Source organism: Herbaspirillum frisingense (assembly GCF_047325095.1).
GTDB lineage: Bacteria > Pseudomonadota > Gammaproteobacteria > Burkholderiales > Burkholderiaceae_D > Herbaspirillum > Herbaspirillum frisingense.
The window spans coordinates 4836580-4950650 of the sequence record NZ_CP168558.1; the positions used below are offsets into that span (position 1 = coordinate 4836580).

General features: G+C 62.4%; 104 protein-coding genes (2 of these 104 only partly in view). 38 read left to right on the forward strand and 66 right to left on the reverse strand.

Features of this window, described 5'->3' with window-relative positions; all coding sequences use genetic code 11:
- Both ACEOAC_RS22040 and ACEOAC_RS22045 read right to left on the reverse strand, forming a co-directional pair.
- On the reverse strand, window positions 1–134 hold the start of the coding sequence (locus ACEOAC_RS22040; protein ID WP_006461787.1) for a response regulator. Its footprint begins 235 nt before the window's first position; the window shows 134 of its 369 coding nt (coding positions 1–134); its start codon is at window positions 132–134; its stop codon lies beyond the left edge, outside the window.
- 9 nt (window positions 135–143) lie between these two features.
- Complete coding sequence (locus ACEOAC_RS22045) at window positions 144–1310, reverse strand: chemotaxis protein (protein ID WP_413628582.1); 1167 nt, start codon at window positions 1308–1310, stop codon at window positions 144–146.
- 404 nt (window positions 1311–1714) lie between these two features.
- Here ACEOAC_RS22045 and ACEOAC_RS22050 point away from each other — a divergent pair, with 404 nt between their 5' ends.
- Window positions 1715–2356, forward strand: a complete 642-nt coding sequence (locus tag ACEOAC_RS22050) for a deoxynucleoside kinase (RefSeq protein ID WP_006461789.1) — start codon at window positions 1715–1717, stop codon at window positions 2354–2356.
- A gap of 7 nt (window positions 2357–2363) precedes the next feature.
- On the forward strand, window positions 2364–3191 hold the full coding sequence (gene panB, locus ACEOAC_RS22055; protein ID WP_234295448.1) for a 3-methyl-2-oxobutanoate hydroxymethyltransferase: 828 nt from the start codon (window positions 2364–2366) through the stop codon (window positions 3189–3191).
- 109 nt (window positions 3192–3300) lie between these two features.
- On the opposite strand, the gene dnaJ is transcribed toward panB, so the two are convergent.
- The 6 genes from dnaJ to ACEOAC_RS22085 form a co-directional block, all read right to left on the reverse strand.
- Window positions 3301–4431 carry a molecular chaperone DnaJ gene (gene dnaJ, locus ACEOAC_RS22060; protein WP_006461791.1) on the reverse strand — a complete coding sequence of 377 codons (1131 nt, stop codon included), beginning with the start codon at window positions 4429–4431 and terminating at the stop codon, window positions 3301–3303.
- 264 nt (window positions 4432–4695) lie between these two features.
- Complete coding sequence (gene dnaK / locus ACEOAC_RS22065; protein WP_413628583.1) at window positions 4696–6645, reverse strand: molecular chaperone DnaK; 1950 nt, start codon at window positions 6643–6645, stop codon at window positions 4696–4698.
- Between the two features lie 155 nt (window positions 6646–6800).
- Window positions 6801–7364, reverse strand: coding sequence for a nucleotide exchange factor GrpE (gene grpE, locus ACEOAC_RS22070; RefSeq protein WP_077237435.1), 564 nt, complete (start codon window positions 7362–7364; stop codon window positions 6801–6803).
- Between the two features lie 618 nt (window positions 7365–7982).
- Window positions 7983–9092: a ferrochelatase gene (gene hemH, locus ACEOAC_RS22075; protein ID WP_241811276.1), complete on the reverse strand. Its 1110-nt coding sequence runs from the start codon at window positions 9090–9092 to the stop codon at window positions 7983–7985.
- Between the two features lie 53 nt (window positions 9093–9145).
- Window positions 9146–10792, reverse strand: coding sequence for a DNA repair protein RecN (recN, locus tag ACEOAC_RS22080; protein WP_413443746.1), 1647 nt, complete (start codon window positions 10790–10792; stop codon window positions 9146–9148).
- Between the two features lie 68 nt (window positions 10793–10860).
- On the reverse strand, window positions 10861–11778 hold the full coding sequence (locus ACEOAC_RS22085) for an NAD kinase (protein ID WP_006461796.1): 918 nt from the start codon (window positions 11776–11778) through the stop codon (window positions 10861–10863).
- Between the two features lie 36 nt (window positions 11779–11814).
- On the opposite strand from ACEOAC_RS22085, the gene ACEOAC_RS22090 reads away from it, so the two are divergent.
- Together ACEOAC_RS22090 and hrcA are read left to right on the forward strand one after the other, a co-directional pair.
- The gene (locus ACEOAC_RS22090) at window positions 11815–12531 is read left to right on the forward strand and encodes an HAD family hydrolase (RefSeq protein WP_413443747.1); all 717 of its coding nucleotides are present in this window, start codon (window positions 11815–11817) and stop codon (window positions 12529–12531) included.
- Window positions 12532–12609: 78 nt separating this feature from the next.
- Window positions 12610–13638 carry a heat-inducible transcriptional repressor HrcA gene (gene hrcA / locus ACEOAC_RS22095; RefSeq protein ID WP_006461798.1) on the forward strand — a complete coding sequence of 343 codons (1029 nt, stop codon included), beginning with the start codon at window positions 12610–12612 and terminating at the stop codon, window positions 13636–13638.
- Window positions 13639–13758: 120 nt separating this feature from the next.
- Here the strand turns inward: hrcA and fur are convergent, their stop codons facing one another.
- Window positions 13759–14184, reverse strand: a complete 426-nt coding sequence (gene fur / locus ACEOAC_RS22100; protein ID WP_006461799.1) for a ferric iron uptake transcriptional regulator — start codon at window positions 14182–14184, stop codon at window positions 13759–13761.
- 210 nt (window positions 14185–14394) lie between these two features.
- Here fur and ACEOAC_RS22105 point away from each other — a divergent pair, with 210 nt between their 5' ends.
- The 5 genes from ACEOAC_RS22105 to ACEOAC_RS22125 all read left to right on the forward strand — a co-directional run bounded on the left by ACEOAC_RS22105 (window position 14395) and on the right by ACEOAC_RS22125 (window position 17448).
- Entirely contained in the window at window positions 14395–14943 is a 549-nt protein-coding gene (locus tag ACEOAC_RS22105; RefSeq protein ID WP_006461800.1) for an outer membrane protein assembly factor BamE, read from the forward strand.
- Window positions 14944–14983: 40 nt separating this feature from the next.
- Complete coding sequence (gene dapB, locus ACEOAC_RS22110) at window positions 14984–15790, forward strand: 4-hydroxy-tetrahydrodipicolinate reductase (RefSeq protein ID WP_413443748.1); 807 nt, start codon at window positions 14984–14986, stop codon at window positions 15788–15790.
- A gap of 160 nt (window positions 15791–15950) precedes the next feature.
- Complete coding sequence (locus tag ACEOAC_RS22115) at window positions 15951–16649, forward strand: MotA/TolQ/ExbB proton channel family protein (RefSeq protein ID WP_006461802.1); 699 nt, start codon at window positions 15951–15953, stop codon at window positions 16647–16649.
- Window positions 16650–16665: 16 nt separating this feature from the next.
- Window positions 16666–17109: an ExbD/TolR family protein gene (locus ACEOAC_RS22120; protein ID WP_077237439.1), complete on the forward strand. Its 444-nt coding sequence runs from the start codon at window positions 16666–16668 to the stop codon at window positions 17107–17109.
- Window positions 17110–17121: 12 nt separating this feature from the next.
- Window positions 17122–17448, forward strand: a complete 327-nt coding sequence (locus tag ACEOAC_RS22125) for a barstar family protein (RefSeq protein WP_102661666.1) — start codon at window positions 17122–17124, stop codon at window positions 17446–17448.
- Between the two features lie 100 nt (window positions 17449–17548).
- Here the strand turns inward: ACEOAC_RS22125 and ACEOAC_RS22130 are convergent, their stop codons facing one another.
- From ACEOAC_RS22130 to ACEOAC_RS22155, 6 genes are read right to left on the reverse strand one after another with little or no spacing between them, the layout of a single operon-like run.
- The gene (locus tag ACEOAC_RS22130; RefSeq protein WP_234295441.1) at window positions 17549–18370 is read right to left on the reverse strand and encodes a phosphodiesterase; all 822 of its coding nucleotides are present in this window, start codon (window positions 18368–18370) and stop codon (window positions 17549–17551) included.
- Entirely contained in the window at window positions 18367–19470 is a 1104-nt protein-coding gene (locus tag ACEOAC_RS22135; protein ID WP_006461806.1) for an ABC transporter ATP-binding protein, read from the reverse strand. Before ACEOAC_RS22135 ends, ACEOAC_RS22130 begins: the two co-directional genes overlap by 4 nt.
- The gene (locus ACEOAC_RS22140; RefSeq protein WP_413443749.1) at window positions 19467–20270 is read right to left on the reverse strand and encodes an ABC transporter permease; all 804 of its coding nucleotides are present in this window, start codon (window positions 20268–20270) and stop codon (window positions 19467–19469) included. The genes ACEOAC_RS22135 and ACEOAC_RS22140 overlap by 4 nt, the downstream gene beginning before the upstream one ends.
- A gap of 18 nt (window positions 20271–20288) precedes the next feature.
- Complete coding sequence (locus ACEOAC_RS22145; protein ID WP_413443750.1) at window positions 20289–21182, reverse strand: ABC transporter permease; 894 nt, start codon at window positions 21180–21182, stop codon at window positions 20289–20291.
- A 21-nt stretch (window positions 21183–21203) separates the two neighbouring features.
- Entirely contained in the window at window positions 21204–22211 is a 1008-nt protein-coding gene (locus ACEOAC_RS22150; protein ID WP_006461809.1) for an ABC transporter substrate-binding protein, read from the reverse strand.
- A gap of 45 nt (window positions 22212–22256) precedes the next feature.
- Window positions 22257–23348 (reverse strand): LacI family DNA-binding transcriptional regulator, encoded by a 1092-nt coding sequence (locus ACEOAC_RS22155; protein ID WP_006461810.1) that lies wholly within the window; start codon window positions 23346–23348, stop codon window positions 22257–22259.
- Window positions 23349–23899: 551 nt separating this feature from the next.
- Between ACEOAC_RS22155 and leuS the strand changes: the two genes are divergently transcribed.
- From leuS to ACEOAC_RS22230, 15 genes are all read left to right on the forward strand, one after another.
- Entirely contained in the window at window positions 23900–26557 is a 2658-nt protein-coding gene (gene leuS / locus ACEOAC_RS22160; protein ID WP_413443751.1) for a leucine--tRNA ligase, read from the forward strand.
- A gap of 28 nt (window positions 26558–26585) precedes the next feature.
- Window positions 26586–27125 (forward strand): LPS assembly lipoprotein LptE, encoded by a 540-nt coding sequence (lptE, locus tag ACEOAC_RS22165; protein WP_077237445.1) that lies wholly within the window; start codon window positions 26586–26588, stop codon window positions 27123–27125.
- Between the two features lie 17 nt (window positions 27126–27142).
- Entirely contained in the window at window positions 27143–28162 is a 1020-nt protein-coding gene (gene holA / locus ACEOAC_RS22170) for a DNA polymerase III subunit delta (protein ID WP_077237446.1), read from the forward strand.
- 79 nt (window positions 28163–28241) lie between these two features.
- Window positions 28242–29510, forward strand: a complete 1269-nt coding sequence (locus tag ACEOAC_RS22175) for a glutamate-5-semialdehyde dehydrogenase (RefSeq protein WP_413443752.1) — start codon at window positions 28242–28244, stop codon at window positions 29508–29510.
- Window positions 29511–29549: 39 nt separating this feature from the next.
- The gene (locus ACEOAC_RS22180) at window positions 29550–29975 is read left to right on the forward strand and encodes a CopD family protein (protein ID WP_006461815.1); all 426 of its coding nucleotides are present in this window, start codon (window positions 29550–29552) and stop codon (window positions 29973–29975) included.
- A 55-nt stretch (window positions 29976–30030) separates the two neighbouring features.
- Window positions 30031–30636 (forward strand): 2-hydroxychromene-2-carboxylate isomerase, encoded by a 606-nt coding sequence (locus tag ACEOAC_RS22185; RefSeq protein ID WP_413443753.1) that lies wholly within the window; start codon window positions 30031–30033, stop codon window positions 30634–30636.
- Between the two features lie 101 nt (window positions 30637–30737).
- Window positions 30738–31994 (forward strand): THUMP domain-containing class I SAM-dependent RNA methyltransferase, encoded by a 1257-nt coding sequence (locus ACEOAC_RS22190; protein WP_241811266.1) that lies wholly within the window; start codon window positions 30738–30740, stop codon window positions 31992–31994.
- 179 nt (window positions 31995–32173) lie between these two features.
- Complete coding sequence (locus ACEOAC_RS22195) at window positions 32174–32587, forward strand: DoxX family protein (RefSeq protein WP_102661657.1); 414 nt, start codon at window positions 32174–32176, stop codon at window positions 32585–32587.
- A 141-nt stretch (window positions 32588–32728) separates the two neighbouring features.
- A complete protein-coding gene (locus ACEOAC_RS22200) occupies window positions 32729–33559 on the forward strand; it encodes a dioxygenase (RefSeq protein WP_182993745.1) in 831 nt (276 codons plus the stop codon).
- Between the two features lie 54 nt (window positions 33560–33613).
- Window positions 33614–34513, forward strand: coding sequence for a LysR substrate-binding domain-containing protein (locus ACEOAC_RS22205; protein ID WP_413445696.1), 900 nt, complete (start codon window positions 33614–33616; stop codon window positions 34511–34513).
- A 323-nt stretch (window positions 34514–34836) separates the two neighbouring features.
- Window positions 34837–35364 (forward strand): 2,4'-dihydroxyacetophenone dioxygenase family protein, encoded by a 528-nt coding sequence (locus ACEOAC_RS22210; RefSeq protein WP_234295435.1) that lies wholly within the window; start codon window positions 34837–34839, stop codon window positions 35362–35364.
- 11 nt (window positions 35365–35375) lie between these two features.
- Window positions 35376–36110 (forward strand): SDR family NAD(P)-dependent oxidoreductase, encoded by a 735-nt coding sequence (locus ACEOAC_RS22215; RefSeq protein WP_413628584.1) that lies wholly within the window; start codon window positions 35376–35378, stop codon window positions 36108–36110.
- Between the two features lie 238 nt (window positions 36111–36348).
- Window positions 36349–37635, forward strand: a complete 1287-nt coding sequence (locus ACEOAC_RS22220) for an MFS transporter (protein ID WP_006461824.1) — start codon at window positions 36349–36351, stop codon at window positions 37633–37635.
- Between the two features lie 95 nt (window positions 37636–37730).
- Window positions 37731–38456: an SDR family NAD(P)-dependent oxidoreductase gene (locus ACEOAC_RS22225; protein WP_077237455.1), complete on the forward strand. Its 726-nt coding sequence runs from the start codon at window positions 37731–37733 to the stop codon at window positions 38454–38456.
- A gap of 142 nt (window positions 38457–38598) precedes the next feature.
- The gene (locus ACEOAC_RS22230) at window positions 38599–39396 is read left to right on the forward strand and encodes an IclR family transcriptional regulator (RefSeq protein ID WP_413445639.1); all 798 of its coding nucleotides are present in this window, start codon (window positions 38599–38601) and stop codon (window positions 39394–39396) included.
- A gap of 44 nt (window positions 39397–39440) precedes the next feature.
- On the opposite strand, the gene ACEOAC_RS22235 is transcribed toward ACEOAC_RS22230, so the two are convergent.
- On the reverse strand, window positions 39441–41063 hold the full coding sequence (locus ACEOAC_RS22235; RefSeq protein WP_413628585.1) for an alkaline phosphatase D family protein: 1623 nt from the start codon (window positions 41061–41063) through the stop codon (window positions 39441–39443).
- Between the two features lie 351 nt (window positions 41064–41414).
- Here ACEOAC_RS22235 and ACEOAC_RS22240 point away from each other — a divergent pair, with 351 nt between their 5' ends.
- Complete coding sequence (locus tag ACEOAC_RS22240; RefSeq protein WP_413443845.1) at window positions 41415–42617, forward strand: ammonium transporter; 1203 nt, start codon at window positions 41415–41417, stop codon at window positions 42615–42617.
- A 514-nt stretch (window positions 42618–43131) separates the two neighbouring features.
- On the opposite strand, the gene ACEOAC_RS22245 is transcribed toward ACEOAC_RS22240, so the two are convergent.
- Together ACEOAC_RS22245 and ACEOAC_RS22250 are read right to left on the reverse strand one after the other, a co-directional pair.
- Entirely contained in the window at window positions 43132–45888 is a 2757-nt protein-coding gene (locus ACEOAC_RS22245; protein ID WP_413443846.1) for an HD domain-containing phosphohydrolase, read from the reverse strand.
- 378 nt (window positions 45889–46266) lie between these two features.
- Window positions 46267–46455: a hypothetical protein gene (locus tag ACEOAC_RS22250; RefSeq protein WP_413443847.1), complete on the reverse strand. Its 189-nt coding sequence runs from the start codon at window positions 46453–46455 to the stop codon at window positions 46267–46269.
- Between the two features lie 258 nt (window positions 46456–46713).
- On the opposite strand from ACEOAC_RS22250, the gene ACEOAC_RS22255 reads away from it, so the two are divergent.
- The gene (locus ACEOAC_RS22255) at window positions 46714–49107 is read left to right on the forward strand and encodes a mechanosensitive ion channel family protein (RefSeq protein ID WP_413443848.1); all 2394 of its coding nucleotides are present in this window, start codon (window positions 46714–46716) and stop codon (window positions 49105–49107) included.
- Window positions 49108–49670: 563 nt separating this feature from the next.
- On the opposite strand, the gene ACEOAC_RS22260 is transcribed toward ACEOAC_RS22255, so the two are convergent.
- From ACEOAC_RS22260 to ACEOAC_RS22275, 4 genes are read right to left on the reverse strand one after another with little or no spacing between them, the layout of a single operon-like run.
- A complete protein-coding gene (locus ACEOAC_RS22260; protein ID WP_413443849.1) occupies window positions 49671–51014 on the reverse strand; it encodes an MFS transporter in 1344 nt (447 codons plus the stop codon).
- Window positions 51015–51071: 57 nt separating this feature from the next.
- On the reverse strand, window positions 51072–52523 hold the full coding sequence (locus ACEOAC_RS22265; protein WP_006461830.1) for an aldehyde dehydrogenase: 1452 nt from the start codon (window positions 52521–52523) through the stop codon (window positions 51072–51074).
- Between the two features lie 34 nt (window positions 52524–52557).
- Complete coding sequence (mdlC, locus tag ACEOAC_RS22270; RefSeq protein ID WP_413443850.1) at window positions 52558–54141, reverse strand: benzoylformate decarboxylase; 1584 nt, start codon at window positions 54139–54141, stop codon at window positions 52558–52560.
- Between the two features lie 45 nt (window positions 54142–54186).
- On the reverse strand, window positions 54187–55851 hold the full coding sequence (locus tag ACEOAC_RS22275) for an FAD-dependent oxidoreductase (RefSeq protein ID WP_413443851.1): 1665 nt from the start codon (window positions 55849–55851) through the stop codon (window positions 54187–54189).
- Between the two features lie 158 nt (window positions 55852–56009).
- On the opposite strand from ACEOAC_RS22275, the gene ACEOAC_RS22280 reads away from it, so the two are divergent.
- A complete protein-coding gene (locus ACEOAC_RS22280) occupies window positions 56010–56501 on the forward strand; it encodes a MarR family winged helix-turn-helix transcriptional regulator (protein ID WP_413443852.1) in 492 nt (163 codons plus the stop codon).
- Between the two features lie 478 nt (window positions 56502–56979).
- Here ACEOAC_RS22280 and ACEOAC_RS22285 read toward each other — a convergent pair whose 3' ends face one another.
- The 3 genes from ACEOAC_RS22285 to ACEOAC_RS22295 all read right to left on the reverse strand — a co-directional run bounded on the left by ACEOAC_RS22285 (window position 56980) and on the right by ACEOAC_RS22295 (window position 59959).
- Complete coding sequence (locus ACEOAC_RS22285) at window positions 56980–58302, reverse strand: MFS transporter (protein WP_413443853.1); 1323 nt, start codon at window positions 58300–58302, stop codon at window positions 56980–56982.
- A gap of 121 nt (window positions 58303–58423) precedes the next feature.
- Window positions 58424–59062, reverse strand: coding sequence for a 4-carboxy-4-hydroxy-2-oxoadipate aldolase/oxaloacetate decarboxylase (locus tag ACEOAC_RS22290; RefSeq protein ID WP_006461835.1), 639 nt, complete (start codon window positions 59060–59062; stop codon window positions 58424–58426).
- A 30-nt stretch (window positions 59063–59092) separates the two neighbouring features.
- On the reverse strand, window positions 59093–59959 hold the full coding sequence (locus tag ACEOAC_RS22295; protein WP_413443854.1) for an NAD(P)-binding domain-containing protein: 867 nt from the start codon (window positions 59957–59959) through the stop codon (window positions 59093–59095).
- Window positions 59960–60135: 176 nt separating this feature from the next.
- Between ACEOAC_RS22295 and ACEOAC_RS22300 the strand changes: the two genes are divergently transcribed.
- Window positions 60136–60825, forward strand: a complete 690-nt coding sequence (locus ACEOAC_RS22300) for a GntR family transcriptional regulator (RefSeq protein WP_413443855.1) — start codon at window positions 60136–60138, stop codon at window positions 60823–60825.
- 130 nt (window positions 60826–60955) lie between these two features.
- Here the strand turns inward: ACEOAC_RS22300 and ACEOAC_RS22305 are convergent, their stop codons facing one another.
- Complete coding sequence (locus ACEOAC_RS22305) at window positions 60956–61453, reverse strand: winged helix DNA-binding protein (protein WP_233207520.1); 498 nt, start codon at window positions 61451–61453, stop codon at window positions 60956–60958.
- On the opposite strand from ACEOAC_RS22305, the gene ACEOAC_RS22310 reads away from it, so the two are divergent.
- A complete protein-coding gene (locus tag ACEOAC_RS22310) occupies window positions 61383–61658 on the forward strand; it encodes a hypothetical protein (protein WP_413443859.1) in 276 nt (91 codons plus the stop codon). The two genes, ACEOAC_RS22305 and ACEOAC_RS22310, sit on opposite strands and share 71 nt — an antisense overlap.
- 9 nt (window positions 61659–61667) lie before the next feature.
- Here ACEOAC_RS22310 and ACEOAC_RS22315 read toward each other — a convergent pair whose 3' ends face one another.
- The 8 genes from ACEOAC_RS22315 to ACEOAC_RS22350 all read right to left on the reverse strand — a co-directional run bounded on the left by ACEOAC_RS22315 (window position 61668) and on the right by ACEOAC_RS22350 (window position 70302).
- Window positions 61668–63332, reverse strand: coding sequence for a methyl-accepting chemotaxis protein (locus ACEOAC_RS22315; protein WP_413443856.1), 1665 nt, complete (start codon window positions 63330–63332; stop codon window positions 61668–61670).
- A 202-nt stretch (window positions 63333–63534) separates the two neighbouring features.
- Window positions 63535–64611: a porin gene (locus ACEOAC_RS22320; RefSeq protein WP_241813050.1), complete on the reverse strand. Its 1077-nt coding sequence runs from the start codon at window positions 64609–64611 to the stop codon at window positions 63535–63537.
- Between the two features lie 175 nt (window positions 64612–64786).
- Window positions 64787–65377: a nuclear transport factor 2 family protein gene (locus tag ACEOAC_RS22325; protein WP_413443857.1), complete on the reverse strand. Its 591-nt coding sequence runs from the start codon at window positions 65375–65377 to the stop codon at window positions 64787–64789.
- Window positions 65378–65530: 153 nt separating this feature from the next.
- The gene (locus ACEOAC_RS22330) at window positions 65531–66238 is read right to left on the reverse strand and encodes an ABC transporter ATP-binding protein (protein ID WP_006461842.1); all 708 of its coding nucleotides are present in this window, start codon (window positions 66236–66238) and stop codon (window positions 65531–65533) included.
- A complete protein-coding gene (locus ACEOAC_RS22335) occupies window positions 66238–66951 on the reverse strand; it encodes an ABC transporter ATP-binding protein (protein ID WP_006461843.1) in 714 nt (237 codons plus the stop codon). Before ACEOAC_RS22335 ends, ACEOAC_RS22330 begins: the two co-directional genes overlap by 1 nt.
- Window positions 66948–67982: a branched-chain amino acid ABC transporter permease gene (locus ACEOAC_RS22340; protein WP_006461844.1), complete on the reverse strand. Its 1035-nt coding sequence runs from the start codon at window positions 67980–67982 to the stop codon at window positions 66948–66950. Before ACEOAC_RS22340 ends, ACEOAC_RS22335 begins: the two co-directional genes overlap by 4 nt.
- Before the next feature lie 33 nt (window positions 67983–68015).
- Window positions 68016–68882: a branched-chain amino acid ABC transporter permease gene (locus ACEOAC_RS22345; protein WP_006461845.1), complete on the reverse strand. Its 867-nt coding sequence runs from the start codon at window positions 68880–68882 to the stop codon at window positions 68016–68018.
- A 133-nt stretch (window positions 68883–69015) separates the two neighbouring features.
- The gene (locus tag ACEOAC_RS22350; RefSeq protein WP_006461846.1) at window positions 69016–70302 is read right to left on the reverse strand and encodes an ABC transporter substrate-binding protein; all 1287 of its coding nucleotides are present in this window, start codon (window positions 70300–70302) and stop codon (window positions 69016–69018) included.
- A gap of 693 nt (window positions 70303–70995) precedes the next feature.
- Between ACEOAC_RS22350 and ACEOAC_RS22355 the strand changes: the two genes are divergently transcribed.
- Window positions 70996–74622: a hydantoinase B/oxoprolinase family protein gene (locus ACEOAC_RS22355; protein ID WP_413444626.1), complete on the forward strand. Its 3627-nt coding sequence runs from the start codon at window positions 70996–70998 to the stop codon at window positions 74620–74622.
- Between the two features lie 184 nt (window positions 74623–74806).
- Here the strand turns inward: ACEOAC_RS22355 and ACEOAC_RS22360 are convergent, their stop codons facing one another.
- The 4 genes from ACEOAC_RS22360 to ACEOAC_RS22375 all read right to left on the reverse strand — a co-directional run bounded on the left by ACEOAC_RS22360 (window position 74807) and on the right by ACEOAC_RS22375 (window position 80477).
- Window positions 74807–75109: a hypothetical protein gene (locus ACEOAC_RS22360; protein ID WP_234295425.1), complete on the reverse strand. Its 303-nt coding sequence runs from the start codon at window positions 75107–75109 to the stop codon at window positions 74807–74809.
- Between the two features lie 147 nt (window positions 75110–75256).
- Window positions 75257–76390, reverse strand: coding sequence for an ATP-binding protein (locus ACEOAC_RS22365; RefSeq protein WP_413444627.1), 1134 nt, complete (start codon window positions 76388–76390; stop codon window positions 75257–75259).
- 197 nt (window positions 76391–76587) lie between these two features.
- Window positions 76588–76965 (reverse strand): response regulator, encoded by a 378-nt coding sequence (locus ACEOAC_RS22370; RefSeq protein WP_077236946.1) that lies wholly within the window; start codon window positions 76963–76965, stop codon window positions 76588–76590.
- Between the two features lie 173 nt (window positions 76966–77138).
- Window positions 77139–80477 carry an autotransporter domain-containing protein gene (locus ACEOAC_RS22375; protein WP_413628586.1) on the reverse strand — a complete coding sequence of 1113 codons (3339 nt, stop codon included), beginning with the start codon at window positions 80475–80477 and terminating at the stop codon, window positions 77139–77141.
- 491 nt (window positions 80478–80968) lie between these two features.
- Between ACEOAC_RS22375 and ACEOAC_RS22380 the strand changes: the two genes are divergently transcribed.
- On the forward strand, window positions 80969–83509 hold the full coding sequence (locus ACEOAC_RS22380) for a chemotaxis protein CheW (RefSeq protein WP_413444212.1): 2541 nt from the start codon (window positions 80969–80971) through the stop codon (window positions 83507–83509).
- Window positions 83510–83547: 38 nt separating this feature from the next.
- Here the strand turns inward: ACEOAC_RS22380 and ACEOAC_RS22385 are convergent, their stop codons facing one another.
- Both ACEOAC_RS22385 and ACEOAC_RS22390 read right to left on the reverse strand, forming a co-directional pair.
- Entirely contained in the window at window positions 83548–84522 is a 975-nt protein-coding gene (locus ACEOAC_RS22385; RefSeq protein ID WP_413444211.1) for an XdhC family protein, read from the reverse strand.
- A gap of 16 nt (window positions 84523–84538) precedes the next feature.
- Window positions 84539–86089 carry a methyl-accepting chemotaxis protein gene (locus ACEOAC_RS22390; RefSeq protein ID WP_413444210.1) on the reverse strand — a complete coding sequence of 517 codons (1551 nt, stop codon included), beginning with the start codon at window positions 86087–86089 and terminating at the stop codon, window positions 84539–84541.
- A 617-nt stretch (window positions 86090–86706) separates the two neighbouring features.
- Here ACEOAC_RS22390 and ACEOAC_RS22395 point away from each other — a divergent pair.
- Window positions 86707–87804, forward strand: a complete 1098-nt coding sequence (locus ACEOAC_RS22395; RefSeq protein WP_077236941.1) for a porin — start codon at window positions 86707–86709, stop codon at window positions 87802–87804.
- Between the two features lie 145 nt (window positions 87805–87949).
- Here ACEOAC_RS22395 and ACEOAC_RS22400 read toward each other — a convergent pair whose 3' ends face one another.
- From ACEOAC_RS22400 to ACEOAC_RS22490, 19 genes are all read right to left on the reverse strand, one after another.
- A complete protein-coding gene (locus ACEOAC_RS22400; RefSeq protein WP_413444209.1) occupies window positions 87950–90361 on the reverse strand; it encodes a xanthine dehydrogenase family protein molybdopterin-binding subunit in 2412 nt (803 codons plus the stop codon).
- Window positions 90358–90852: a (2Fe-2S)-binding protein gene (locus ACEOAC_RS22405; protein WP_006461857.1), complete on the reverse strand. Its 495-nt coding sequence runs from the start codon at window positions 90850–90852 to the stop codon at window positions 90358–90360. Before ACEOAC_RS22405 ends, ACEOAC_RS22400 begins: the two co-directional genes overlap by 4 nt.
- Entirely contained in the window at window positions 90845–91750 is a 906-nt protein-coding gene (locus ACEOAC_RS22410; RefSeq protein WP_413444208.1) for an FAD binding domain-containing protein, read from the reverse strand. Before ACEOAC_RS22410 ends, ACEOAC_RS22405 begins: the two co-directional genes overlap by 8 nt.
- Before the next feature lie 54 nt (window positions 91751–91804).
- Window positions 91805–92524, reverse strand: coding sequence for an ABC transporter ATP-binding protein (locus ACEOAC_RS22415; RefSeq protein WP_413444207.1), 720 nt, complete (start codon window positions 92522–92524; stop codon window positions 91805–91807).
- Window positions 92517–93284 (reverse strand): ABC transporter ATP-binding protein, encoded by a 768-nt coding sequence (locus ACEOAC_RS22420; protein ID WP_006461860.1) that lies wholly within the window; start codon window positions 93282–93284, stop codon window positions 92517–92519. The genes ACEOAC_RS22415 and ACEOAC_RS22420 overlap by 8 nt, the downstream gene beginning before the upstream one ends.
- On the reverse strand, window positions 93281–94303 hold the full coding sequence (locus ACEOAC_RS22425) for a branched-chain amino acid ABC transporter permease (protein ID WP_006461861.1): 1023 nt from the start codon (window positions 94301–94303) through the stop codon (window positions 93281–93283). The genes ACEOAC_RS22420 and ACEOAC_RS22425 overlap by 4 nt, the downstream gene beginning before the upstream one ends.
- Window positions 94300–95208: a branched-chain amino acid ABC transporter permease gene (locus ACEOAC_RS22430; protein WP_077236967.1), complete on the reverse strand. Its 909-nt coding sequence runs from the start codon at window positions 95206–95208 to the stop codon at window positions 94300–94302. Before ACEOAC_RS22430 ends, ACEOAC_RS22425 begins: the two co-directional genes overlap by 4 nt.
- Window positions 95209–95219: 11 nt before the next feature.
- Window positions 95220–96413, reverse strand: coding sequence for an ABC transporter substrate-binding protein (locus ACEOAC_RS22435; protein ID WP_413444206.1), 1194 nt, complete (start codon window positions 96411–96413; stop codon window positions 95220–95222).
- An 88-nt stretch (window positions 96414–96501) separates the two neighbouring features.
- The gene (locus tag ACEOAC_RS22440) at window positions 96502–97050 is read right to left on the reverse strand and encodes an SRPBCC family protein (protein ID WP_413628587.1); all 549 of its coding nucleotides are present in this window, start codon (window positions 97048–97050) and stop codon (window positions 96502–96504) included.
- 98 nt (window positions 97051–97148) lie between these two features.
- Window positions 97149–98183 carry an asparaginase domain-containing protein gene (locus ACEOAC_RS22445; protein WP_413445591.1) on the reverse strand — a complete coding sequence of 345 codons (1035 nt, stop codon included), beginning with the start codon at window positions 98181–98183 and terminating at the stop codon, window positions 97149–97151.
- Window positions 98180–98560, reverse strand: a complete 381-nt coding sequence (locus tag ACEOAC_RS22450) for a non-heme iron oxygenase ferredoxin subunit (protein WP_413445592.1) — start codon at window positions 98558–98560, stop codon at window positions 98180–98182. The genes ACEOAC_RS22445 and ACEOAC_RS22450 overlap by 4 nt, the downstream gene beginning before the upstream one ends.
- Complete coding sequence (locus tag ACEOAC_RS22455; RefSeq protein ID WP_006461867.1) at window positions 98557–99495, reverse strand: dihydroorotate dehydrogenase; 939 nt, start codon at window positions 99493–99495, stop codon at window positions 98557–98559. The genes ACEOAC_RS22450 and ACEOAC_RS22455 overlap by 4 nt, the downstream gene beginning before the upstream one ends.
- Window positions 99489–100373 carry a dihydroorotate dehydrogenase electron transfer subunit gene (locus ACEOAC_RS22460; RefSeq protein ID WP_077236932.1) on the reverse strand — a complete coding sequence of 295 codons (885 nt, stop codon included), beginning with the start codon at window positions 100371–100373 and terminating at the stop codon, window positions 99489–99491. Before ACEOAC_RS22460 ends, ACEOAC_RS22455 begins: the two co-directional genes overlap by 7 nt.
- A gap of 5 nt (window positions 100374–100378) precedes the next feature.
- Window positions 100379–100933 (reverse strand): nuclear transport factor 2 family protein, encoded by a 555-nt coding sequence (locus ACEOAC_RS22465; RefSeq protein WP_006461869.1) that lies wholly within the window; start codon window positions 100931–100933, stop codon window positions 100379–100381.
- Window positions 100930–102195: an NAD(P)/FAD-dependent oxidoreductase gene (locus ACEOAC_RS22470; RefSeq protein ID WP_413444285.1), complete on the reverse strand. Its 1266-nt coding sequence runs from the start codon at window positions 102193–102195 to the stop codon at window positions 100930–100932. Before ACEOAC_RS22470 ends, ACEOAC_RS22465 begins: the two co-directional genes overlap by 4 nt.
- A complete protein-coding gene (locus tag ACEOAC_RS22475) occupies window positions 102192–102560 on the reverse strand; it encodes a cupin domain-containing protein (RefSeq protein WP_413444284.1) in 369 nt (122 codons plus the stop codon). Before ACEOAC_RS22475 ends, ACEOAC_RS22470 begins: the two co-directional genes overlap by 4 nt.
- Before the next feature lies 1 nt (window position 102561).
- Window positions 102562–102975, reverse strand: a complete 414-nt coding sequence (locus ACEOAC_RS22480) for a cupin domain-containing protein (RefSeq protein ID WP_413444283.1) — start codon at window positions 102973–102975, stop codon at window positions 102562–102564.
- Between the two features lie 30 nt (window positions 102976–103005).
- Entirely contained in the window at window positions 103006–103380 is a 375-nt protein-coding gene (locus ACEOAC_RS22485; RefSeq protein ID WP_413444282.1) for a hypothetical protein, read from the reverse strand.
- A gap of 13 nt (window positions 103381–103393) precedes the next feature.
- Entirely contained in the window at window positions 103394–104671 is a 1278-nt protein-coding gene (locus ACEOAC_RS22490; RefSeq protein ID WP_234295410.1) for an aromatic ring-hydroxylating oxygenase subunit alpha, read from the reverse strand.
- 392 nt (window positions 104672–105063) lie between these two features.
- Between ACEOAC_RS22490 and ACEOAC_RS22495 the strand changes: the two genes are divergently transcribed.
- Window positions 105064–105708 carry a TetR/AcrR family transcriptional regulator gene (locus tag ACEOAC_RS22495; RefSeq protein ID WP_039874213.1) on the forward strand — a complete coding sequence of 215 codons (645 nt, stop codon included), beginning with the start codon at window positions 105064–105066 and terminating at the stop codon, window positions 105706–105708.
- 46 nt (window positions 105709–105754) lie between these two features.
- On the opposite strand, the gene ACEOAC_RS22500 is transcribed toward ACEOAC_RS22495, so the two are convergent.
- On the reverse strand, window positions 105755–106915 hold the full coding sequence (locus tag ACEOAC_RS22500; protein ID WP_413444281.1) for a zinc-dependent alcohol dehydrogenase: 1161 nt from the start codon (window positions 106913–106915) through the stop codon (window positions 105755–105757).
- A gap of 38 nt (window positions 106916–106953) precedes the next feature.
- On the reverse strand, window positions 106954–107142 hold the full coding sequence (locus ACEOAC_RS22505) for a hypothetical protein (protein WP_413444280.1): 189 nt from the start codon (window positions 107140–107142) through the stop codon (window positions 106954–106956).
- 352 nt (window positions 107143–107494) lie between these two features.
- Between ACEOAC_RS22505 and ACEOAC_RS22510 the strand changes: the two genes are divergently transcribed.
- The gene (locus ACEOAC_RS22510; protein ID WP_006461878.1) at window positions 107495–107716 is read left to right on the forward strand and encodes a hypothetical protein; all 222 of its coding nucleotides are present in this window, start codon (window positions 107495–107497) and stop codon (window positions 107714–107716) included.
- Window positions 107717–107831: 115 nt separating this feature from the next.
- Here ACEOAC_RS22510 and ACEOAC_RS22515 read toward each other — a convergent pair whose 3' ends face one another.
- The gene (locus ACEOAC_RS22515; RefSeq protein ID WP_241813026.1) at window positions 107832–108062 is read right to left on the reverse strand and encodes a hypothetical protein; all 231 of its coding nucleotides are present in this window, start codon (window positions 108060–108062) and stop codon (window positions 107832–107834) included.
- 354 nt (window positions 108063–108416) lie between these two features.
- Here ACEOAC_RS22515 and ACEOAC_RS22520 point away from each other — a divergent pair, with 354 nt between their 5' ends.
- Together ACEOAC_RS22520 and ACEOAC_RS22525 are read left to right on the forward strand one after the other, a co-directional pair.
- Window positions 108417–108623: a KGG domain-containing protein gene (locus ACEOAC_RS22520; RefSeq protein ID WP_006461880.1), complete on the forward strand. Its 207-nt coding sequence runs from the start codon at window positions 108417–108419 to the stop codon at window positions 108621–108623.
- Window positions 108624–108813: 190 nt separating this feature from the next.
- Window positions 108814–109305 carry a ferritin-like domain-containing protein gene (locus ACEOAC_RS22525; protein WP_413444279.1) on the forward strand — a complete coding sequence of 164 codons (492 nt, stop codon included), beginning with the start codon at window positions 108814–108816 and terminating at the stop codon, window positions 109303–109305.
- A 116-nt stretch (window positions 109306–109421) separates the two neighbouring features.
- On the opposite strand, the gene ACEOAC_RS22530 is transcribed toward ACEOAC_RS22525, so the two are convergent.
- From ACEOAC_RS22530 to ACEOAC_RS22540, 3 genes are all read right to left on the reverse strand, one after another.
- Window positions 109422–109868, reverse strand: a complete 447-nt coding sequence (locus tag ACEOAC_RS22530; protein ID WP_241813022.1) for a DUF4399 domain-containing protein — start codon at window positions 109866–109868, stop codon at window positions 109422–109424.
- Window positions 109869–109941: 73 nt separating this feature from the next.
- The gene (locus ACEOAC_RS22535; protein WP_413444277.1) at window positions 109942–110496 is read right to left on the reverse strand and encodes a hypothetical protein; all 555 of its coding nucleotides are present in this window, start codon (window positions 110494–110496) and stop codon (window positions 109942–109944) included.
- An 11-nt stretch (window positions 110497–110507) separates the two neighbouring features.
- Window positions 110508–111317 carry a ZIP family metal transporter gene (locus ACEOAC_RS22540; protein ID WP_413444286.1) on the reverse strand — a complete coding sequence of 270 codons (810 nt, stop codon included), beginning with the start codon at window positions 111315–111317 and terminating at the stop codon, window positions 110508–110510.
- A 569-nt stretch (window positions 111318–111886) separates the two neighbouring features.
- Between ACEOAC_RS22540 and ACEOAC_RS22545 the strand changes: the two genes are divergently transcribed.
- On the forward strand, window positions 111887–112783 hold the full coding sequence (locus ACEOAC_RS22545; RefSeq protein WP_077236921.1) for a manganese catalase family protein: 897 nt from the start codon (window positions 111887–111889) through the stop codon (window positions 112781–112783).
- An 86-nt stretch (window positions 112784–112869) separates the two neighbouring features.
- Window positions 112870–113238 (forward strand): hypothetical protein, encoded by a 369-nt coding sequence (locus tag ACEOAC_RS22550; protein ID WP_077236920.1) that lies wholly within the window; start codon window positions 112870–112872, stop codon window positions 113236–113238.
- Between the two features lie 27 nt (window positions 113239–113265).
- Here the strand turns inward: ACEOAC_RS22550 and ACEOAC_RS22555 are convergent, their stop codons facing one another.
- A protein-coding gene (locus tag ACEOAC_RS22555) for a putative bifunctional diguanylate cyclase/phosphodiesterase (RefSeq protein ID WP_413444276.1) crosses the window boundary here: on the reverse strand, window positions 113266–114071 show its 3' end. The gene runs 1132 nt beyond the window's last position; the window shows 806 of its 1938 coding nt (coding positions 1133–1938); its start codon lies beyond the right edge, outside the window; the stop codon is at window positions 113266–113268.

Genomic DNA, 114071 nt, shown 5'->3' on the forward strand with positions numbered 1-114071 from the left:
CGGCCGTCCAGTTTCTTCAGGGCTTCGCGCCCGTCAGCGGCCTCTTCCACGTGGTAGCCGGCACTCCTCAAGGCGGCCGAGATGGTCTGCCGCAGGCTGAAGGAATCGTCGACGATCAAAATGCTCTTTTCCATCTCGGTTCCTCAGAAGAAATCCACTTGGGACGGCGCTGCGGGATGGCCCTGCTGGCCGGCGTGTATCTGACGCTGTTCCTGCGTGGTATAGGTCTTTTCGAGATCGGCCAGCCATTGCTGGGGGGAAGGCAGCGCGTCCTGGCCAGGTTCGGCGGCACCGCGCAGACGGGCGATGTCCTGTTGTACGTGGTCCAGGATCTGGCTGATGCGGTCCTGGAATTGCAGGTGGACCAGGATGTCGCAGACTTCGCGATCGACTTCGCGGCCTTCGTCTTCCAGCTCCTCCACGGTGGTGGTCAGCTTCATGGCGGACTGGCGGAAGTCGGCGATGATCTGGTCGATCACGGCCCGCGAGTTTTCCACGATCTCGCTGGCGCCGGCTGCCATCTCGCCGGTGCTGCCGATGGCAGCCAGGATCTGCTGGCGGGCACCCTTGGCGCGGGCGGCGATCTGCCGACTGTTCTCGGCCGAACGCTCGGCCAGCTCCTGCCAGCTCTGGGCATCGCTGAGGAGATCGGTCACACCGGTCTGGCCGGCCAGTTGTTCGTTCTGCTGGGCCAGACGGCGGATGTCGTCATTGGCGGCCATGAGCGCGTCGAAGCGGGTCGCCAGCACCTGGCGGGCGGCCTGCATGCCTTCCAGCGCCGAGGCGATGATGCCCAGTTGCTCGGCGGCATCCTGGATGGTCTGCAGGATGTCGCCGTTGGCCGCACGGCTGGCGGGGTCCAGCGTGCCACCGAGACGCTCGTGGATGCCGACGAAACGGGCCGTGAGGCTATCGATGGCCGACTGGGTCTGTGCACGTGCCAGCTGGACATTGCCTTGCCACACCGGCAGCACTTCGCGCAGCAGGTCGGCCAGCGGGTGGGCCTGAGTGGCGCGGGAGGTGGACGCCAATTCCGGTTCCAGTACGGGTTCCATTGCAGGCACCAGGATTGGCTCACCCAAGGCTGCGCCCGGCGCGTGGACGCCCGCTGCCTCGCGCGCCTCGGCTGCCCCGGCCACGACGGTCCGCGAGACGTCTGCGGCGGCGGGTGCCGGCAGGCAAGTCAGATAGAACGCACCGCCGATCAGGAGGCCGACCAGCAAACCCAGCCACCAGTGCTGGGCCAGCATCATGAACAGCAGCAAATTGACCAGGCACAGCACTGGCAAGATATTGCGAAGCGATTTCAAAGCCACGATCCCGATTTGTTGTTCTCAGCTTGGGTCAATGCGCGTGGCGCCACGGGCGCACCATGCTCTTGACAGCGTTTACGGCAGGTATTGGCCGATCTTGGGGCAACAGACAACAGACCGGCACACCGCCTGCTCGGCATGCCGCCCTGCAGCGAACCCGGCACTAATCTCCCACCGGGTTGGTCTATCCTGCGCGCACCAACCCACAGTCTATTGTGCTGGTTGCCCGAGTGTCGCCTTTCGTCGAATAAAGGCCAATTTCCGTTTGAGTTATCGACGCAGTGGATGGGCGAACGGGGATTATTGCAATAGTTACAACAAAACCAAGCTTCCGCGGGTGCCGCCCGTCGGGGGAAATCAACTACAATGCCGCACCCGGCGTGCCGGGGGAAAGGGGACGCATGGAACTGGAAAGTTACCGCTACATTGCAATCGACGGGCCGATCGGCGCCGGCAAGACTTCCCTGGCCAAACGCCTGGCCAGCTTGTGGGACGCCCAGGTGGTGCTGGAACAGCCGGAGGAGAATCCCTTCCTGGCCGACTTCTACCGCAATGCCGGCCAGCATGCCTTCCAGACCCAGGTGTTCTTCCTGTTGCAGCGGATCCGACAGTTGCAGGCGCCGCTCGATCCGGCGCTGCTGGAGGGGCGCTTCGTCGCCGATTTCATGCTGGAAAAGGACATGCTTTTCGCCGGGCTGACCCTGGCCGGCGAAGAACTGGCGCTCTATGAAACCTTGTACCTGCAGTTGCGCCCGCAGGCGCGGCTGCCGGACCTGGTGATCCATCTGCAGGCCGCACCCGAGATATTGCAGGCGCGCATTGCCGAGCGCGGCGTGGCCATCGAAGAAGGTATTTCGCTGGATTACCTGCAACGGCTTTCCGAGTGCTACAGTCAGTTTTTCTATCATTACGAAGGGGCGCCGGTATTGACCGTCAATACCGAACACCTGGATCCGGCGCACAACGACGCCGATCTGCGCACGCTGCTGCAGCACATCGAAGAGATGCGCGGCAAGCGCGCCTTTCTCAATCAAGGAGGTTGAATTTCCAATGGCAGGCTATCTTCAGGAATCCGGCGCGGCACGCGCCAAGCCGGTGACGACCCACACCCTGCAGGCCATGCGCGCCAAGGGCGACAAGATCAGCATGCTGACCTGTTACGACGCCAGCTTTGCGACGCTGATGGAGCGTGCCGGGCTGGAGACGGTATTGATCGGAGACTCTCTCGGCATGGTCTGCCAGGGTCACGATTCGACGCTGCCGGTGAGCATCCAGGACGTGGCCTACCACACCGCTGCCGTGGCGCGCGGCAGCCACACCATGCTGATCATCGCCGACCTGCCCTTCGGCACCTATCCGACCCGTGAAGAAGCCTTCCGCAATGCCGCCCTGCTGATGCAGGCGGGGGCGCAGATGGTCAAGCTGGAAGGCGGTGTATGGCTGGCGGACACGATCAAGTTCCTGACCGAGCGCGGCATCCCGGTCTGCGCCCATATCGGCCTGACGCCGCAGTCGGTGCACCAGCTGGGCGGCTTCAAGGTGCAAGGCAAGACCAGCGATGGCGCTACGCAATTGCACGCCGATGCACTGGCCGTGCAGCAAGCGGGGGCGTCGCTGGTGGTGATCGAGGCGGTACCAGCCACGCTGGGCAAGGAAGTGACCGACCGCCTGGCCATTCCCACCATCGGCATCGGTGCCGGCCCGGACTGCTCCGGCCAGGTGCTGGTGATGCATGACATGCTGGGCGTCTTCCCGGGGCACAAGAGCCGCTTCGTGCGCAACTTCATGGACGGCGCCGGCAGCATCGAGCAGGCCGTGCGCGCCTACGTGGCTGCGGTCAAGGACGGCAGCTTCCCGGCACCGGAGCATTGCTTCTGAGACTGCGTGAAGCATCAACCGCCTGCAGCATGACGCAGGCGGACAGCAAAACGGCCAGCGATCTGCTGGCCGTTTTGCTTTGCTGCGGTTGTGCGAAGGAGCTCCGGTCTTACTCGAAGAATTCCTTGACCTTGTCCTTCCAGGTCTTGGTCTGCGGGCTGTGCTTGGCGCCGCCTTCGGTGGTCAGCTGCTCGAACTCGCGCAGCAGTTCCTTCTGGCGTTCGGTCAGCTTGACCGGCGTTTCCACCACGACATGGCAGAACAGGTCACCTGCATAACCGGAGCGCACACCCTTGATGCCCTTGCCGCGCAGACGGAAGGTCTTGCCGCTTTGGGTTCCTTCGGGGATGGAGAAGGATGCCTTGCCGTTCAAGGTCGGGGCTTCGATCTCGCCGCCCAGCGCTGCCTTGGCAAAGGAGATCGGCATTTCGCAATGCAGGTCGTCGCCATCGCGCTGGAACACGTCATGCGGCTTGATGTGGATTTCCACATACAGGTCGCCCGGAGGACCGCCGTTGACACCCGGCTCGCCGTTGCCGGAGGAGCGGATGCGCATGCCGTCGTCGATGCCTTCGGGAATCTTCACCTCCAGCGTCTTGTTGCGCTTGATGCGACCGGCACCGGCGCAGGTGGGGCAAGGTTCAGGAATGATCTTGCCGCTGCCGTGGCACTTGGGGCAGGTCTGCTGGATGCTGAAGAAGCCCTGCTGCATGCGCACCTGGCCATGACCGCCGCAGGTGGTGCAGGTGACCGGCGAGGTGCCGGGCTTGGCGCCGCTGCCGTGGCAGGTGTCGCACTGGTCCCAGGAGGGCACGCGGATGGTGGTATCGAAACCGTGGGCCGCCTGTTCCAGGGTGATTTCCAGGTTGTAGCGCAGGTCGGCGCCACGATAGACCTGCGGGCCCGAATTGCGCCCGCCACGTCCGCCGCCGCCACCGAAGATGTCGCCGAAGATATCGCCGAAGGCGTCTGCAAAGCCGCCCGCGCCGGCACCGCCGCCGGCTCCCATGTTGGGATCGACACCGGCGTGTCCGTAGCGGTCGTAGGCCTCGCGCTTCTGCGGGTCCGACAGCATCTCGTAGGCTTCCTTGACCTCCTTGAACTTGTCTTCCGCGCCCTTGCTGTCGGGGTTGCGGTCAGGATGGTACTTCATCGCCAGCTTGCGATAAGCCTTCTTGATTTCGTCGTCGCTGGCGTTCTTCGCCAGTCCGAGCACTTCGTAAAAATCGCGTTTTGCCATGTTGTATAACCCACCTTGTTATTGTGTTCCGTCGCTGCTGCGAAGGCCTGCACTGCGGCCGCCCTTGCGCGACCGGGAACCAACAATGTGAAAAAGCCGAGTTCAGCTTTTGACTGCGGACTCGGCGTACCGGCCTGGCCGATCAGACAACCCGGCCGGGTGGATGCTGCTGGAGCTGATTTCCTAAAAATCCGCCCGGGCTGCGGAAAAACCGCACCCGGGCGCGAGCGCTGACGTCAGGTAAAACGACGCGTCAGTCCCGGATTACTTCACTTCCTTGAAGTCGGCGTCGACCACGTTGTCGTCCTTCGCGGCTGCACCACCGGCACCGGCCGCACCCGCCTGGGCGGGTGCGGCACCGGCTGCGCCACCGGCGGCAGCGGCTTGCGCCTGCTGGTCGGCGTACATCTTCTCGCCCAGCTTTTGCGCAGCGGTCGACAGGGCCGCGGTCTTGGCATCGATGGAGGCCTTGTCGTCACCCTTCAGGGCTACTTCCAGCTCCTTGATGGCCGCTTCGATGACTTCCTTCTCGCCGCCTTCGAGCTTGTCGCCGTACTCGCCCAGGGCCTTCTTGGTCGAGTGCACCAGCGCGTCGCCCTGGTTGCGGGTCTCGGCCAGTTCCTTCAGGCGCTTGTCTTCCTCGGCGTTGGCCTCGGCGTCGCGCACCATCTTTTCGATCTCTTCCTCATTCAGGCCAGAGTTGGCCTTGATGGTGATCTTGTTTTCCTTGCCGGTGGCCTTGTCCTTGGCGCCCACGTGCAGGATGCCGTTGGCGTCGATGTCGAAGGTCACTTCGATCTGCGGGGTGCCGCGCGGTGCCGGCGGGATGCCTTCCAGGTTGAATTCACCCAGGGCCTTGTTGCCCACGGCCATTTCACGCTCGCCCTGATAGACCTTGATGGTCACGGCCGGCTGGTTGTCGTCGGCAGTGGAGAACACCTGGCTGAACTTGGTCGGGATGGTGGTGTTCTTCTTGATCATCTTGGTCATGACGCCGCCCATGGTTTCGATACCCAGCGACAGCGGGGTCACGTCCAGCAGCAGCACGTCCTTGCGGTCACCCGAGAGGACCGAACCCTGGATCGCGGCGCCCACGGCGACGGCTTCGTCGGGGTTGACGTCACGGCGCGGGTCCTTGCCGAAGAACTCCTTGACCTTCTCGATGACCTTGGGCATGCGGGTCATGCCGCCGACCAGGATCACGTCGTCGATGTCGGAGACCTTCACGCCGGCATCCTTGATGGCTGTGCGGCAGGGTTCGATGGTCTTGGCGATCAGTTCCTCGACCAGGGATTCCAGCTTGGCGCGGGTGATCTTCAGATTCAGGTGGACCGGCGCGCCATTGGCCATGGCGATGTAGGGCTCGTTGATCTCGGTCTGCTGAGAGGACGACAGCTCGATCTTGGCGCGTTCGGCCGAAGCCTTGATGCGCTGCAGGGCGATGGCGTCCTTGGACAGGTCCAGACCGTTGATCTTCTTGAATTCCTCGATGATGTAGTCGATCAGGCGCTGGTCGAAGTCTTCGCCACCCAGGAAGGTGTCACCGTTGGTGGAGAGCACTTCGAACTGCTTTTCGCCATCGACGTCGGCGATTTCGATGATGGACACGTCGAAGGTACCGCCGCCGAGGTCATACACGGCGATCTTGCGGTCGCCCTTCTCTGCCTTGTCCAGACCAAAGGCCAGCGCAGCCGCGGTCGGCTCGTTGATGATGCGCTTGACATCCAGACCGGCGATGCGACCGGCATCCTTGGTGGCCTGGCGCTGGGCGTCGTTGAAGTAGGCCGGCACCGTGATGACGGCTTCGGTCACTTCTTCGCCCAGGTAGTCTTCGGCGGTCTTCTTCATCTTGCGCAGGACTTCTGCGGAGATCTGCGGCGGTGCCAGCTTCTTGTCGCGCACGCCGATCCAGGCGTCGCCGTTGTCGGCAGCCACGATCTCGTAGGGCATCAGGTTGATGTCCTTCTGCACTTCCTTCTCGGTGAACTTGCGACCGATCAGACGCTTGGAGGCGTAGATGGTGTTGCGCGGGTTGGTCACCGCCTGACGCTTGGCCGGTGCGCCGACGAGGATTTCGCCGTCTTCCTGGTAAGCAATGATGGAGGGCGTGGTGCGCGCGCCTTCCGAGTTTTCGATCACCTTGGGCTGATTGCCTTCCATGACGGAAACGCAAGAGTTGGTGGTGCCCAGGTCAATGCCAATGATTTTTCCCATGATTTTTCCTTCGATCTTTCAGCCCTGGATGCCGGGCTACAGTAGTTTTGGATGTTTTTAATATGTGGAGAAAAGATGGACTTTCAAGCGTCGAAACCACCGGAACAAGCAAAAATGATGCCTTTGGCGCTGTTCCCCCTTCGACGCCGGTCCGCTTACTTTCCCTGGGCCACCGTCACCAGCGCGGGGCGCAACAGACGGTCGGAAATCATATAGCCTTTTTGCAGCACGGCCACGACGGTGTTGGCTTCCTGCTCGGCCGGCACGGCCGAGACGGCCTGGTGCTTCATCGGGTCCAGCTTGTCGCCGGTTTGCGGGCTGACTTCCTGCAGCTTGTTCTTGTCGAAGGCCGAGGTCAGTTGCTTCAAGGTCATGTCCACGCCTTCCTTCAGGGATTCCAGCGAGGCGTTTTCGATCTTCAGGGCCATTTCCAGGCTGTCCTTGACGGCCAGCAGGGATTCGGCAAAACCTTCGATGGCGAACTTGTGAGCCTTGGCGATGTCTTCCTGAGCGCGGCGGCGGATGTTCTCGCCTTCGGCACGGGCGCGCAGGAAGGCGTCCTGCATCTCGGCAGCACGGGCTTCTGCGGCGGCCAGCTTGTCTTCCAGGGTGGGCTCGGCCGGAGCAGCCTGCTCGGTGGCATTGGCGGCAGCGGCGGCATCCTGCGACTGGGGATCTTGCTGGGCGGTTTGGGCTTCCTGTTTTTCCATGTCTTGCATTCCTGAATTACCTCCAACGAATCGATTGGTGACGTGCATCCGGCAAATTGCGTGCAGTATCGCCGGCGCAAGATGCGGCTCAAGTAAGGCATATCCCTGCATTTTCAAGGGCTATTTAGCCTTTTTTGAGTGGTTTTTTGCCTGATTCTGCCGTTACCGCGTGAAATCCCGAACGTTGGACAGCGCTTTGGACAGTGTTTACCAGGCCGGCCTTCACGTTCACTCGATGCCGGCCTAATATGAATTTAGCCCAATAGCGGGCTGCCCTCGGACTTATCGTATCAACAAGGTGACATCATGAAACCGCCACTGATAGCGGCCACCATCCTCATCGCCGCCTACAGCCTCTTGGCCACCGCCTGGATCAGCTATACCCATCTGGTCGGCGAATTCACGCTCTGAGACTGCCTCTGGGCTGACATCCTGCTTCTGCCGTCGCAACCGCTGGCAAGCCGTGGCGACCTGCGGAACGGCTGCTTTGTTCTTCTATAGAGCAAGCCATCGCGCGGCAAAGAGTTGCACAATAAACAACAACGATGCATTCCGTCCGTATTCTAGCAGGCTGCACGCGGCATTCCGTCGATTCCGGGCAACTTGTTGTTGCCCCATGACAATGCATTACTGGGTGGCACCCAGGGCCTTGGCGCGTTCGGCGGAAATGAGCGCTTGCCGGGCGGCCTCGTCGCGGGCCGCCCCGTTGCTCATGGTGGGCCAGCCGGCCAGGTGCTGCTCGACGATCTCCACCATGCCGCCGATCCAGGCTGGGGCTTCATTCAGACATGGAATAAAGTGAAACTCCTTGCCACCAGCCTGCAGGAAGTCATGCTTGACCTCCATGGCGATTTCTTCCAGCGTTTCCAGGCAGTCACTGGTGAAACCGGGGCACATCACATCGACCCGGCGCACGCCCTGGCGCCCCAGTTCCTGCAGGGTCGGGGCGGTATAGGGTTGTAGCCATTCCGCCTTGCCAAAGCGCGACTGGAAGGTGACCAGATATTCTCCTTCGGACAAACCCAGCGACTGCGCCAGCAGGCGCGCCGTCTTGTAGCACTCGCAATGATAGGGATCGCCCAGCAGCAGCGTGCGCTTGGGAACACCGTGGAAACTCATGACCAGCTTGTCGGGGCGCCCATTGAGCTCCCAATGATCCAGCACCGACTGGCGCAGGGCCTGGATGTAGCCGTCCTGGTCATGATAATTGCGGATCAGGCGCAGCTCGGGGATGTTGCGCACCTGGCGGTAGTGCTCGAACACGGCATCGAAGATGGAGGCCGTCGTGGTGCCGGAATATTGCGGATAGGCCGGCAGTACCAGGATGCGGGTGCAGCCCTGTTCCTTCAGCTGGTCCAGCACCTGCGGCAGCGAAGGCGTGCCGTAGCGCATCGCATACGTCACCTGCAATTGATGATGGCCGCGCGCAGCCAGCTGCACGCCCAGTGCGGCCGCCTGGCGCTGCGTATGCACGCGCAGCGGCGAGCCCTCCTCGGTCCAGATGCTGGCGTACTTGGCGGCCGATTTCGAAGAACGGAACGGCAGGATGATGCCATTGAGGATGAACCACCAGACCGCCCGCGGGATTTCCACCACGCGCGGGTCTGACAGGAACTGCCTGAGGTAGCGGCGCAGTGAGGAGGCATCGGGAGCGTCGGGCGTGCCCAGGTTGACCAGCACCACCGCAGTGGAAGCCGGACTGCCGTGGGTGTAGGGAGGTTCTTTGCGGAAGGCCATGGTCGCTTGATTGGATGTTCTTGTTGTGATCGTGGACGATCAGGGATCTGGGATCAGGAGGCCAGCAGTTCGCGTGCGTGCTTGCGCGTGGTGGCGGTGATTTCCAGGCCACCCAGCATGCGGGCGATTTCCTCGACACGGGCCTTGGCATCCAGGCCGTCGATGTCGGACAGGGTCTTGCCACCCTCGCTGCGTTTCTTGACCTGGTAATGCTGGTTGGCCTGGCTGGCGACCTGCGGCAGGTGGGTCACGCACAGTACCTGGCGTTCCTGTCCCAGGCGCTTGAGCAAGCGTCCCACCACTTCGGCCACGGCGCCGCCGATGCCGCTGTCGACTTCGTCGAAGATCAGGGTCGGCACGGTCGTGGCTGCCGACGCGATCACCGAGATGGCCAGCGAGATACGCGCCAGCTCACCACCCGAAGCCACCTTCGCCAGCGCACGCGGCGCCACCCCGGCATGACCGGCGACCAGGAACTCCACCTGTTCCAGGCCGTACGCGGCGGGCTCGCCGACGTTGAGCGCAATCTCGAAACGACCGCCGGCCATCGACAGGTCCTGCATGGCTGCCGTGACGGCCTCACCCAGTCCAGTTGCCGCCTTGGCCCGAGCCTTGGACAATTTCTGCGCCTGAGACAGGTAGGCGGCCTGCAGCTTGTCTTCCTGGGCGCGCAGGGCGTCGAGGTCGCTGGCGTCGGCCAGCTGCTTCAATTGTTCGGACAGCTTGCGATATTCCTCGGGCAGTTCATCGGGCTGCACATGGAATTTGCGGGCGCTTGAATGAATCGCTTCCAGGCGCTCTTCCACTTCCTGCAGACGCGCCGGATCGAGTTCCACCCGCCCCAGGTAATCATTGAGCGCATACACGGCTTCCTGCAGCTGGATCTGGGCCGGCTCCAGGGCGTCAAGCACGGGCTTGAGGGCGGTATCGACATCCACCAGCTTGCCCAGCTTCTGCGTGATCGAGGACAGTTGCGAGAGGATCGGCGACTCCGATTCGGAGATCACGCCCAGCGCTTCCTGCGCACCGCCGATCAGCGCTGCCGCATGCGAGAGGCGGCTATGTTCGGTGCTGATCTCGGTCCACTCACCGGGCTTGACGGACAGTTTCTGCAGCTCCGCCACCTGCCATTCCAGGCGCTCGCGCTCCAGCAGCACATTGCGGGCATCCTGCTCGAACTGCTCGCGTTGGCGCGCCAGGGCGCGCCAGGTGCGATAGGCGGCGGCGACTTCACCTGCCTGGTCGAGCAGGCCGGCCTGGCTATCCAGCAACTGGCGCTGCGCATCGGCCTTCATCAGCGACTGGTGCGCATGCTGGCCGTGGATATCGACCAGCATTTCGCCGACCTCACGCAATTGCCCGGCGGTGGCCGCGCTGCCATTGATGTAGGCCTTGCTGCGACCGGCATTGTCGATCACCCGACGCAGCAGCACGCCGCCATGTTCGTCGGCGAACTCATGCTCTTCCAGCCAGGCCTGGACCTCGGGCGTAGCGGTGAAATCGGCGCTGACATCGGCCTTGGCCGCGCCCTCGCGCACCACGCTGGGATCGCCGCGACCGCCCAGGGCCAGCGCCAGGGCATCGATCAGGATGGATTTGCCGGCGCCGGTTTCGCCGGTGAAGACGGAAAATCCGCGCGCAAATTCGAGCTCGATGGCATCGACAATCACGAAGTCGCGGATCGTTAAGGTACGCAGCATGGTGGTCTCGCAGCGGGTTGGACGGACAGGCCTGAAGAATGGCGCAAGCCGGCATGCGCCGGCCGCGCTTATTGTAATCGGCCTTCTATCGAGGGGTATTCATTCCAGTGCAGCTTCTCGCGCAGGGTGTCGAAATAGCTCCAGCCCTGGGGATGCAGGAAGGTGATCTTGTGTGCCGAACGGCGGATCACGATACGGTCGCCATGCAGCACGCTGGTGAGCGACTGCATGTCGAAGTTGGCGCTGACCTCGCGCCCGGAAACCACCTGGATCACGATCTCGCAGGAATCCGACAGCGTGATCGGACGATTGGACAGCGAATGCGGGGAGATCGGCACCATCACGATGCCATGCAGGCTGGGGTGCAGGATGGGTCCGCCGGCCGAGAGCGCATAGGCGGTGGAGCCGGTCGGGGTGGCCACGATCAGGCCGTCGGAGCGCTGGTTGTACATGAAGCGGCCATCGACCTCGACCCGCAGCTCGACCATGCCGGAGGTGGAACCCCGCGCCACCACCACATCGTTCAGGGCCAGGGCGCGGAAGATCTCGCCGCCCTCGCGATAGACCCGCGCTTCCAGCAGCGAACGCGACTCGGCTTCGACATTGCCGTCCAGCATTTCGGCCAGAGCCGGTATCATGCGGTCTTGCGCGATGTCGGTGATGAAGCCCAGGCGTCCCTGGTTGATGCCGATCAGCGGTACGTTGTACGGTGCCAGCTGGCGCGCGATGCCCAGCATGGTACCGTCGCCGCCGACCACGATGGCCACGTCCGCGTGATGACCGATCTGCTCGGGAGTCATGCTGTCATAGCCTTGCAGGGCGATGTTCTCGGCGGTTTCGGTCTCGAAGACCACGGTGTGGCCGTGCGACTCCAGGAACACGGCGATGTCCGACAAGATCTGCGCGATGCCGACGGCCTGGTACTTGCCGACGATGGCGACGGTTTTGGGTACGGCTGCCTGAACGGGTAATTTGATGGGCCACATGCTGCGGATTAGACCATAATTTGAGATGACATTGTAATGAAACCAAGCGCTTCCACCCTGCCTCCCCCGCCCATCGAAGCGGTCCTGTTCGACCTCGACGACACCCTCTGGGCCATCGAACCGGTGCTGGTGCGCGCCGAAGGCCTGCTCTACGACTGGCTGCGCCAGCACGCACCGGCCGTGGCTGCCGCGCATACCGTGGCCAGCCTGCGCGAACGCCGCATGGCCCTGATGCAGACCGATCCGGTCTACCGCATCGATCTCTGGAGGTTGCGCCATACCGCCTTGACCGAGGTCTTCCGCGAACATGACGTGGACCTGGCCCTGGTCGATCCCGCTATGGCCCTGTTCTCCGAAGCACGCAGCACGGTCGCGCTGTTCGACGATGTGGAACCGGCACTGCTGCGCCTGAAAGACAAACTGACGCTGGGCTCGGTCTCCAATGGCTTCGCCGACCTCGAACGCATCGGCCTGGCCGGGCACTTCGGCGTCTCCATCGCAGCCCACCGCTTTGGTCGCGCCAAGCCCGATCCGGCGATCTTCCACGCCGCCTGCGAAGCGCTGCAGGTCGCGCCGGGCGCCACGGTCTATGTCGGCGACGATCCCCTGCTGGATGTGCAGGGTGCGCAACAGGCCGGCCTGCGCGCGGTGTGGATGAACCGCTTTGCGCGAACGCTGCCCGATGGCATCAGCCCCGATGCCATCTGTCGCGATCTGCACGAGCTGCACGACTGGCTGGCGGCTCAGGCCTGAAGTGCCGGCTGGCGCCAATTCACCTCCGCCGTCACGTAGCTGTCACTCTTTGCATCATAAGCCGCTAGAATATGCACCATGCAACTCGATAACCGCGCCCGCACACTCCTGAAGGCACTGGTCGAACGGTACATCGCCGACGGCCAGCCGGTGGGCTCGCGCGCCCTGTCGAAACTGTCCGGCCTGGAACTGTCACCAGCGACCATCCGCAACATCATGGCCGACCTGGAAGAGATGGGCTTCGTCGCCAGCCCGCACACCTCGGCCGGACGGGTGCCGACGCCGCGCGGCTACCGCATGTTCGTCGATACCCTCCTGACGGTCGAGGCGATCGACGAAAGCGCGCTGGAGGGCCGCCTGCAGGCTCGCCTGCAGCACAACACCTCGCCGCAGAAGATCATCACCAACGCAGCCCAGGTGCTGTCGTCGCTGTCGCAGTTTGCCGGCGTCGTGATGACGCCCAAGCGCGAATCGGCGTTCCAGCAGATCGAATTCCTGCGGCTGTCGGAAAAGCGCATCCTGCTGGTGATCGTGGACCAGGGTGGCGATGTGCAGAACCGCATGCTGCTCACCGAGGTCGATTACACCCCCAGCCAACTGGTCCAGGCCGCCAACTACATCAACCAGCATTACGCCGGCCAGTCCTTCGACCAGGTGCGGCTGCGCCTGCAGGGCGAGCTGCGCCAGCTGCGCGACGACATGACCGTGCTCATGCAGGCCGCCGTGGAAGCCGGCAGCGACGCCATGAGCGAGGAAGCCGACAACAACGTGGTCATCTCCGGCGAGCGTAACCTGCTGTCGGTGAGCGACCTGTCCTCCAACATGAATTCCCTGCGCCGCCTGTTCGACATGTTCGAGCAGAAGACCGGCCTGCTGCAGTTGCTGGATGTGTCCAGCAAGGCCACCGGCGTGCAGATCTTCATCGGCGGCGAATCGCAACTGGTACCGATGGACGACATGAGCATCGTCACCGCCCCCTACGAAGTCAACGGACGCATCGTCGGCACCCTGGGCGTGATCGGCCCCACCCGCATGGCCTACGAACGCGTCATCCCCATCGTCGACATCACCGCCAAGCTGCTGTCCAGCGCGCTGAGCCAGCACTGAAGACGGATACGGCGGCCGTCGGTGGAGCCAACGAAAAAAGCCACGTGGGACATCACGTGGCTTTTTCATTGTCTTTGCAAAGGATTGCCTGCGTAATTATCCGCAAGCAAGGCCCCTGGTTTATTTCTTCAGCTTCTTGCAGTTCTTGCAATGTCCGTACAACGCCAGGGCGTGGTCGGCGATTTCGAAACCGTGTTCCTGGGCGATCTTGATCTGGCGCTTCTCGATCTCGGCATCGAAGAATTCCTCGACCTTGCCGCAGTCCAGGCAGACCAGGTGGTCATGGTGCGAACCTTCGTTCAGTTCGAAGACCGCCTTGCCGGTCTCGAAGTGGTTGCGCTGGAGCAGGCCTGCCTGCTCGAACTGCGTCAGCACGCGGTAGACGGTGGCCAGGCCCACGTCAAGATTGTCGGAGAGCAACTGTTTGTAGACGTCTTCGGCGCTCAGGTGGCGCACGGAGGTGTTCTGGAAGATTTCCAGGATCTTCAGGCGTGGCAGGGTGGCCTTCAGGCCGCTGGCCTTCAGTTCGGATGGATTGTTCGGCATGGTAGAGTGGGTTCCCGGTTTTTACTGGTCTCAAACAGGCGCGCTGGTCCGCTGGGAGGGCCTGGGGACCGCTCCGGCCGGGCTGGTGGGGCAGCCTTTTGCGTCCGGAACGCACTCATGCCTATTTAAGAAGTAAGTTCTAGCTTATCATATAGCGCTTTAGGCTCATGGCTCAACCCGGTTGAAAACTTTATGCGCATGCTTTCCCGAATGAAGTCCCGTCATCAAACCGCCGCAATCGGCGTCGTCGCGGTCCTGGCCCTGCTGGCGGGCTGTTCCTCGACCAAGTCGCCCGAGCAGGCGGCCCCGACCGACACCTCGGGCGTGAAGGTAACCGGCAAGAGCAACAGCCTGTTCGGCTTCCTCAAGCCCTACCGCATCGACATCCAGCAAGGCAATTTCGTCTCCAAGGAAATGGTGGCCCAGCTGCGCCCCGGCCTGACCCGCGACCAGGTGCGCTTCGTGCTGGGCACCCCGCTGCTGACCGACATGTTCCACGCCAATCGCTGGGATTACGATTTCCGCCTGGCCAAGGGCAATGGCGAAATCATGACCAGCCGGGTCTCGGTCTTCTTCAAGGATGACCTGCTGGATCACGTCGAAGGCGGCGAGAACCTGCCCACCGAGAGCGAATACCTGACCCTGATCACCGACTCCAAGGTCGGCGCCAAGGCCAGTTTCGGCGCCGACAAGGACAAGGCCGACAGCGAAGTCAAGCCGGCCTCTCCCGTGGCGCCCTCCTCGGCCACTGGCAAGTAAGCAATACCCGTCTCCCGTCATCCGTCATTCCGAGTTTCCCATGACAGTATTGAATATCGCAGTCGCCGGCGCCTCCGGGCGCATGGGCCGCATGCTGATCGAAGCCATCCTCAACGCCGACGACCTCAAGCTCTCCGGCGCCCTTGACACTCCCAGCGCACCGGCCATCGGCACCGATGCCGGCCTGTTCCTGGGCAAGACCACCGGCGTGCTCATCGAATCCGACCTGGCCCGTGGCCTGGCCGGTGCCGACGTGCTGATCGATTTCACCCGTCCTGAAGGCACGCTGAAGCACCTGGAGTTCTGCGCTGCGCATGGCGTGAAGGTCGTCATCGGCACCACCGGCTTCGAAGCCGAAGGCAAGGCCACCATCGCCGAATTCGCCAGGAAGACCGCTGTCATGGCCGCCCCCAACATGAGCGTGGGCGTCAACGTGACCCTGAAGCTGCTGGAACTGGCCGCCAAGAACTTCTCGCACGGCTACGACATCGAGATCATCGAAGCGCACCATCGCCACAAGGTCGACGCCCCCTCCGGCACCGCCCTGAAGATGGGTGAAGTCATCGCCGACGCGCTGGGCAAGAATCTCGACGACGTGGCCGTCTATGCCCGCGAAGGCGTCACCGGCGAGCGCGATCCGTCCTCCATCGGTTTTGCCACCGTGCGCGGCGGCGACATCATCGGCGACCACACCGTGCTGTTCGCCGGCATCGGCGAACGTATCGAGATTTCGCACAAGTCGTCCAGCCGCGTCTCGTACGCCATGGGCAGCCTGCGTGCCGCGCGCTTCCTGGCCGGCAAGGAGAGCGGTCTGTACGACATGCAGGACGTGCTGGGCTTCAAGTAAGCCTGGCCCGAAACCACAGGAAATGCTCGACGCTGCCGCGCCCCACCAGGTCCGGCAGCGAATTTTTTTGGGGCAGGCCGCTCAAAGCGACAGCCCCCCTTGATTGCTTCCGATTGACCCATTGCCGCGCTGGCGCGGCGCTATCCCGAAAGAACGCAATATGGAACCGAACGTTGGATTTGCCCACTACTGGGCGCAAGGCGATGCCGTTTCCCACTCCGTCGCCTATCTGCTGCTGATCATGTCGATCGCCAGCTGGTACTACATCCTCTCCAAGGCCTGGGCCGCCTGGCGTATCCGCCGGGGTAGCAACGCGCTGGAACAGTTCTGGCAGGCCCCCACCCTGGCCGACGCCACCGGTGCCATGCAGCGCCTCGACAGCGAGCAGATCTACAGCCCCATGGCCGAGCGCGCCGCCGAAGCCGCCGACATCGGCACCCGCCAACAAGGCACGCCCTCGCTGAACGCCGCAACCGACCCCGGCGAACTGATCACCCGCACCCTGCGGCGCGAAATCAACCGCGTCTCGGCCCGGCTGGAACGCGGCCTGACCCTGCTGGCGTCGGTCGGCTCCACCGCGCCCTTCGTCGGCCTGTTTGGCACCGTCTGGGGCATCTATCACGCGCTGGTGGCGGTCTCGGCCAGCGGTACGGTACAGATCGACAAGGTCGCCGGCCCCGTCGGCGAGGCCCTGATCATGACTGCGCTGGGCCTGCTGGTGGCGATTCCGGCGGTGCTGGCCTACAACGCCTTCACCCGCATCAACCGCGTGGTGCTGGCCGAACTCGACGGCTTCGCCCACGACCTGCACGCCTATCTCACCACCGGCGAACGCGTCGGCGGCATGCGCAAGCCATGACACCCGAGAGCCCATCATGAGTTTCGGCGGATTCAACGACAATCAGAACTCGGCCCCGATGGCCGACATCAACGTCACCCCGATGGTGGACGTGATGCTAGTACTGCTGGTGATCTTCATCATCACCGCGCCCATGTTCACCCACGCCCTCAAGCTGGACCTGCCCACCGCGCAATCGGCGCCGGCCCCGGAAAAACCGGAGACCATCACCCTCGGCATCGACGCCGCCGGCAAGCTGTACTGGAACGACCAGCCGGTCAGCGAAGAGGAAATGGACAGTCGCCTGGCCGATGCCGCCGGCAAGAAGCCACAGCCCGAGCTGCAGCTGCGCGCCGACAAGTCGACCCGCTACCAGACCATCGCCGAGGTGATGTCGGCCGCGCAGTCTGCCGGCCTGACCAAGCTGGGCTTCGTCACCGACCCCAAGGCCGGCAGCAAGACGCAAGCCAAAGCCAACTGAAAGAGATAGCACATGGCCACCGTAACACTGGCGGGCGACCGCATCACCGACTGGGAGAGCTTCCACACCGAGAGCGCGCAAGCCTTCGGCTTTCCCGATTTCTATGGCCGCAACATGGATGCATGGGTGGATTGCCTGTCCTACCTGCGCGATGACGAAGGCATGTGCAAGTTCAAGCTCAAGCCCAAGGAAGTGCTGGTCATCGAGATCAGCCACAGCGCCGAGTTGCATCAGCGCCTGCCGGACCTGGTCGAGGATGTGGAATTCTGCTGCACAGCCATCAATGACCGCTGCGAGGATTACGGTGAAGCGCCGGTGATCGAACTGATCTGGAAGTAGATCGGCGCAGTTGACTTATCTTTCGTATCGCTGCGGCCGGATGAATTGATCTCTATTGCAGATCAATCCATCCGCCCCCTTCAATCACCTTCAATCACCTTCAATCGATCAGTTCATCGCCGTCATAGAACGGATACGGACCATCGAACTCGCCGATGAATGCCGTATGGCTCACCAGGCTGCGCGCCTGCGCATCCCACCAATGCAACTGGTAGCCCGGCGGCTCCATCACGAAACAGGATGGCGCCTGCGGATCCAGGTCCAGTTGCACCTGATGTGACACCCCCGGACAGGTCGTGGCCACCGTGCCGGCAAAACGCCGCTGGATGGAGCGATGCAGGTGACCGCACAGGATGCGCTCCACCTGCGGGTGCTTCTTCACCACTGCTTCCAGCACCTGCGGATTGACCAGCCCCATGTCATCCATGTGTCCGATGCCGGTCGTAAACGGCGGGTGGTGCATGGCGATCACGGTGGGCCGCTCCGGCTGCTGCGCCAGCACCTCATCGAGCCACTGCATGCTCTGCGCCGACAACTCGCCACCGCTGGCGCGCGGGATCACCGTATCGAGCGCCACGATGCGCACCGGATAATCCTCGACCACATACTCGATGCGTTCACCGCCCTGCTGCAGGTAGGCATGCTCGGGAAAGGCCGCGCGCAGCGCATTGCGCTCGTCGTGGTTGCCCGGCAGCAGGTAGTAGGGCATCGTCAGCGGTGCCAGCAGCTCGCGCAGGCAGGCATATTCGGACGGCTTGCCGAAGTCCACCAGGTCGCCGGTGATGACCAGCACATCCGGGCGCTGCTTCAGGCCGTTGACCTGCGCCACGCAACGGCGCAGGCTCTCGGCGGTATCCACCACCCGGTACGACTTCTTGCCATCGGTCTTGATGTGCAGGTCGGAAATCTGTCCCAGTATCATGCGTTCTCCTTCACGGCGGCGGGCGCCATCTTCACCAGGGCCTCGGCCGGCACCCGCAGCGCGATCTGCTGGCCAGCTTCCCACCAGCCACGGCGGCTGGTCTCGGCGATGACCGGGCGCTCCGCCCCGATCTCGATTTCAAAGCGGGTGCGGTCACCCAGGAAAAAGGTATTGATCAGCTTGCCGCGCAGGCATTGCGCATCGGCTTCGGTGATATCGACCACCTGCACATCCTCGGGACGGAACATGGCCCACGCCGGCTGGCCCTGCTGCGTCGCATTCATCGGATTGCCGGCATCGGGCAGCGGCAGGCTGCCATTGGGCAGCAACAACCTATCTCCGGAAACGATACCTTGCACGCGATTCATCGCACCGATGAAATCGGCCACGAAGTCATTGGCAGGATGATAGTAGATCTCCTGGGGCGTGCCGATCTGCGATATCTTGCCGCGTTCCATCACCACGATGCGGTCGCCCAGCGCCATCGCCTCACCCTGGTCGTGGGTGACGTAGATGGCGGTGATGCCGAGGCTGCGCAAGAGCTTGTTCAGGTCACTGCGCACCGCTTCGCGCAGCTTGGCGTCGAGCGCTGTCAGCGGTTCATCCAGCAGCAGCACGCGGGGCTCCATCGCCAGCGCCCGGGCCAGCGCCACACGCTGCTTCTGGCCACCGGAAAGCTGGTCCACGCGACGATGCGACAGCCCCTGCAGATGCACCATCTCCAGCAGCTTTTCCACGCGCTCGGCGCGCTCGCCGGCCGGAATCTTGCGGATCTTCATGCCGTAGGCGATGTTCTCGCCCACGCTCATGTTGGGGAACAGCGCATAGTTCTGGAATACCATCCCCACGCCGCGCTTTTCGATCGGCAGCGCGGTCACGTCATCCTCGCCGAAGAGCACACGACCGCCCTCGTCGGGGAACTCCAGACCGGCAATCATGCGCAGCGTGGTGGTCTTGCCGCAGCCCGACGGGCCCAGCAACACCAGGGTTTCACCGGGATGGATTTCCAGGTCCAGCGGCTGCAGTGCTCGCGTACCGTTGGCGAAGGACTTGGCACACTGATGTAGGCGAATGGAAACGGCTTCTTTCTTGGACTTCATAGACTGACTTTCTTGCGTGTTGCCTGGGTCGCCCACTGCATGCCGATCAGGAGCGGAATGATCATGAAAAAGAAGATCAGCGTATAGGCCGATCCCACCTCCAGCCGCATCGATGCATAGGCATCGGCCAGGCCCACCGGCAGGGTCTGGGTCAGCGGCGTGTGCAACATCCAGGTGATATTGAATTCGCCGATCGACAGGGTCACCACCATCAGCGCCCCGGCCAGGATGCCGGAGGCCGCATTGGGGATCACGATGCCGAAGAAGCGACGCAGGCGCCCCGCGCCCAGGCTGGCAGCGGCTTCTTCCAGTTGCGCCAGTTGCGAGGACTGCATCACCGCCAGCACCGGGCGCACCATGAAGGGCAGCGTGAAGAGCACATGGCCCACCAGGATGAAGAGAATGCTGGCGCGGAACTGGCGATACTGCCCATAGGCCATGATCAGCGCCAGCGCAGTGGCCAGGCCCGGCACCGCCACCGGCATCATCAGCAATTCCTCGATCACCCGTGCCAGGCGGCTATGCCCACCGCGATAGCGTGCCAGCATATAGGCCAGCGGTACCCCGGCCACCAGCGTCACCGCCAGGCAGACCAGCGCGATGAACAGCGAGCGCCAGATGGTGGGCTGGTACATCTCCCACACCTGGGCCACCCAGCGCAACGTGAGTCCGCTGGACAGGCCCACGAAGAAATTCTCGGTGACGCCGGCCAGCATCGACAGCACCACCGGCACCACCAGGAAAGCGCACACCAGCAGCGTAAAGGCCAGTTGTACGTAAAAACGCAATCGGTTCTGCATCATCGTTCCTTGCGCGCCTTACGCCGCGGTCGCCACGCCGCTGCCGGTGAGCGAGCGCGCCAGGGCCAGCATGGCCCAGGTGATCAGACCCAGCACGATGGACAGCGAGGCCGCCGTGGCGAAGTTGGCGTAGCCGGTAAATTCGTTGTAGATGGTCATGGGCAGCACATCGATATTGGCGGCCAGGGTAAAGGCCGTACCGAAGGCACCGACGCTGGTGGCAAAGCAGATCGCCCCCGACGAGATCAGGGCCGGCAGCAACGCCGGCAGCACCACATGCAGCAACACCTGCCAGGGTCTTGCGCCCAGCGAACGGGCCGCCTCTTCCAGCGAGGGATCGAGCTTCTCGGCCGCCGCCACCACCGTCAGGATCACCCGCGGAATGGAGAAGTACAGATAGCCCAGGAACAGCCCCGCCAGCGAGTACGCAAACACCAGCGATTCACCGAACAGCCAGTTGGTGAAGCTGCCAATCAGGCCTTGGCGCCCGGCCAGCATGATCACCATGAAGCCGACCACCACGCCGGGAAACGCCAGCGGGAAGGTCAGCATGGCCAGCAATACCGACTGGCCGGCAAAGCGGTTGCGTTGCAGGAACAAGCCCACCATCACCGAGATCGCCAGCGTGGCCAGGGTCACCACCGCCGACAGCGCCAGCGTGGACAAGAGGCTGGCGAAGTAATGGCGATTGGTCAGCACCGACAGATAGGCCATGGCACCGTCCGGGCCGGATGCGCCGACTGCGACCAGGCGCGCCATCGGCAACAGCCAGAAGGCGCAGAACAGGGTCAGGCCCGGTGCGGCAAACCACAGCCACACGCCGTTGCCGGCGCTGCGCACACCGGCGCCCGGTTTGCGCTCGGGCTTGAGCACGCCCGGTGCACCTGGCGTAGCGGGGATGGCGTTTTTCATGCTTGCTCCTGCGTCTCGCATTTATCGCACTTCAGCCAGGTAACGCTCGCCGAACTTGCGCTGTGCTTCGGCCATCTTGCCGTAGTCGACCGACTTGGCACGGGCATATTCGGCCGCCGGCAGGAAGCGCGATTCGGCTTCCTTGGACATGGCCGCAGCACGCACCGGACGCAGATAGGCGTTGGCCCAGATGGCCTGCCCCTGATCCGACAACAGGAAGTCCAGCACCTTCTTGGCCTCGGCCTGGTGCGGCGCATTCTTCACCAGCGACACCACGTAGGGCACGGTCACGGTGCCTTCGGTGGGGATCACGAAGGCGACGTTGGCGTGGTCCTTGTACTTGGCGCGATAGGCGTCGAAGTCATAGCCCAGCAGGATGGGAATCTCACCCGAGATCAGGCGCGCATAGGAGGTCTGCTTGGGCACGATGGGCTGGTTCTTCTGCAGGTTCTTGAAGTAGCCGATGGCGGGCGAAAAGTCGTCCAGCGTGCCACCCAGGGCCTGGTTGATCGCCACCGCGCCGACGTAGCCGACGAAGGCCGAGGCCGGGTCCAGGTAGCCGATCAGGCCCTTGTATTCCGGCTTCTGCAGGTCAGCCCAGGACTTGGGGACCGGCTTGCCCTTGAGCGCATCGACGTTGACCATGATGCCCATGGTGCCGGAGTGGATGGTGAACCAGTAACCGTCCGGGTCCTTCAGGCCATTGGGAATGTCGTTCCAGTTGGCCGGCTTGTAGGGGGCCACCAGATCCTTGTTCCTGGCTTCGATGCCGAAGGACACACCCAGGTAGGTGAAGTCGGCCACCGGACTGGCCTTTTCGGCCGTCAGCTGGGCCAGGGCCTGGCCGCTGTTCTTGTTGTCGGGCGGCACGGTGATGCCGGTCTTGTCCTTGATCGCCTTGATCTGGGCAGCCCAGTCGGCCCACTCCGGCGGACAGTTGTAGCAGATCGCGGTCTGGGCAGAAGCAGCGACGGAAGCCGACAGCAGCAGTGCGCCGGCAGCGGTTTGAATAACACGTTTCAGGAACATGTCAGATCCTTTCCTAGAGGTTGAACAACGAAAGCACGACAAAATTCAGGACAGCGAATGTGCAGCCGGCGGCGGCGCCACCGACCCGCCCTCGCGCAGTACATGCGGCAGGATGTGACGCAGCGCCGGCTGGGCAGACTGCGGGGACTGCGGGGACTGCAATGACGGGCCCTCGGCAGCCGCCGGCACGGCACGCTCGATGGCTTCCACCAGCGTGCGCAGGGCGACATCACCGATGCGCTCGGAAGGCTGCACCACGCTGGCCAGCACCGGAGCCATCAGGGCGCCGACCGGGATGCCGTCGAAGCCCATCACCGAGATATCGCCCGGCACCTGCAGACCCAGTGCGCGCAGGTCGCGCATGGCACTCAGCGCCAGCAGGTCGTTGGAACAGAACAGCGCGGTCGGGCGCTGCAGCGGGTCGGCCATCATCTGCTGGTAGTCGGTGGCGGCGGTGAGGGTATGGCGCTCCACTTCGATGGCCGGCAGCGGCGCCAGGCCGGCCGCCTGCATTGCATCGAGATAGCCGTAATAGCGCTGCATGGCACGGTCGGACGCATTGAAGCGTCCCGACAGCATCTGGATACGCCGATGGCCCAGCCCGATCAGGTGGGCCACCGCGTCACAGGCGGCGGCGCGGTTGTCCACCGAGACCGAAGCGCGATGGGTGGTCGGGCCGGACGTGGCCAGCTGGTTGTAGGTCAAGACGAAAGGGATGCGTTCACGCTCCAGCAGGTCCAGCGTGGCATTGGAGCCGGCATCGGCCACCGTCAGGATCACCCCGTCCACCCGATGCCCCAGCAAGAGCTCGACGGCCGCCGATTCTTCCTCCGGCAGGTATTCGGTGGTGGTAAACATCACCGAGTAATCCAGCGCGCGCGCCGCCAGTTCGATGCCCTGCAGGCACTGGGCGAAGACGGTGTTGGACAGCGTCGGCACCACCACCCCCACGGTGCGCGAATTGCCGGCCCGCAGATTGCGACCGGTGAAATTGGGCCGAAAACCCAGTTCGGCGATGCTGCGATGGATCTTCTCGGCCGTTTCCGCGCTCACCGAACCAGGCTTGTTGAGCAGGCGGGACACCGTGGCGATGGACACACCGGCCAGATGGGCAACTTGTTTGATGGAGGGACGCACGGCGGCACCGGGGGCAAATGAAAACGATTTCATGATGCCGTCCGATTGTTACTACCTCATGACCATGCGCGACCGGCATGCGGTATGCCGCAGGCGGCCGGGGGGCCGGGACGCCCGGGGGCTGCCCCCCAACCAGGGGCGCCAAATTCATCGGTTCTATCGTAAAAAAATAGCTTTTTCGCAATTTTTCGATATTTGATGAGAACAAATTCGAGAATCGACATCGCCCGACGTGAAGATGGTTTCATACGTCTGCTCGATCAACAACACTGCCTACAGCCGCGCGAATCCAGCCGATCCGTCCCCCCTGACCGGCCGGATGCACGTAGCTGCGGTCCCTGATGCCGCCCTGCTCTGGCACAGGGATCTTTGCCCGCCCCCGGCTTTTTCCAGGGGGGCGGGCTTTTTTTGTTTCCCGTCGGAAAACCCTCATCCAGGCCAGCCCCGGGCCTGACCGGCGCAGACTGCGTCGACGGGGTGGCGAGCCGGTATAATGCAGGGTTTCGAATCGCATTCCCTTCCCAACCGAATCCCATCCGTATCAGCCCGTCATGCAAGATAAATACAGCCCAGCCGAAGTCGAACAATCCGCGCAGCAGCACTGGAACGCCATCGACGCCTACAAGACCGTCGAAAACGCCCGTGACAAGCAAGGCCGCGACAAGAAGAAGTTCTACGCCTGCTCGATGCTGCCCTACCCCTCCGGCAAGCTGCACATGGGCCACGTGCGCAACTACACCATCAACGATGTGATGTATCGCTACCTGCGCATGAACGGCTACAACGTCCTGATGCCCATGGGATGGGACGCCTTCGGCATGCCCGCCGAGAACGCCGCCATGGCCAATGGCGTGCCACCGGCGCAGTGGACCTATTCCAATATCGACTACATGAAGTCGCAGATGCAGTCCATGGGCCTGGCCATCGACTGGTCGCGCGAGATGACCGCCTGCCGTCCCGAGTATTACAAGTGGAACCAGTGGATGTTCCTGAAGATGCTGGAGAAGGGCATCATCTACAAGAAGACCGGCACCGTGAACTGGGATCCGATCGACCAGACCGTGCTGGCCAACGAGCAGGTCATCGACGGCCGCGGCTGGCGCTCGGGTGCGGTGATCGAAAAGCGCGAAATCCCGATGTACTACGCCCGCATCACCGACTACGCCGACGAGCTGCTGGAACACGTCGAGACCAAGCTGCCCGGCTGGCCCGAGCGCGTGCGCCTGATGCAGGCCAACTGGATCGGCAAGTCCACCGGCGTGCGCTTCGCCTTCCCGCATGAGATCAAGGACGCCAGCGGCCAGCTGATCAACGACGGCAAGCTGTTCGTCTTCACCACCCGCGCCGACACCATCATGGGCGTGACCTTCTGCGCAGTGGCCCCGGAACACCCGCTGGCCACCCTGGCCGCCGAGAACAACCCGGCCCTGCAGACCTTCATCGCCGAATGCAAGCAAGGCAGCGTCATCGAAGCCGACATGGCGACGATGGAAAAGAAGGGCATGCCCACCGGCCTGTACGTCACCCACCCGCTGACCGGCGACAAGGTCGAGGTCTGGGTCGGCAACTACGTGCTCATCACCTACGGCGATGGCGCCGTGATGGGCGTGCCGGCGCACGACGAGCGCGACTTCGCCTTCGCCCGCAAGTACGACCTGCCGATCAAGCAGGTCATCGGCGTGGAAGGCAAGACCTACTCCACCGACGCCTGGGAAGAATGGTACGGCGACAAGGAAGCCGGCAAGACCATCGCCTCCGGCAAGTACGATGGCCTGGGCTACCAGGCGGCCGTCGATGCGGTGGCAGCCGACCTGGCTGCGCAGGGCCTGGGCGAAAAGAAGGTCACCTTCCGCCTGCGCGACTGGGGCATCTCGCGCCAGCGCTACTGGGGTACGCCCATCCCCATCATCCACTGCCCGGATTGCGGCGACGTGCCGGTGCCTGAAAAGGACCTGCCGGTGGTGCTGCCGGAAGACTGCGTGCCGGACGGCAGCGGCAATCCCCTGAACAAGCATGAGCAATTCCTCAAGGTCGACTGCCCCAAGTGCGGCAAGCCGGCCCGTCGCGAAACCGACACCATGGACACCTTCGTGGACTCGTCCTGGTACTACATGCGCTATACCTCGCCGGGCAGCAACGACGCCATGGTCGACTCCCGCAACGATTACTGGATGCCCATGGACCAGTACATCGGCGGCATCGAACACGCCGTGCTGCACCTGCTGTACGCGCGCTTCTGGACCAAGGTCATGCGCGACTTCGGCCTGGTCAAGTTCGACGAGCCCTTCACCAACCTGTTGACGCAGGGCATGGTCCTGAACGAGACCTACTATCGCGAAGAAGCCTCGGGCAAGAAGATCTGGATCAACCCGGCCGATGTGGAACTGACCTTCGATGACAAGGGCCGCCCGGTCTCGGCGATCCTCAAGACCGACGGCCAGCCGGTGGAGATCGGCGGTACCGAGAAGATGTCCAAGTCCAAGAACAACGGCATCGACCCGCAAGCCCAGATCGACCAGTACGGCGCCGATACGGCCCGTCTGTTCACCATGTTCGCCTCGCCCCCGGAACAGACCCTGGAATGGTCGGGTGCCGGCGTGGAAGGCGCCAACCGCTTCCTGCGCCGGGTGTGGGCCTTCGGCTACAACAATGCCGCGCGCATCACCGCAGCCGGCGCCATCGCTGCCATCGACGCGACCCAACTGGATGATGGCCTGAAGACCCTGCGCCGTGAAGTCCACAAGGTGCTGCAACAGGCCGACAACGACTTCAAGCGCATCCAGTACAACACCGTGGTCTCGGCCTGCATGAAGATGCTCAACACGCTGGAAGCCGCCAAGCCGGCCGCCGGCGCGGCCGGCGACGCGGTGCTGGCGGAGTGCTTCTCGATCTTCCTGCGCGTGCTCAATCCGGTGGCGCCGCACATCACCCACGTGCTGTGGCAGCAACTGGGCTACGCCGCCACCCAGGGCGACATCCTCGACGCCGACTGGCCGCAGGTGGATGCTGCCGCCCTGGAACAGAGCGAGCTCAAGCTGGTGGTGCAGGTCAATGGCAAGCTGCGTGGCGAGGTGACGGTTCCCAAGGATGCCGACAAGGCCGCCATCGAAGCCGCTGCCCTGGCCAACGAGGATGTGAAGAAATTCCTCACCGGCGCCCCCAAGAAGGTGATCGTGGTGCCCGGCAAGCTGGTCAACATCGTCGCCTGATCCGGCCCAACCCAACCGACGGAACTCCATGCACGCTCAAGTCCAAATCAAGCGTTTCTCGCAATGGCTGCTGATGGCCCTCGCTGCCGTGATGCTCACGGCCTGCGGCTTCCACATGCGCGGCGCGGCCGACCTGCCCTTCAAGACCATCTACCTCGGCTTTGCGCCCAACTCCGCCGTCGGCGTGGAACTCAAGCGCAACATCGAGGCCAGTGGCGCCAAGGTGGTCGCCGACGCCAAGGATGCCGAAGCCAACCTGAAGGTGTTGGCCGACTCCCGCGACCGCCAGGTGCTGACCTTGAACACCAACGGCCGCGTGCGTGAATATGCGCTGTTCCAGCGCTTCACCTTCTCCGTCACCGACCCCAAGGGTGTGGTGGTGATTCCGCCCACGGCCATCACCCTGCGTCGCGTCATCACCTATGACGAGAACCAGGAACTGGCCAAGCAGGCCGAGGAAGCACTGCTCTACCGCGACATGCAGTCCGACCTGGTGCAGCAGATCCTGCGTCGCCTGGCCGCCTCGAAGTCGGCCATCAGCACCGAGAAGGCGCAGTCGGATTCCTGATCCGGCCACGCACAATCATGCAATTGCGCCACGACTCCCTGGACGCCCATCTCGGCAAATCGCTGGCGCCACTCTATGTGATCGCCAGCGACGAGCACCTGCTGGCGCTGGAAGCGGCCGACAAGATCCGCCGCAGCGCCCGCGCCAATGGCTATACCGAGCGTGAAGTGCTGGTGGTGGAACGCAGCTTCAAGTGGGGCGAACTGCTGGCGGCCAACCAGTCGCAATCGCTGTTCGGCGACAAGAAGCTGATCGAACTGCGCATCCCCACCGGCAAGCCCGGCAAGGATGGCGGCCAGGCCCTGCAGGATTACGCCGCCAACCTCTCGCCCGACAACCTCACCATCATCAGCCTGCCCAAGCTGGACTGGGCCACGCAGAAGGCGGCCTGGGTCGGCGCCCTGCAGCAGGCGGCGGTGTACATCGACATCCCGCTGGTAGAACGCGCCCAGTTGCCGGGCTGGATCGGCAACCGCCTGGCCGCCCAGCAGCAGAGCGCCGACCGCCCTTGCCTGGACTTCATCGCCGACCGCGTGGAGGGCAACCTGCTGGCCGCGCACCAGGAAATCCAGAAGCTGGCCCTGCTCTACCCGCCCGGCAAGCTCGGTTTCGAACAGGTGCAGGACGCCGTGCTCAATGTGGCCCGCTACGATGTCTTCAAGCTCAACGAAGCCATGCTCTCCGGCGACATCGCCCGTCTCACGCGCATGATGGACGGCCTGAAGGGTGAAGGCGAGGCCCTGCCGCTGGTCCTGTGGGCCGTGACCGAGGAAATCCGCACGCTCCTCAAGCTCAAGTCCGGCATGGCCCAGGGCAAGCCCGTAGGCGCACTGCTCAAGGAATACCGCATCTGGGGTCCGCGCGAACGACTGATGGAACCGGCCCTGCGCCGCATCAGCCTGGCCGCGCTGGAACAGGCCCTGCAGGAAGCCGCCCTGGTGGACCGCATGGTCAAGGGCCTGCGCGCCCGCACCTTCGCCGGCGACCCGTGGGACGCCCTGCTGCAACTGGGACTGAAACTGGCCCGCGGGCGCTGAGCCGCCGGCAGGCCCATCTAGATCGCGCAACACAGACATACCAACACGGCCGCGCCCATCGCGCTGCGGAGGAACCAGAATGGAAAACATCGAACTCTACATGAACCGCATCGGCCAGCAGGCCCGTGCCGCCTCGCGTGCCATGGCGCGTGCCGATACCGCCGCCAAGAACCAGGCGCTGCTGCTGATCGCCGCCGCCATCCGTCGCGATGCGGACGCCCTGCGCGCCGCCAATGCGCTGGATCTGGATGCGGCCCGCGCCAATGGTCTGGCCGAGGCCATGCTGGACCGCCTGACGCTGTCCGACAAGGCCATCGCCACCATGGCCGAGGGCCTGGAGCAGATCGCCTCCCTGCCCGACCCGATCGGCGAGATCAGCAACATGAAATACCGCCCCACCGGCATCCAGGTCGGCCAGATGCGTGTGCCCCTGGGCGTGATCGGCATCATCTACGAGGCCCGTCCCAACGTCACCGTGGACGCCGCCGGCCTGTGCATCAAGAGTGGTAACGCCACCATCCTGCGCGGCGGTTCCGAAGCCATCCATTGCAACCAGGCCCTGGCCAGGCTGGTGAAGGAAGGCCTCAGCGGCGCCGGCCTGCCCGAAGATGCGGTGCAGGTGGTCGAGACCACCGACCGCGCCGCCGTCGGTGTGCTCATCACCATGCAGGAATACGTGGACGTCATCGTGCCGCGTGGCGGCAAGGGCCTGATCGAACGCCTGATCAAGGAAGCCAAGGTCCCCATGATCAAGCACCTGGACGGCATCTGCCACGTCTACATCGACGACAAGGCCGACACCCGCAAGGCGCTGGACGTGGCCTTCAACGCCAAATGCCATCGCTACGGCACCTGCAACACCATGGAAACCCTGCTGGTGTCGCGCAACATCGCCGCAGCCGTTCTGCCCCCGCTGGCCGAACTGTATCGCGTCAAGGAAGTGGAACTGCGCTGCGACCCTGAAGCGGCCGATATCCTGGCCGACTACCCCTTCCTGAAGCCGGCCACGGCTGAAGACTGGGACACCGAATACCTGGCCCCGATCCTGGCCGTGAAGGTGGTGGCCGACATGGATGAGGCCATCGATCACATCAATCGTCATTCCTCCCAGCACACCGACAGCATCATCACCGAGGACTACACCCGCGCCATGCGCTTCCTGCGCGAAGTCGATTCGGCCTCGGTCATGGTCAACGCCTCGACCCGCTTTGCCGACGGTTTCGAATACGGCCTGGGTGCCGAGATCGGCATCTCCAACGACAAGCTGCACGCGCGTGGCCCGGTGGGCCTGGAAGGCCTGACCTCGCTGAAGTATGTGGTGCTGGGCCAGGGCCAGGTGCGCCAGTAACCGATCACGTCAACCCGAACGCCAACGACAAGGACCGTCATGCTCTGGATCAAAGCCCTGCACATCGTCTTCATCGCCTCCTGGTTCGCCGGCCTGTTCTATCTGCCGCGCATCTTCGTGAACCTGGCGCAGGAGACCGACCTGGTCTCCCGCGAACGCCTGCTGGGCATGGCGCGCCGGCTGTACCGCTTCACCGGCATGACCGCGCTGGTGGCGCTGGTGCTGGGCGCATGGCTGCTGGCCATCACCTGGCAATTCTGGAAAGGCCCGGGCAACGGCTGGCTGCATGCCAAGCTGTTCCTGGTGGTGCTGGTGATCGGCTACCACCACGCCTGCGGCTCCCTGCTCAAGAAATTCGAGCACGGCAAGAATACCCGCAGCCACGTCTGGTTCCGCTGGTTCAATGAAGTCCCGGTGCTGCTGATGCTGGCCATCGTGATCCTGGTCGTCGTCAAGCCGTTCTGATATCCCCAAGCCACGTACCTCTCACCACACACCATCATCCCTTCCGGAGCCGGTCATGAGCAAAGTCTGTGAATACTTTTTCGCCCCGCATTCTCCGTTCGCCTATCTGGGGCACGAACGTTTCGTCGCCCTCGCCGAGAAATACCAGGTGCAGATCCTTCCCAAACCCTTCGACCTGTCGAAGATCTTCGGCGTCTCCGGCGGTCTGCCGCTGGCCAAGCGCGCCCCGCAGCGCCAGGCCTATCGCCTCAAGGAACTGGCGCGCTGGAGCGAATTCCTGGGTAAGCCGATGATCCTGCAGCCGGCCTATTTCCCGGTCAACAGCGATACCGCCGCCCGCCTGATCATCGCTACCCAGCTCGCGCACGGCACCGCCGCGTCGCTGCGCCTGACCGGGGCCATCATGCGCGCCGTCTGGGAAGAGCAGAAGAACATCGCCGACACCGATACCCTGGTCGCCATTGCCAACGCCCAGGAGCACGATGGTGCGGCCCTGCTGAAATCAGCCGAGACCGCCAGCGTGCAGGCCGAGTTCGACCGTTTCACCGATGAAGCCAATGCCGCCAGCGTGTTCGGCGCCCCCTGGTTCGTCTACGAAGGCGAAGGCTACTGGGGCCAGGACCGCCTCGATTTCGTCGAGCGCGCCTTCGCGAAAGGCTGAGCGGCCAGCGTACAATGACGCCGGGCTGCGCAATGAACAGAAGCGAAGCCCGGCGTTCTGATTTTTGAAGCCCTGTTTTTCAACGGATAAAAGGTACTCCCATGCAATCCCAAGACACCCAATACTCTTACTTCTGCCCCTGCCCGCGTGGCCTGGAAGCGGCACTGGCAGAAGAACTCAACGAGATCGCCGCCCATGCCGGCCCCGCCGCCAATCTCAAGGTGCACAACCAGGTCCCGGGTGGCGTGCACTGCTCCGGCACGCTGCTGGCGGCCTACCAGATGAACCTGCATTCGCGCATCGCCAGCCGCGTGCTGCTGCGCATGGGTCACGGTTCCTACAAGAACGAAAACGACATCTACGACCTCACCCTGGCCCAGGCCTGGGAAGACTGGTTCAAGGTCTCGCACACCATCCGCGTGGACCTCACCGCCGTGAAGTCGCCGCTGCGCAGCCTGGAATTCAGCACGCTCAAGATCAAGGATGCCATCTGCGACCGCTTCCTCGACCAGTTCAAGCTGCGTCCCTCGGTCAATACCCGCACGCCCGACATGCGCATCGCCGGCTTCGTCGATGCCCACAACTTCACGGTCTACCTGGATACCTCCGGCGAAGCGCTGTTCAAGCGCGGCTGGCGCGAAGAGACCGGTGACGCCCCGCTGCGCGAGAACCTGGCGGCAGGTCTGTTGCGCACCTCCGGCTGGAAGCCGGGCGTGCCGCTGTTCGATCCCATGTGCGGCTCCGGCACCATCCTGGCCGAAGCCGCCCAGATGATTGCCGGCGTGCCGCCGGGCGCACGTCGCCGCTTCGCCTTCGAGAAGTTCAGCAACTTCGACGCCGATGCCTGGTTCGCCATCAAGGGGGACTTCAAACCCAACCCGATCCCGACCACGCCGACGCTCTTCGGCAGCGACATCTCTGGCGACATGGTGGAACTGACCCGCAAGAACCTGCTGCGTGCCGGCGTGCATTTCGAGGTACCGCTCAAGCAGATCGAGGCGCAGGAGATCAAGCCACCGCTGGACGCCGATGGCCAGCCGCTGGTCGGCATCATCCTCTCCAACCCGCCCTACGGCGAACGGATCGGCGTGCGTGGTGACCGTGCCCTGCCGACCGAAGAACTGTTCACGCAATTCTTCAGCGCCTTCTCCAGCACCCTGAAGCAGCGCTTTGCCGGCTGGAGCGTGTTCCTGTTCTCGGCCGACCTCGGCCTGCCCAAGCTGATGCGCCTGAAGGAATCGCGCAAGACCCCGTTCTTCAACGGTGCCCTGGAATGCCGCCTGTTCCGCTTCGACATGGTGGCCGGCTACAACCGCCGCGAAGAGGCCAAGCCGCATTCCCGCGACAGCGAGGACTGAAGCAGGACAGGCGGGACCGGATTGTCAACCACGCCAAGACAATCCATCCCGCCACGGCCGGTTTATCCGGCCCGCATTCTTCCCTACAGTGTGGACATGGCCCATCTCCATCACGCCCGCCAGAGAGCGCGCACGATAGCTGGCCTGCCTTCATCCACTCCACACTTCCCGGGATCATCATGAGCACCGTCACCGTCAATACCCGCGCCGACTACGCCGCCTTCCTGCTGCGCGTCACCATGGGCATCTTCTTCCTGGTCCACGCCGGACTGAAAATCTTCGTCTTCACCCCGGCAGGCACCGTGGGCTTCTTTGCCTCGCTGGGTGTACCCGGCTGGTTCGCCTATCCCGTGATGGCGCTGGAAGTGGTGGGCGGCATTGCGCTGGTGCTGGGCTACTACGGTCGTTGGCTGGCACTGCCCCTGGCGGCCGACCTGCTGGGCGCCATCGTGCTGGTCCACGGCAAGGCAGGATTCTTCTTCACCAACCCCAAGGGTGGCTGGGAATACCTGGCGCTGTGGATCGTCGGCCTGGTCGCCGTGTTCCTGCTGGGCGACGGCGCCTTTGCCCTCAAGCGTGAAGAGCGTAGTTGATCGCCCTGTTTGCCGAAATCATCCCGCCGGGCCACGCGCCCGGCAAAATTCATCTAGATTCAGTTTGATCGTCGATATCTCTTAGTTCAGTTCTTGCGTGCGGGAAATCAAGTTTTCCACAGGCGATTCAAGGAAACCATCATGTCCGATACCCTCCACCTGCCCTCGCTGTTCGTCTCGCACGGCTCGCCCATGCTGGCCGTGGAACCCGGCCGTACCGGTCCGCTGCTGGCCGGCATCGGCGCCGCCCTGCCGCGCCCGCGGGGCATCGTGATGATGTCGCCACACTGGGAGACCTTCACCCCGCGCGTGGGCAACCAGGCCAGGCCGCGCGTGATCCACGATTTCGGCGGTTTCCCGCAGGCGCTCTATGCACTGGACTACCCCGCACCAGGCGCACCCGCACTGGCCGAACATGTGGCCCGGCGGCTGCGCGATGGCGGTCTGCCAGCCAGCACCGATGACGGCTGGGGGCTGGATCACGGTGCCTGGGTACCGCTGCGTTATCTTTATCCACAGGCCGATGTGCCGGTGATCCAGCTGTCGCTGCAATCGCAGCAACCGCCGGCCTATCATTTCCAGGTCGGCCAGTTGCTGGCACCGCTGGCCCGCGAAGGCATCCTGCTGGTCGGCTCGGGCAGCTTCACGCACAACCTGCGCGAACTGCGTCGCAACGATGCCGATGCCGGCGACGCCCCGCATACGCTGGAATTCCTGCAATGGTTCCTGGACCGCATGCAGGCCGGTGACCTCGAGGCGCTCTTCGGTTACCGGACCACGGCCCCGCACGCGGTGCGCACCCACCCCAGCGACGAACACCTGCTGAGCCTGTTCTTCGCCATGGGCGCGGCCGATGACTGGACCCGGCTGGTTCACCTGGACAGCGGTTCGACGTATCATAGCCTGCGCATGGACGCCTTCGCCTTCGGCACGGCCTCCAGCCTGCTGGCACAACTACCGGCTGCCGCCTGAGCCCCCGTCTCTCCCTGACGGCGCCGGCGCGGCGCCATCTGGGGGATAGACGGGTTGAACAAACTGCGTGAAATCGAATGCTTCATTGCCGTGGCCGAGCTGGGCAGTTTCGTCAAGGCCGCCGATGCGCTAGGCATCTCCAAGGCGGCCGTCTCGCGCACCGTACTGGAACTGGAAGCCCGCCTGGGCTCCCGCCTCATGCAACGGACCACGCGCCGGCTCTCGCTCACCGAAGCCGGCGGTCTCTACCTCGAACGCTGCAAGCAGATCGTGGCCGACCTGGAAGCCGCCGACGACCTGCTCTCGGCCGGCGCCGCCCGACCGGCCGGCCTGCTGCGCATCAACGCCCCGGTCACCTTCGGCGTGCTGCACCTGGCACCGCTATGGCCGATGTTCCTGGAGCGTTACCCGGAGGTGGAGCTGGACATCACCCTGTCGGACCGCATCGTTGACATCATCGATGAAGGCTACGACCTGGCCATTCGCATCGCCCGGCTGGCCGATTCCACCCTGATCCACCGCAAGCTCACCAGCACCAGCCTGCCGGTATGCGCCTCGCCCGCCTACCTGGAAAAACACGGCACGCCCGCCCATCCGCACGACCTGGCGCGGCACCAGGTCATCAGCTACAGCTACAACCAGGGCAAGGATGAATGGCAGTTCAGTGGCCCGGAAGGACCGGTCAGCGTGCGCGTGAATTCGCGCATGCACGCCAACAACGGTGACAGCTGCGTGCAGGCGGCGCTGGGCGGCGTGGGCATCACGCGCCAGCCCACCTTCATGATCGACCAGTATCTGCGCAGCGGCCAGTTGGTCCCCATCCTCGCCGACTACGGCACGCCTTCGCTGGGCATCTACGCCGTCTATCCCAGCCGCGCCCATCTCCCGGCCAAGGTCAGGGCAATGCTGGACTTCCTCGCGGAGACGTTCACCCAGGTCCACTGGGACCACTGACGGTGCCAGGCCACGTCCCGCACCTACACCCGGCCTCACCTTCCCATCCCCTGCAGCAGCGCTCCCGCCCGATGGCTTGAACGTCATCGGCGCATAAATTTCATCATTCCAGACCAGGCCCTTGCGCTCGTGTTACATGCCTCGGCCTGCCATTGTCTGCCTGACGCTTGATCGATATCAAGGATGGTGACTCGCTTTTGTGGAAACGGAAGCGGGCCACTGCGCTGTTGACTTTCACTTTTTGATCACTCAAAGTGACCATATTGCAGACGCATTGTTCACATCATGGACAATAAAAGACAAATATTCCAACTGGAGACCTCATGAGCACTCTCATGCCGGCTGACTCGAAGATGCAGCCCTATCAATTCCCCAACCCCAAGGAAGCCCCGCTGGAAATCGTGGTCAACCCCGCTGTCCCCGAGGACGAGCGGGTCTGGGTACCGCAGGCCGACAACGTCTGGTTCCGCCCGCTCTGCCTCAATGTCTCGCAGGGCTACTGGACCAACCTGCTGCGCGTGCGCAAGTCCGGCGTGCTCTCGCGCCACCGCCATCCCGCGCCCGTCCATGGCATGGTGCTCAAGGGGAAATGGCGCTACCTGGAGCATGACTGGATCGCCGAACAGGGCAGCTATGTCTTCGAACCACCCGGCGAGACCCATACCCTCTACGTACCGGAAGATGTGGAAGAAATGATCACCTACTTCCACATCACCGGTGTGATGTTCTACTGCGACCCGTGGGGCAAGTTCGAAGGCTATGAAGATGTCTTCACCAAGCTCGATATGTGCCGCAAGCATTACGAAGCGGTCGGGCTGGGCAGCGACTACGTCGACCGCTTCGTGCGCTGAGGGCGGAGCGCATGCATTACGACACTGCGAACTACGATTTCCGTGACTGCGTGGCCGTGGTCACCGGCGGCCATGGCGGTATCGGCGCGGCCATCGCGGCGCGCCTGGCCGAGGCCGGCGCACGCGTGGTGGTGTGGGACCTGCACCAGGCTGCCAGCTCCCCCTACCGGCAGCAACAGGTGGACATCACCGATGCAGGCTCGGTCGAGGATGCCGTCCATCAGTTGCTAGTGGAGACCGGCCGCATCGACTTCCTGGTCAACAATGCCGGTTATGCCGGCCCCACCGTGCCGCTGGACGAATACGACGTGGCCGAATGGCATCGCATCGTGCAGGTCAACCTGCTGGGCGTCTTCCACGCCTGCCGCAGCGTGGTCCCGGCCATGCGCGCGGCCGGACGCGGGCGCATCGTCAACATCGCCTCGCTGGCCGGCAAGGAAGGCACACCCAATGCCTCAGCCTACAGCGCCGCCAAGGCCGGTGTGCTGGCGCTGACCAAGTCGCTCGGCAAGGAACTGGCCGAGACCGGCATCCTGGTCAATGCCATCGCCCCGGCGGCGGTGAAAACGGCGCTGCTGGAACAGATGTCGCCAGCCCACGTCCAGACCATGATCGCCAAGAGCCCCATGCACCGTCTCGGCACCGTGGAAGAAGTGGCCGAACTGTGCGCCTGGCTGTGCTCGGGCTCGTGCAGCTTCAATACCGGTGCCGTATTCGACCTCTCCGGTGGCCGCGCCACCTACTGAGCAGAGCAGGAAGGCAGGACCGCAGAATCATCCGGGCAAGCGAGGATCACGGCCAGGGGCGATGCAGACATCACCCCGGCCGTGCCGGAGCAGTAGCAGGGACGGCATCCACAACGTCCTCAAGACCGCGTCCTCGCATGACGCTTTCGCCATGTCACCGACACAGAGCGCCGCAGCAGACGGCGCCGGCAGGAAGCAAGCCAATGGCATCAACTCATTCACTCTGGAGACGTAACCCATGGAAGTCCAAAAGGAAAAGAGCCCCCGGCTCAAACGCATACAGGTCGTCGCACTGACCTTCCTGATGCTGGCAGGCATCGTCAACTATCTTGACCGCAGCACCCTGTCCATCGCCAATCATTCGGTGAGCCAGGAACTGAACCTGAGCGCCTCGCAGATGGGCCTGCTGCTGTCGGCCTTCTCGCTGGCCTACGCCTTCTCTCAATTGCCCATCGGCGCCATGCTGGACAAGTTCGGCGCGCGCGTGATGCTGGGCGCCGGCATGTTCGTCTGGTCGCTGGCGCAACTGGCCGGCGGCTTCGTCAACACCCTGCAGCAATTCCTGGTGGCCCGCGTGTTCCTGGGCCTGGGCGAGGCACCGCAATTCCCGGCCGGGGCCAAGGTGGTCTCGGAGTGGTTCGCCATGCGCGAACGCGGTGGACCGACCGGCATCTTCGTGGCCTCCTCCACCATCGGCCCCGCCCTGGCACCGCCCATCCTCACCATCCTGATGCTGTCCTTCGGCTGGCGCATGATGTTCGTCATCATGGGCGTGCTGGGCATCGCGGTATCGGTGGGCTGGTATCTGTTCTACCGCAATCGCAACGAGGTCGAGCTGACCCCGTCCGAGGTGCTTTACCTGGCTGACGACCACGACACCGACCCCAATGCCAACGCCAAGCTGACCTGGAACGAGTGGAAGAGCCTCTTCAAGTACCGCACCACCTGGGGCATGCTGTTTGGCTTCATGGGCGTGATCTACATGGTCTGGCTGTACCTGACCTGGCTGCCGGCGTATCTGGAGCATGAGCGTCACCTGTCCATCGCACGTACCGGCTGGGTGGTGGTCATCCCCTACATCTTCGGCACCCTCGGCATGCTGTCCTCCGGCTATATCGCCGATGGCCTGATGAAACGCGGCATGCCCGCCATCCGCAGCCGCAAGTGGCCGATCTGCGCCGGTCTGATCGGCGCCGGTGCCTTCACCATCCCGGCCGCCTACACCCCCAGCACCACCCTGGCGATCGTCTACATCTCGCTGGCCATGGCTTTCGTGAACATGGCCTCGGGCGGTGCCTGGGCACTGGTGTCGGTGGCCATCCCGCGCCGTCTGGTGGCTTCGCTGGGCAGCATGCAGAACTTCGGCGGCTACCTCGGTGGTTCGCTGGCGCCGGTCATCACCGGGGTGGTGGTGGACCAGACCCACTCCTTCGTCAACGCCCTGCTGATCAGCGCGGCGGTGGCCTTTGCGGCGGCGCTGGTGTACATGTTCGTGGTCGACAAGCCCATCGAATCGCACGCCTGATCCCGCTGCACGCAGTCGCCTGACCCGATGCCGCCGCCTGCGGGTAGCGGCATCCAGCCAGTCCCCTGCCACCCTCGCTATTCACAAGGAAAACCATGAGCTTCATTCCCGATCTTCTGCAGGGCAAGACCGCCCTCGTCACCGGCGGTACCCAGGGCATAGGCGGCGCCGTCGCACGCCAGCTGGCAGCGCTGGGCGCGCGCGTCATCGCGGCCGGGCTGCCGCCCTTCGCCCACGAGGAATTCGCCGGCACCGACATCACCCTGGTGGAAATGAATGTAGCCAGCGAAGAAAGCGTACGCGCTGCCCTGGCCGGCCTCAAGCAACTGGACATCGTGGTCAACTGCGCCGGCATCATCAAGCGCGGCGCGGAACTGGAGACGGAAGTCTTCGAACAGGTGATCGCCGTCAATCTCACCGGCACCATGCGCGTGTGCGCGGCTTCCCGTGAATTGCTGCGACAGTCCGGCGGTTGCATCGTCAACACGGCCTCCATGCTCAGCTTCTTCGGTGGCGGCCTGGTCCCCGGCTATAGCGCCAGCAAGGGCGGCGTAGCGCAGCTGACCAAATCACTGGCCATTGCGTATGCGGCCGACGGCATCCGCGTCAATGCGGTGGCACCGGGCTGGATCGCCACCCCGCTCACCCAGGCCCTGCAGGACGACCCGACCCGCGCCGGCCCGATCCTGGCGCGCACTCCCTTGAACCGCTGGGGACGCCCGGAAGACATCGGCAATGTCGTGGCCTTCCTCTGCTCACCCGCCGCTTCTTTCATGACCGGCACCATCATCCCGGTCGACGGCGGCTATCTGATTGCCTGATCACCCCATGCCATGCATGCCTTTTCCCGCGTCCGCTGCTCCAGGCGGCGCGGGCTTTTTTGCGCTGGGGCACTACCAGGCTCCGCTATAATCTGCCCGCTCCCGCTCCCGATTCCGCTCCTGTCTCCTTAAGCCTGCGCCCATGCCAGACCACGACAAACATCCCGACGACCCGAACAAGATTGCCGGCACCGCCGCCTTCTCCAAGTTCGTCGCCGTGCTGCAATTGATCGCCGACCAGGACGCGCCCCTGAACATCGCGCAGCTGGCGGCGCTCTCTGGCTATCCGCGCCCCACCGTCTATCGCATCCTGGCGGCCCTGATGGCCGAGGGCATGGTGGTGGAAAACCCGCGCAGCAAACAGTTCGAGGTGGGACCGCGCCTGATCAACCTGGCCAGCCGCGCCTGGGACCGCAGTGATATCCGCACCACTGCCATCGAACCGCTGCGCCAGTTGCGCGACATCACCCGCGAGACCATCCACCTGGCCGTCCCCAGCGACGTCAGCATGGTCTACATCGAGAAACTGGAAAGCCCGCAAGCCGTGCGCATGGCCTCGCGCATCGGCACCCGCGTGACGCTCTATTCGAGTTCGGTGGGCAAGGCCTATCTGGCCGGCCTGGAAGAATCGCGCCGCGAAAACCTGATGCGCACGCTGCAGATGGAGCCCTTCACCGAGCACACCCACACCGATCTGTCGGCTCTGCGCCAAGACCTGGAACAGACCGGCGCCCGCGGCTATGCCGAAGACCGCGAAGAGAACGAAGCCCAGATCTTCTGCTACGGTGCCGCCATCGTCGGCGCCGACGGCTTGCCGGTGGCCTGCGTGAGCGTGAGCATCCCGCTGTTCCGGCGCCTACCCGATCCAGAGCAGGCCTATGTGGCGCCGCTGCTGCAAGCCTGCGCCACCATCTCGCGCAAGCTGGCCGGACCGGGCTGAAGCCGGTCCGGCCTTCCGCTCACGGCCGCATCACGCACTGAACATCAGGCCTCGGGCGGCAGTTCAACCTTGTAGATTTCCTTGCCGTCGGTATTGTGCAGCGTCACGGTGAGCATCTTCGATTTCGCATCGATCTTGCCGATACCGAAGAACTGCAGCAGCTCCGCCGGGGAGCGGTTCTGCTTCATGTCCGCCGGAATGCTCACGAAACGCACATCCGGACCAAAGGTGCGATCGATCTCGCCCGGGCCAAAGGTACCGGCGTTGATCGGACCGCCGACGAATTCCCAGAAAGGCTTGAAATCGGTGAACTGCGCGCGTTCGGGCGCATAGTGGGTGGCCGAGGCATAGTGCACATCGGCCGTCACCCACACCACGTTCTTGATGTCGTGCTGCTTGATGAAGCGCAGCAGCTCCGCCACTTCCAGCTCACGCCCCGACGGCTTGCCATTGTCGGCATTGGCCCAGGCCTCGAAGGTGCCGGGTGGCACATCGACATTGAGGTCCGGCACCACGATGGACAAGGGCATGTCGCTGGCGATCAGCTTCCAGGTCGAGCGTGAGCGCAGCAGCGCCTGCTTGATCCAGCGCATCTGCTCCGGCCCGAGAAACTCGGCATCGTGACCGCCGCGCTGGCGATTGGGTGAATTGCGACCGCGATAGCTGCGCTCGTCCAGCATGAACACCTCCAGCAGCGGTCCGTGACTGAAGGCGCGATAGATGCGGAAAGGATCGGCCTGGTCGATGCGGAAGGGATTGTGTTCGAACATGGCCTGGCGCGCACGGGCCGCCAGCACATCGATGTTGCGCTCGTCGTAGCGCTTTTCCTGGGCGCCGATCACCTGGCCCGGATACCAGTTGTTGCGCACCTCGTGGTCATCCCACTGCACCAGGAACGGCACCTCGGCGGCGAAGCGGCGCTTGCTGGCATCCAGCATGTTGTAGGCGAAGTTGCCGCGATAGTCGTCCAGCGTCTGCGCCACCTTGGACTTGGCCTCAGTCACCACGTTGCGCCACAGGCTGCCATCGTCCAGCTTCACCTCGGCCTGGATCGGACCGTCCGCATAGATCTGGTCGCCCGAATGGATGAAGAAGTCAGGACGGAAGCGGCGCATGCTCTCGTACACCCGGTAGCCACCCCATTGCTCATTGATGCCCCAGCCCTGGCCGGCTTCGTCCCCCGAGAAGGCGAAGGTGATGTCGCGTGCCTGCCCGCGCGCCGCAGCCGGCACCATCAGGCTGCCGGTGAGCGGCTCGCTCAGGACCGACTCATGCACCAGGTCCTGGAACCGCACGCGGTAATACACCCGCTGCCCTGCCGGCAAACCCCGCAGGTCCACGCGGGCGGTGTAGTCGTCCCGCGCCAGCGCGGTGGGGCCGGCGATGCGCACCGCATCGGCGAAGTTCTCGCTGGTGGAATACTCCACCAGCATGCGCGCATTGCGGTCGGCGCGTGCCCAGACGATGGCACTGTCGCGGGTGACGTCGCCGCTCATGATCCCGCCCGGGAATTGCGGGCGCAGACGTTCGGAGGTGACGATGGCCGGCGCGGCAGCCAGGCTGGCGGGGCTGGCGATCACGGCCACGCTGCCGGCGGCGGCAGTGACGGCGCTGTCGCGCAGGAAGCGGCGACGGCTGGGTTCGGCTGGCGAATTCTGGTCTGGCATGGCAACTCCTGAGGGTGAGGAAAAAAGAAGGGAGTTGCAATTTAGCAATCGCGTATGACCGTTCCATGAAAGCACGATGACCAATGCTGACCGGATCCCCCAAAACGGCTAAATGACGTGATTTTCAAAAAAATTCGAGCCGCCCTGCCCTCGCACCAAAACAAACCACCCCACCTTGCCACCTGCCCAGGTCGCACAGTTTTCGTGCGCATCACAAGCTGACAAGCACCTGACGCACCTAAAAAGTCCTTTTGAATCAAGCCACTGCAAAATAATCACCAAAATGGAACGAAAATTGCATCAGTCCGGGCTTTCGATTCTTTCCTTGCACAATTTTTGGGAGATTTTCTGGTGGACGATCACAAAAACGGCGCAGACGCCCTCTTCATCCTGCTGGGGGCGATCATGATCCTGGCCATGCATGCCGGCTTCGCCTTCCTGGAACTGGGGACGGTGCGCAAGAAGAACCAGGTCAATGCCCTGGTGAAGATCCTGGCCGACTTCGCGGTCTCGACCATTGTCTACTTCTTCATCGGCTACTACGTCGCCTACGGTGTGAGCTTCTTCGCCGGTGCCGAAACCCTGGCCGAGCGCAGCGGCTTCGAACTGGTGAAGTTCTTCTTCCTGCTGACCTTCGCCGCCGCCATTCCGGCCATCATCTCGGGTGGCATCGCCGAGCGCTCCAAATTCAACCCGCAGCTGCTGGCCACCGCCGTACTGGTCGGCCTGGTCTATCCGTTCTTCGAGGGCATCGCCTGGAACCAGCACTTCGGCGTACAGGCCTGGCTGGCAGCCACCTTCGGCGCCGAATTCCACGACTTCGCCGGTTCCATCGTGGTCCACGCCGTCGGCGGCTGGATCGCCTTGCCCGCCGTGCTGCTGCTGGGTGCGCGCCGCGGCCGCTACAGCAAGGAAGGTGCGGTCGCCGCCCATCCGCCCTCCAACATCCCCTTCCTGGCACTGGGCGCATGGATCCTGACGGTGGGCTGGTTCGGCTTCAACGTGATGAGCGCGCAGACCCTGGACAAGATGAACGGCCTGGTCGCGATGAATTCCCTCATGGCCATGGCCGGTGGCACCCTGGTCGCACTGCTGATGGGCCGCAACGACCCCGGCTTCGCCTATAACGGCCCGCTGGCCGGCCTGGTGGCGGTATGTGCCGGCTCCGACCTGATGCACCCGCTGGGCGCGCTGGTCACCGGCGGCATGGCCGGCGCCATCTTCGTGTGGATGTTCACCCGCACCCAGAACAAATGGAAGATCGACGACGTGCTGGGTGTCTGGCCCCTGCATGGCCTATGCGGCCTGTGGGGCGGCCTGGCGGCTGGCATCTTCGGCTTGCAGGCGCTGGGTGGACGGGGTGGCGTGTCCTTCATGTCGCAACTGTTGGGCAGCGTCATGGGCATCGCCATCGCGGCAGTCGGCGGATGGATCGTGTACGGCCTGCTGAAGAAGACGGTCGGCATCCGCCTTGATCCTGAACAGGAATTCGAAGGCGCCGATCTGGCGATCCACAAGATTTCGTCGACGGCGGAGCGGGAGACGAGTTGGTGACCTGATAAATAAGAATAAAGTCTGTATTTCCGGATGAAAGTCTGTCGAGCCCGTTAAAGTCTGTCGGACTCCTTGCTACTGTATTGAAAGCGCAATCGCAAAAGCGTCAGCTCCAATGGAAAGGCCACCATTCCGGTGGCCTCGACTGGCTACTGGTGAAAAAAAACGGATCCGTCACCTGCACAAACTAAGTACCGAAATCACCTTTGACTTAGTAAGCGAGTGAACCATTCACTATGGGCGACGTTCTGGTTCGCTTCGTTTCGGCTGGCGCCAGGCTGGTCGGCCGGAAACGGGTCAGTTCAAGGCCATTACGCAGCGCGAAAAAACCTTAGTAATTGGCTGCGGCATGTACGCACGACGAAAATTCGAAACATTACGATTTCTGGTAACAGCTCAATATTGCGGGCGCCATTAGCGGTTCAAAACCTTGGCGTAGGATTCTTTCTGAATCTTGTGCCGCCCCCCCCCCTAGTCAAGTGATCGTGTTCGTCGTACGCGAATACTCTCTTTCTCAGGCAAACTCCTCCTGTTGGATAAACGCTTGGATGCCTCCTTGATCCACATCGAGTTGAGACGGATGCATAAATTCCTGCGCGTACTTAAAACATATGCCACTACGTAAGAGCAACTGGAATATATCCGGGTCAATATGCCCGGTATCTGCCATCTTTTTCATGATTGTTAGTGTCTCTGATAATTTTTTCCCCGTTTTATACGGACGATCTGCAGCTGTCAGGGCTTCAAAAATATCCGCGATTGCCATCATTCGGGCCTCGATGCTTAACTCATTTTTGTTCAGCATTTTGGGATAACCGCTACCGTCCATCTTCTCGTGATGCCCCGTGGCAATTTCAGGAACGCGCTTTAGATTTGATGGCAAAGGCAGACTGTCAAGCATGATGATAGTTTGCACAATATGATCATTGACCAAGTATCGCTCCTCGGCCGTTAGTGTTCCACGGCCAATTGACAGATTGTAAATTTCGCCCAAATTAAGCCGGTATTTAGGCGCAGGCATTTTGATACCTAGGTTCGTATATAGCGTCGGATCTACGGATTCAGCATGGCGCTCTATCAAGTGCTCTGGCTTATCGTCCAACAAGTATTCTTTGCTCCCCGCCACGGGAGATATGCTCTTTTTCCTTGCGCGTTCTTCCCACGACAAACCGAGAGAGTCATCCATCGTTCGGATCCAGGTGCGGCGAGCGATGCTGCGCAAGCGCTCAAGGTCCTCCGGGCGAACTACTTCCCCACCCATATTGCACGACGCCACAAATTCAAATTCCTGATCAAGCTCCACGCACTGTCTACTTAGCTCATTTTTCAGAAGCTCTGGGTCACCTCCTGCCAGCTGCTTCTGGAGGGATAGTATCTCTGCATCACGCTTGAGAACTTCAAACCGCATTCTTATTTCATGGATACGGTTGTATAGAGTCTGTAGCTTGGTTGATTTATCAATTACATATTCCGGCGTGGTAACTTTCCCGCAATCGTGCAGCCAACTAGCAACATGAATTTGCTCTCGCTCAAGATCCGTAAGGTGGTAGTTCTTGAACGGGCCTTCGGATTCATCATTTGCGGCCTCAGCGAGAGCCTTGGTAATTGCTGGAACTCGCTTGCAATGCCCGCTAGTGTGGGGATTTTTCGCGTCAATCGCCTCGCCAATCAACTTGATAATGCCATCGACCAACGCACGCTGGCCTTCAAGCAGGCGATGGTGATCTATAGCTATGGCCACCGTTCCGCACAAAGCTTCAATGAATGCAATACGAGCAGGATGAGGAGACTCGTCACCTTCCAAGACGAGTAAATGCAGGCCAACAAATTTCTCATCATGATTAAACAAGGGCGACAGAACCATGCTCACGCATTTTGCTAACGGATCAACTTTTAATTTATTGAGGTCGAGTCCATTCCAACGGTAATCTTCATTCAGTCGGATGATCACTGAACTGCGGGACTGAGAAAATAGACACATCACTTCAGAGAGGGGAATAGATTTTTCCCGACAAGCTATAGCGCCGGATTCGGCGGAATAGAGCAGACTCATCTGCAATTCATTGCAGCTATCCGCAGCCAAGAATACTGCGCCGCCAGCTGCGTTCATCGTTCTTGTCGTCTCTTCCAACGTTCCCAGCAACAGTTTTGGAAGATCTTGCTCACTCCCCAGCCGTTGGCTGATTCTCAGGAAACTCTGAAGTGTTTTCTGTAGTGTTTGTATGGTCTCGATCAGGCTCTGAATTTCCCGTACCGGAGATTGGGGTGGCGGAGTATCGGCAAACTCGAAACGACGTATCGCCTCAGTTCGTGCGGTCAATGCTACCAGCCGCCGTGCGATACGTTTGGCGAGATAATAGGAAAGAACGATTGCGAGAACAAGGCAGCTAAGTGAGACGGTCAATATGCTAGTTCTTAAATTGATGGCCGGCTTCAATAATTCATCAGCGGGAGAGAGGAGCGCCAGCCAAGCTAGTGCGCCTCCTTCCAGATGCAAGGGCATGGTTGCAACAAGCCATTGCCTCTTGGCATCGTCTTCATCATATCGTTGGCTGTAGCTTGATGACGACGGCGGGGTGCGAATCAAATTTGACCAAATAGTGGGGTCAAGGTCAGATAGATGTGCAGTGCGAAGGCCGTTGGAGATAGAGAGGTTACCGCTTACCAGGTCATTCCAACGGTGATAGGCATATAGAGCCCCACTGGGGTTGAGAATGGCAATTTCGGAACTATCGGTGGGTCGAGCGTTTTTTAATACATTGGAAAGAGAGCTAAACGTGATTAGCGTGGCGACGACGGCTCTCCCTTTCACACTTCTTTTGGAGAACGCAATTGCCCACTCTTGAGTGGTCGAGGAGGCAAATGGGCCAAATTTTGCTAGGCCTGGCTGCTCCTTGGCAGCTTTATACCAAGCTCTTTCACGAGGATCAAATTTATAGTCTGGGCGATTGACAGCTTGAATTAAGCGGAGCTCTTTATCAAAAAATAGAAATTGCCTTTTGGGATTGTCACTATCGGCCCGCTCAATAGACTGAACTGCATAGGCTGTATCTTTTGTCGCACGGATCTTTCCACGATTAAAATCATCGACTCGCCGAAAAACCATGTAGTCGCCATTCTCGTACCCTACAAAGATACTGTCTAAGAACGGATTCACATCGGCAAGAAGACGAAGTGCATCAATACTTTCCAATCTCTCGGAAAGAGTCGTCCGTTCTCCGATGGAACTCCTTGAGAATGACTCGACCGTCTTTTCCGCAACAACGTACATGCTTTCTAGATTGCGTTGAACATCTCCCGCAAGATGTTTTACATCATGATTAATGCGTGACGTTGCCTCCTCCTTATTTTTTTCGAAAACGTAATAGGAGAGAAAACCGCCTGAAAGAATGACAGCAAATGAGGCGACAGCGATGATATAACGTGAAGAGGCATTCCTTGACTTGAATCGCGCTGCATAGCTCTTCCCCCCAGAAAAGAATATAGCGAATTTGATCCTGGCTGCGCGCTTTGACGAATTTGATCAGTCGGCTCGGCCGCGTGGCCAATTTACACACCCTTGCCGGCACTGTTGATGGAAATACCCGTTTCAGCGGAAATGCATTCCAATCAGGCATCGTAGTTCGATTCTAACTCCGCATCATTCATTCTAGAAGAAATCATCGGAATCCCGGTCATCCTCCATTTTCGGAAGCGGCCTGAGAGAAGAAACCATGCGACCAAGGCCAGTTTCTGATTTTGGCGGGATGCCTCTGATGGCCATGTTGGCGCTCTTGATTATGGCCCAGCCGGTTGCAAGTTCCGGGACCTCATCAATGCTGTCGAACAGGTGGGGCATCAGCCAGTCGTAACGCACGGTCCGGTTGTAGAGCTTGATATGAGCGTTCTGATGCAGCTTGCCAGGGTGAAAGAACTCGTAATGACCCCAAACTTTAGGTAAGAGATTTCGAGTCGGATTAAGCGAGGTCTTATTCCTTAACTGTTATATTTGAAGTTATGGCACCGTAACTCAACTAATCAAACGTTCTAGCGGACAGATACGACTATGCGAGATGCACATCTCTCAATTGCTTTTCTCTGCTTTAGATTGCTTATCTTGCTGACACTGCCGCTACCTGTAGTCAATGCAACCGCTCAGTCCACGAACAAACCAGTAGCATCCTCAATCTCTACACAAGCAACGGCCGTCACCCCCATCGCATTCCAAGACATTCTTGGTCGCGCAGATGAAGATCAACAGCGTGTGGACTGGGCGAACCGATTACTGGCCGCACCTGATCCGGTCGACGATCTTCGCCGCTCGCTAGACGATATCGCGAAACCTGTCGATGCAAAATTGCGTACCGCAGCGAAAGCCTCTTTACGCGGATTGCCGATCATGCGGCTGGAAAGCCTTTCCCGACATTGGGAATTTGATGCTAGACGTCTAGAAAACTGGGAATCGAAAGCGCGGCGCGTGCTGACGCCTTATGCCGACAGCGCATTGCAGCTAGCCCAGCGCCGCGCAACTTGGACAGCGAACCGTGCCGCCGGCATCCTGAATGGATTGCCGCCAGCGCTGTCGAATCGGGTCGACACCCTCCTGGCGCAGATCGATACATCAGAACTTGCGCTTGGAACAGCGCTAACGCACCAGTTTGAGCTGACAAGCCGCGCTGGCGAACTCAAGGCCCGTATACAGGCCGGGCGCAACGATGTGGCGGCGGCCATCGATGACATTGATCACCGTCTGCTGCAACTGGATGCGCCACCGTTGTGGAAGGGACTGGGCCTGTCTGGCGGAGCGAGCTCAGCATTCGATGCCATGGATCGAGGTCTGGATATAGAAAGCCAGTTCGCACTTGATTATCAGGCCGCAGGTACAGGTAACCAGCAAGCGCTCCGGGTGATACAGATTGTCCTTTTACCGCTCATTGTTTGGTTGTTTTTACGTAGCCGAAATGCCAAATCAAAAACAACTGATTCCGACAGAGTGGCACGCGCATTACGCCGACCAATATCTACGTGGGTGCTGTTATCAATGCTGTCGGTACTGCTGCTGGAGTCTGACGCACCGTTGCTCACCCAGGAGTTTGCGCTAATGATCGCGCTTATTCCGGTATTGCGGTTGCTGCCGGCAGGCACATTACGTGCGCTTGGCATTCTTCCGTATGTAGCGATTGGCTTATATGGCATTGATCGTCTGGGAATAGCATTTGTCGCGGATGCGGATTGGTATCGATTGTTTTTGCTAGTGCTGAATGTGTTCGCTCTTGGCTTGTCGCTATGGATACTGCGTCATCCGATATCCAAGGTGTCAGTCGCAAGAGAAAAAAAACTGCAGAGCACCGTGCGCCCGTTTGGATGGCTGGTTGTATTGATTCTGTTTGTCGCTGCAATTTGCAATGTCAGCGGCAATGTTTCCATGGCAGAGGCACTGACGAGCGGCGTTATCGACAGCGGTTATATGGCGCTGCTGTTATACACAGGTGTGACGGCCTGCCTTGGTATTGCTGGTGCATTGATCAATCAGCCGGAGTTTGCCAACAGGGGAGGGATGCAGCGCCATGGCACCATCTTGCAGGCAGCATTTACACGTCTTCTGATTTTGTCCGCCGTAATTGGCTGGCTGCTATACAGCATAGATCGGTTCCGTATTTTCCGGCCTTTGCATGATGCGGGGAGCAAAATATTGGGATTCGGAATAGAGGTGGGCGAAGTTTCGATTCACCTCGGCGATGTACTGGTATTTCTTTTCTCAAGCTGGTTGGCATTCTGGGCTGCGCGTGCGGTGCGGCGCCTTTTGCGTGATGAATTGCCGGGGTCGGCCAAATTGCCACGTGGGGTTGGCAATAGCATTGCGTCGTTAAGCTATTACGCCGTTCTGATTCTAGGAATTCTGGTGGCACTATCCGCAGCGGGCTTTAAGGTTGGCCAGTTAGCGCTGTTGTTTGGTGCTTTAGGTGTCGGCATCGGTTTCGGATTGCAGAATGTGGTCAATAATTTTGTCTCCGGCTTGGTGCTGATGGTAGAGCGTCCGATTCAACCCGGCGACATTGTCGATGTAGCTGGCGCATCTGGTTCCGTGCGCGAGATCGGTCTGCGCTCGACGACAATTCGTACCTTTGATGGGGCAGATGTCGTGGTGCCTAACGGTCTACTACTCAGCGGCAACCTGACCAACTGGACCATGTTTGATCGAAGTCGCCGCTTTGAAATCATTGTTGGCGTTGCTTACGGCTCCGACCCGGCTCAAGTACTTTCCATACTCACTACCGCGGCCAGTGACACCCCCGGCGTGGCCACGGATCCGGCTCCTGCAGTTTTGATGACGGGCTATGGAGACAGTGCGCTCAATTTTGTCATACGTGCTTGGACCAATGACATCACGACATGGGCCGATGTGCGTGGCGATCTTCTTGCGCGTGCCCTTGCTGCATTGCAGGCAGAAAACATATCCATTCCATATAACCAAATGGATCTGCATCTAAGGACTGTACCGGTGACCTGAGCCAAATTTTGGAGCCACCGAATAAGTGAGTTCTTTATGCGATGAGCGGCCATTTTTCTAGCCAACGCTAGAGTTAGTCGACAGAATATTCAGAGTCTGCATCGCCCACGCTCAAAATCATTAGATTCTTCAACCCACTCTGCATTGCACATCGGTGCCACGAGGATGTCTAACATAAGCGGGCAAGAAAATTCGTGCAATACGATATCGGTATAGACATCGTGAATAGAACCCAAGCAACTCGCAACTGCAATCTACAGACTTTGAACCATTTTTTCTAATACTCGGAGTCAGCTCCAGCCAGGCTTTTCAACCTCCAATAATTACAAACTTTATTGTTCATCATCAACAGTGGAATGAAAATTATCGCCCTATTCTCACAATAAAGTCGGCTGAGCCCTAACATCCGCCGAGCACCCTGATAGTGGGCTGATAGCGTAGTCAAAGGCGGATCAGCTCCCATGGAAAGACCACCAGCACGGTGGTCTTTCCACTATTGGAGCACGATAACCGCCACTGTCCACCGTCGAGTAGTCGCGCACTTAGTGCATCGCCTGAACTTTTCAGCCAGTGATTGCGGGTATATGTCGTCGCACAACCGCCAGCGCCAACAACACCAACGTCATCGCGCCAGCCAGCAACACCAGGTAGGAAAACGCGCCACCGCTGGTGATCACTGATGCGCCGGCGAACGCGCTCAAAATGGAGCCCAGGCGGCCGAATGAAAATGCCGAGGCAGTGCCTGTGGCACGCACGCTGGTTGGGTATACATGGGCACACAAGGCAACCATGGTCACCTGCACGGCGTTGACGAACATACCGTGTGCGAACAGACCACTCATGGTCGCGGCGACGTTGCTGCTCAGGTCTAGCCTTGTCAGCAACAATACACTCAGCGTCGCACCCAGGCAGCAGAGCAGCAACGGCACACGTGATCCGAAGCGGGTGATCATCAGGGCACAGAGCAGCGCACCCAGCGCCCCTCCCATGTTGTACAGCGTCAATCCGAAACCGGCGCTGGTGATCGAAAAGCCTTCGCTACTCAGCATCGTCGGCAGCCAACTGAATGCGGTGTATACCGACAGCAGGCACATAAAGAAGGCGAACCAGATCGCAATGGTATCGAGTGCAAGGTCACCTTTGAATAAGGCCGAGAATCCCGCGTGCTGTTCCGCATTCTGTTCGCGACGGTCGACGAACTGGACATCACCAGCCTCTGCAGAGAGCGGACGGGACATGCGCGCCAGCAGGACTTTCAGTTCGGGCCAGCGCGCGGGACGTCGCGACAGGAAGCGCGGCGACTCCGGCAAGGCCATAATCATCACCACGACCAGCCCCATCGGTAGCACGCCTCCGACCAGGAACAGTGCACGCCATCCAAACATCGGCAACACGAAACTTGCCAGCAAGCCAGCCACCATCCCGCCCAAGGGGATGCAGAGGATAGTGATGGTGATGGCCAGGGTGCGGAAACGTGCTGGAGAAAACTCCGCCGTGAGGGTCGATGCAGTTGGCACTGCGCCGCCTATGCCTAGGCCCGCGATGAAGCGCAGCAGCATGATAGTCGTGGTGTCCGGTGCCATACTGATTGCGGCCGTGGCGACAGAAAACACCACGACACTGACGATGACTGCCCGGCGACGCCCGAATCGGTCCGCCATCAGTCCTGCCGTGGCGGCGCCAATGGCCATGCCGACCAGACCGGCTGCTACGACCGGGGCAAAGGCGGCGCGGGTAAGTCCCCATTCCTTGATAAGGATGGGCATGGCAAAGCCGATCAGTTGGGTATCGCAGCCATCGAAGATGACCGCCAGTGCCGTCAGCAGCACGATGAGTTTCTGAAAGCGAGTGAAGGGACCATCGTCGAGCACCTTGCCGATGTCGATGGTCGTGGTGGGGCTGGTCATGCGTGTCTCCTCATGTGCGGCTTTTTGCCGCTTGTTTTGAGTGCGGTGTGGGAACGACTAGAAGGGGTAGTGCCTGGGAGTTGTTTGCAGGGTGATCCAGCGCAGATCGGTGAATTCAGCAATCCCGGCCTTGCCACCGAAACGGCCGATGCCACTGCCCTTGACGCCACCAAAGGGCATCTGTGCTTCGTCATGCACGGTGGGGCCGTTGATGTGACAGATGCCCGATTCGATGCGACGCGCCAATTGCATCGCCCTGGCAGCATCGCGACTGAAGATGGCGGACGACAATCCGTACTGGTTATCATTGGCCAGCGCAATCGCGTGTTCGTCATCATTGGCGCGGATGATCGGCTTGACAGGTCCGAACGACTCCTCATGGAAGATGTGCATCTCCGGCGTCACATGGTCAAGCAGGGTAGCCGGCATCAGCGTGGTATCGGCGCGCCCACCGCATACCAGGGTCGCCCCCTTGACGAGTGCATCCTCGATCAATGCATTACAGCGCTGCACCGTAGCCATATCGCACACCGAACCCAGCACCACGGGCCCACGCCGCGGATCTCCCACGGGCAGCGCCATCGCCTTGAGACGCAGGCGCGCAACGAAGTCGTCGGCGATACGCGCATCAACGATGATGCGCTCGGTCGACATGCAGACTTGACCTGAGTTGATGAACGCGCCGAATGCAGCGCCATCGACGGCGGCATCAAGATCGGCATCATGCAGCACCAGCAGCGGTGCCTTGCCGCCCAGTTCAAGTACGGCCGGCGTCAGGTATTCTGCGCAGCGCCGGGCAATCAGTTTGCCAACCCGAGTCGATCCGGTGAAGTTGACACGGCGTACAGCCGGTGCGGCGATGATGGCGTCGACGATGGCCGGTGCATCTTGCGGCGCATTGCTCAGGTAATTCAGTACGCCTGGCGGCAGGCCCGCATCGGCGAAGGCCTCCACAATGAGCCCATGGGTGGCCGGGCAGATCTCCGATCCTTTGAAGATCACCGTATTGCCGCAGGCCAGTGGCGTGGCCACGGCGCGCACCCCCAGAATCACTGGTGCATTCCATGGTGCGATGCCCAGCACCACGCCGGCGGCCTGGCGCACACCCAATGCCAACGAGCCAGGAATATCGGACGGGATGACTTCACCCGCTATCTGGGTGGTCATGGCTGCGGCTTCGCGCAGGGTTTCCACACCCAGGTGCACATTGAAACGTGCCCAGACTTCGGAGGCGCCGGTCTCGGCCATCATCGCCGCAACCAGGGCATCGGACTTGTCATGCAGTGCACGAGCCGCGTTCTCAAGCATGTTGCGGCGGACGCCGGGGCCGGTCTGGGACCAGGCCGGGAAGGCGCGTGCCGCACTGTGGACGGCAGCGAGCGCATCCTCGGTAGTGGCTGCGGCTGCCTCAGTGGCAACGGCGTTGTCGAGAGGATTGCGGCGCTCAAAGCTGGCGCCGGCGGTGGATGGTACACGGGCGCCGTCGATAAACAGTTGAGTCTGGTTCATGTCATGAATCTCCTTTTATGGCGAATGAGCAGGATCAGTCCACCACGATCTCGACCAGGTTCGGCCGGTTCTCGGCCAATGCACGGCGCAGGGTGTCCGCCAGCGTAGCGGCGTCCTCGACGCGCGTGGCAGGGCAGCCCATGGAACCGGCGAGGGCGACGAAATCGATGTCAGGCAGTTGCGTCCCTTGCACCGCCTCGTCCTTGCCGAAGCCGAAATGAAGTGCGAAATCGCATAGCGCTTCATATCGCCGATTGTTGAGGATGATGAAGGTCACCGGCAAACCCAATTGGCTGGCGCTCCACAAGGACTGGATCGAATACATGCTGGAGCCATCTCCAATGAGGCCGATGACCTTGCGCGCAGGCTCGGCCAAGGCCACGCCAACGGCGGCGGGCATGCCGTAGCCCAGGCCGCCGCTGGCCATCGTAAAGAAGGTGTGCGGCTGCGTGAACGGCAGATAGTGCTGCATGGTGCGACGTGAACTGGGTGACTCTTCCACCACGATATGGCTGGCATCGCGCACCTCGGACAATGTCTGCAGGACGAAGGCAGCCGTCATCAGGGGCGATGGCTCGGCACGCGGCACCGGCGCGCGAGGTGCGGGCGTCGGCCGCTGCGGATCGTCCGTACGCGCCAGCAGATCGGCCAGGCCCAGCTTGATGTTGCCCAGCACAGAGATACCCGCTGGTGCTGACGCGGCGACCGAGATGTCGTCGACCAGTTGGCACAATGTAGCGTCAGGTGGGAGATGCGGACCGCTGCCCTCGACATGGTAGGTGAAGGCAGGCGCGCCGACCACGAAGACCAGATCGTGTCCGCCCAGCGCTTGTACGATGCGCTCGCGCATCGGCGGCAGAAAGCCCGCGAACAAGGCATGGTTTTCAGGGAAGCTGCAGCGTGCCGACATCGGCGCGACAAACACACGCGCCCGGTGACGTTCGGCCAACGCGACGATCTCATCCCAGGCATTGGCCTGATCGATGGCAGCACCGACCACGAAGGCAGGCCGCCGGCACTGCGCCAGCGCCGCAGCCAGCGGTTCGATGGAGTCCGGCGCCGGACGTACCTGGGTCAATACTTGCAGGGGCTGCAGCGGTGTGGTGGAACGATCCCAGTCATCCACCGGGATCGACACGAACACCGGGCCGCGCGGCTCTTGCATGGCCACATGATAAGCGCGCACCAGGGCCAGTGGGACGTCTTCGGCGCGAGCCGGTTCGATGCTCCACTTCACATAGGGCTTGGGTAGTTCGGCCGCGTCACGCGAGCCCAGATAGGGATCGAACGGCAGGATGGAGCGGGCTTGCTGACCGGCGGTGACGATCATGGGCGTGCGGTTCTTGAAGGCGGTGAAGAGGTTGCCCATCGCATTGCCGACACCAGCGGCCGAATGCAGGTTGACGAAGCTGGCCTTACCGGTGGCCTGTGCATAACCGTCCGCCATACCGATCACGACCGCCTCGTGCAAGCCGAGTACATAACGGAAGTCGGAAGGGAAGTCGCGAAGCAGGGGCAACTCGGTCGAACCAGGATTACCGAATATCTTGTCGATGCCGACCTGACGCAGGAAGTCAAATACGGCATCACGTACAGTGAAGGAAGCGGTGGAACTCATCGTGGGTGTCTCCTTGTCGTTATCACTTATGGGATTGGCCGGACGTCAGCCTGGCAGCACATGGCACAGCAGCCGATCGATGATGCGTTCGGCATCATTGCAATCGGCGAGACTGCCGCGCCAGGCGACGATCTGATCCGGGCGGATCAGGACCAGCGGTACCTCATAGCCGGCGATGACATCGGGGTCATCGAGGTGCAGCACCGTCAGGCTGCCGCGATAGCGCTGCATGGCATGGCTGAACGGTGTGGTGTCGGCATCCGGCTGGCCCAGGCACAGCAAGGTCCAACCGAAACCAAAGTGGTCATAAAGTGAACTGCCGTCCTGCAGCCAGAAATGCGGGGGGCGTCCGCCAGGGCTGGCCGTCGGCGTATAGGTATTGGCCGCATCCGCAGGAGCCGGGCTGCCGTCGGCGATGATCGCCGGAGATCCATCGTAGCGACCACCGAAGGTGATACCGGGGATATTGAATTCGGCTCGACCATGTTGTTCCAGGTAGAGGCCTGCTGCGGCACGCGCGGCGGCGCCCTCTGCGCTGTCCTGCTCCAGTTCGGCTACAGGGGTGAACAGCCCCAACGAGTCGGCGAACTTGCGCGCGTAGCTGGTATTGCGCAGCGCCAACGGTCGGCGTTCGGCCTCATAGGTGTCCAGCAACGCCGGACTGGCCTGGCCGTGCAGTACGGCGGCCAGCTTCCAGCCGAGATTGACCGCGTCCTCGACAGCGGTGTTGTAGCCCAGACCGCCGGTGGGGGTGAACAGATGCACCGCATCGCCGCCAAGGAATACACGTCCACGCCGGAAATGATCAGCGACCAGCGAATGCCCTGCAGTCCAGCCGCCCTTGGACAGTATCTCCACCGGCAAGTCACGTCCTACCGCCGCGCAGAACAGTCCGCGCGCATCCGCCTCCGTGATGGCGTCTTCCTTCTCATGAGGCCGCAGCTGCGTATGGAAAGCAAACTCTCCCTTGCCGTCGACAGCAGCCATGAAGGCACGCCGGTCACCGTTGAAGGTGACATTCATCCATGCTGGCGCATGTGGCATCTGTTCGTAGAAAGTCGGACAGCGTAGGTAGACAGCGAACATTCGGCCGCCCATGAAATCGCGCTGCACGCCGGTTTCGCCCGTGTAACTCAATCCCAGCCGCTCTCGCACCGTACTGCGGGGACCGTCGGCGCCCATCAGGTAATGGCTGCGGACCTCAAAGCGTTCACCGGTATGGCGATGCTCGACGGTCGTGATGACGTGGTCTGAATGCTCGGTGAAATCCAGTATCCGATGCGCATAGCACACGTCTACGCCATCAAGCCGTTCAGCCTGGCGGCGCAGCTCGGCTTCGACATACTTTTGCGACACCCGGTGCGGCAGCTCCGCCGCACTCCACGAGCCCCGCAACTCGCGTGCACGGGTCTTTGCCTGCTGTGCCGACGGTAGCCGAAAGCGCGCCAGTTCATGCCCGGCATAGCGCGTGAAATAGGCAATGTCGGTGGGGAAATCCGCCGGTAGCCCCTGGCCACGGATCTCATCGGCAAAACCCAGCCGCCGGAAATGTTCCATCGTCCGTGCCTGGGTGGCATTGGCCTGCGGGTTGAATGCCGTGCTGTCCTTTTCATCGGCCAGCAGCACACTCACACCGCGTCTTCCCAGTTCGTTGGCCAGCATGAGGCCGCACGGCCCTCCGCCGCAAATCATTACGTCTACCGCCTTCATCTGCTTTCCTTTGTCTCTTGTTATAGGCGGACTTATAGTAAGGATGCCTTACTATATTCGTCAAGCTGGATTTTGTAAAAGCAAGGGAAAACCGAAGGTGCCGGTATACTTCGCGTAATCTGCCTCATTGACACCACGCCCACCCGGCGGCCAGACGCATGGATGTGACACCCAAGAAGACCCGAAAGCCGGCCAGGCCGGCAATTCCCGCCAGCAATGATGCCTGGCGTGCAACCAACCTCGGCCGCCTGCTCAACCAGGCCGTGCAGCGTTTTGAAGAGAGTGTGCTGGCCAAGATGGTCGCGGCCGGCCATGGGCAATTCACCCTGAGCCACATCAGCGTTACACGCAACCTCGACGTCCAAGGCACCCGCGCCACCGAGATCGCCAAGCGCGCCTCCATCACCAAGCAGTCCCTGGGAGAACTGGTACTACAGTTGGAGAAGCTGGGCATCGTCATGCGCGAACCCGATCCCAGCGACGGCCGGGCCAAGATCGTGCGCTTTACGCCGCAAGGCATGTTGTGGCTGGAACAGTTCCACCAGGCGGTAGAAGAGACGGAAGCAGAGATCGCGGCAGCCCTTGGACCTACGCTTTACCTGGCCCTCAAGGAAGGGCTACTCGGTTACACCGGACGACATCAGACTTGATATCCACGCCCGACGGCTATCCAGCAATTCGGCAACACGCTTGCTCAGCCTGATGTGTTGATTGCGATGTATCGATAGTGAAGTCGCGCGCCTGGTCGGCAACTTGCGCGATATGAGAGCGTGCATTGAACAGCGCCAGCGCTACCAGGCGGATCTACCAGCCCCGCAAGACGGTACAGCGACACGCTCGCGACGTTGCGCTTATACGATGGCGCGACCAGACGTATGGCCAGGCCCACCCAGAACAGGGTGATGGCAAAGAACACCGGTATCCCTGCACAGAGACCAAGGGGTGGCTCTTTGGAGTGCTTTGACAGGACTCGCGGCGCGCATAAGCTTGAAAAGTAGCTGTCTTTGCTACAGGCCGCTGGTTGGGCAACAGCGACAATACGCAAGGCTGCGTGGCTTGCGCGTCACCGATTCCATCGCAGGCGCCGTCCTCCGCCCAGAAGCGAGAGACAGCGCCGAACAGGACCGTTCAAGCGTGCGCCGGCTCACGAATGGTCAGGATGGTGATAAAGCACAGCACCGAGCACACCGCCAGAAACACCCAGACATAACTCCAGCTGTAGTTGTCCAGCAAGAGACCGGCGATCAGCGGCGCACACGCCCCCCCCAGTTGCCCGAGTGTATTGACCATCGCACTGGCCATCGGATAGACCTTGCGGGAGGTCATGCCCATCGGATAGACCATGTACGTGGAATAGCCGATGTTGAGCAGAATCCCCGTCAGCAGCAGCAGCGCGCCATACAGGAAGGGATCGGCCGGCGAGTTGATGAGGATGACCATCATGATGGTGGTGAAGAACGCCGAAATCAGCATGGCCGGCTTGCGACGCTTGTCGAGCAGGCGATCGGTCATCATGCCGCCCAGGAGATTGCCGATCACCGCGCCCACCCAGGGGGCGGCAGCGACCATGCCCATGTTGGTTACGGAGTAGCCCTTGACGCTGATCAGGTAGGTCGGAATCCAGGCGAGCAGGACGTTCACGATCGCGGTCATGAAGAAATAGCCCAGCGCCGCGCCCATGATGTTCCATGAACGAAAGATGCCCTTGGTCGTGTCGACCGTGGCGACCTTGCCGGTGCGGATCAGGCGATCCAGCAGTGCGAAATTGCGCTTGCTGCTCGGGGCCTGGGCGGTGCCGCTGGCGACCCGATCGTCATTGATGTGCTGCAGCTCCTCCTCGGACACATGACGGCTTTCCGAGGGCCGGTTTTTCACCACCAGCAGCCACACCACCGACAGGACGATGCCGGGCAGCGCGAAGATGTAGAAGATATAGCGCCAGCCCCAGTAATGGATGATGACCGCACAGACCGGCGGCACCAGCACCGGGCCGAACTTGGCGGCGGCCAGGAAGATCCCCGTCATGGTGCCTTTTTCGCGCGCCGGAAACCAGTTGTTGATGGTCGAGGTGATCCCGATGGGCAGCGGGCCTTCCGCCAATCCCAGGCCGAAGCGGTAGATCTTCAGCATCAGCAGCGATGAGGCCGTGCCGATCAATCCGGTGAACAGGGAGGTCGCCAACATGGCGAGCGAAAACACGCGGGGAATGCCAAAGCGCGTGTAGGCCAGGCCGGACGGCAGCTGCGCGAGGCTATAGGCGAACAGGAAAATGCTGGCCAGTGCACCGGCTTCGGTGTTGGACATCACGAATTCCTTGCGCAGGAACGGCAAGGCGACGCCCAGGTTGGCACGGTCGGCGGCAGCCACCGTGTACACAATGAAAATCAGTGCGCCGATGACCCATCTGAAATGGCTCTTCGACTTCGTACGTTCCATGGCTACCGCTTCCATTCAAGTCTCCTTCAGCGATTGAAGCATTTTCTGTTTTTCATCTGCGCCGCCCGGCGCCAGCAGGCCAGGGGCAGGCAGGAAGATGGAGTCCGGTCTTGCGCCGGCTCTCCCTTTCGGCGGCTTACACCAGACCGTAATTCTTGAGGATGTCCTGCAACTTCATGAGCTCGACGGTGGAGGCGCCGTCCTCGATGGCGCGACGCATCTTTTCTTCCTTTTCTTCGCGCGCGATGCTGCTGGCGATGGTCGCTTCGACTTCGTCTTTTGCCACCACTGCCAGACCGTCGCGGTCGCCCACGATGATGTCACCGGGATGGATGACGACATCGCCAATGACCACCGGAACGTTGACCCGGCCCGGCTGGTGCTTGCCGGTGCCCTTGATGGACAGGCCGCGGCAGAAGACCGGGAATCCCAGATCGATGATGGTGTTCGCATCGCGTACGCAGCCATTGACCACCAGCCCGGCGATGCCGCGCTTCATTGCCAGCACGGTCAGCACGTCACCCCAGGGACCGGCTTCCATGAAGGCCTTGGCATCGACCACCAGCACATCGCCCGGTTTGGCCTGCAGGACCGCGTAGTGCAGCACCAGGTTGTCGCCCGGACGGGCATCCACGGTCAGGGCCGGACCGGCCAGGCGAGAGGTGGGATCGATCGGTTTCATGCCGTGGTCCAGGGCGCCCTTGGCACCCTGTGCTTCGTAGACCGTGGCCGAACCGAGCTCACGCAACTGGGTAATCTGTTCTTTGGTGGTCATGATGGATATGTCCTGGGTTGGAAGTTGAAGTCAGGTTGCGTCGCCAGCGGCGAGCAACCAGGTAAGAGCCTGTCCGACGTCGGGGTTGTCCACGTCCAGTGGGCGTCGCTCCAGCAGCGCCGCGGTGGCATTGAAACGCTCCTCCACGCCCGGCAGCACCAGCGATGGCAGTCCCTGGCCGTCGAGTTCCCGGCGCGCATCGTGGACTTCATGGGCACGGCGTTTTGCATGGATCACGTGGGTGCGCACCAGCATGTCGATGAAGCTGCGCAGTGGGGTCTCGTCGATATCCTTCAGCTGGTGATACAGCTCTTCGCGTACGCCCTGCTTTTCGGCGCTCATCAACAGCTCGACCGCCAGCGCTTCCATGCCTTTGGTAAAAATGCTGCGCAGGATCTTCAGCGAAATCGCAGCACCCGGACTGGCGCCCTCGATGACCTGCACCCGGCCGTTGGCAGTGAGCAGCACCTCCCTGAAATCGGCAGCCTTGCGCCCGGCCGCCAGCAGCGGGGTCTTTTCCCAGTTGAGCGAAATGGCGCCCATGATGGCCACATCCACGTATTCGAATCCAGCCGCACGGGCGGTGGCGAAGGCTTGCTTCTTGGTCTCCGGGCTGGCGGTGGTCAGATCGGCAAATCCGGTCCCCGCGTCCAGGAACGCTGCCACCTGTTCGACCACGGCCAGGGCCTGTGCTCCGGTCACGCAGGAGAACACCCAATGTACATTTTTGAAGCAAACGCCTGGCTGCTGGTGTAGCTCCAGGCTCCATTGGCTGGCCAGCTCCCGGGCCGCCGGGGAAGGAAAGGCTTCGCAGAGGATCAGTTCATGCCCTGCTGCATAGAGGGCTTTGGCATAGCAGCGACCAACTTCGCCCATGCCGACGATTGCAATGCGCATTGATGTCTCCGGTTTGAATATTTTTACGAAGAATACAAAAAAAGTACAATTAAGGCAAATCAGTTTCTTGTCGCGCCTAAAAAAACCACAAAAAGAACAATATTGGGACATTCAAGCCGAATGAGCCGCCCTGTTGGACGAGGTCGGGATGGCGCATATAGAATCCGCCATCGGCAATGGAAACGGGAGCATCGAAGGTGGAACGCGGCAAGGACAAGGTCTACGAAGTACTCCGGCAGCGTGTTGTCGGAGGACGATACAAGCCAGGCACCCAGCTCAAGGAAGAACCGCTTGCGCGTGAATTGGGAGTCAGCCGTACGCCTGTGCGGACCGCCCTGAGACGTCTTGTCGAGGAAGGCCTGGCCACTGCCGACGCCGGCCAGGGTATCCACGTGGCGGCCTGGAGCGAGTGGGATATCGAAGAAACCTTCCAGCTGCGCATGTTGCTGGAGCCCTATGCAGCCAGCCTGGCTGCCGAGCGTGGCGACGAGGAAATGCTGAAGATCCTGAAGGACAGCAATGAGAGGATGGCCACTGCCATCCGCGATGGCGGCCCCCATTCAGTCGAAAAGATCCAGGCGGCCAACAGCACCTTCCACCGGACCATTCTGGATTATTCCGCTTCGCCGCGCTTGCGTGCGATGCTGGAGACCATCATCGACATGCCCATCATCGTCCGTTCCTTCCACCTCTATGAACCGGCACAACTGGAGCAAAGCCTGCATCACCATCAGGACCTGGTCCTGGCAATGGAAGCAAAAGATGGTGAACTGGCACGCCAGGTCATGCGCCTGCACCTGCGAATGTCCTACCACCGCTTCATGAAGCGACGCAGCGAGTATCAGGGGCTAGGCGCGCCCGGATGACTGCTCGCGGACAGGTCCGCAGCATGACACCTTGAGGGCTTCCGCATGGATTGAGGAGGGAGTCTGGGCGATGCAGGTAGGGGGCTACGAGAAGGCGCCGGCCCGCAGACGGCCGGCCGCCCTGTTGTTCTTACATCGACGTCGCCGACCGCGCCGCCTGCTCATACAAGCCCGACAGCACGCGCAGGAACCGGGCCAGCTCTTCCAGCTCGTAGCTCTCGGTGTTGTCGCCGGTGAGGCTGGAGACCAGCAGCTGCTCCCTGATCTCGTAGTACCGCTTGCAAAGATCCTGTCCGGCCTCGTTGGTCGAATACAGCACTTCCTTGCCGCGCCGCTCGGTGCTCACCAGGCCCAGGGCGTGCAGCTTCTTGAGCGAGTAGTTGACCACGTGCGTGTCCTCGATATTGAGGATGAAGGCGATGTCGGCCAGCTTCTTCTCGCGTGCGCGGTGGTTGATATGGTGCAATACCAGGACGTCGGTGGCCGTCATGTCCTTCATGCCGGCTGCCGAGATGCAGCGGATCATCCATCGGTTGAAGGCATTGCTGGCGATGATCATGCCGAACTCGAATTCGCTCAACTCCTTGCTCCTTCCTGAAGCCAGATGCAGTGACGATACGATCGGCACCTTGCCTGGGGTGTTGGGCTGGGCGAAATTGGCTTTCGGGGTTTTCTTTTCGGTTGGCATAAAGGTCTTTGAAAAGCAGACAAGATCACTGACCGCCACAGGAAATAACGTCGAGAGATTTTCCCCGCCGCCGGCGGTCAGTCGAGAAACCCCGATTTTAAACCCCAATTTCCTCGGCAAGGTGAGCCAGATTGGGCTCTGTTGAATCTGCAGTCTACTTTTCCACCAGCAACTTCCTGTCCTCCGGCGTCCATGCCAATGGCGCCCCGGCATGCTCGCCTGACAATTCCCAGTCCGCCGCGCCAGGTTCGTGCGTCGTCTGGCTTGCCTGCGCACCCTGTGTCTTGAAGATCGATACCGCCCGCCCCAGCGCCAGCGAGCGGTCATGCATCTGCTGCGCAGCCGCTGCCGCCTGTTCCACCAGGGCCGAGTTCTGCTGCGTCATGTCATCGATCTGCTCGACCGCCTGATTGATCTGGCGGATGCCTTCGCTCTGTTCGTCGCTGGCGGCCGATATCTCGATCATGATGTCGGCCACGTGTTTTACGCTGGAGACGATCTCCTGCATGGTCTGCCCGGCCTGGTCCACCAGCGCGCCACCGGCATCGACCTTCTTCACCGAGCTCTGGATCAGCCCGGCGATCTCCTTGGCAGCAGCGGCGCTGCGCTGGGCCAGGGCGCGTACCTCGGCGGCGACCACGGCAAACCCGCGTCCCTGCTCACCGGCGCGGGCTGCCTCCACGGCAGCGTTCAACGCCAGGATATTGGTCTGGAAGGCGATGCCATCGATCACCCCGATGATGTCGACGATCTGGCGCGAGCTCTCCTTGATTTCCTTCATCGTGCTGACCACCTGCGTGACCACGTCGCCCCCTTGCGTGGCGACCTGCGAAGCGTTGAGCACCAGATGATTGGCTTCGCGGGCGTTCTCGGCATTCTGGTTGACGGCATTGGTCAGCTCCAGCATGGAACTGGCGGTTTCTTCCAGCGTGCTGGCCTGCAGTTCGGTACGGGCCGACAGGTTGGCATTGCCTTCGGCGATCTCGCGCGCCGCCACGGAAATGGCGTCGGACCCCTCGCGTACCTGCGTCACCGCGCCTACCAGGCCGTCGCGCATGTGTTCCAGTGCCGCCAGCAGCTTGGCCGTTTCGTCCGAGCCGGTGGCCTCGACCTGGACCGCCAGATCACCACCGGCCACGCGCTCGGCAATATTGATGGCGGCATTGAGCGGGCGCGTGATGCCACGCATGACGGAATAGCCCACCAGTGCCGCCAGCAGCGTGGCGATGCTGGCCATGGCAATCATCAGCATACTGGCCGAGGTGGCCACCTGTTCGGCGTCGCGCCCGCCCTCTTCCATGCGGCTACCCTGGTAGGCGATCAGGTTGTCGAGGGCCTTGAAATAGGCGCTCTGGTAGGGGGCGATCTCGGGCAGGATCAGGTCCCGCGCCTGCTCGACCTGCCCATCCTTGACGGCGGCGATGAAATTGTTCAGCACCGGCGTGTACTGGGCTCGTGCAGCATTGACTGCCTTGAGCATGCGCAGCCCGTCTTCCGAACTGGTATTGGCGGCAAACTGCTTGAGCGTGTTTTCGATGGTCTTGCCGGCCCGATCGATGGCGTCGAGCTCGCCCTTGATCTCGTCGACCGTGCTCATGAAGAGCAGGTTGCGCATGCTGCGCGCCGTCTCGTCCAGCGCACTCTTGACCGAGTTGGCCATCACGGTGCGCGGATAGTAATCCTTGGCGATCATGGCGATGCTGCCGTTGATCTGGTTCAGGCGCAGTACGCCAATGGCCGTCAGCGCCAGCATCAGGAAGATCACAATGCCGAAACCTGCGCTCAGGCGTTGTCCGATGTTCAGATTCTTCAACTTCATGTGGATGCTCCTTGCAAGTCGAAATGCGGTAACGACGATGGTGTCAGCCTGCATCTCCTCCGCACCTGGCCGACGACTCCCCTCAAGACATGGAGCCGTCGGCAATCAGGCCCGGCGTCACGCACAGTAAGAAACTGCCTGCCCGGAAAAACGGGCACTACTTACCTTTCCCCCTCAAGACTGCATGCGCCGGAAAAAGCCGTTAAAACGTATGGCGGATGCCAAAGTTCCAGGCGCTGTTACCGGAGCCGGTTTCGATGGAGCTACCCACGGTGTAGGGTGCGCCATTCTTGTTGCTGATGTGTGCATACATCGCGTACAGGTCGGTGCGCTTGGACATGGAGTAGCGATACCCCAGCGCGACCTGGTTGGCGTCCTGGTTGCGGGCGGTCTTGTCGTTCTTGTGGATGTACGAGGCCAGCACGGTGTGCTGCACGCCGAACGGTACGGTCACGCCGATGAGCATGTCGGCGCTGTCGGTGGAGGCGAACACGGGACCGGTGCCATAGGAATTGACGGTGCTGCGCAGCGGCGAGCTGTTGACGCCCTTGTTGATGCCATAGGCGCCGTGCAGCTTGAGCACGCCAAAGTCGTACACCGCACCCAGCAAGGTGCTGCGTCCGCTGCTGGTCTCGGCGGTGGTGGTGTCGTTGTTGCGACCATGGAAGCCCAGGCGTACATTGAGCGGACCGTTGCTGTACTGCACGGCAGCGCCGACCTGGCTGGCGGCCTTGGTGGAGCCGGCCGTTTCGCCGAAACCATAAGCCAGTTCACCGGTGAAACCAGCCACCTTGGGCGAGATGTACTTGACGGTGTTGTCCATGCGGCTGGAGCTGTTGCCGGTGTTGGGCATCAGGTTGGCTGCATCACCGGCATAACCGGTACCGAACGGATCGACCATGGCCAGCGTCATGTATTGCGGTGTGTACTGACGTCCCACCAGCACCGAACCCATGCCGCCATTGAGGCCGACATAGCTTTGGCGACCGAACAGCAGACCGCCCTGCCCCAGTGCACCGGTATCGTTCTGGAAGCCCGACTCCAGCAGGAACACCGCCGACATGCCGCCGCCGAGATCTTCCGTACCCTTGAAGCCGATGCGCGAACCGCCGCTGATACCGCTGGTCAGCTTGTTCACCTTGCCTGCAGCGCCACCGGTTTCGATGACGTAACCGGTATCGATCAGACCGTAGATGGTCACCGACGATTGCGCCGATGCGGGCAGAGCGTAGATACCTGCCGCAGCCATGATCGACGCAGCCAAAATCCTTTGTTTCATTGTGATTCCCCGTAAATGATTTCCAAAAAATCGCGTATCGGCATGATCGTGCGCGCCCTTCCATGCCGATACGCGCCAGCCCGCCGCACACCGGAAGCAATTGGCCTTTTTGCCTCCAGCGCTTGAACGGGAACTGCAAAACCACTGCTATCACGACCCTCTTCGGGGTCCTCGTTCACGCCGGAGCGAACACGCCCTGCTCCGGCCTTTCAAATTTTTCGGACAGGAATTCCGTCACGAAGCCAAACGCCGGATTGCAGCGGGCCAGCGGTGCCAGCGCCTCGTCCAGTGCTGCCGGCCGCAACCACGGGTATGGCAGGAAGGATTGCAGCGTCGTCACCAGACCGCCCGCCCGGTCGGGCAGGCTATCCATGCGGTCGATGCGGATATGCATTTCCGAGATGCGCCAGCCTTCACCCTCCGGAACGAATGACCAGCGATCGCTGCCGCGTCCGATGCGCAGCTTGGCCTGGACCTTGTCGCGCATGATGACCAGCCACGGCAGGTGATCGATTTGCGCACCGGCACCGGCTGGCACGTCGGCCAGGTAATAGGTGCGGCATTGCGAGAACTGACGACCAAAATCGGTCACCAGCGTCTGCGCGATCCCTTCGCTGCCCACCACCAGCGGCGGAAACGAAATGCCGTCATCGCACACGGCAATGGTCAACATGGCATTGGGCGCGAAGATGTCGTGGATCAGCCCGGGACTGCCTTTGTCTTTTGCATGGACGTACGCTTCCAGCAGGGATTTATGCGTCAACATAAAAGTCCTTGGTTCATGACGGCCACAGCCGTCGCTCGCGATGTGGAGGGAAGCGGGGGGCCCGGGGACGGGCACGCCGGATCGGTCCCGATGGGCTACTCGTTCAGGCGGTCTGTCACGGCTTTCCTCTCGGGCATGGGATGGGTCTGCATGTCACAGGCCGCCCAGATAGGCCTTCTTGATGTCTTCGTTGTGCAGCAGTTCGTCGCCGCTGCCTTCCATGACGATGCGCCCGGTCTGGATCACATAGCCGTAGTGGGCGATGTCCAGTGCCTTGTGCAGGTTCTGCTCCACCAGCAGGATGGACACGCCCTTGGCGTTGATCTGCTGGATGGTGTCCAACACCTTGGTCACGAACTTGGGTGCGATGCCCCAGGACGGCTCGTCCAGCAGCAGCAGCCTGGGCTTGGCCATCAGGCCGCGACCGATGGCCAGCATCTGCTGTTCGCCGCCGCTCATGGTACCGGCCAGCTGATGGCGCCGTTCCTTGAGGATGGGGAAGGTGGCATACATCTCGTCCAGGGAGGCCGCCACTTCGGTGCTGTCGGTACGGGTGTACGCGCCCAGCTCCAGGTTGCGTTCCACCGTCAGGCGCGGGAACAGGCGACGCCCTTCCGGCACCAGCGACAGGCCCAGCTTGACGCGGTCAAAGGAAGGGATCTTGCCGATATCCTGGCGCTCGAAGCTGATCTGGCCGGCATCCGGCTTGTTCAGCCCGGCGATGGCGCGCAGCGTGGTGGACTTGCCGTTGCCGTTGCCACCGACCAGCGCCACGATGCTGCCGGCTTTGACTTCCAGGTCGACCTTGGACAAGGCCAGCACGCCGTCATAGCTGGCGCGCAGATTGGTTACTTGCAACATCATTCATCTCCCAGGTAGGCGGCAATCACGTGCGGGTCGTTGGAAACCTCGGTCGGGCTTCCATCGGCGATCTTCTTGCCGTAGTCCAGCACCACGATCTGGTTGGCGATGGGCATGATGCCTTCCAGCACGTGCTCCACGATCAGGCAGGAGATGCCACGGTCGCGGATCTTCAGCACCACCTCCACGGTTTCCTTCACCTCGGTGGGATTGAGGCCGGCCATCACTTCATCCATCAGCAGCAGCTTGGGCTTGACCGCCAGGGCGCGGGCCACCGCCAGGCGGCGTTGTTCGCTGATGGTCATGCTGCCGGCCGGCTTGTCGGCGAAGCGTCCGAGGTTGACGAACTCCAGCAGCTGGCGCGCCGTGTCCCGCACCTTGGCGACGCTATGCTCGTTGAGGAAGGCACCGACCATCACGTTCTCCAGCGCGGTCATGCTGGTGAAGGTGCGCGCCACCTGGAAGGTACGGCCGATGCCGATGCGGGCACACTGCTCCGGGTTCATGCCGGATATCTTCACGTCTTCCAGCCAGATGTCACCGGTGGTCGGGGGCGAATAGCCGGCGATGCAATTGAACATGGTGGTCTTGCCGGCGCCGTTGGGCCCGATCAGGCCAACGATCTCGCCGACCTGGACATTGAAGGAGATATCCTGGTTGGCGGTCAGGCCGCCGAATTTCTTGTAGACGTTCTCGACACGAAGCAGGCTCATTTGCTGCCCTCCTGATGTTGCTTGTTGGCTTTGCGGCGGGCCAGATAGGTCCGCACGTAACCGACGATGCCGTTCGGGTAATAGACCGCGATGGCGATGATCAGCGCGGCGTAGATGATCAGGTCGGTACCGCGACCGGTGCCGCCGAAGAGGGTACGCGTGCCTTCCTCGATGGCCGTCAGCAGCCCGGCACCGACGATGGGGCCGAACAGGGTGCCGATACCACCCAGGATGGAGACCAGCGCCATCTTGATCGAGATGCCGGTACCGAGTACCGATGCGGGATCGATATAGAGTTCCTTCTGGGCATACAGGCTGCCTCCCATGGCGGTGAAGAAGCTGCTCACGGCAAAGGCGATCTGCTTGTACTTGGATAGGCTCACCCCCAGGCTGCGGGCGGCATCCGGTTCATCCTTGATGGCCCGGAAGTAATAGCCCAGATAGCTGCGCTCGATCCAGGCATTGGCCAGCAATGTCACCAGCAACAAGCCCAGCGCGATGTAGTAGTAGGGCTCCTTGCCGCTGAAGATCATCTTGGACCAGCCCTCCTCGCTCATGGGAATGGTCAGGCCCACGGCGGCGCCGGCGAAGTCCCAGTTGGTGAAGACGATCTGGATGATCTCGGCCACGGCAATGGTGGCCATCGCGAAGTAGTGACCTTTGAGGCGGAAGCAGGACCAGCCGATCACCAGGCTGGTGGCGGCGGCGATCAGTCCGCCGGCCAGCATGGCGATCCAGGGACTGATGCCCCAGATCGAGAACATGATGGCCGAGGTATAGGCGCCGATACCGTAGAACGCCACGTGGCCCAGCGAGACCTGGCCGGCATAGCCGCCGACGATATTCCAGGACACGCCGATCTGGGCCGCCATCAGGATCAGGATCGCCAGGTTGAGGTGGGTGGGAGAGGTGACGAACGTGGGCAGGGCCACCGCCACCACCAGCAGGATCGCCAGGGCGATGCGCATCTTGTTGGCCAGCGCGCCCGACGGCGGCGCTGTGATGATCAGGCCGGAGGTATTCTTGGACATGGATTTTCCTTCTTGACTGTATCGGTGGCGTACTCAGGCTTTGCCCATCAGGCCCTGCGGACGGAACATCAGCATCCCCAGGAACAAGGCCAGCACGATCAGCATCTTGTATTGCGGTCCCAGGAGGAAACCGCCCATCACTTCAATCAGGCCTACCAGCACGCCGGCGATGAGGGCACCGACCACGCTGCCGAAGCCACCCAGGTTGACCACCACGAAGGCGATCAGGATGAAGTTGGCGCCCACTTCCGGGAAGATCGGGAAGAAGGTCGACAGCAGCACGCCGGCCACGCCCGCGCAGGCCGCGCCGATACCCCAGGCCAGGGCAAACATCTTCTGCGAATCGATACCCATCAGCTGGGCGGCTTCCTTGTCGGCGGCAGTCGCCTCCAGGGCCGCGCCCAGGCGGGTACGGGTGAGGAAGGTATAGATCACGCCGGTGACGATGATGGCGCCCAGGCCTGCGGTCAGCTGGGGCGTGCCGATCTGGATGCCGGCGATGGACACCTGGCCGCTGACCATCGAGTTCTCGATGGTGCGGAAGTCGGCCTTCCAGAAGAATTGCGCGATACCACGGAACAGGATCATCAGACCGAAGGTCGTAAAGATCTGCGACACCATCGGTGCATTGGTGATCTTTCGGATGACCAGTTTGTAGAGCAGTGCACCCAGCGCAAAGAGGAACAATGCCGTCAGCGGCAGGGTGAAGATGGGGTCGAGCGCGAACAGGGCGAACAACCAGAAACTGGAGTACATCCCGAACATCAGGAATTCGCCATGCGAGAAGTTGACAATATCCATGACGCCAAAGATCAGGGTCAGGCCGATAGCAACGAGCGCATAGATCAGTCCGATCAGCAAACCAGACGCAAGGGTCTGCGCCAAAATATCCCAAGACATAATTTTTCCCTCCAACGAACTATTCACGCACCGTCTTATCAGCCGCCTGCGATGAAGATTTTTCCGCGGGGAGGCCGGCCCGGCCTACGTCACCGGCCTGCCGCCCCGTGGCACCATGAGTGCTATCGCCTGCTTACTTGCGTTGGTCCCACTTCGGCATCGGCCAGACCACATCACGGGTGGCCATGTCGAACGGCCACACGGTGTAGTACTTGCCGTTGATGATCTGCAGCAGGATGCCCGAGCTCAGGGTGTTCTGGCCGTGCTCGTCGAACTTGATGCCCTTCCACGGCATGATCAGCTTGTCGCCCGGGATGTTGGTCTCGGCCAGTGCCTTGCGGATGGCTTCGGCATCGGTCGAACCGGCGCGGTTGATGGCATCGGCCAGGGTCATGAGACCCGTGAAGGTGCGCGAGGAGTTGCCGGTGAAGTTGATCTTGTAGCGGTTGTAGAACAGATCGTTGACCTGCTTGATCAGCGGGTTCTTGGCAGCCAGGTCGAGCGACCAGACATCGCGGGTGATGATGTAGTCGGCGTCCTTGCCCAGGGTCTTGATGAACTCGGTGTCGATGAAGCCGGCGTCATTGGCCAGGATCATGTCGGGGTTGAAGCCCAGCTCCTTGTAGGTCTTCATCGACAGGATGGCGTCACCCAGGTAGGACGACTGCAGCACCACCTGCGGTGCGGCCGCCTTGAGCTGCTGCACTTCCGAGGTCAGCTGGGTGCTCTTGGCAGGGTAGACCACGGTCTTGACCAAGTCGAAGCCACGGTCCTTGGACAGCTTGGTCTCCAGCTTGGTGGTTTCGTTGCCCCACAGGGTGTTTTCGTTGAAGGCGCCGAGCTTGTTGACCTTGATGCCCTTCTTGGCTTCCAGCTCCTTGAAGAACTCATAGAAGTTGGTCACGAACAGGTCATCGTGGGCGGTAGTGCGGAAGAACCACTTGAAGCCGCGCTGGGTCAGCGACGCCGAGGACGATTCCGGGTTCAGGTAAGGCACCTTGTAGCGTTCTGCCACCTGGCTGGTAGTGGCGGTGACGTTGCTGAAATAGCTGCCGACCAGGGCCACGACCTTCTCCTGGCTGATCAGGCGTTCGGCTTCGGTAGCACCGACCTGCGGGTTGCCCTGGGAATCGGCGAACACCAGCTTGATCTTGGCGCCCTTCAGGTTGGGCAGGCCGCCACCGGCCGAAAACGGCAGGTTGGGTACGCCCTTGGCACCGTTGTTGATGATGTCGGCAGCCAGTTCCAGCGCGTCCTTCATCTCGGCGCCGGTGGAGGCGGCAGCACCGCTCAGAGGATAGATGACACCGATCTTGATTTCTTGCTGTTGCGCGTGTGCCGCAAACGCGACCAGGGAAAACGAGACCGCTACCCCTGCCGTGCGGACCGCTTTGACGCTGTTGGAGATGAGACCTAGCATGATGAGACGCTCCTTGTTGTATTGAATGACACCCAAAATCCCCCACCGCATGAAGCCTTTAGCGGGAGCTACCCCAAATAACCGGCGCACATTGCAAGCTCTTCCCTGAAGAAGCTTGCACGACGCCCTCCTCCCCGGCGGACCGGCAAGGCTTACTGCCATCTTCGGAACCTGCGCGACATGGCTGCCCTGGCGGAACAGCCCGGCCATCGCGGCCCAGGTGATGCGGTTCTTTCTGCTGACTATCGACTGACGGATTCGGACTGCTGGAATGTCGCTGTGCTGGTTGACAGGGCTCCCCGTCAACAAAGCGTCACTCCCCAAATGGCGACGTGCATTGATGCCACGTCCTTATTGCTTTGCTTCTTTTTCCATTTTTTGTCTCTGCTTGTTTTTTTTGTTGAATCCTATATTTTTCATCGATAATATGTCAATAAATTATTTTTAAATAAAAAACTAAATACAGACAATTTCTTCGTCGTGTTATTAGCAAAGCGCGTGCCAGAATTTGAAGTCGAGTAGGGACAAGGTGGAAAACACAGGCGCAGAAGGGGTTTCAGGCCTGTTCAGGATTTTCGGCGGGGAATCGGCCGGCTCAGCAAGCAGGACTTAATCGCACGTTTTGAGTGCACTATCTCAATAATTCATCAATAAACTGCACTAATAAAGTTAATTCAGAAAGGTTAGGCGTCCATGGAACAAGGTCAGAATTTGTTGGGGGAGCAGCGTTGGCAGTTTTGGATCGACCGCGGTGGCACCTTCACCGACATCGTCGCGCGCAAGCCGGATGGCACGCTGTTGACGCACAAGCTGCTGTCGGAAAATCCCGAGCAATACAAGGATGCGGCCGTGGCCGGCATCAAGCGTCTGCTGGGGCTGAAACCCGGTGAGGCGATTTCGCCACAGGTGGTCGAAGCGGTGAAGATGGGCACCACCGTCGCCACCAATGCCCTGCTCGAACGCAAGGGCGATCCGACCGTGCTATTGATCACCCGGGGCTTCCGCGATGCCTTGCGCATCGCCTACCAGAACCGCCCGCGCCTGTTCGATCGCCACATCGTCCTGCCTGAACTGCTGTTTGAAAAAGTCGTGGAAGTCGATGAGCGCCTGGGCGCCCACGGCGAAGTGATCACGCCCCTGGACACCACTTCGGTGCGCCAGCAACTGGCGGCACTGCACCAGGAGGGCTATCGCGCCGTGGCCATCGTGCTGATGCACGGCTATCGCTTCACCGAACACGAAAAGAAGCTGGCCGACATCGCCACCGAGCTGGGCTACACCCAGGTCTCGGTCTCCCATGAAGTGAGCCCCATGATGAAGCTGGTCTCGCGCGGCGACACCACCGTGGTCGATGCTTACCTCTCCCCAATCCTGCGCCGCTACGTGGACCAGGTCGCCAGCGAGATGGATGGCGTGCGCCTGCTCTTCATGCAGAGCAACGGCGGCCTGACCGACGCCCACCGCTTCCAGGGCAAGGACTCCATCCTCTCCGGCCCGGCCGGCGGCATCGTCGGCATGGTGCGTACCGCCGAGACGGCCGGCTTCAACAAGATCATCGGCTTCGACATGGGCGGCACCTCGACAGACGTGTCGCACTATGCCGGTGAATTCGAGCGCGAGTTCGAAACCCAGGTCGCCGGCGTACGCATGCGCGCCCCCATGATGAGCATCCACACCGTGGCTGCCGGCGGCGGCTCCATCCTGCATTTCGACGGCACCCGTTATCGCGTCGGCCCGGACAGTGCCGGTGCCAACCCCGGTCCGACCAGCTATCGCCGTGGCGGCCAGCTGGCGGTCACCGACTGCAACGTCATGCTGGGCAAGATCCAGCCGGCCTATTTCCCCAAGGTCTTCGGCCCGGCTGCCGACGAAGCCCTGGATCGCGACGCCGTGGTCGCCAGGTTCAGCGAACTGGCCGAACAGATCCATCAACAGACCGGCAATCGCCGTACGCCGGAAGAAGTGGCCGAAGGCTTCATCGAGATCGCCGTCGGCAACATGGCCAACGCCATCAAGTTCATCTCGGTGCAGCGCGGTCACGACGTCACCGACTACACCCTCACCACCTTCGGCGGCGCCGGTGGCCAGCACGCCTGCCTGGTGGCCGATGCGCTGGGCATGACGCGCGTCTTCGCGCACCCCTTCGCCGGCGTGCTGTCGGCCTACGGCATGGGTCTGGCCGACCAGACCGCCATGCGTGAACAGGCCATGGAACTGCCCCTGTCCGCGCAGTCGCTGGGCCAACTCGACGCCGAACTCGGCAAGCTCTCCGAAGAGGCCAGGACCGACCTCCTCACCCAGGGCGTGGCAGCACAGCAGATCAACGTCATCCAGCGCGCCCACCTGCGCTATGACGGCACCGATTCGGTGATCGTGGTCAACTTCGGCGACCTGGCCGGCATGGTCGAGCAGTTCGAGTCCGCCTACAAGAAGCGCTATTCCTTCCTGATGCCGGAAAAGACCATGATCGTCGAGGCCATCTCGGTGGAAGCCATCGGCATCTCCACCGACCGCGAAGAAAAGCCCGAACACCTGCCCCCGCGCCAGGGACCGTTGACCGTCACCGAAACGGTGGGCCTGTTCTCCGGCGGCCAGTGGCACGACACCGCCCTGTACCGTCGCGAAGACATGCGCCCCGGTGACATCGTCCACGGCCCGGCCATCGTGGCCGAGAAGAACGCGACCAACATCGTCGAACCCGGCTGGCTGGCCGAAGTCACGCCGCTGAACCATCTGATGATGCAACGCTACCAGGCGCGCCCGCAACGCAAGGCCATCGGCACCGACGCCGACCCGGTCATGCTGGAGGTGTTCAACAATCTCTTCATGAGCATTGCCGAACAGATGGGCCTGCGCCTGCAGAACACCGCCTTCTCGGTCAACATCAAGGAACGCCTGGACTTCTCATGCGCCCTCTTCGATGCCCAGGGCAACCTCATCGCCAATGCGCCGCACATCCCGGTGCACCTGGGTTCCATGGGCGAGAGCATCCGCACCATCATCCGCGAGAACGCCGGCAAGATGCGGCCGGGCGATGTGTTCATGCTCAACGATCCCTACCATGGCGGCACCCACCTGCCCGACATCACCGTGATCACCCCGGCCTTCGACAAGGACGGCCGCGAGATCCTGTTCTATGTCGGCTCGCGCGGCCACCACTCCGACATCGGCGGCATCACCCCCGGCTCCATGCCGGCCAACAGCACCGTGGTGGAAGAAGAAGGCATCCTCATCAACAACTTCCAGCTGGTGCGCGGCGGCCGCTTCCTGGAACAGGAAACCGTGGCCCTGCTCGGCTCCGGCCCCTATCCGGCGCGCAACATCGCCCAGAATCTGGCCGACCTGCAAGCTCAGATCGCGGCCAACCAGAAGGGCGTGGAAGAACTGCTGAAGATGGTGGATCACTTCGGCCTGGACGTGGTGAAGGCCTACATGGATCACGTCCAGAACAATGCGGAAGAAGCGGTACGGCGCGTCATCATCCTCTTGAAGGACGGCAGCTACGACTATCCGCTGGACAATGGCGCCGTGATCAAGGTCGCCATCCGTGTGAACCACGAGCAGCGTACCGCCGACATCGATTTCACCGGCACCTCGCCGCAGCTGAACAACAACTTCAACGCGCCCAGCGCCATCTGCATGGCCGCGGTGCTGTATGTCTTCCGCACGCTGGTGGATGACGAGATTCCGCTCAATGCCGGTTGCCTGAAGCCCCTGAACGTCATCATCCCGGAGGGCTCCATGCTCAATCCGCGCTATCCCGCAGCCGTGGTCTCGGGCAACGTGGAAACCTCCAGCTGCATCACAAATGCCCTGTACGGCGCACTTGGCGTGCTGGCGTCGGCACCGGGCACGATGAACAACTTCACCTTCGGCAACGGCCGTTACCAGTATTACGAAACCATTTCCGGTGGCTCGGGGGCCGGCAAGGGTTTCAACGGTACCGACGTGGTGCAGACTCACATGACCAATTCACGCCTGACCGATCCGGAAATCCTGGAATGGCGTTATCCGGTCCGTCTGGAAAGCTATGAGATCCGTGATGGTTCCGGTGGTGCAGGCGCCTGGCACGGCGGCAACGGCGGCATCCGCAAGATCCGCTTCCTGGAGCCGATGACGGCATCGATCCTCTCCAACAACCGCATCGTGCCGCCTTTCGGTGCCGATGGTGGCGACCCTGGCAAATGCGGCCGCAACTATGTGATCCGTAACGATGGCCGGGAAGAGGATGTCGGCTTTGTCGCCAGCACCGAGATGCAGGCCGGCGAAGTATTCGTCATCGAGACGCCGGGTGGCGGCGGTTATGGAAAGCCCGTCTGAGACTGCCTCGGGCGAGGAGAAGTAGAGAGTAGTGGGTTGTAAGTGCAGTAGCAGTACCGTGTAGTGCCGTAACAAGTAGTACTTCTGGTGGTAGTGTGTCTCTTTGCGGCGTCCTCTTCGATATCGAAGGCGACGCCGCTTTTTTCTGAAGCGGCCGATCTGTGGGCTTCAGACTAGTTGCTGCCTAGCCATTCTTGTGGCTTTGCTGGCCGGCCTTGACGTGTTGCTCGTGTGAGCCACCGCGCGACGAATCGCCTTGCTGCTGACCCGAACCGCTGCTGCTCTGGTTCTGCTGGTCATTCTTGTGGCTCTGCTGGCCAGCCTGCGAGTGCTGCTCGCTCGAACCGCCCCGCGTGCCACCGCCTTGCTGCTGTCCCGCCTGGTTGCTGCTCTGATTCTGTTGATCGTTCTTGTGACTCTGCTGACCGGCTTGCACATGCTGCTCTTGGGAACCGCCGCGGGTTCCGCCTTGATTCTGGTTCGACATGTCTTCGCTCCTGGTTTGATGCTGCGCTCATGCGCAGTAGGTGCATCATCGATCTGCGGCCTCTTCGCGCGTATCGGCCAATGGCTTCTGCTGGCGTAGGCGCCCGCTGTCGGAGACGTCATCGAAATCCGCAGGCTTGCCCCAGTGCTACCGGCCACTGCGCGGCAGGCGAATGGCAAACGTCGTGCCCTCGCCAGCCGATGAGCTCGCCGTGGCAGAGCCGCCGTGTGCGATCGCCACCTCCCGCACGATGTAGAGACCCAGCCCCATGCTGCCGGGCCGGTCCCCCTCCTTGCTGTTGGAGGCCACCAGACGCACCAATGGCTCGAAGATGGCCTGGCGCTGCTCTTCCGGAATCACAGGTCCGCGGTTATTGACGGAAACGACCACCTCCTCATCGCCGGCGTCGATCGCGATGAGGATGCGTTCAGCAGGCAGACCGTGTTGTATGGCGTTGCCAAGCAGATTGGACAAGGCCTGTGCAATACGGCCAGCGTCCCAATGACCGTCCAGCCTTCCCGAACTCTTCAATACGATGTCCCGGTCCGGGTGGGCGCTGCCGATTTCGTCGATCACGCGTCTTGCGATCTCGCCCATGTTGGCGGACTTCACGTCCAGCGGCAGGCCAGCTCCGAGGTGGGTCCTGGTATAGTCGAGCAGGTCGCTGACGAGCTTGCTCATGCGATGACCGCTGTTGTAGATGCGCGCGGCAATCTTGCGGTGCTGATCGTTGATATCGTCCGCCAGCAGCAATATCTGCGCCCCCTGGATGGTCGCACCCAGCGGATTGCGCAGATCGTGGCCCAGGATGGCCAGGAACAGATTGCGCGACTGTTCGAACAGTCTGGTGTAGCGTGCCAGCGATTCGGCCAGCGCCTGATCGATGGCCTCGTTGAAGCGTGTGATGTCGTCCACATTGGTTTCATACCCCTCCTTCCATTCCCGCGCCCAGAGCCGCAAAACACTGGAGCGCAGGGCACGGTATTCGGAAGCCAGCTGCTCCACATTGAAGCCCGACAAGAGCCTGGCGATAGCGTGGGTCTCGGCCGCGGTGTCATCGGCGGCGCGTGGCGCACGCCCTTCCGATTTGACGATGCCCTCGGCCTCGGTCTGAGTATTGTCTAGGTCATCGGCAATGGCCCGCAGCATCACCGAGGCGTGGTTCCTCAGTGCTTTCGAATCCATGGTCAAGGCGGGCGGGGTGATCGTTCTGGCGAATTGCTCCCAGGCTTCCAGGATCAACTCCATGCGGGAGCGGATGAAGTCGGACAAGCGCAGCACAGGTCTGTTTGACATTTTTTTTCTTCCTCCGGATCAGACTTCCAGTTGTTGGAGCTTTAGGAAAATGAGAACGAAAAAGCCAATGGATTGTTCCTGATGAGCGGAAAGATTCCCCGCAGAAACCAGGGATCACGCGTCAATGCCGCATGGTGGGCAAACCGCTCCCCCATGCACCAGCTATCCGGACAGCCTGTTCCCTACAGGACGGCCTCAACGGTGGAGAGCAACAAGCTGAAGGCACAAGGCTTGGTGAGCAGGGCCGCAAAGTTTTCGCGTGCCTGCCAGGAGTTCTTCATCGGCGTGGCACTTAGCAGGACCACGGGAATCGCCGCGAATTGGGCCTCGGATTTAAGTTTGGTCGCCAGCTCCAACCCATCCATGACCGGCATGCGCAGGTCGGTAAGGACGACATCCACCCTCTGCTGTGGGTCGAGCAGCAGCTCATAGGCCTGTGCGCCGTTGGCAGCCTCCAGGACCTGATAGCCTTCGGTCCGTAGCACTTCGCAGAAAAGTGCGCGGACATCGGTGTTGTCTTCCACCACCAGAATGGTGCGGGCAATTTCCGTTCGTTGCATGGATGAGTCCGCTCTCTCGTACAGCGCCCGAGGTGGGCGTCAATATCGATTATGAGGCGCCCTGATCGCCACCGGGATCAGGGAATCACTCAAAACTCGCAAAAAATCGCCTACGTCGACGTAGGAAAAATCGCACAAAGCGCGACCATGGCACGGCCTGCCGTGCACAAGGATCAGAAACGCCAGTTCGCCGAGACGGCCGCCGTCAGCTCCGCATCACCGCCGCGCCAGAGCGTGCTGGACAAGGATGCGTCGACCACCATGTCCTGCCGTACCCGGTAGGAGGCGCCGGCCTGCAGGTCCAGGCTGTCGCGCTGGATCACTTCACTGCTTGCCGCAAATGCGACGTCGGGATATCCCGCCAGGCGCGCTGTCTGCGTGGTCGTGCGCGCCAGCATGTCGCGGCTCACGCCGGCACGCAGATTGGCACGGACCTGCCGCCCCGAGGCCAGCGACAGGTCGCTGCGCCATTCGCCCCCCAGGCGTGCACGCATGGAACGGAAGGAATTGCTGTCCAGTTGCAGGCCCGGCCCGTCTGTATTTTTTTCCGTGATCGCAGGCCGCGACAGCACCGTATAGTCGAGACCGGCCAGCGGCCCGGCGCTGCTGCCCTCGCCGATGCGCCAGCGCCAGCCACCACCCAGCGTGGCGCTGGCGACGGTGCCAGTCCAGGTGCCACGCGGCGCGCTCTGATATCCGTTGAAACCGATCTTGCGTTCCAGGCGCCCGTCTTCCACGCCTACGCGGGCCTGGGCGAAGGCATGCGGTCCGGCCAGGGGATCGGCGGCATAGGCCAGGTGTGCGCCCACGTCCAGCGCCGAGGTCTCGCCGGATGCCGGGGTGCGGCCATCGACCCGGGTCGACTGCCCACTGACCGCGCCATGCAGGCCCACCGTCCAGCCATCCATGGCCAGGCCACTGCGCTCCACCCCCAGCACCACACCATAGGTATTGCCGTTGGCGCCCACGGCGCGCTCAGACCGGTCGCGCCAGTAGGCACTACCGAAAGGCATGGCGAACGCCGTCCAGTCGCTGCCCGCCGGCACCTGTCCGTCCAGCATCGTTACAGCCGGTGCGCGGGCGGCCACCAGATCACCGATGTGCCGCTCACGCAGCAAGGCGCCGGAGAACATTTCGCCATAGGCCACCGGCGACAGCTGCCGCAATGCCGGCGCGATGGCACTGCCGTCGGCCGCCGAAAAGTCCAGCGCGGCCACCAGCGAACGCAGGTCGCCACGGGCATTGCCCGCTGCCACGTCGAGCGAACGCGCGACCTGCAGCGTCACGTCATCGTTGGCGTAGCGCGAATAGGCTGCATCGCGGCGCTGCACCGAAACGGTATAGCTCAGGCCGCCCGCTGCGCTGACGTCAGCCACCAGGGTGGGCGAAGCCAGCAGGGCGCTGGCCGACGCAAACGCGCCGCTGACGCTGCCGGCCTGCAGCCATTGATCGCTGGTGAGCGCGAAACGGTTTGCGTACCAGCTGCGTTGCGGGGCGATGGTCAGGCTGCCATCCAGCGCCGCGTTGCCGCTGACAATCAGGGAACTGATGTTGCCGCTGCCGTCCACGCTGGTCTGCAACCGGCCGTCGGCCCCCTGCGCGTAATTGCCGACCACCGTGATGCTGCTGCCCGGCGTGGGGGCCAGCGTGCCATGGTTGGTGAACAGGCCGGCGCTATTCAAGGTATAGCGGCTGCTGCCACCCAGCAGGGCGCCCTGGGCGATATTGACCTGGTAGATCTGGTGGTCGCCGGTCAGGAAGGTGGTGCCGCCCTCGAACGCCAGCGACAGATTGTCGATGCCCACGATATTGCCGTCATAGCGCAATGCGAAGCCAGGATCGGCCGAAGCGGTGGCGCGGCCATCGCCGTCCGGCAGGTAACCGAAGCTCAGGGTGGTCAGGCGTGGCGCACTACCGTCGAGCTCGGCATAGTCGGAACGGATATCGCCCTGCAGCGAAGCGCCGCGCATGACGTTGATCTGGCCCACATACGCATTGCTGGAGATATAGATGGCCGCACTGCGGCCGGCCAGGCGCCCGGTCAGGTCGAAGCGGCTGACCAGCGGGCCATCCAGCTCCGCCAGCAGGGAGCCAGTGGCCTTCGATCCCCGGTAGATGTAGGAGCCACGGTAGTCGCTGTCATTGCCCAGGATATTGTTGCCGAAGTCGAAGCTCACTGCGATGCCGTCCTCGCCCAGGGCCTGTACGTCACCGCGCTGGGTGAGGGTGTGGTCCTTGCCATAGGTGAACATCACCCCGCGCCCATAGGCGCCATCGGCATAGACCCGGGTACCGGGCAGGATGATGATATGGTTGCCGGCGCCGTCGATGCGCATGCCCGCGCCACCTGCGCCAGCCGAGAGCAGGTCGGCGCGCTGGTAGATGGTATTGTTGCTGCCGTAGACATGCAGGCCCAGGCCCAGCGTGGCCAGGTTATAGGTATTGGGCAGGTAGGCGCTGCCTTCTGCATTGCGCTGGAAAAAACCGTCGTCGTTGAGGATCACCTGGCCGTCGGCGTAGACGGAACGCCCGAAGAAATTGCGACGGTCGATGTCATAGCCCAGGTCCTGCAGGATCGCCAGTTCGGCTTCCATGAAGGTGGTGTAGTTGCGGTAGCTCTGATGGCTCATCAGGCTGTTCTTGAGCTCCAGATGCGACATGAATGGCGGATCGGAATCGGTCTCGGTGCCGGTGCTGAGCGGTATGCCGCGCATGCCGGAGCCGGCCAGCACCTGCGCCACGTTCGGACCGATGAAATACCCCGAGTTCTTGCTGACGTCGAACACATCGGCACCGCTCACCTTGCTGCATGTCATGCACCAGATCACCTGGCCGGGCTGGGCCGCCTTGCCGTTGTCGTCGCGCAGGTGGGCGGTCCACTGGCTGATCCTGTCGCTGAAGTTATACACGGAGGGGCCGGAGGGCTGCTCGGTTTCTTTGACATCAGAGCCGATCCCCAGTGCATGTCCGATCTCGTGAAAAGCGACCGCCGGCAGATCCCAGCCCGTGACATTGCGCGGCAGTTGGGAAGGAATGTAGTCGTTGGTACTCACCGGCAGGTTGCCAATACCCACGAAGCCATGCGCACCCAGTGTCAACTTGCCGGCCTGCAGATTCTGCAGCGCTGCCTGCACCTGGGTCGGCGCGATGCGCAGGCCAGGCACCAACGGACTGTCGGCATGGGCGTTGTCGTCGCCATCCTCGCTACCGATATTGATCACCGCCGGGGACGTACCGGGGATCACCTTGATATAGTTGGCCCACTGTCGAAGCCCCGCCAGGGTCTGCTGCTTGAACATGTCCGAGAGCGCAAACGGCGAGGATTGGAACGTGTCCCCCTCTTTCTGGAAGTCACCGTCAGCAGGCCCGTAGAAGCGGGCCTCGAAGATCGGCACCTGATTGCGGTCCAGGATCGTGTGTGATTCATAGGTCTGCGCCTGTGTCTGCGCCTGTGTCTGCGCGCAGGCCAACATCGCCGCTGCGGCGACGGCCTTCAATACCAAGCCCTTCATGCTACCCCCCTGATGGCGCCGGCCGTTCCGGCCTCTGGCGCGTTTCTTAACGTTTTACGTGTTTTTGTTAAGGCGCCACCGTACAACAGCCAGAGAAGGGGCAAAGCCGGCAAATAGGACGGTTTTCCACCCCTGATTGCGCGGTTCACCACCGGCCTTGCCCCCAGCCCGATCTATTGGCTGCACGCAATTACTGCTGAGCATCATTTTTGCGACAGTGGTGATGAATGGTTAGCGATCACCACTGCGCTTACTTCCTTGTTACGTCGTTTTTACGTCCAGTGGACGTCGCTGTTACGCGTCTGTCACAGGTCTGTCATGCCGCGGTCATGTGCCTGTCACATGCCTGTCCCGGCAGGCGGGAACACGCTTCCAGCCAGACGAAAAGCGTTCTCATTGGCGCGCAACTTGCTTAGTGTCAATGGGGGTTTCAACGGGTAGTTCACAAGATCATGCATGACAATCAACAGACTGAAGAATTTTTGCGGCATATGCCTGCCGTCGTCGACTGCGAACGTTCGCTCAGGGAGCTCAGCGTTGCCTGGCGCCTGATCGAGTCGACTGCCAAGATGGTATGTCCCACCGAAGCCAAGAGCATCCTGCCCACCATCAAGGTGACGCGCGAGGGCTTCAACCAGTTGGAAAAGAGGCTCATCGCCAATCTGGTGCAACAGAACGTATCGAAAGTGGTGCAGGAGTTCGATTTCAAGGCCCGGGTCATCATCGACATCGTGGTCCGCAACCTGTTCGAGCGCACCGCCGATGTTGGCTTCCTGGCCATGGACGAGGCCATCCGCCAGTTCATCCTGGCCGGGCCGGACGGCGAGCGCCACCAGATCGTGGCGCGACTTAATGCCTACCGGCAAAAGTACACGGTCTATGACGAGATCTTCATTCTCGATCCACAGGGACAGGTGCTGGCCAATCTCGACCCTGCCAATACCGTGACGCATTCCCGCGACCCGCTGATAGCGCGCACCCTGGCCGCCAACGGTTATCTGGAGACCTTTGCCGTCACCGATCTGCGCGGCGGAAGCGAACGCTCCCTGATCTACTCCCACAAGATCGTCAACCCCGAGGATGGCAAGACCATCGGCGTGCTGTGCCTGTGCTTCCCGGTGGCGGTGGAGATGGACGACGTCTTCGGCGGACTGCGCAAGCCCAACGACCGCAGCGTCATGCTCATGCTGGACCAGGACGGACGCGTCATCGCCAGCAGCGATGTCGAACATGTGCCGGTCGGCCGCACCGTGCCGCTGGCGCTGGAAGGCCCCTACCAGTTGGTGACCCATGCCGGGCGCGACTACCTGGCGCGTACCTGCGCCGCGCGCAACTACCAGGGCTACAGTGGCCCCGGCTGGTACGGCCACGTGATGGTGGCCTGCGATGTGGCCTTCCGTCAGCCTGGCCAGGACATGCTCTCGCAATACGACGCGGACCTGCTGGCTGGCGTGATGTCACACGCCCGCTCCTTCTGCCCGCCCCTGCATGACGTCACGCTGCTGGCCGACTCCATCAACCACTCGCTGCGGCGCGTGGTGTGGAACGGCAAGATCATGGCCTCGGGCGACGCTGGCGACCTGCTGCGGCTCAAGGCCATCCTGCAGGAAATCAGCCAGACCGGTGACGAGACCAACGAGGTCTTCCGCGAATCCATTCTCGACCTGTATGCCACGGCGCTGTCGTCGAGCCTGCAGGACCTGCAGTACATCTCGCGCCTGATGGTCGACATCATGGACCGCAATCTCTACGAACGCGCCAACGATTGCCGCTGGTGGGCACTGACCCCGCGCCTGCGCCAGCTGCTGGCCCAGGAGACGCGGCGGCCCGCCGAACTGGCCGAGCTCCAGAAAATCCTGGCCTCCATCAATGCGCTCTATACCGTCTACACCAGGCTGGTGGTGTTCGACAGCCACGGCCACATCGTCGCGATGAGCAAGCCCCTCGCCGAAGCCAGCGAGGGCAGCAATCCCGGCGCCTCCGGCGGCAACCTGCGGGTGGACGAACAGCTGCTGCGCAATACCATGCGCCTGAGCGATCCAGGCCAATACTGCGTGTCGCCCTTCGAAGCGACGGCCCTCTACGATGGTGCGGCCACCTATCTCTACAGCGCAGCCATCTTCCCCCCTGAGCGCAGCGGTCCTCCGGTCGGCGGCATTGCCATCGTGTTCGACGCCACGCCCGAGTTCGCCAACATGCTGGGCTCTGCCCTGCCCGAGCAGGAAGGCGCCTTCGCCGCCTATACCGACCGCCAGGGACAGGTCATTTCCAGTACCCACCCGGATTACCCGCCCGGCAGCGTGCTGCCGCTGGGCGCGGCCACCAGCAGCAGCGCCAACGGCAGCAGCGCAGCTGAAATCCGCATCCATGACGGCCACTACATGGTGGTCGGCCACACCACCTCATTCGGCTATCGCGAGTACAAGAACAGCGACGATTACGTCAACGACGTGATTGCCATGGTCTTCACGCCCATCGGCCAACAGAGCGGCGCCGTGCGTGCGCTCGACGGCGCCGATATCGAAGTCGCTAGCAGCGGCGGCAAGCTGCGCGAATTCGCCACCGTCACCATCGACGGCGCTGTCTTCGCACTGCCGGCCGGTAACGTGATCGAAGCCATCGAAGCCTCTCGCATGCTTTCCACCTCCACCTTCAAACCGGTGCTGGCGGGCGCGCTGGACTATCACGAAGGGGGCGCGGCGAAATCGGTGTTCGTACCGGTGGTGGATATGCGCCAGCTGTTGCTGTCGGCCGCATCGACCACATCGACCACCGCCGACAGCCGCGAGATCGTCATCGTGCGCCATGCCGGACGCCTGGTCGGACTACTGGTCGATGGTCTGCATGACGTACTGGAATTCGGCGAAAGCCACATCGATGCGCCGCTGATTATGTTCGGCGGTGGCGTCAATTACATCGGCAACCTGATCCGGACCGCCAAGCCTGGCGACACCATCCAGGTGGTGGATGTGGAACGCATCGTCATGAATTTCTTCGGGCCGCGCAAGGAGGCCTACCTGGCGGCGTCCTGAGGCGGGGGTGACGGACAGCCGCCCTCGCTTGCCTGCCCTCAGCCGTCACCGCCGGGCAGACCCGCGGCATTCCTGACGGCTGTCATCTGCGCCAGGATGGAGACGGCGATTTCAGCCGGCCTGTGACTATCGATAGGCAGACCGATCGGCGCATGCAGCCGCGCAATCTGCGCCGCGCCGAGATCGAACAAGGCCAGCCGCTCGCGACGGCGCTGGCTGCTGGCACGCGAACCCAGGGCGCCGACATAGAAGGCCGAAGAAGTCAGCGCCTCCAGCAGGGCCATGTCATCCAGCTTGGGATCGTGGGTCAGTGCCACGATGGCAGTGTGGGAATCCGGCTTCATCTCCAGCACCACATCATCGGGCATGCCGGCGACCAGCCGGGTACCGGCGATATGCCAGCCCGCCGCATACTCCTCGCGCGGATCGCAGACCAGGACCTCGTAGTCGAGCATCATCGCCATCCTGGCCAGCGCCTGTGACAGCTGTCCGGCGCCGATGATCAAGAGGCGCCAGCGCGGCCCGTAGCATACGGTGAAGTCAGGCTGCGCCAGCACTGGCCCGGGCAAGGCACCGTCGGCATGGCCCAGCCGCGTGCAGCGGGACAGGCCGCTGGCCAGATCGAGCTGGCGCCGGATGCGCCCCTGCGCGGCGGTCACCTCCAGCACTTCGTCGAGCCAGCCGGAGCCCGGCAGCGATTCGCGTACCAGGACCAGGGTTCCTCCACAGGGCAAGCCAAACCGTGCGGCCTGCTCCCGCGTGGTGCCATATTCCAGAACGGCGGGGCGCACAGACGTCGCGCCCTCCTGACGCACGCGCTCGATGAGGTCATCCTCGACGCATCCGCCGGAGACCGATCCGACCACGCGACCATCGTCCCGGATGGCCAGCATCGCCCCGGGACTGCGGGGCGCGCTGCCCCAGGTGCGCGCCACCGTGAACAGGTGTACCTGGTGTCCTTGCCGCCGCCAGTCGCAGGCCGTGCGCAAGACCTCCAGATCCAGGCTTTCCATGTCTGCCCGCCCTGCCTCAGACCGCGGCCAGACGAAATACGCCCATCGACAGCTTCACCGCCCCGGCCTGCTCCACCAGCGACGCCGACGAGGCCGCAGCCTGCTCCACCAACGCCGCATTCTGCTGGGTAATGCGATCCAGCGAAGACAGTGCCGCCGCCACCTGCTGCACGCCCTCGCGCTGCTCGATGCTGGCGCGGGAGATCTCGTCGATCAGGCCGCTCACGCCACCGATGGAAGAGACAACCTCCGTGATGGTGGTCGCCGAGGTCTTCACCTGCGCCTGTCCCTGGCTCACGCTGCGTAGCGATGCGGTGATCAGCTCGGCGATTTCACGTGCTGCCGTGGTGCTGCGCTGGGCCAGCGTACGCACCTCGCTGGCCACCACGGCGAAGCCGCGTCCGTTCTCGCCGGCACGGGCTGCCTCCACTGCGGCATTGAGCGCCAGGATATTGGTCTGGAAGGCGATGGCCTCGACCACCTTGACGATCTGTCCGATCTGCGCGGCATCGTCGGCCATCGCCTGCATGGTCTGGACGATGCGATCGAAGGCCTGCCCACCGCGTTGCGCCACATCCGCAGCCGCCACCGCATTGGCCGCCGCAGAGACGGCGTGATCGGCATTGTTCTGGATGGTGGCGGCCAGTTCCTCCATGCTGGAGGCAATCTCCTGCAGCGACGATGCCTGGCTCTCGGTGCGCTGGGACAGGTCCATGTTGCCGGCCGCGATGTCCGAACAGGCCCGCGTCACGCCATGCACATCACGACCGACTTCGCCGATCAGGCTGACCAGGCTGCTCCTCATCAGCAGAAGCGCCCGTACCAGATCGGCGGCATGTGGCTGGGCGGTCTGATCAAGGGGCGCATCGAGATCACCGGCAGCCATCCGATATGCAAAGTCGGTGGCCTGCTCCAGCGGCTGCATCAACTGTCGTCGCTGCCAGAGACTGCCCAGCACCAGCATGGCCAACGCCACCGCCAGCATGACCAGTGCCGGCACCCGGCTTGCTGCAGACCACAGCAGGCCGGCTGCCAGTGCGCTCGCCAACGGCAAGGCCTGCCACAGCACGATCCGCTTGAGCAACCCCGGTCGCCACAGCCGCTGCACCATCCCCGGCAGACCGGTGCGCAGGAACTGGCCACCGCGCACGGTCCAGCCACGGGCGCGCCGCTCCTTGAAGCGGCGCAACATGGCAGCGGCGAAACTGACCTGCTCCGCTGGCGCATGGGTGCGCACCGAGGTCGATCCGATCACGCGCCCGCCTTCCCGCACCAGCGAGACATTGGTCATGGCCCAGATGCGCTGCCCATCGCTGCCCCGGATGCAGGTCAGTCCGGCCCACCGGCGTCCCTGCTCGATCGTGGTACGGCGCATGTCCTTGACCGCTTCGGCCGGCACGTCGGGATCGATCAGGCGCGTGTAGGGCATGCCCACCAACTCCTGCATGGGAATGCCCACCTCGTCGGCGAACGCCTGGTTGGCATAGGTAATGATGCCCTCCGAGCTGGTCCGGCTGATCAGATACTGTCCCGGCCGCAGTGCGCGACCATCTTGCTGCTGGCTCACCATCCCCCTCCTCAGCACCGTCCGGCCAACCCTCCGGCGGCGATAGTTTCCCGCGATTAATAACGAACATCATTCTGTTATTTTGCATCCTTCGATGTCAAGAAGAATTCCGCTATCGAGATCATCATCAGGTGGCGCAGCAGCGCTTCGAACTATCCGCGTCACGGCATCGGCAACGCAGCGTCGTACACGAACAACGACGGCGCGCAGAGGTGTGCGATAGCGAGCATTTCCTCACATCGCCCCACAATCCACTACGCATATGGCTTCCATGAGCATGAAGAATAAAAAACGCACCAAAAACGCGAATATGGACAGCTGAACTTCTTTTTTAAGTGCATGTGACGGGACGGCTGCACCATTTGTTTCCCCAGCCATCCTGCCCTGCCTTCCCCGGCAAGGATGCGTGACAAAAAAACTTTCCCCTCACACGACAATAACGATTGACATTCATTTTATTGAGATTAAATAATGTCATTCATTATTTGACGCACATCAAAGCAGGCGCCGCGCCGCCCACTCGTTCAGATCCATTGCAGCCCGATTCATCCGTAGCGCCACCGCCAGCGGTGGTTTTCAACGCTGTCTTGATTGTTCAACCTGAAGGGGAAATAAAAGTGAAGAAACGTCTGTTAGCCGCCGTCTCCGCCGGCCTGTGCCTGGGGGGGCTGGGTACCGAAGCGATGGCCCAGAGCAGTGTCACCATCTACGGCATCATCGATACCGGGGTCGAATATCTCAATCACACCAATGCCGCCGGCCAGGGCAAGCTGCGTACGCTGCCGCTGACCGGACTGCTGCCCTCGCGCATCGGCTTCAAAGGGGTCGAGGACCTGGGTGGTGGCATGCGCGCCTTCTTCAATCTGGAAAGCGGCTTCGTGCCGACCACCGGCGGCATGGGCCAGGGCAACCGCCTGTTCGGACGACAATCCAATGTCGGCCTGATGGACCCGACCTGGGGTACCTTCACGCTGGGTCGCCAGTACAACATGACGGCCATCTCGCTGATCGCCGCCGACATCATGGGGCCGGCCAACCACGGCCTGTCCAACATGGACTCCTACCTGCCCAACACGCGCAGCGACAATGCGCTGGGCTACATGAACAAGATCGGCAACACCACCGTGGGCGCCACCTATAGCTTCGGTCGCGACACCTCCACGGCGGGCGGGCCTGCGGCCACCAATTGCGCTGGCGAGAACGCCGCCGATGCGCAAGCCTGTCGCCAGTGGACGGCGTTGATCAAGTACGACACTGCTACCTGGGGCGTGGCCACCGCCTACGATACCCTGCGCGGCGGCGCCGGGGCGGGCAACCTGCTCACCAGCAGCAACTACAAGGACAACCGCGCCTCCTTCAATGGCTGGTTCAAGGTCGGCGATCTGAAGATCGGTGGTGGCCTGATTGCCCGCCACCTGCAACGTGCAGTCGACATCAACTACAACCTCTGGTATCTGGGCGCCAGCTACGCGCTCACGCCACAGTGGCAGGTCGAAGGCCAGGTGGCCCATCTGGATACCCGCAACTCACCCGACGACAGCACGCTGGGCACGGCACGGGCGATCTACTTCCTGTCCAAGCGCACCAGCCTCTACGCGTCGTATGCCTACATCAAGAATCGCGGCAACGCCGCCATTGCCGTCAGCTCCGGCAGCACGGTCGGTGTCGGCCAGAACCAGTCCAGCGTGATGGCCGGCATCCGGCATACCTTCTGAAGCAGCTTTACTCCTGAGGATCCCTTTGTAGGACTTGGCGGAACGCATCGAGGCGTTCCGTTTTTTTTGGGCGTCCCGGAGGGGCCGGAGAGGGACGAAAAAAAGGCGCCGTCGCGACGGCGCCTGCTCTTCCATCTGGCCAGCCTCAGAAGGGAGGCAGTCTTGCCTCGCCCTGACGCATCTCGGGATGATGCAGCACGTCCAGCACATGTGCCGGCGTAAACGGCTGCTGCCATACACCCTGCCCAAGGGGACGCAAGGCGTCGTTGACGGCACACCAGATGGCGCCAATGGCCCCCACCGTCCCGGCCTCGCCCACCCCCTTGGCACCGAGACTGGTTTCGCGCTCGGGCGTGGTCACATGGCCCACATGGATCTGGGGCATCTCTGAGGCCATCGGAATCAGATAGTCCGCCAGCGAGGCATTGCTCATCTGCCCGTTCTCGGAATAGATGCACTGCTCGAACAGGGCCGCGCCTATCCCCTGCACCACGCCACCGCGGATCTGCTCATCGGTCAGCAGAGGGTTGACGATACGACCGCAGTCTTCCACCACCCATACGTCCAGCACGCGGATCATCCCGGTCTCGATATCGACCTCGACCTGCGCCGCCTGCACCCCATTGGCGGCGAAGTAGGGCTTGCCGGTCGGCGCATAGCTGCGCTCCACCGTCAGTTCCGGGATGACGTCCAGCTTGATGGCAGTCGAATCGTAATGCGCCTTGAGCGCCACCTCCGCCAGGCTCATCAAGGCCTCGCCGTCACGGCCGATGATCATGCCATCGACGATATCGAGCCCGTCCTGCGATTGCTCGCCAAGGGCCGCTGCGATCGCCAGGATATTGGCGCGCAGTTGCGCTGCGGCCAGCAGGGCCGCTTCCCCGGCCAGGGAAATGCCGCGCGAGGCCCAGGCACCGCCCCCCAGTGGATCGCGGGAGGTGTCGCCGGCCGCCACCGCCACCGTCTCCAGCGGACTACCCATGGCCTGGGCCACGATCTGGGTCAGGCCAGTGCGCGTGCCCTGCCCCTGGTCGGTCGCGCTCGTTCGGCACTGGATGTGACCGGAGGGCAGCAGGCTCAGGCGCACTCCCTCCTTGCCGGCCACCCTGACCTGATTGGGTCCATAAAGGCCCGCGCCCACGCCGGTCAGCTCGACGAAGGTGCACAAGCCGATGCCACGATAGACGCCGCGCTGGCGCAGCGCATCCTGCGTGGCACGCAGCTGGCGGTAATCCATGTTCTCCAGCAACTGATCCATACAGGCGTCCAATGACAGCGGCCCCAGTGGGATGCCGCCGGCAGCAGGCAGCATCGGCGCCTCGGCCGGACGCGCCGGCAGATGATTGCGGCGGCGCATGGTGACCGGATCCATGCCGATGGCCGCTGCCGCGTCATCGATCAGCTGTTCGATGACGGCGCAGGCGATGGGCTGGCCCACGGCACGATAGGCGCCGGTCGGTACCTTGTTGACGAAGGCCCCGCGCACCCGCCCGCGGAAGGCGTCGATGCGGTAGGCCGAGCCGCACAGGTCGAGCGCCTGCAAGGCTTCGCCGATACTGGAACGCGGGTAGGCGGACACCGCCCCGAAGCAGAACAGCAGATCCACGTCCAGCCCCAGCAGGTGTCCTTCGGCATCCACCGCCAGTTGCGCCTCGACGCTGGCGTCCCGGGCGTGGACATCGGAGACGAAGGATTCCAGGCGGTCCGCCTGGAATTTGACGGGCCGGCCCAGCAGCATCGCAATGGCGACCACCGCGATCTCGTCGGCATAGGCGTGCAGCTTGATGCCGAAAGCGCCCCCCACGTCGGGGCTGGCGACCCTGACCCGCTCCAGCGGCAGGCCCAGCAGGCTGGCGTAGATCTCCTGCATCTGGAAGGGCGCCTGATGGGATTGCTGGATGTCCAGCTCACCGGTGCGCCGGTCGAAGCTGGCCAGGATGCCACGTGGCTCCAGCGGCACACCGGTCTGGCGACCGAAGCTGAAACGGCGGCGTACCACCTGGGCAGCGCCGGCAAATGCGGCGGCCACATCACCCTTGCCGATCTTGCGCTCCAGCGCCAGGTTGTGCTCGATGGCCGGGTGGCAGGGTGGACAGCCGGGTTCCAGTGCGGTGGTCGGGTCGACCACGGGCTCGCCCTCCTCCCAGTCGATCTCGATCAGCTCGAGCGCGTCCTCGGCCTGCGCGCGCGTAGCGGCCACCACCGCCGCCACCGCTTCGCCCTGCCAGAACACTTCATCGATGGCCAGCGGATTCTGCTGTGCCGAGACATGCTCCGGCCACATGGCAAAGCGGGTGGTCCAGCCAGCGCAGACGGTCGCCAGGTCGGCGCCGGTGACGACCGCACTCACCCCGGGCATGGCCGCAGCGGCGTCGACATTGATCGCGTGCATACGCGCACGCGCGAACGGACTGCGATAGAACACCACATGCTGCATATCGGCCAGCACCAGGTCGTCGAGATAGCGTCCGCGCCCGGCCACGAAACGCTCGGCATCCGCGCGGGCGACGCTACGGCCGATCAGGCCAGCGGCCGCGGTCTGGGCGGCGGCGCTCATGCATCCTCCCCGGCGGCCATTTCGATGGCATCGACGATGGCCTGGTAACCGGTGCAACGGCAGTAATTGCCCGAGATGGCATCGCGGATCTCCAGGCGGCTGGGGCAGGCCTTGGCCTGCAGCAGCTCATTGGCCGTCATCAGCATGCCCGGCGTACAGAATCCGCATTGCATGGCATTGCGCGTCACGAAGGCGCGTTGCAGGGCGGCGATCTCACCGCTTTCGGCCAGCCCCTCCAGGGTCTCCACGCTCAGGCCGTCGACCTGCACCGCCAGCATCAGGCAGCCGCGCACCACCGCGCCATCGACGCGCACATTGCAGGCACCGCAGACGCCGACCTCGCAGCCGACGTGAGCTGCCGTCAATCCCATGTCCTGGCGCAGGAAGTCCACCAGGTTGCGGCGCACCGGCACCAGGCAATTGACGTCCTTGCCGTTGAGGGTGAATTGGATGTTGGCGTGTTCCACGCAACGGACGGACAGGTCATCCATGGCTGGCTCCGTAAGGAATGGTTGAATCGGCCGGCGCGCCGAAGGTCGCCGCCAGAACGCGACGTATCAGGGCGGCCGCCTGCAGGCGCTTGACCTCGGGGCTGCCGAAGTGGTTGTGATCGGGATTGAGCTCGGCCACGGCAGCCCTGGCGATCTCCTCACCCAGCGCAACGGACCACGCTTGCCCCTGCGCCAGTGCAGCGGCCGCGGTGGACAGGATGGGCATGGGATCGGTGCCGAAGGTGGTCAACCGCAGGTCGCTGATGATGCCCTCGGCATAGCAGGCCCGCAGCGCGACGCCGACCATCGCGAAGTCCCCATGGCGGCGCGCCAGCTCGTCGAAACCGAAGACCTCCTGCGGCTGGCAGGCCGGATAGAGTGCTTCGATCAGGATTTCGTCATCCTGGCGGGCCGTCTCGTACAGACCGAAAAAATAATCCACTGCCGGCACCTCGCGCACGCCGCCGTCACGGCTCTGCAGCACCAGCAAGGCATCCAGGGTGATGGCGCAGGCCGGCATCTCCGCCGACGGATCGGCCAGCGCCAGACTGCCGCAGGTGGTACCGCGGTTGCGCACCGCCGGATGGGCCACATGGCGCATGGCCATGTGCAGCAAGGGCAGATGTTGTTCCACCAGCGGTGAGCTGGCGGTCTCGGCATGACGCACCAGGGCACCGATGCGCACATGGCTGGCATCCTCGGCCAGCACGATGCCCTTGAGTTCCTCGATGCGATTGATGTCGATGAGCAGGCTCGGCGCCGACAGGCGCAAATTGAGGGTGGCGAACATGCTCTGGCCGCCGGCCAGGATGCGCGCATCGCTGCCGTGTTCAGCCAGCAGCGCGCACGCCTCTTCCAGCGAACTCGGGCGGGCGTATTGGAAACCTGATGCCTTCATGCAATATCCGATAAGTTGTGACAGGCCGGGTGGGCGCAGCCGGGATGCACACGCTCACACGCCCATGTAACGATGCACCAGGGATGGGTCCTGCTGCAACTGGTGTGAGCTTCCACTCCAGGCGATACGTCCCTTCTCGACCACATAATGGCGGTCAGCCAGTCCCATGAGCGACTGGATGTTCTTGTCGATGACGATCATCGACAACCCTTCTTTCTTCAGTTCGTGCAGGGCGCGCCAGATATCAGCACGCGCCACCGGCGCCAGGCCTTCGGTGGCCTCGTCCAGCACCAGCAGGGAGGGATTGGTCATCAGCGCACGCGAGATGGCCAGCATCTGCTGCTCGCCGCCGGACAACTGCGAACCCATGTTCTGACGCCGCTCCGCCAGCCGTGGAAAGAATTCATAGGCGCGTCGCAAGGTCCAGGGCCGACTGTCGGCCTGCCCTGCACGCGCCGGGCGTGCGGTGGCGATCAGGTTTTCTTCCACGGTCAGGTCGGCGAAGATCTGGCGTCCTTCGGGCACCAGCCCCAGGCCACGGCGCGCCACTTCGTGACAAGGCAGGGTATCGATGCGCTGGCCGCCAAAGCTGATGCTGCCGGCACTCGGACGCAGCAGACCGAACAGGCATTTGACGGTGGTGGATCGGCCCATGCCATTGCGACCGAGCAAGGTGATCACCTCACCGCGCTGCAGGTCCAGCGAGATGTCGAACAGGGCCTGCGCCCGACCGTAGGAGGCCTGCAGCCCGCGGATGGATAACTGTTCAGCCATGAGCGGCTCCGGAAAAAGTCCCTGCCTCATCACCCAGGTAGATGGCGCGGACCTCGGGGTGATTGCGAATTTCATCGGGCGTGCCACAGAAGGCGGCACGACCCGACACCAGCACCGTGATGCGATCAGCCAGGGCGAAGACCGCATCCATATCGTGTTCGATGAGCAGCATCGAGTAACGGCCCTTGAGGGATTGCAAGAGTTGTACCACCGATGCCGATTCTTCGATGCTCATGCCGGCCATGGGCTCGTCGAGCAACAGCAGGCGCGGCTGCGCGGCCAATGCCATGGCCAGCTCAAGCTGGCGTCGCTCGCCATAGCCCAGTTCTCCTGCCAGCGTATCGCGGCGGGCTTCCAGGCGGGTGGCAAGCAGCGCCTGCTGCGCGTCCTGGCAAGCCTGCTCACGGGCCATCATCGGACGCCAGAAACCGTAGCCGCCAGTCGCGCCGACCGCCGCCAGCACGGCGTTTTCCATCACGGTGAACTCTTCGAAGATGGAGGTGATCTGGTAGGAGCGCAGCAAGCCCCGGCAGGCGCGCTGATGCAGCGGCAGCGTGGTCACCTCCTCATCGCCGAACCAGACCTGGCCGCTGTCGGGCCGCAGCTCTCCGGACAGCTGGTTGATCAGGGTGGTCTTGCCGGCACCATTGGGGCCGATGATGGCGTGCAGTTCGCCGGGACGGATGTCCAGGCTGACGTCGTCGGTCACCAGCAGGCCACCGAAGCGCTTGGTCAATCCCTGGGTACGCAGGCCGTTCATTGCTTGGCTCCATTGGCGACGATGGCAGTCGCATCGATACGGCCGGATGCGCCGCGTTGGCAGCACCGCACATCCAGCCAGTGCAAGGCACCCATGAGTCCGTCACGACCGGTGAGCGCAATGAGGATGATCATCGGCCCGAAGATGAGCATCCAGTGCTCGGTATAGGACTTCATCACTTCCTCCAGGCAGATAAACGCCAGTGCACCCAGCAACGGACCGAATACGCTGCCCATGCCGCCCAGCACGACCATGACGATCAGCTCGCCGGACACCTGCCAGCTCATCAGCCCCGGCGAGGCATAGGCATTCAGATTGGCCAGCAGGAAACCAGCCAGGCCGCACAGGATGGCGGAGAGCACATAGGCGATCAGTTGCAGACGGCGGGCCGGGAAGCCCAGTGCGCTGATGCGCGCGAGGTTCTGGCGCGAGCCGCGCAGGGCCATGCCGAAGGGCGCGTGCCGCAACCGGTGCATCCACAGCAGGGTCACCGCCAGCACGCCCCAGGCGGCATAGAACAAGGGCAGCACCGAACCGAGGTCGATCCCCGCGCCCAGCCGGCTGGTGGCGATGATGGACATGCCATCGTCACCCCCATACTGCTTGAGGCTGACGAAGACGAAATAGCCCATCTGGGAAAACGCCAGGGTGATCATGATGAAGCCGATGCCACGGGTGCGCAGGCTGATGGCACCGGTGAGCGCCCCGATACAGCCGCACGAAACCAGCACCAGCAGCAGCTGCGGCCACGCCGATTCCAGCCCGGCCAGCGAGGACAGGGAGACGCAATACGCCCCCAGGCCAATGAAGAGTGCGTGTCCGAAGCCGATCAGGCCGGCATAGCCCAGCACCAGGTTGAGCGCACTGGCGGCCAGCGCATAGATCAGCACACGCGCCAGAAAGCCCACGTAGAACTGTGCACCCAGTGCAGCGGCCACCGGTGGCACGGCCAGTAGCGCCAGCAACAGCAGCAGGGGAATGCCCAGGCTGGGACGGAACAGGGAGGAAGTCGTCTTCATCGTCTTGCCACGAAAAGGCCTTGCGGACGCAGCGCCAGGACGGCCGCCATCAGCAGGTAGATCAATAGGGAAGCCAGTGCCGGACCAGCCGCATCGGCCAGCTGGCGGCTGACCATCTCACGCAACAGCATGGGCAGGAAGGCCCGTCCCATGGTATCGACGACACCGACGATCAGGGCCGAATAGAACGCGCCCTTGACCGAACCGATGCCGCCGATGACGATCACCACGAAGGTGGCGATCAGGACCGGCTCACCCATGCCGGCCTGGACCGACAGGATGGGGCCGGCCACGGCACCCGCCAGTCCGGCCAGGGCGGCACCGACGGCAAACAGCAGGGCGTTGAGGAAACGGATGTTGATCCCCAGCGCGCCCACCATGGCCGCATTGTTGGCGCCGGCACGGATGAGCATGCCCAGGCGGGTGCGGTGGATCATCCAGTAGCACCCGACGGCCACGGCCAGACCGACCACGATGACCGCAAAGCGATACAGCGGATAGGGCAGGCCGAACAGGTTGATGACACCATCCAGCATCGGTGGCACCGAGACGAACAGGGGCTGCTTGCCCCACAACATCGAGGCCAGTTCATTGAAGAACATGATCATGCCGAACGTGGCCAGGACATGATTCAGGTGGTTCTTGTCGTACAGCCGCGCCACCGCCACCCGCTCCAGCAGCACACCGATGGCCAGACAGCCCAGCAGCGCGGCCAGCAGCCCCAGCAGGAAGCTGCCGGTGGCATTGGCGACCGAGGCCGCAATGTAGGCCCCCATCATGTACAGCGAACCGTGCGCCAGGTTGACGAAGCTCATGATGCCGAACACCAGGGTCAGGCCGGCCGCCAGCAGGAACAGCAAGACCCCGTACTGGAGACCGTTGAGCAGTTGCGCAAACAGTAGCATGATGGCCTCGCTCACTTCAGGGGACAGGCCGCCACGTAGGCATCCTTGTGGTCCACCAGCGGGGTGGCGACCAGCTTGCCCTTGATCTGGTCACCTTCCTTGACGATCTCGAAGGCATAGTAGTTCTGGATCGGCATGTTGTTGGTGTTGAAGCGGAAGGGACCGCGTACCGATTTGAACTCCGCACCGGCTGCCTTGAGCGCAGCGGCGAAGGCCACCTTGTTGGAGGTGTCGCCCTTGAGCTTGCGCACTGCCGTATCGAGCAGGAAGGCCGCGTCATAGGCATTGGCGGCATAGGTACTCGGAACACGCTTGTAGCGGGATTCGAAGGCTTTGACGAACTTCTGGTTTTCCGGATTCTCCAGCACCGGATTCCAGGTATTGCCGCTGATCACGCCCACGGCGGCCTCGCGCAGGGCCGGCAGATTGGTGCCATCGACGGTGAAGGTGGAATACACCGGTACCTTGCCGATCACCCCGGCCTGCTTGAGCTGCTTGGTAAAGTTCACGCCCATGCTGCCGGGGTAGAACATGAAGACCGCATCCATCTTGCTCAGCTGCAGCTGGGTGATCTCGGCCGAATAGTCGGTCTGGTTGATCTGCGTATAGACCTCGGCGGCCACGCCTCCCTTGTACCAGCGCTTGAAGCCGGCCAGCATGTCCTTGCCGGCCTGGTAGTTGGGAGCCATCAGATAGACATTCTTGTAGCCCTTGTCCTGCACCAGCTTGCCGATGGCTTCGCCCGAACCGTCATTGGGGTAGGCGATGGAAAACACATTGGCACCACACTCCGCACCGGCCATCGGCGAGGGGCCGCCGGCCACGGCGATGGAAACCACACCGGATTCCTTGAGTCGTCGCAGATTGGCCATGATGATGTTGGAGTAGCCCAGGCCGACGATGGCATCGACCTTGTCCAGCTCGATGAACTTGCGCATGACCTGCGAGCCCACATCCGGCTTCATCTGGTCATCACCCTGCAGCACCTGCACCTTCTGTCCGCCAAGCTGGTTGCCAAGCTGCTCCAGGGCCAGGCCGAAACCGTCGATATATTCCTGGCCGTCGGCAGCCATCGGCCCGGAGAAGGGGCCGGACAGGCCAATCTTGATATCGGCCATGGCCTGCTGCGGAAACGCCAGCACTGCCAGCCCCGCCAACGCCCCCAGGGCACTCACCATCGACTTCACTACCGCAGATCTTTTCATTTTCATTCCTGTTCGTGGCTAAGGTTGAACTACGAATGCTGCTTGCTGCGTGCGGGAAAACTTGAATGTGGGCGACAGTCCTGCCCCACTAGCGTGCTACGCGTGACCACATGCTGCGCAGGGCGCCCTGACGCGGCTGCTCCTGCGCCGGCTGACCGCCCGGGCCATCGGCCGCGGGCGCGGCGGCGGCCTCCGGTTCGAACAGCTTGACGAAGCGTGCAAAGAAATCATCGGCCATCTTGCGGGCCGAACTGTCGATCAGGCGTGCACCGAGCTGCGCCAGCTTGCCGCCGACCTGGGCCCGTACCTCGTATTGCAACAGCGTGCCCTCGCCTTCTTCCGGTGCCACCAGCCGCACTGCGGCGCTGCCCTTGGCAAAGCCGGCCATGCCGCCCTGGCCTTCGAAGGTAATCGCATAGGACTGCGGCGCCACGATGTCGGTCAGGCTCATGCGTCCCTTGAACTTGGCCGAGACCGGGCCGATCTTGATCGACATGCCCACTTCGTACTCATGCTCGCCGACCTGCTCCAGCCGGTCGCAGCCGGCGATGCAATCGCGCAGGCTGGCCGGATCGTTGAGGGCTTCCCATACCGCCTGCCGGGAGGCGGGTACCAGACGTTCGCTGATCATTTCCATGCTTGATTCGCTCCTCTTTCAATTGCCTGTCATTCGTATAGTCCGCCCAGTCCGTGGGGGCTGAGCTGCGTGCGGCGTGCTACTGACTGCCGGCGCCCTCAATGCGCCAGCAGCAGCGCCTGTATCGCGGCCGCATCCGGCAATGGCGACTGCGCCAGGATCAGCATGAGCAGGATGCGCAGTTTGGGGGCGGCCAGATCGCCTCCCGCCAGCACCCCGTCACGTTGCAGGAAGGCCTGCGGCGGCACCACGCCACGCGCAGCGCGTGCGGCCTGCACCACCACCACACCCTGCGCCACTGCACGCTGCAGGGCGGCGCGTTCACCGTTGGCCGGGCGGCCGGGCGCCAGTCCGATGCTGATGATTCCCCGGGCACCTGCCGCCAGCACGCCATCGATGGCCGCACCGTCGGCACCGGCATAGGACACCACCATATCCACGCGTGGCAAGGTCCGGCTCGACGACATGTCGAGCGCCGGCAGCATGCTGTGCGATATCGATGAAGTCACGCGGCGGCGCAGCACCACGCTGCCATCAGCGTCCACCCGACCGAGCGGGCCATAGGGCGTGGCCTCGAATGCGTGCAGCTCGAAACTGGCGGCCTTGCTGACATCGCGTGCCGCAAAAACCATGCCATCCATCACCACCAGAACGCCCTGCCCCTGGGCCTGTGGGGCAGCCGCCACCGCCAGTGCTGCGCGCAGATTGGCCATGGCATCGCTGCCCGACGTGTTCAGCGGACGCTGTGCTCCGGTGAGCACGATCGGTTGGCGGATATCGGTGGTCAGCTGCAGAAACCATGCGGTCTCTTCCATCGTCGCCGTGCCATGGGTGACGACGATGCCGGTCAGGCCGGGGTCGTCCTGCACCGTGCGCCTGATCAGCTGCGCCAGCTCCATCCAGTCCTGCGGCAGGATGCCGGTACTGCCGATCATGCGGAAGGACTGCGGCAGGATCTCGATATCCAGGTCGATCCGGTCCAGTTGTTCCACCAGATCGCCGATGGGATGCACCACGCCGCTCTCGCTGTACTCGACCCAGTCGAAGGCATGCCGCGCATGCATGGCGAAGGTGCCTCCGGTGCCGATGACGGCAACCCGTGGCTTACCCGATGCGCGGGACAGGCCGCTCATGCAGCCACCAGACGCAGGTGCAGCACACCCTCTTCGAGACGGATCTCGTGGCTGCGTACATCACGTGTCAAGGGCGCCGACAAGGCCTTGCCGGAACGGATGTCGAACAGTCCGGCATGCAGGGGGCATTCGACCTCGAAGCCGTCGATCTCGCCTTCCGACAAGCGCGCATTGCCATGGCTGCAGATGTCGTCGATGGCATAGACTTCGCCATCCACCAGGAACAGGCCGACCTGCACACCGCCCAGCTTCAGCGAGCGACACGCACGATCACCAAACACCTCGGCCAGCGGCCCCAGCGTCAGCCAGCCCTGGGCATCGGGCGACGGCGGGGACGCCTGGGCGTCTGCCGCCACGATAGGCAGGATGCCATTCACAGGCCGGCCCTCGCTTCCAGCAATTTGGCCTCATGCACCTTCATCGCGCCGACCAGGTCGCGGATGCGGGTGATGCCGCGACGTACACAATAGGCCTGGAGGTCGTCGATGACGCGCGGCATGGCGCTGGTACTGATGAAATTGGCCGTGCCCACCTGTACTGCCGTGCAACCGGCCAGCAGGTATTCAATGGCGTCCTCGGCGGTGGCGATGCCACCGCAACCGATGACCGGAATGCTGACCGCCTGCGCCGCCTGGTAAGCCATGCGCAACAGGATGGGCTTGGTGGCACTGCCGGTGATCCCGCCCATCAGGTTGGCGACCTTGGGTTGATGACTTTCGATATCGATGGCCATGGCCAGGATGGCGTTGGAACTGACCAGGGCGTCTGCGCCACCCTGCTCGGCAGCACGGGCAATCACGGCGATGCTGCCGACATTGGGCGAGAGCTTGGCCCAGACCTGCAGGTCGGTATTGCGCTTCATCGCCTTGATCACCGCTTCGGTGGCCTGTGGGTCCATGCCGAAGGCCTGGCCATCCTTCTTCAGGTTGGGGCAGGAGATATTGGCCTCGATGGCGGCCACGCCCGGCACGCTCAGGCGTGCGGCCAGCTCGCCGAACTCTTCCACGGTATTGGCTGAAATGCTGGCCACCAGAGGGGGCGTGTAATTCCGGTAGAACGGCACCAGCTCTTCCAGATAGTGCTCCGGCCCCTTGCTGGGGATACCGATGGAGAACAAGGTCGAATTGCGCAGCTCGGCCACGCGTGGCGGGGTGTTGCCCTCGCGCAGGTCGCTGGTGATGGTCTTGGTGACGATGGCACCCAGACGATTGAGATCAATCACCTTGGCCATGCCCTCGGCAAAGGTCCCGGAGCCGGGCATGACCGGATTCTGCAAGGTCAGCTTACCGATGGATACGCTCATGTCTACCATGTCACTGTCTCCTGCGCGTCGAACACCGGGCCATCCCAGCACACGCGTCTGTAACTCATCGTTTCCGAACCAGGGCTCTTGCGGAATGGCCGCACGCAGGCAAAGCACATGCCCAGCGCACATCCCATCAATTGCTCCAGCGCCACCTGGGCCGGCACGTCCAGCTCCTGGCCCAGTCGCTGCAACGCCAGCAGGAAGCGGTTGGAGCCGCAGGTGGTCAGCAGGTCGAAGGGCAGCTGCGCATGCCGTTCACGTACCAGCTTTTCGATGTGGGCGATGTCGCTGCTGCCATCCTGGTCATGCACCACGATGACATCTGCCCCCACCGAGCGCAGGTATTGCTCCGACATCACCAGGGCCGGCGAACGCGCCGAGAGGATGGCCGTCACCCTTGCTCCGCGCTGCACCGCGTGCTGGGCCAGCGGGGCCATGGTGGCCAGGCCCACGCCGCGCGCCAGCACCAGCACATGGCGGGCCTGCGGCGGCAGAGTGAAGCCCTGGCCGACCGGCCCGAAGGCGTCCAGCGTGGCGCCCGGCTCCAGGGTGGCCAGGCCACGGGTACCGGCGCCCTGTACCTTGTAGAGGAATTCGATGGTGCAGTCCTGCGGCGAAACGCGGTACAGGCTCATCGGTCGGCGCAGGTAAGGCACGTCGTTGCCGGAGGGCGGGCAGTTGAGGTGGAAGAACTGACCCGGCAGCACCGCCAGCGCAATTGGCGGCGCCTTCAGGACCAGGTGCTTGTACTCGGCGTTGACCCACTCATTGCTCAGTACCTGGCACAGGTTCTCGGCGATGGTGAAATCTGCGCAGTGGCCGCCGCAGGACGAGGCCGCTGTACTCGGCGCTGGCTGCAGCGGGATAGGGACGCTGTTGGTCATGATCTCTAGAGGTGGGTGGAAGAGGATGCACGCACGGCGGCATCGGTAATCTGCTCGAAGGACGTCACCAGCGGGAAGGCTCCTGCATCGATGGGCAGCATCTGGGTCTGCTCGAAGCGCATGCGTGAACAGAGCCACTGTCCCTGCTGGTCGCGGGCATATTCTTCGTAGGTCAGCGCGCCCAGCAGCACCGCCTTCTTGGTCTGCTCACGCAGTGCGATCTGCCACAGTCGCCAGCGTGCCGAGGCGACGTCGCCTTCGACGCTGATCTCCGGACTGCCGTAGTAATGCAGCGCATAGCACCAGGGCGAGCGCATGAACCACTGCGCCAGCGCATCGCGCCCGACCAGGCTGGCACCGAACTCGGCGCCGCCTTCCCAGATGGCGTCCTCGGTAAAACAGGCGGCCTGGGCAAGCGCGATCTTCTCCATGCGCAGCGGCGGCTGCCGCTGGTAGTTGGTCGTATATTTCTGATCGGCCAGGCTGGCATAGCGTGCCTTGAGCTGGCGGATCGCTTCGGCTGCTTCCAGTGCGGCCACACGTTGTTCCAGGTTGCTCATGAGCGCACCAGTTCCTTGAGCGAAATGGCAGGATCGCGCAGCACCGCTGCATCGATGGTGGAGCCGCGGCGTACCAGTTCTTCAAGCTGGCGGCGCTCCCGGCCACTGTCGACCAGCATGCCGCCGGCCACCCTGCCCTCATGCAGCCAGAGCAGCACGCCGGCCCGCTCCCCTGGCGGAATGCGCGATATCACCAGGTCGCCCGGCGTATAGATGCCGACCACCTGGATATTGCGATCGAGCTGATCGGTCCACATCCACGGTACTTCGATATACGGCTCCGGCCGGCCGACGATGGCGGCCGATACCGCACGCGCCTGATTCTCGGCATTGCGCCAGGTCTCCTGGCGCAATGCCCGCCCGTACAAGGGGCTGAAGCTGTTGGCCACGTCGCCCACGGCATAGCACCACGGCGCATCCGGATTGCGGCACCAGGCATCGGTCAGCACGCCGTTATCCAGGCGTACCGGGCTGCCTTCCAGGAAGTCCGTGTTGAGCGAAATGCCCACCGCCACCAGCACCAGGTCGGCCTCCAGCGCCATTTCCTGTCCGGCGCACTGGGCGTCGATGCGCAATCCTTCGGTCGTCTTCGCGATGCCCGATACGCTCACGCCGGTCAGCACCTTGATGCCGCGCTGTTCGTGCAGCGCCTGCAGCCACTGCGACCCTTCCGGCGGCAGGCAACGCGCCATCACCCGGGCGCCGCCTTCGACCACGGTCACTTCCATGCCCAGGGCAGCCGCCGAGGACGCCGCCTCCATGCCGATCACGCCACCACCGATCACCAGCAGACGACGCTGCTGGGCCATGGCCGGGCGCAACGCGAGGCAGTCTTCGATGGTGCGCAGGACCCTGACTTCGGGCAGATCCGCACCGGGGATCGTCAGGCCACGAGCCTGACCACCGGATGCCACGACCAGAATGTCGAAGGGGATGACCTCGCCGCTCTCCAGATGGGCTTGACGCAAGTCGTCGATACGGGCGACCACGCCCTGGCGATGCTCGACCATGGCGGGGTCCTCCCAGAAACTGCGTGGCCCCAGCATCAGTTCGTCCACGGTCTTGCTGCCCAGCAGCAGTTCCTTGGACAGGGCCGGCCGTTCATAGGGGGTGTGCGGCTCCGCACCCAGCAGCAGGATGCGGCCACCGAACCCATCCGAGCGCAGGGCTTGCGCCACGCGCCCACCGGCATGCCCGGCACCGACGATCAACACACGCTGATCCTGCGGCGCACCCTGCGCTTGCGGCTGATGGTGGTTCATGACACCGACTCCTCGACCGGCGGCAGCTGGTCCAGGCGGGTGATGACGCGATAGAGCGCGCCTCGCTCACTCTGACAGGTCCAGCGCCGCGGCTCCTTAGGTGGAATGATGATGCCCTCGCCGGGGGACAGCTCGTAGCGCTCGCCAGCGGCTTCAACCAGGAACATGCCTTCCAGTACGGTTGCCACTTCCTCGCCTTGCGGTTGCGGCGGCACTTCGCTGTGCTGGCCACGACGAAAGACGCCGATGCCGATATTCAGGTGCTGGCCCTCGACGGTATGCATGCCGGGCGCTGCCTGCGGATTCTGCCAGTCGGTTTGCAACGGCTGGCAATGCGGATCGGTCGGGTTCGACAGGCTGGACATCTCAGCGACTCCTGTTCTTGAGGGGGTAATACGGCGTCGAATCCTCCGGGCCATACTCCTCGCGCGCCGGGGTCACCACGTTCAGGCGCAGCGACACGCCCTCGGCACCGAAGCGGTTGCTGCCGTAATGCAAAACCCCGGCAGGAATGATGAGCGCATCACCGCTATCCATCACCGATTCGAGGTCGGTCTCTTCGCTGTCACTGCTTTCGAAAACAGAGCAGCCACCCAGCAGCTGCAAGGACGCTTCCTCGCCGTGGCTATGCGACTTGGCAGGCAGGTCATGCCCCTGCGCGGCGACGAACTTGACCACCGCCACGCTGACGGACGCGCCGAACATGTGCTTGCCATACAAGCCATCGGCCACGATCTCCTTGAGGTTATCGTCGATGGCGAACACTCTGCATTTGGGCATGAAAGCTCCTTGGTTGATGACAGCGTCGGCTCAGATCGGCGGACGCATGACGAACTTCTCATCGGCCACGAAGCGCGAGAACTCGTAGCCATCGATCACGCCCGGCTGCTGGTAGGCCTCCACTGCCGGCGCCACCTCGGCCAGGGACAGCAGCATGTACATCAGCGCTGCTTCCGACGGCGGCATGGCATCCAGTTCGAAGCCGTTGAGGTAGGCGACGATGGCATCGACATCGGCCAGCATGGCGTCCTTGAAGGCCACGATGTCGGCGAACGCGCTGGTATTGCGCATGCGGGTGCGCTCGGTCTCGGTGGCCAGGCTCCAATGGCTGAACGGCATCAGATGGGCAAAACCGGCGGGAAGGGTGATGGCACTTTGCGGGCTTGCTGGTTGCGGCGAATTCATGGCGGGCGACTCCTCAGGCCTTGGTTTCTTCATTGACGATGCGATCGACCACGTGGGCGCCGTGGCGCACCAGCAGCTCGTAGTCCTGCAGGATCATTTCCTTCTTCACGCCGGTCTGCACCGCGCTCTGGGTGCGTTCCAAGGTGCTCAGGTCTTCCAGCAGGACATCGCGCAGGGCGACCTTCATGTATTCGAGATAGAAGCGACCGCCGGCGGTCTTCATTTCCGGGTAGTACACGCGCGCCTCCAGCAGGGTCTTGCCCTGGGAGATCGGCCGGAAGTTGTAGGCCTGAAAGTAGTTCGGACGCAGCGACAGGTAGAAGTCCGGAAACACGACATTGATGTCGAAGAGCCAGTTCTCGTGGCCGGTCCAGTTCATGCCCTTGGGCAGGTCTTCCTTGCGGAAGTGGTAGCTGGCCGCCCCCATGCCGGCGCGCAGTGCAGCGGCAGCAATGGGCTTCTTCACGGCCGAGTCGGCGATGGCCTTGCTGGCCTCCGCGCCACCTGCGGTCACCGCATTGGGATTGCCGTAGACCGACTTGGGATTGCCGGCGATGGACAGGCGTCGATGAAATTGTCCGCACAGTGCATCCAGGGGCGGCATGGCGCCGTCTTCGGCGGTGTCGATGGCATCGGCGATCGAATGGCCGTGCACATAGGCCACGTGGTAGGCCTCCTGGAATGCGTCCAGCGCCAGCTTCCAGTTGCAATTGACCACCGTGGTCCACTGGAAGCCGGTGGTGATCTTGTCGAAGGGATAGCCTTCGATATCACCGAACATGGGTTGCAGGAACTGCGCCAGCGACAGTTCCGGGGTGGGATCGAGGTTGATGAAGATGAAGCCTTGCCAGACTTCGCAGGCCACGCGCGACAGACCGTGGTCGCACTTGTCCAGATCGAAGAAGGAGCCCTCTTCCGGCACGCCGGTCAGGTTGCCCTGCAGATCATAGGCCCAGCCGTGGAACTTGCAGAAGAACTTGCGCGCCTGGCCACGCTTCTCATAGACGATCTGGTTCATGCGGTGCGAGCAGACGTTATGCATGGCATTGATTGCGCCCTGCTTGTCGCGTACCACGATGATGGAAGCTTCGCAGGCTTCCAGGTCCTTGACGAAGTAGTCGCCGGCGGCGGGAATCTCTTCCACGCGCCCCACGTGCAGCCAGGTCTTCTTGAAGATCTTGGCCTGCTCCTTGTCGTAGTAGGCGGTGGAGATGTACGGCTCGACAGGAACAGGCCCCTTGCCCAGTTCCGGATAGCGATCGTGCAGATGCAGCTTGATGACCTTGTTCATGAGCTCCCTCACTCGTGGATGGCAGGCCCGATCAGAGAGGGGCCTGAGAACAGATGCGTCCTAATAACGAATGTCATTCTGTATTCCGCAAAAATGAATGTCAAGCGTTTTTGATCGATTTCAAGGACAGGTGAAAAAGGCCTGGCGACACGTCTCCAGCATGCTGCACCACAACACGACAGCGGGCTGCAGCGACGCACGCCGGGGTAGCGGATTCGCCCTCTTGCCGCACCGGCATCGCACCAATACCGCACCAATATCGCGCTCAAAAGCGAATATTGTTTAAAGGATTCACCGTTGTGGGGAAGAGAGAAGATCCGGGGACAGGGTCAGCAGGAAAGGGCTTGCGTGCTAGAATCCACGCCATTCATTACCAGCACGCAAGAGGAATCGTGGCGCAAATCAAGAAGAGCGGCATGCGCGAGGCCATCCTGGAGTCGGCCTTCGATCTGTTTTCCCGCAAGGGCTATACGCCGACCACCATGGCCGAGATCGCACGGGCGTCGAACATGACCGTGGCCAATCTCTATGTGTACTTCGATTCCAAGCTGGCCATCCTCTATGAGATCTACCAGCCCTGGCTGGAACAGCAGCTGCAGGCACTGGCCGAGTCGGTCCGCAAGTTCCGCACGCCGCGCTCACGCCTGCGCCGGGTCTTCACGGGGATCTGGGGCGACATACCAGCCAGCGATCATTCCTTCGCCAACGCGCTGATCGAAGCCCTGGCCGTGTCGCCCCAGGGCATGACCAAGCCCAATACGCTGCTGATGGATGTGGAAACCTTTCTGACGGCACTGATCAGCGAGTCGCTCCCCCCGGAGCGTGCACACCTGGTGCGCAACGACCTGCTGGCCCATGTCATCTGGATGGCATTCGATGGCTTCACCATCAACCAGCATCTCGGCGACGTGCGCGATGTCAGTGCCATCGCCGACATCATGACCAATCTGCTGCTGGGCGAGACAGAGGCACCGGCAGCGGCCCCGGAAACTCCGGCCGCTCCCAAGCGAACCGCCCGCAAGGCGCGGGCGGAATAACAAAACAAAGCAGAATGCGCGCCCCACGGGCGCGCACACCCGGCGTTCAGGCCACCAGCACCACCTTGCGGCATTCCTCGCGCTTTTCATTGAAGATACGGTAGCCCTCGGCCGCCTGTTCCAGCGGGAGACGATGGGTGATCAGCGCTTCCGGGCGCAGCCAGCCATCCTCGATGCTGTTGAGCAATTCCGGCATGTACTGTTGTACGTGGGTCTGGCCGGTCTTGACGGTGACACCCTTCTCAAAGATGTCGCCGAACAGGAAGCCGTGGATGAACCCGGCGTAGACGCCAGGCACGCTCAGCGTCCCGCCCCGTCGTACCGAAGCGATGCACTGCCGCAGGGCCTGGCCGCTGCTACCTTCCAGCTTAAGGGTGGTCAACGCCGTCTCCAGCACACTGCCCTTGGCCTCGAAACCGACCGCGTCGATCACCCCGTCGACCCCACGCCCGGCGGTATTGGCGATGATGTATTCGCCAGGATCGACATGATCGAAGTTCACCGGAATGACGTCGTACTGCTCCACCGCGAAGCGCAGACGATAGTCATGATGGTCCACCATGAAAATCTTTTCCGCCCCCAGCATGCGCGCACACGCGGCGGCCATCTGGCCGACCGGGCCGGCGCCGTAGATGGCCACGCTGCTGCCCTCGCGCACGCCGGCATTCTTCACCGCCTGATAACCGGTAGGCAGGATATCGCTCAGGAAGAGCACCTGTTCATCGGCCAGGGCGGAGTCGATGCGGATCGGGCCGACATCGGCCTTCGGTACCCGCACGTATTCCGCCTGTCCGCCCGGCATGCCGCCATACAGATGGCTGTAGCCGAACAGGGCGGCTCCCGGGCGTATGCCCTTGGCATTCATGATGGCGCCACGGTCGGGGTTGGTGGTCTCGCAGGCGGCGTAGAGATGCTGGTCGCAAAAAAAACATTGTCCGCAGGCGATCACAAAGGGCACCACCACGCGGTCGCCCTTCTTGAGTCGCTGCACGGCCGGCCCCACTTCCACCACCACGCCCATGAATTCATGGCCGAGGATGTCGCCGGACTTCATGGCCGGTATCTTGCCGCGATAGAGGTGCAGGTCGGAGCCGCAGATGGCGGTGGCAGTGACCTTGAGGATGATGTCATCAGCTTCCTGGATGATGGGGTCGGCGACCGTCTCCACTCGTACGTCGTGGGCCGCGTGATATAGCAATGCGCGCATGGAATCTCCTTGTTCTGGCGGGCTGGTCTGGAACGGGCTCAGCGCGGTGCGCGGGCGTCGTCCTGCACGATGTCGAACTCGGGCTTGGCGATTTCCTTGTTGGCGCTGTCGGTGCTGGTCTCGCGGTTTTCGATGTGATCGCCACGCGCCGGCTGCGCAGTAGCCTGGTCACTGGATTGGGCGGGGCTGGGGTTGGCGCGGGTGGGCAATTTCGATTCGATGGACATGGCGTTCTCCTCAAAAGTGATGGGGGGATGGTCCCTGATATCTCGACGAATGGTCTGCCGGACTGAAACCCAGACTAGGCCAAGCCACTCGAACCGGGCCATCAGCGCGACCCGCCAAGGCTTGTGGGCGGCTGCTGTCGGACATGTCGGTCGGGCTTGATGAGTCGGCTTGGGGGGGAGCCGCACCCTCGCTGATTCTGTCGCGCCTGTCGGCGCGAGGGTGCGCATAATCGCGGCGTGCGCCGACATACGCCGCGGCGTGGCTCGGCTAGGGTCAATATTTCTCAAAGCAGCTAAAGCAGGCAGCGCAGCCCGCCTGCACCGACATCCGCAAAGGAAAAGGAGACGCATCATGACCGACGCCCTGAACAAGCACCACCATCCGGCCGACACCTCTGGCCCCAAGGATCTGGAGCAGAAAGGCAATCCCCCTACCGGGACCAACGAGCGCGACATGCTCGACGGTGGCGAGCGCCACGTGCCGGGGGACAGCGACAAATACGGCTCCAAAAATAAACCGGAGGGCGGCAATTATTCCGACCAGGACATGCGGGAAAACAGCCCGCAACTGTAATCTGGCAAGTCAGCCGATGAGTCGAGGCCACCGTGGCGTTGCGCTGTGAGCGGCGGAGCCCACATTACAGGCATTACAGGCATTACAGCGCGGACAGGTCGGGACGGGACGGTGCTCAGTCGTCCCGATCAAATTCCGCCAGCACCATTTCCACCTGCAGGCACTGCAGCTTGAGATCCTTGATCGCCCGCCGGTAACGGCGAAAATCCTTCCGGTCGGGGAGCTCATCCCCGCCTTTGCTCATCCTTACCGCATCATGCACGATGCCCTGGAGGATACCCGCCGCCTGCTCGTGCGAGGCCTTGAGCCGATTCACGCTTTCGATCAGTGCCTGTCTTTTCTTCATTTCGTGTTCCCGTTACTTGCTTGTACTTGCTAGCGCTTGCTCGTCGTCCGTGCAGGTTTCCCCTGACTGGACAGGCAATGGAGTTTGCCGTCCGTCAGTTTGTTCCACGAAGGTCCAAGCCAATGCCCATCCATAGTGGATCGCGCCGCCTTGGCGGCCTGCTACTACGGCCCATTGGCGCTACGGCCGGGCATCTGCTCTTCTTCAATTCCGCTGGCATTACTGACAGTCCATACCGACCTCTCATCGTCCGGTACGCCGATATCACCGATAAAGCCCTCGACCTAAGATGAGGACTCGTAGGGAAGCAAAGCCCTGCGATTCATCCCCCTCATCATCATAAGGAGATACATCATGGCAAATCAGAACCAAGGATCGACCAGCAACCGTGGCTTCGCTTCGATGGATGAAAGCAAGCAGCGCGAGATCGCCAGCCAGGGCGGCAAGGCTGCCCATGAAAAGGGAACCGCGCACGAATTCAGTTCCGATGAAGCACGCGAAGCGGGCCGCAAGGGTGGTCAGAACAGCCACAGCGGCGGTAACCAGAGCAACAACCGTTAGTCGTAGCGACTCCCGGGAGTCATACGACTGCGGCTGTGCTCGCTAGTACCGCCAGGGCAGTACCAGCAGCATAGGCAGCGGGCCTTCCTCGGGCCCGCTCTCCTGCCTTGCTGCCTTGCTGTCTTGCCTTGCCTTCCCGCCCGGGTCACACAATGCTCGCTTTCACCCTACCTTCAACCAGGAGACCAGTATGACCGTCAAGACCTTGAAAGACCTGTTCATCCACAGCCTCTCCGACGTCTATAGCGCGGAAAAGCAACTGACCCGCGCGCTCCCCCGGCTGGCCCGGGCAGCTACTACGCCCGCGCTGCGCCAGGCCTTCGAACAACATCTGGAAGAGACTCAGGGACAGATCGAACGTATCGACAGGCTGGTGGAAAACAGCGAATTGCGGCTCAAGCGCGTGAAGTGCGTGGCCATGGAAGGGCTGGTGGAAGAAGGTCGCGAGCAGATCGATGAAATCGAAAAAGGAGCAGTGCTCGACGCCGCTCTGATCGGCGCTGCGCAAAAAGTGGAGCATTACGAGATTGCCACCTATGGGACCTTGTGCGCCCTGGCCAAGCAACTCGGGCTGGACGAGGCCGCCAGGCTGCTCGACGAAACCCTGCAGGAAGAAAAGGCCACCGACCAGAAACTCAGCGAGCTCGCGCGGCAGCAGGTCAACGAGAAGCTGGCCGCATGATCACCCCATAAGGCGTCCTCCGGGGCCGCCTCATCTGGCCCGGGGCCCAGACACACTTCTGACCCGATTCAACAGGTCGCTTCCGACAAGGAGCGACCTGTTTTGTTGCGCCCGGATCAGGGTGCCTTGACGGTGATGTTGATTCCATGGGCCATCATGTGACCGTAGGAATGGTCTTCTCCATCGGCGAACTGAGCGGTGAGCTTGTATTTGCCCGGCGGGAGGGTGAGCATGGTTTCGGTCTGCCCCTGGTCCAGATGCAGATGGGTGTCGTCATGCGGGATGGTCTCGCCCTTGCCGATGGGCGAATGGTTGATCAGGATGTGGTGATGACCGGTACCCTCGACCAGCTTGCCGGCCGGACGGGTGGTCATCGAGTGGGCTGCCAGGCGGACGCGGAAAGGACTGGTCACCGTCTGACCGCTCTTGGGTTCGAGAATGCTGAGGGTAGGTTCATCGGCGCGGGCCATCTGGCCCCCGAGCGAAAACAGGAGAAGGGCCAGGCAGGGTGCAGCGAAGAACCGACCATTGTGGTGCGGGGATTTGCGTGACGATGGGAACATAGCGGGCTCCTTGATGAGTTGAAATTGTCGAGTTCGGGACGAGCCGTTGCTCACCATAGCCGTACTGCACAGCTCACAGCGAGAGCGGCCCGCGCTCGGCCGCCGGCAGACCGGCGTGCAGCTTGCCGAGCAGGATGCGCAGCTGCGCACGATAGTCGAGCACCACATTGCGACGGCAATACGGCGCCCATGCCGGGTCGGGCGGCGCCTCCCTTCTGGCCGGCTGCGATTGCGGCAGGCGCATCTGGGTGGCCTGTGTCAGGCTGGCGCGCAGTTCCAGCAAGGTCATCGCCACCGTGCGATAGGTATGGCGGGCTTCTAGCTGAACGCCACAGGCCGCGCAGACCAATGCCAGCCTGCGCTGGACGTCCTGCCCTGCATGCGGCGCGTCCCCCTCGCGCCAGGCTGCCCCGAAGAGCAGCGAACCGGCGTAATCGAGATAGGCCTCCAGGCAGAAGGACAACATCACCAGCGCCGAGAGAAACACCCAGCGCGAGCCGGCGACCTCTTCACCGGCTTTCCGGATCAGGAGGTCGGCGCCGTTCCAGAGTTCGACGTAGGTCAAGGTCTGCGCATCCTGCGGCAGCGGGGGCAGTCTGGCATCGGCAGGATCCCGGGAAGCGTTCATGGCTGGCCTGTTCAAGAAAGCGCGGTGTCCATCACCATCATCAGCACGAAACCGACGAGCAGGCAGCAGGTCGCCGGCAAGGCGTCATGACGTCGATGCGGATCGGGAATCACCTCGTGCGCCAGTACGAACAGCATGGCCCCTGCCGCGCCGCCCAACGCCCAGGGCAGCATTACCGAAGACCAGGCCACCACCGCCGCGCCGGCGACCGCCGCGAGCGGTTCCACCAGCCCCGAGAGGATGCCGCAACCGATAGCGTCGGCGCGGGAATAACCAATGCCGCGCAGGGCGGTCGCAACGATCATGCCCTCCGGAATATCCTGTAGTGCAATGCCGAAGGTCAGCACTGACGCCTGCTCCGGCGCGACACCACCGTAAGCCACGCCGACCGCCAGGCCTTCCGGCAGGTTGTGCAGCCCGACGGTGAGCACGAACAGCCACACCCGGCGCAGCGCCGCCTGCCGTGCCAACTCGTCATGTCCCTGCCCGGCTCGTTGCAGTGCCAGCACCAGCACGGCACCGGCCAGCACGCTGGCACCGATCACCAGGCTGCCAGTGGACTTGCCCACCCCGCCCTGCTCCAGCGCCTGCATGGCCGGCAGGATCAGGGAAAACACCGACGCCGCCAGCATGACACCGGCACCGAATCCCGTGCAGCAGTCCGCCACACGGGCAGAAAAGCGGCGCGAGAAAAACAGCGGCAGTGTGCCGGCGGCGGTGGCAGCAGCTGCGGCCATGCCACCGCAATAGGCGCGCCAGACGCGCTCATCCTGTGCGCTCCACCAGCCCAGGGCGACGGCCACCATGATGACGCCCACCATCACCAGCGGCCAGCTCAGGCGCATGGGTTGTGGCTGCGCGGGCAGCTCGCATGACGCAGGCGACGCTGACTGCAGCGCTGCCTGACGATCAGGCGCGGGGGTCAGGGAATACTCCACTTTCTTGAGCATGCATGTCCTTCTGTTTCCGTAATGCGAGGATGCCGGTCCTGCGGCGGGATGAGCTGACTGCCTGAGGTCATGGTGATCAGCGTGATCACGGTGATCAGGAGGTGACGCGACATCGGCAGTGCGTCACGATCAGGGAAGTCTATCGGGTGCGCACGATCCTCCCCATCGGACGAACACTGAATCGGGGCGCTGTGCTCGTCCGACGCCCGCCTGAAAATTCCGGCTGATCAGCCTGGGGGCTGCTGTTGCGCTAAGGATGTCCGACACCGGTCGGCGTGACCGATCACCGCATGTTTTCCGCTATCGCCGATGGTATGGCTGAGCACCCGCAACTTAGGATCAAGGCTCTGTCTATCGCTAAATGCGATTGACCGATCAAGTCCATGTGCTTTGTTTTCAACCCTCGCTTCGACCCTGAAACCGCCAAGGAGACCATCACCATGTTTGCCCACAACAAGCGACTGCAATACACCGTACGCGTTGCCGGCCCCAATCCCGGGCTGGCCAACCTGATGCTGGAACAGTTCGGCGGCCCGCAAGGCGAACTCGCCGCTGCCTGCCGTTACTTCACCCAGGCCATCGCCGAGGATGATCCCGGCCGCAAGGACATGCTCTTCGACATCGCCACCGAAGAACTGAGCCACCTCGAAGTGATCGGCAATATCGTGGTGATGCTCAACAAGGGCGCCAAGGGCAAGCTGGCCGAAGGCGTGGAAGAAGAAGGGACGCTCTACAAGGAGATCACCGGCGCCGGTAACGACAGCCACATCACCCAGGTGTTGTATGGCGCCGGCGCGCCACTGGTCAATTCGGCCGGGGTACCGTGGACGTCCGCGTATGTGGATACCATCGGCGAACCCACTGCCGATCTGCGCTCCAACATCGCGGCCGAAGCACGGGCCAAGATCGTGTATGAACGGCTCATCAATCTGACCGACGATCCGGGCGTGAAGGAAGCGCTGGGCTTCCTGATGACGCGTGAAATCGCGCACCAGAAATCCTTTGAAAAGGCGCTCTATTCCATTCGCCCAAACTTCCCGCCCGGAAAGCTGCCTGGCGATCCGCGCTTCTCCAAGGTCTACGTCAATCTTTCGCAGGGCTTGGGTGAGCAGACCGGACCGTGGAACGATGGCGAGCAGTGGGAGCGACTCGATGGCGCCGACGCCCTCACCCCGGTCGACGGTGGCGACGGACAGGCGAGCGTGGAACTGAGCGACGACGACCAGGCCGTGCTGGATCAACTGGCGGCGCGTACCGCATCCGCGCAGGATGGCGAGCCGCTGACCGGGGCTGAAATCGGTTCTGCCGATGCTGACCTGAAGGCCAAGCGTCCCTGAGGACTGACTTTCTACTTCAAGATGATCTGCCTCGCACCGGCCGGCTGCCGGCTGCGAGGCAGTTTCGTCTGCAAAGAGGATATTCCATGACTAGCGTACAGCCGACCGTGGCAGTCTTTCCCTTCCCCAGCCTGACGATGGCGCAGCGCGCCTATGATGCCCTGCGCGATCGGGGCGTGACGCCGCAACAGATGGAGCTACGGGTGATGGATGATGAGGCGGGGCCCTCCAGCGGCAACTTCATCCTTGAGTACAAGGAGACTGATGTCCACTTCGATAGCAGCTGGATGGACATGCTCAGCAACCGGGATGATCCCAATGTGGGTGCCGGCCGGCAGGAAGTGTTCTGGTCCTGCGAAGCGCTGCTGCTGGTAACCACCGAGGACCCGCATCTGCTCAATGCCTTGCGTGAAGTCTATCGCGCCAGCGGCATGGACTTCGATGCCCTGCACTGATTGCAGTGAGCTTGCCCAGGCAGGCGGCTAGGTCGCCTGCGACTGCAGCCAGGCCTGGACCTGATCGCTGGCCAGCGGCATGGCGAACAGGTAGCCCTGGCCGTGCGTGGCACCCAGTTCGCGCAGGCGTTGCAGATGCTGCGGGGTTTCCACCCCCTCCACCACGCAGGCCAGCTCCATGTCGTGGGTCAGCGCCAGCAAGGACTTGACGATCTTGTAGCTGACTTCGTTGTGTTCGATATCGGCCACGAAGCTCTTGTCGATCTTGATGCGGGTCAGCGGCAGGGCATGCAGGTGACTGAGGCTGGCATAGCCGGTACCGAAATCATCCAGGGTGATGCCACAGCCGAGCTCGCGCAGGGCTGAGACCAGCTGGCGCGATTTCTCCAGGTCCTGCAGCACGGCGGTCTCGGTGATTTCCAGGTCCAGGCGCGAGGGGCTGAAGCCTGAACTGGTGATGACCTTGACGACCTCGGCCATCCCCTCGCTGGTGTTGATGTCGTTGGCCGAGAGGTTGAACGACAGGCGCAGCGACGGCGGCCACGATGCAGCCGCCTGCAATGCCTTCTTCAGCAGAATCACGCTCAGCTGGTTGATGATGCCCATGCGCTCGGCAGCGGGAATGAATTCGATCGGCGCAACGGCGCCCTTGGTGGCGCTGTGCCAGCGTGCAAGGGCTTCGAAGCCGATGGGCTGGCAATCATCCAGGCGTACGATGGGTTGGAAGAACACCGACAGCTCGCGCTCGAAATCAGCCAGCCGCAAGGCCTGTTCGATATTGGCGTTGCGCTGGATCTGTGCCTTGTCGCGCTCGGAGAACAGCGTGATGGTGC

Excerpts from the sequence above, each read along its gene's own strand:
- ACEOAC_RS22445 (WP_413445591.1), bottom strand. The coding sequence starts at position 98,183 with ATGAGCGGCCTGTCCCGCGCATCGGGTAAGCCACGGGTTGCCGTCATC.
- ACEOAC_RS22120 (WP_077237439.1), top strand. The coding sequence starts at position 16,666 with ATGAGTTTCGGCGGATTCAACGACAATCAGAACTCGGCCCCGATGGCC.
- ACEOAC_RS22375 (WP_413628586.1), bottom strand. The coding sequence starts at position 80,477 with ATGAAGGGCTTGGTATTGAAGGCCGTCGCCGCAGCGGCGATGTTGGCC.
- ACEOAC_RS22490 (WP_234295410.1), bottom strand. The coding sequence starts at position 104,671 with ATGAACAAGGTCATCAAGCTGCATCTGCACGATCGCTATCCGGAACTG.
- ACEOAC_RS22400 (WP_413444209.1), bottom strand. The coding sequence starts at position 90,361 with ATGAGCGCCGCCGCCCAGACCGCGGCCGCTGGCCTGATCGGCCGTAGC.
- ACEOAC_RS22300 (WP_413443855.1), top strand. The coding sequence starts at position 60,136 with ATGGAAACGGGAGCATCGAAGGTGGAACGCGGCAAGGACAAGGTCTAC.
- recN (WP_413443746.1), bottom strand. The coding sequence starts at position 10,792 with ATGCTGCGTACCTTAACGATCCGCGACTTCGTGATTGTCGATGCCATC.
- ACEOAC_RS22465 (WP_006461869.1), bottom strand. The coding sequence starts at position 100,933 with ATGAGCAACCTGGAACAACGTGTGGCCGCACTGGAAGCAGCCGAAGCG.
- ACEOAC_RS22485 (WP_413444282.1), bottom strand. The coding sequence starts at position 103,380 with ATGAATTCGCCGCAACCAGCAAGCCCGCAAAGTGCCATCACCCTTCCC.
- ACEOAC_RS22535 (WP_413444277.1), bottom strand. The coding sequence starts at position 110,496 with ATGAACGCTTCCCGGGATCCTGCCGATGCCAGACTGCCCCCGCTGCCG.
- ACEOAC_RS22435 (WP_413444206.1), bottom strand. The coding sequence starts at position 96,413 with ATGAAAAGATCTGCGGTAGTGAAGTCGATGGTGAGTGCCCTGGGGGCG.
- fur (WP_006461799.1), bottom strand. The coding sequence starts at position 14,184 with ATGCCGAACAATCCATCCGAACTGAAGGCCAGCGGCCTGAAGGCCACC.
- dnaJ (WP_006461791.1), bottom strand. The coding sequence starts at position 4,431 with ATGGCAAAACGCGATTTTTACGAAGTGCTCGGACTGGCGAAGAACGCC.
- ACEOAC_RS22090 (WP_413443747.1), top strand. The coding sequence starts at position 11,815 with ATGAAACCAAGCGCTTCCACCCTGCCTCCCCCGCCCATCGAAGCGGTC.
- ACEOAC_RS22550 (WP_077236920.1), top strand. The coding sequence starts at position 112,870 with ATGACTAGCGTACAGCCGACCGTGGCAGTCTTTCCCTTCCCCAGCCTG.
- ACEOAC_RS22185 (WP_413443753.1), top strand. The coding sequence starts at position 30,031 with ATGAGCAAAGTCTGTGAATACTTTTTCGCCCCGCATTCTCCGTTCGCC.
- ACEOAC_RS22245 (WP_413443846.1), bottom strand. The coding sequence starts at position 45,888 with ATGTACGTTGTTGCGGAAAAGACGGTCGAGTCATTCTCAAGGAGTTCC.
- ACEOAC_RS22470 (WP_413444285.1), bottom strand. The coding sequence starts at position 102,195 with ATGAACCACCATCAGCCGCAAGCGCAGGGTGCGCCGCAGGATCAGCGT.
- ACEOAC_RS22130 (WP_234295441.1), bottom strand. The coding sequence starts at position 18,370 with ATGATACTGGGACAGATTTCCGACCTGCACATCAAGACCGATGGCAAG.
- ACEOAC_RS22290 (WP_006461835.1), bottom strand. The coding sequence starts at position 59,062 with ATGACCACCAAAGAACAGATTACCCAGTTGCGTGAGCTCGGTTCGGCC.
- ACEOAC_RS22215 (WP_413628584.1), top strand. The coding sequence starts at position 35,376 with ATGCATTACGACACTGCGAACTACGATTTCCGTGACTGCGTGGCCGTG.
- ACEOAC_RS22200 (WP_182993745.1), top strand. The coding sequence starts at position 32,729 with ATGTCCGATACCCTCCACCTGCCCTCGCTGTTCGTCTCGCACGGCTCG.
- ACEOAC_RS22260 (WP_413443849.1), bottom strand. The coding sequence starts at position 51,014 with ATGACCAGCCCCACCACGACCATCGACATCGGCAAGGTGCTCGACGAT.
- mdlC (WP_413443850.1), bottom strand. The coding sequence starts at position 54,141 with ATGAGTTCCACCGCTTCCTTCACTGTACGTGATGCCGTATTTGACTTC.
- ACEOAC_RS22380 (WP_413444212.1), top strand. The coding sequence starts at position 80,969 with ATGCCTGCCGTCGTCGACTGCGAACGTTCGCTCAGGGAGCTCAGCGTT.
- ACEOAC_RS22230 (WP_413445639.1), top strand. The coding sequence starts at position 38,599 with ATGCCAGACCACGACAAACATCCCGACGACCCGAACAAGATTGCCGGC.
- ACEOAC_RS22505 (WP_413444280.1), bottom strand. The coding sequence starts at position 107,142 with ATGTCCATCGAATCGAAATTGCCCACCCGCGCCAACCCCAGCCCCGCC.
- ACEOAC_RS22455 (WP_006461867.1), bottom strand. The coding sequence starts at position 99,495 with ATGGTAGACATGAGCGTATCCATCGGTAAGCTGACCTTGCAGAATCCG.
- holA (WP_077237446.1), top strand. The coding sequence starts at position 27,143 with ATGCAATTGCGCCACGACTCCCTGGACGCCCATCTCGGCAAATCGCTG.
- ACEOAC_RS22385 (WP_413444211.1), bottom strand. The coding sequence starts at position 84,522 with ATGGAAAGCCTGGATCTGGAGGTCTTGCGCACGGCCTGCGACTGGCGG.
- ACEOAC_RS22195 (WP_102661657.1), top strand. The coding sequence starts at position 32,174 with ATGAGCACCGTCACCGTCAATACCCGCGCCGACTACGCCGCCTTCCTG.
- ACEOAC_RS22350 (WP_006461846.1), bottom strand. The coding sequence starts at position 70,302 with ATGCTAGGTCTCATCTCCAACAGCGTCAAAGCGGTCCGCACGGCAGGG.
- ACEOAC_RS22180 (WP_006461815.1), top strand. The coding sequence starts at position 29,550 with ATGCTCTGGATCAAAGCCCTGCACATCGTCTTCATCGCCTCCTGGTTC.
- ACEOAC_RS22225 (WP_077237455.1), top strand. The coding sequence starts at position 37,731 with ATGAGCTTCATTCCCGATCTTCTGCAGGGCAAGACCGCCCTCGTCACC.
- ACEOAC_RS22175 (WP_413443752.1), top strand. The coding sequence starts at position 28,242 with ATGGAAAACATCGAACTCTACATGAACCGCATCGGCCAGCAGGCCCGT.
- ACEOAC_RS22545 (WP_077236921.1), top strand. The coding sequence starts at position 111,887 with ATGTTTGCCCACAACAAGCGACTGCAATACACCGTACGCGTTGCCGGC.
- ACEOAC_RS22430 (WP_077236967.1), bottom strand. The coding sequence starts at position 95,208 with ATGCTACTGTTTGCGCAACTGCTCAACGGTCTCCAGTACGGGGTCTTG.
- lptE (WP_077237445.1), top strand. The coding sequence starts at position 26,586 with ATGCACGCTCAAGTCCAAATCAAGCGTTTCTCGCAATGGCTGCTGATG.
- ACEOAC_RS22140 (WP_413443749.1), bottom strand. The coding sequence starts at position 20,270 with ATGCAGAACCGATTGCGTTTTTACGTACAACTGGCCTTTACGCTGCTG.
- ACEOAC_RS22280 (WP_413443852.1), top strand. The coding sequence starts at position 56,010 with ATGGATGTGACACCCAAGAAGACCCGAAAGCCGGCCAGGCCGGCAATT.
- grpE (WP_077237435.1), bottom strand. The coding sequence starts at position 7,364 with ATGCAAGACATGGAAAAACAGGAAGCCCAAACCGCCCAGCAAGATCCC.
- ACEOAC_RS22500 (WP_413444281.1), bottom strand. The coding sequence starts at position 106,915 with ATGCGCGCATTGCTATATCACGCGGCCCACGACGTACGAGTGGAGACG.
- ACEOAC_RS22150 (WP_006461809.1), bottom strand. The coding sequence starts at position 22,211 with ATGTTCCTGAAACGTGTTATTCAAACCGCTGCCGGCGCACTGCTGCTG.
- ACEOAC_RS22250 (WP_413443847.1), bottom strand. The coding sequence starts at position 46,455 with ATGCCCCACCTGTTCGACAGCATTGATGAGGTCCCGGAACTTGCAACC.
- ACEOAC_RS22145 (WP_413443750.1), bottom strand. The coding sequence starts at position 21,182 with ATGAAAAACGCCATCCCCGCTACGCCAGGTGCACCGGGCGTGCTCAAG.
- ACEOAC_RS22415 (WP_413444207.1), bottom strand. The coding sequence starts at position 92,524 with ATGGCTGAACAGTTATCCATCCGCGGGCTGCAGGCCTCCTACGGTCGG.
- ACEOAC_RS22220 (WP_006461824.1), top strand. The coding sequence starts at position 36,349 with ATGGAAGTCCAAAAGGAAAAGAGCCCCCGGCTCAAACGCATACAGGTC.
- ACEOAC_RS22050 (WP_006461789.1), top strand. The coding sequence starts at position 1,715 with ATGGAACTGGAAAGTTACCGCTACATTGCAATCGACGGGCCGATCGGC.
- ACEOAC_RS22480 (WP_413444283.1), bottom strand. The coding sequence starts at position 102,975 with ATGCCCAAATGCAGAGTGTTCGCCATCGACGATAACCTCAAGGAGATC.
- hrcA (WP_006461798.1), top strand. The coding sequence starts at position 12,610 with ATGCAACTCGATAACCGCGCCCGCACACTCCTGAAGGCACTGGTCGAA.
- ACEOAC_RS22115 (WP_006461802.1), top strand. The coding sequence starts at position 15,951 with ATGGAACCGAACGTTGGATTTGCCCACTACTGGGCGCAAGGCGATGCC.
- leuS (WP_413443751.1), top strand. The coding sequence starts at position 23,900 with ATGCAAGATAAATACAGCCCAGCCGAAGTCGAACAATCCGCGCAGCAG.
- ACEOAC_RS22340 (WP_006461844.1), bottom strand. The coding sequence starts at position 67,982 with ATGTCCAAGAATACCTCCGGCCTGATCATCACAGCGCCGCCGTCGGGC.
- ACEOAC_RS22295 (WP_413443854.1), bottom strand. The coding sequence starts at position 59,959 with ATGCGCATTGCAATCGTCGGCATGGGCGAAGTTGGTCGCTGCTATGCC.
- ACEOAC_RS22210 (WP_234295435.1), top strand. The coding sequence starts at position 34,837 with ATGAGCACTCTCATGCCGGCTGACTCGAAGATGCAGCCCTATCAATTC.
- ACEOAC_RS22105 (WP_006461800.1), top strand. The coding sequence starts at position 14,395 with ATGAAGTCCCGTCATCAAACCGCCGCAATCGGCGTCGTCGCGGTCCTG.
- ACEOAC_RS22325 (WP_413443857.1), bottom strand. The coding sequence starts at position 65,377 with ATGTTGACGCATAAATCCCTGCTGGAAGCGTACGTCCATGCAAAAGAC.
- ACEOAC_RS22345 (WP_006461845.1), bottom strand. The coding sequence starts at position 68,882 with ATGTCTTGGGATATTTTGGCGCAGACCCTTGCGTCTGGTTTGCTGATC.
- ACEOAC_RS22355 (WP_413444626.1), top strand. The coding sequence starts at position 70,996 with ATGGAACAAGGTCAGAATTTGTTGGGGGAGCAGCGTTGGCAGTTTTGG.
- ACEOAC_RS22530 (WP_241813022.1), bottom strand. The coding sequence starts at position 109,868 with ATGTTCCCATCGTCACGCAAATCCCCGCACCACAATGGTCGGTTCTTC.
- ACEOAC_RS22425 (WP_006461861.1), bottom strand. The coding sequence starts at position 94,303 with ATGAAGACGACTTCCTCCCTGTTCCGTCCCAGCCTGGGCATTCCCCTG.
- ACEOAC_RS22440 (WP_413628587.1), bottom strand. The coding sequence starts at position 97,050 with ATGGAAATGATCAGCGAACGTCTGGTACCCGCCTCCCGGCAGGCGGTA.
- ACEOAC_RS22315 (WP_413443856.1), bottom strand. The coding sequence starts at position 63,332 with ATGAAGTTGAAGAATCTGAACATCGGACAACGCCTGAGCGCAGGTTTC.
- ACEOAC_RS22135 (WP_006461806.1), bottom strand. The coding sequence starts at position 19,470 with ATGAAGTCCAAGAAAGAAGCCGTTTCCATTCGCCTACATCAGTGTGCC.
- ACEOAC_RS22410 (WP_413444208.1), bottom strand. The coding sequence starts at position 91,750 with ATGAAGGCATCAGGTTTCCAATACGCCCGCCCGAGTTCGCTGGAAGAG.
- ACEOAC_RS22520 (WP_006461880.1), top strand. The coding sequence starts at position 108,417 with ATGGCAAATCAGAACCAAGGATCGACCAGCAACCGTGGCTTCGCTTCG.
- dnaK (WP_413628583.1), bottom strand. The coding sequence starts at position 6,645 with ATGGGAAAAATCATTGGCATTGACCTGGGCACCACCAACTCTTGCGTT.
- ACEOAC_RS22335 (WP_006461843.1), bottom strand. The coding sequence starts at position 66,951 with ATGAGCCTGCTTCGTGTCGAGAACGTCTACAAGAAATTCGGCGGCCTG.
- hemH (WP_241811276.1), bottom strand. The coding sequence starts at position 9,092 with ATGGCCTTCCGCAAAGAACCTCCCTACACCCACGGCAGTCCGGCTTCC.
- ACEOAC_RS22510 (WP_006461878.1), top strand. The coding sequence starts at position 107,495 with ATGACCGACGCCCTGAACAAGCACCACCATCCGGCCGACACCTCTGGC.
- ACEOAC_RS22360 (WP_234295425.1), bottom strand. The coding sequence starts at position 75,109 with ATGTCGAACCAGAATCAAGGCGGAACCCGCGGCGGTTCCCAAGAGCAG.
- ACEOAC_RS22085 (WP_006461796.1), bottom strand. The coding sequence starts at position 11,778 with ATGTGGCCCATCAAATTACCCGTTCAGGCAGCCGTACCCAAAACCGTC.
- ACEOAC_RS22235 (WP_413628585.1), bottom strand. The coding sequence starts at position 41,063 with ATGCCAGACCAGAATTCGCCAGCCGAACCCAGCCGTCGCCGCTTCCTG.
- ACEOAC_RS22320 (WP_241813050.1), bottom strand. The coding sequence starts at position 64,611 with ATGAAACAAAGGATTTTGGCTGCGTCGATCATGGCTGCGGCAGGTATC.
- ACEOAC_RS22125 (WP_102661666.1), top strand. The coding sequence starts at position 17,122 with ATGGCCACCGTAACACTGGCGGGCGACCGCATCACCGACTGGGAGAGC.
- ACEOAC_RS22310 (WP_413443859.1), top strand. The coding sequence starts at position 61,383 with ATGCCGAACTCGAATTCGCTCAACTCCTTGCTCCTTCCTGAAGCCAGA.
- ACEOAC_RS22370 (WP_077236946.1), bottom strand. The coding sequence starts at position 76,965 with ATGCAACGAACGGAAATTGCCCGCACCATTCTGGTGGTGGAAGACAAC.
- ACEOAC_RS22190 (WP_241811266.1), top strand. The coding sequence starts at position 30,738 with ATGCAATCCCAAGACACCCAATACTCTTACTTCTGCCCCTGCCCGCGT.
- ACEOAC_RS22285 (WP_413443853.1), bottom strand. The coding sequence starts at position 58,302 with ATGGAAGCGGTAGCCATGGAACGTACGAAGTCGAAGAGCCATTTCAGA.
- panB (WP_234295448.1), top strand. The coding sequence starts at position 2,364 with ATGGCAGGCTATCTTCAGGAATCCGGCGCGGCACGCGCCAAGCCGGTG.
- ACEOAC_RS22420 (WP_006461860.1), bottom strand. The coding sequence starts at position 93,284 with ATGAACGGCCTGCGTACCCAGGGATTGACCAAGCGCTTCGGTGGCCTG.
- ACEOAC_RS22275 (WP_413443851.1), bottom strand. The coding sequence starts at position 55,851 with ATGAAGGCGGTAGACGTAATGATTTGCGGCGGAGGGCCGTGCGGCCTC.
- ACEOAC_RS22540 (WP_413444286.1), bottom strand. The coding sequence starts at position 111,317 with ATGGTGGGCGTCATCATGGTGGCCGTCGCCCTGGGCTGGTGGAGCGCA.
- ACEOAC_RS22265 (WP_006461830.1), bottom strand. The coding sequence starts at position 52,523 with ATGAACCAGACTCAACTGTTTATCGACGGCGCCCGTGTACCATCCACC.
- ACEOAC_RS22330 (WP_006461842.1), bottom strand. The coding sequence starts at position 66,238 with ATGTTGCAAGTAACCAATCTGCGCGCCAGCTATGACGGCGTGCTGGCC.
- ACEOAC_RS22525 (WP_413444279.1), top strand. The coding sequence starts at position 108,814 with ATGACCGTCAAGACCTTGAAAGACCTGTTCATCCACAGCCTCTCCGAC.
- dapB (WP_413443748.1), top strand. The coding sequence starts at position 14,984 with ATGACAGTATTGAATATCGCAGTCGCCGGCGCCTCCGGGCGCATGGGC.
- ACEOAC_RS22475 (WP_413444284.1), bottom strand. The coding sequence starts at position 102,560 with ATGTCCAGCCTGTCGAACCCGACCGATCCGCATTGCCAGCCGTTGCAA.
- ACEOAC_RS22515 (WP_241813026.1), bottom strand. The coding sequence starts at position 108,062 with ATGAAGAAAAGACAGGCACTGATCGAAAGCGTGAATCGGCTCAAGGCC.
- ACEOAC_RS22460 (WP_077236932.1), bottom strand. The coding sequence starts at position 100,373 with ATGACCAACAGCGTCCCTATCCCGCTGCAGCCAGCGCCGAGTACAGCG.
- ACEOAC_RS22405 (WP_006461857.1), bottom strand. The coding sequence starts at position 90,852 with ATGGATGACCTGTCCGTCCGTTGCGTGGAACACGCCAACATCCAATTC.